This is a genomic window from Rhodoligotrophos defluvii (assembly GCF_005281615.1).
Lineage (GTDB): Bacteria > Pseudomonadota > Alphaproteobacteria > Rhizobiales > Im1 > Rhodoligotrophos > Rhodoligotrophos defluvii.
On record NZ_SZZM01000006.1, the window covers coordinates 1 to 115,343 of the forward strand.

A 115,343-nucleotide genomic window follows, 5' to 3' on the forward strand; every position below is an offset into this window, starting at 1 on the left:
GCGGGGCCGCGGCCGTTCGCGGAGGCGCGGCAGCCGCGGGAGCGGCGACCGCAGCCTATAGCGTCGGCTCGCTCGGCCAGACCGGGGCCGCAGGCGTCGCCTCCGGCCTCGGCGGTGTCGCCCGCGCCGCAGGTTCCGCCGCCATCTCGCCCCTCAAACGCGCCTCCGCGCGTGCCAGCGGGTCCGTCAAATCCAGCTTCACCGAAGGCGCGCGGGCCGGCTTCGGCGCGACAGGCGGCACATCCTCCATGGGCACGGTCGGCGGCGCGAGCGCCGACCCCGCCGCCGCGCCTTCCGGTCCGGTGGGCAGTCCTCCGGCCTGGGCGCAGCGGATGCAGCGCCGGCAGGCCATGAACCACGGCACCACCATGGCCGCCCATGCGGTGCGCTCCGGCGACAGCCACGGCGGCGGTTCCTCCATCAACCTTTCCGAAAGAGACCGCTCATGAACATATTCAAACGACCAGCAACGCATTACGGCAAATCGCCGGAACCCACGACGCCTTACCAGAAGGCCGCACAGGCATGGGACGAGCGCATCGGCTCGGCCCGTGTGCAGGCGAGAAACTGGCGCTATTTCGCTTTCGGCTCCCTGATCCTCTCGGCAGGCTTCGCGTCCGCGCTCGTCTTGCAGTCGGCGCGCGGGACCGTGGTGCCTTGGGTGGTGCAGGTCGACAATCTCGGCCAGGCGCAGGCTGTAGCGCCGGCCGTCGCCGATTATCGCCCCACCGATCCGCAGATCGCATGGCATCTCGGCCGATTCATCGAGCAGGTTCGTGCGATCCCGGCCGATGCCATCATCGTCCGCCAGAACTGGCTTCGCGCCTACGAGTTCACCACGGATCGCGGCGCGGCAGCATTGAACGATTACGCGAGGGCAAATGACCCGTTCACCCGCGTCGGCCGTCAGCAGGTCGCAGTCGAGGTGTCGAGCGTCATCCGGGCGTCCCCGACCAGCTTCCGCATTGCTTGGACCGAACGCCATTACGAGAACGGCCAATTCTCCACGACTGAACGCTGGACCGCGATCCTGACCATCGTGATCCAGCCGCCCCGCAATGCCGAGCGGCTGCGCGCCAACCCACTCGGTATCTACGTCAACGCAATCTCATGGTCGCGGGAGATGAGCCAATGAGGACGATCACCCACACACCCGCGATTGCGGTCGTGCTGCTTTCGGCCACCATGCTGGCCGGCTGCGCCACCAACCGGACGCAGCAATGGAGCTATGACGCCGAGGTGCCGCCGCTGCCAGCGGTGCAGACAGCCGCGACCGACGACACGCCAAGGCCGCTGCATGTGCCGCCGGCATGGACCGTGGCGCGAGGCGGGCAGACCGCCGCCACGCCGGCCGGTCGCGTCGAGAACGCCAATGCCGCAGCTCGTGTCGAGCCGCGCCGAGAAGGCTATCACAACGCCATCCAAATTTATCCGTGGTCCGAAGGCGCGCTCTATCAGGTCTATGCCGCAGTCGGGCAGATCACCACCATCGCGTTGGAGCCGGGCGAGAGCCTGACCGGCACGGGGCCGATCGCGGCCGGCGACACCGCCCGCTGGATCATCGGCGATACGGAAAGCGGTTCAGGAGCGAGCCGGCGCGTGCATGTGCTGGTGAAGCCGACCCGGCCGGACATCTCCACCAACCTCGTCATCACCACCGACCGCCGCATCTACATGATCGAGCTGCGCGCCCGCGATGCGCTCTACATGCCGGCCGTGGCCTGGGCCTATCCCGCGCCGCCGCCCGGCCAGCGCCAGATCGTTCCGGCTGCGCCGGTCATCCCGGCCGAGGCCGCAAGGAACTACCGCTACGGCCTGACCGGAGACAGCCCGCCATGGCGGCCGGTTTCCGTCTTCGACGATGGACGCCGCGTCTATGTCGTCTTCCCGGCCGGGATCGTCCAGGGAGAGATGCCGCCGATCTTCGTGCTCGGTTCCGATGGCGAGCCGCAGATCGTCAACAGCCGCGTCCACCAGAACGTCCTGATCGTGGACCGCCTGTTCGGCGCGGCCGAACTGCGCCTTGGCAGCGGCAACCGCCAGCAGACGGTCAGGATCGTCCGCATCAACCCGACGCAGGCCGCCGCCGCGCAGCCCGCCAGCGCGACCGGAGACTCCCCGTCATGACGGACAACACCATCACCGATACCGCCGCGCCCATGCGGCTGCGCGCCGAACCGCCCCGCGTCACCCGCCTGTCCCGCAGGATGCTGGCAGGTGTCGGCGCTGTCGCCTTGCTCGGCATCGGGGGCGCGCTGATCTACGCGCTCCAGACCCGCGATGCTGGACCGGGCGGGGACGAACTCTATTCGACCGAGAACCGTCCTACGGCGGACGGTCTCGCCGGCCTGCCGCGTGACTATACCGGCCCGGCCCTGGGACCGCCATTGCCGGGCGACCTCGGCCGCCCGATCCTCGACGCGCAGAACCGGGGACAGCCGGTTGTGCCGCCTGCAATCACGACGCCGGCCGTCGATCCCGAAGAAGAACGACGCCGCGCCGAGGAAGAAGCCGCGCGCGTGAGCAACGTGTTCTTCCAGACAGGTCCGCGCGTCGGGGCCACGCCCGGCATGACGATGCCCGGCCTTGCCGGTCTCGACCTTGGAGGACAACTCGCCGCGCAGGATCGGCACACGGCGTTTCTCAATGCGCCAGTGGACCGGCAGACCGTCGCCCCTGATCGCGTCACGCCACCAGCCTCGCCCTGGATACTCCAGGCCGGGGCCGTGATCCCGGCTGCGCTCATCACCGGCATCCGTTCGGACCTACCTGGGCAAATCACCGCCCAAGTGACGGAAAACGTCTATGACAGCCCAACCGGCAGCCTGCTCCTGATCCCGCAGGGCACGCGCATCATCGGCCAATACGATGATGGCGTGACCTTTGGCCAGCGGCGTGTCCTGCTGGTCTGGAACCGCCTGATCCTGCCGGGCGGCCGATCCATCGTGCTGGAGCGCCTGCCGGGCGCGGATGCTTCCGGTTATGCCGGCCTTGAGGATGGCGTCGATTATCACTGGTGGGATCTGATGAGAGCGGCCGGCTTGTCCACGCTGCTTGCGGTCGGCACGGAGCTGGCGACCAGCGACGAGGACCGGCTGATCCGCGCCATCCGCGACGGCGCGCAGGACACCATCAATCAGGCCGGCCAGCAGATCGTCCAGCGCCAGTTGCAGGTCGCGCCCACGCTCACCATCCGGCCGGGCTTCCCGGTCAGGATCATCGTGACCCGTGACCTTGTGTTCGAGCCGGCAGGGGGTTGACCATGACCAAGCTGAAACTTGGCCCGCTGCCCGACGATAAGCCCGTCAAGGTTACGGTAGAGCTGCCCGCGCCGCTCCATCGCGATCTTGTCGCCTATGCCGAGGTGCTGGCCCGCGAGAGCGGCCAGCCCGCCGCCGATCCCGTCAGGCTGATCGTGCCGATGCTGGAGCGGTTCATCGCCACGGATCGCGGTTTCGTCAAGGCACGGCGAACAATGGGGTAGGCTATTTCTCGGTGGCTGATAGGAGAGCTGGAAATAGGTGAGTGCTTAGCCTGACAGGGCCGCACCAGACCATGCGCCTGTCCCGATGGCCCAAATTGTATTGATGGCCGAAGCCAGTTTCAGTTTGGGTTTCTCAGTCCTAAAGGCAGTTTCTGTTTCCATGTGGTTCTCCTTTCCGTTCGATGCTGACAGTAGTGCAACGGCATAAGCCGTTACCCAAAGGGCAATGAAGGTTAGAAGGCCACCGAGACAGAGAACATGAAGGGGAATCGAACCCCAACCTACCAGACCTGTCAGGCTAAACACTCACCCTTATTTATATGGATGGCGACGAGCGTTCAGACAAGACGCTTCGCGCATCCATATTAAGTTTGCATGTCGCCTCAATGGCGGGGGTGCCGCCAGCGCATAAACGCAAATGCGGCACGCTACAGGCCGCCGACTGCCCTCCATGGTTCGCTCAATTCCGGGGCCTTGAGCGCCCCGCAATCCACCAGAGCCAAGGAGGATTCCATGTGCGCAGAGCGCCGCCGCGCCCGCAAAGGGCGACCGCGACAGCCGGTCCCCGAAACACTTCCCGACGATCTTTTCGACTACGCCGACGATCCCGCGCCGCGTCGCAGCACGCCGCCCCACGCCTTCGATGTCGAGAAGTTACCCGTCATCGACGACTGGCCCGAGGACGTGCCGATCACCGAGGTCGAAATACAGGTGTTCGAGCGTTGGTTCGCCGATGTTTTCGACGAGATGTTCGGCTCGCTTGACCCGGTTCCCGGCTTTACAAACCTATCTCGTGATGATAGGAATAGGGAGTGATTTGAGCGCCGGGATTTGCAATGACGACGCTGAAAGTCGGGATCGCCGACCCCGAAGAAATGAAGACCCGCACCATGCGGATCGCCAGAGGCGAGGAAAAGTCCGCGCCCGGCGAGCCGACCGTCTGGTTCGCGTCCACGGAGTCGTTCGCCCGGCTTTTGTCGGCGAGCAATCGGGAATTGCTGCGCGTCATCCATGAGCACGCACCGGGATCGCTGGAGGAACTGGCGCAGATCACCGGCCGCGCCGGCCCCAACATCTCACGCACGCTCAAGAAAATGGAGGGTTGCGGCCTTATCCGCATGGAGAAGGGCAAGGGCCTCAAGCTGGTCCCCAAGGTCGTTCACGACCGCGTGGAACTTGTCCTGCCCCTGATCGAGCGCCGCAAGAAGAAAGGAACCCGCACATGAACGCACAATCACCCACGGTCGCTTTGCGGGCCGCCCTTTATCTGCGCGTCTCCACGACCCGACAGGCAGAGCATGACGTGTCGATCCCCGACCAGAAGCGCCAGGGCGAAGCCTATTGCGAGGCGCGCGGCTATCAGCTTGTCGAGACCTTCGTTGAGGCAGGGGCTTCGGCCACCAACGACCGCCGGCCCGAGTTTCAACGCATGATCGAGGCGGGCACGTCCAAGCCCGCGCCCTTCGATGTCGTTGTGGTCCATAGCTTCTCGCGCTTCTTCCGCGATCACTTCGAGCTGGAGTTCAACGTCAGGAAGCTCGCCAAGAACGGCGTCAAGCTGGTGTCCATCACGCAGGAAATGGGCGACGATCCCATGCACGTCATGATGCGGCAGATCATGGCGCTGTTCGACGAATACCAGTCGAAGGAGAACGGCAAGCACGTCATGCGGGCGTTGAAGGAGAATGCCCGGCAAGGCTTCTGGAACGGCTCCCTGCCGCCCATCGGCTACCGCGTCGTCGCAGCCGAGCAGCGTGGCGTGAAGGTCAAGAAGAAGCTGGAGATCGACCCGCTGCACGCCGGAACGATCCGGCTTATCTACCGCCTCGCCCTGGAGGGCGAGGGCGATAGCGGCCAGATGGGCGTCAAGGCCATCGTCAAGCATCTCAACCGCAACGGCATCTTCACCCGCGACGGCGGCAGGTGGGGCATTGGGCAGGTTCACCGCGTCCTGACCCGCCGCACCTATATCGGCGAGCATCAGTTCAACAAGCGCGGCAAGTCGAAGGAGTTGAAGCCCGAGGGTGAGGTCATAACCGTTCCGGTCCCTCCGATCATCGACCGCGAGACCTTTAACGCGGTGCAGAAGCTCTTGCAGGCCCGCAACCCCAAGACCGAGCTGCCTGCGCGCGTCGTGATCGGGCCGACCCTGCTGACCGGCATTTGCTATTGCGGCAATTGCGGGGGAGCCATGACCATCCGCACAGGCAAGAGCGGTCGCTATCGCTACTATGCCTGCTCGATCAAGGCGCGGCAGGGCGAAACCGGCTGCAAGGGTCGCGCGATCCCGATGGACAAGCTCGACAAGATGGTGGTCGGCCATATCGAGGAACGCCTGCTCGATCCCAACCGGCTGGAGAACCTGCTTGGCAGCGTCCTCGGCCGCCGGTCGGAGCAGGCCGAGCGTCGCCGGCAGCACATCGCCGAATTGCAGCGGCGGGCGGCCGAATCGGAACTACGCCTCAAGCGCCTCTACGACGCCATAGAGGCCGGCATTGCCGATCTGGACGACCCGGCGCTTGCGGAGCGCATCGCCCGCCTCAAGGTGATCCGCGATCAAGCCAGGGCCGATGCCGACCGCGCCCAGGCATTGCTCGACAGTCCCGGCCACAGCTCCATCAGCCCCGCGATGATCCGTGGTTTTTCACAGCGCGCCCGCGAGCGCATCCGGGGCCGCGAGGGCGGCTATCGGCGGGATCATCTGCGCTCTTTGGCGCAGCGTGTCGAGGTCGCGGATGACGCAATCCGCATCATGGGATCGAAGACGGAGCTGCTAAGGACGCTTATTGCCGGCCAAGGGCGGCAATCGGCGGCGATTGGCGTGCCCAGAGGCGGTCTAAAATGGCGGAGGGGGTGGGATTCGAACCCACGGTACGCTTGCGCGCACAACGGTTTTCGAGACCGCCCCAATCGACCACTCTGGCACCCCTCCGCGGGACAGACGGCTCAGGCGCCGCCTTTGGTCGCTCAGGCCGCGTTCACATAGCGCCGAATGGGCCTTATGCCAAGCCCTGGCGGCATTCGGCAGCGGAAAAAGGACGCGGCGGCGATTGTGCCAGAAATGACCGCCGGTTCCTTGACAGCGAAGCCGATCCGCGTATAGTGCCGGCCAAAATGACCGGGCGCCTTCTCGCGCGCGGTCCTGACTTGTTTCTATACCAGGCGGATTTGGTCACCATGTACGCGGTCATCAAGACGGGCGGCAAGCAATATAGAGTTGCCGCAAATGACGTAATCGAGGTCGAGCGGCTTTCCGCCGAGCCGGGCGACATTGTCGAGATCACGGACGTGCTGCTGGTGGGCGGCGAAGGCCAGCCGGTGATCGGCGCCCCGCTCGTGCCCGGCGCGAAGGTCGCCGCGGAGGTGGTCGCGCAGGATCGCGGCGAGAAGATCATCATCTTCAAGAAGCGGCGCCGCAAGCACTACCAGCGGAAGAACGGCCATCGCCAGCTTCTGACGCGGCTGAAGATCACCGAGATCCTGACTGAGGGAGCGAAGGGCAGCAAGGCGGAAGCTTCCGCCTGATCCGCATCGGCGCTTACCTCGTCGTAACTTATTCCATGAACAATGGCGCCCATCGCGCCGACAGAAGACCCACGGGAGCACATCATGGCTCATAAGAAAGCAGGCGGTTCCTCGCGCAACGGTCGTGACTCGGCAGGCCGCCGCCTCGGTGTGAAGAAGTTTGGCGGCGAGCACGTCATTCCAGGGAACATCCTGGTCCGTCAGCGCGGCACGAAATGGCATCCCGGCGACAATGTCGGCCTCGGCAAAGATCACACGATCTTCGCTCTGATCGAGGGCAAAGTCGAGTTCCGCACCGGCCGCAGCAAACGGACGTATGTATCCGTAGTACCGGCCAGCTGACGGCGGATGTGCGTTCCGTCCGCCGGCGTCCCATCGAACCGGCGGATCGGATGATCCGAAATCTCGCGAAAGCAGAAACGGGGAGATGGCGGCGTCCATCTCCCCGTTTTCTTTTGCTGCCTGCAGGAAGGATCATCCCATGAATATGGCAGTCGAATTCACCGCCCCCGTCGCGCCCGCCATCGAGACCGGCCGGCTGATCCTCACTCCGCCGACATTTGCGGATGCACCGCGCATCGCCGCGCTGTGCAATGATCGCACCGTGGCCGAGAACACCACCCGCATTCCCCACCCCTATAGCGAGCAGGACGCGATCTCGTGGCTTGGGACCTTGGGCGAGAGGCCGACAACCGACCAGGCGGTGTTCGGGATCTGGCTCAACATTCCGGAGCGCGTGCTGATCGGCGCCATCGGCCTGGAGCGGCTCACCTCAGGCAGCGAACCGGCACTCGGCTACTGGCTGGGCGCGGGGTATCGCGGCCGCGGATTCGCCACCGAGGCGGCCAAGGCCATACTGGGGTACGGCTTTCAGGTCCTCGGCCATGATGCTGTGGTCGCCTCCTGCCGGCTGACCAATGCCGCATCGCGCCGCGTGATCGAGAAGTGCGGCTTCACCTATGCGGGCCTGACCCGGTCCTATCTGCTCGCGCTCGACCAGGAGGAGCCGATGGACTTCTTCCGATTGAGCCGGGAACAGTGGTCAAGGCGAAGGCGGGCTGCCGCGATCGGGTAACCGGCCGGGCGCCGGCAAGGCGCCCAGCCACCAACTCCTCAGGTGAATCGGTCATTTGTCGGAACTCGGAATACGGGTCAGTAATCATTATTTCAACCATAGATTGTATAACCGCCCAAGTCTGTTAGTTTAGCGTCGTCGCTGACCGGCACCGCACCCATTCAGCGGAATGTCCGGTCGATTTCAGCACCTAACCGGGCGGGGAATGACATCTGTCATCCCCGCTTTTCGGAACGGCAGATGATCCGGACCGCTGTTGACATCGATCTCTCGCGCCGAGAGACCATTCAGACAGACAATCTCATCTTCAGGCGACCCGAAGTCGGAGACCTGCCGCAGCTTCTCGAATTCGCCAGGGATCCCCTGCTCATAAAGCATTCGATCAGCCGGTCCGATTTTACGCCCTACGGGCTCAAGCTTTTCATCGGCCAGCTGCCGAATCCTCCGACGCCGATGCTCACCATGTTCGGCGTCTTCTTCAAGGAGGCTCCCGAAGAGCTCTACGGCACCGTCAGCTATGCGCTGCGGGAGGGCAATACGGTTCCGCGCATGACGCTATGGATCCGCGCCAAATATCGGCGCCGGCGCTTTCTGGCGGAAGTGCCTACGGCCCTTCTCGATTTCGCCTTCTTGGTACACCGGCTGGATGCGATCCACGCGGATGCCTTTCCCGACCAGAAGATAACGCCTGCCCTGGCGCTCAAATACGGCTTCAAATTCATTGGCTATCGCATGGAATTTTCGCCCATGCAGGAGCGGGAAATCGTCCTGTCGGTCATGGAGCTTACGCGGGACGAGTGGCTTGATTACCATCGCGAGCGCTTCGTGCGCCGCTCGTCAATGGTGCATCCCCTGCCGCAGCGCAGCCTCTCTCCTCACGTGTCTTCCCTCGCATAGGAGATGACCGACAGGAATCGTATCGGCAGGGAAATCATCTCTTCCGGCCCGTGCGGCGCGTCCGCATCGAAGAACAGGCTGTCGCCGGGCAGCAGCCGATAGAGCTGATCGGCGTGCCTATAGACCACCTCGCCTTCGAGCATGTAGATGAATTCCATCCCCTCGTGCTGGAACAGAGGAAAGACGTCGGAATCTTTCGTCAGGGTGATGAGATAGGGCTCGACCACCACCCGACCCGTCACCCCGCCGCTGTGGCCGAGCAGCTGGTACTGGTGACCCGCGCGGGTGCCGCGCCGTTCGATCACGAGCCCCTGCCCTGCCTTCACGTGCACCGCGTCCCGCCGCTCCTCATAACGCCGGAAGAACGCGGTCACCGGCACGCCCAACGCGGCCGACAAGGTCTGCAGAGTGGTCAGGGAAGGCGAAGTCAATCCGTTCTCGATCTTGGACAGCATGCCGGGCGACAGCCGCGCCGCATTGGCCAGATCCGCGACGGTCATGCCCAGCTTGGTGCGGAAATGGCGCACCTCGCGGCCGATCGCAACCTCCAGAAGATTCGCCCGTGCGCCGCCGATCTGATGGGGGTTCTGGCCGTCTCTTTCTTTCAGCATGCTTGCCTTTCCCTGTCGAATCTCTGTCGAACCAGCAGCAAAGTCCTGCTGCAAATAACCTTCGATATGGTGCGTCGCAGCAAACAGGACCAATTGACAGCTCTCGGTTTCTGTACTCCACTTTCCTAACAAGAAAGAAAATTTCTTCGTCCGCTCAAGCGGTATGTCTAGGGAGAAGACATATGTCTGTAACACCAAAACAGATCGCCAGCGATGGCGTCTCTGTGCTCAGCCTGGAACAGCGCATCGACAAGATGCACGGCCGCGATCGGCTCGGAGCGCTCACCTTCGTGGTGGCCTTGTGGATCGTCGTCCTGTTCGTCCTCTATACCATCTGGCCGGCAGTGACCAATGGCACGATCCAGACCATACTTCTGATCGCCGGGGCCGTGGTGCTGCTGTTCAACACCGCCGCGATCGTCGCGATGTTGAAGCATTACGTCGAAGACAAGCACTTCATCTACGGACTGGACATCAAGCATCTCGACGCCGCCCGGCGCCGCAAGCAGATGTGAGGCGGCCATGGCCAATTACCAACCGCCCAAGCAGAGCCTGATCGGGCAAGTCATGGATGTCGTCATCCTGCTGGTCCTGACCGTCGGAGCCCTTTACCTGCCGCTGTATCTCGGACTGGCCGGGGCGGCCAAGACGCCTCAGCCGATCGAGAACCCGACCTGGGAAGCCCTGAATCAGAACCCCGGCGAGCAGGCGCAGTGGGCGCAGCTCGGCTTTACCGATCCGGCTTCGGCCCAGGAAATCATCACCGCCCGATTCGATTACTCGTTCAACTGGCTGGCGCTTCTGGTGATGGCCGTGCTCGTCGTCGGCTATTTCATCATGGTGGTGCGCCTGTCCGACCGGGAATATCGCGACGTGATTGCAGAGCGGTTCGGGGACCGCTGAGGGGGCGACATGGACATCTGGAACCTTCTGGAATACGCGGCCTGGCTGTTGTCGGCTGGCTTCGCCCTGCTGCTCGTTTTCGACATGGTGAAGATCGACAGCACCTACGACAACGAGCTTCTGACCTCTTCGCGTGAAGGCGAGCTCGAGCTCACCCAGGAACGGCATGAAATCTGAGGGGAAGCACCATGGTTGATCAGACAGCTGCCCCGGGAACGGGCGAAAGGCTGAGCCTGCTGCGCGTGCTGGGGCCCGCCCATGTGTGGGCGCTCGGCGTGGGCATCGTCCTCGTCGGCGAATATATGGGCTGGAACTTTTCCGTGGGCAAAGGCGGCATGATTGCCGGCCTGGTTGCCTGCTGGGTGGCCGGCATTCTCTACACCTGCGTGGCCATGATCGATTCCGAGGTGACCTCCACGGTCGCGTCGGCCGGCGGGCAATACGCGCAGGCCAAGCATATCGTTGGCCCGCTGATGGCCTTCAATGTTGGCCTGTTCCTGGTCATGGCCTATACCATGCTCGAATCGGCGAACGCGATCACGGTGGGCTTCCTGCTCGACACGGTCGCCAATATGAGCGGGCATGAGGGGCTCGACCAGCGGCCGTTCATCATTCTCGCCATCCTGTTCCTGGCCTGGCTCAATTACCGGGGCGTGCTGGCGACGTTGACCTTCAACTTCGTCATCACCGCCATCGCCTTCCTGGCCATCATCGTGCTGTTCCTGGCGGTGCAGTTCGGCTTCTCCGCAACGCCGCTCGACTATACCGCCATCACAGAGGAGCCCCTGCCCTACGGCTGGGTCGGCATTCTTGCCGCTCTCCACTTCGGGCTGTGGTACTATCTGGGCATCGAAGGCACTTGCCAGGCGGCGGAAGAGGTCCGCTCGCCGGCGCGGTCGCTGCCGCTGGGCACCATGAGCGGCATCATCACCCTGCTCATCGCCGCAACCCTCACCTGGTATGTGTGCTCCGGCCTGCTGCCCTGGGAATATCTCGGCCAGGCCGGCACGCCGCTGTTCGATGCCGCCCGGGTCACGGGCAGCTTCGGCCTGATGGTGCTGCTGTTTATCGGCACCATCTTCTCGACGCTGGCCTCGGCCAATGGGTGCATCAACGACAGCTCGCGGGCCTGGTTCTCCATGGGCCGCGACCGGTACCTGCCGGCGTGGTTCGGTGCGGTGCATCCACGCTACCGCACCCCTTATCGCGCCATCGTTTTCCTGGTGCCGATCGCATTAATCTTCGCATTGGGGGCGCCGCTCGACCAGGTGGTGACGTTCTCGATCCTGTCCGGCCTGCTCGGCTACACGTTCATGTCGTTCAACATGATCATGTTCCGCCGGAAATGGCCGCTCGGGTCGATCCAGCGGGGCTATGTGCACCCGTTCCACCCGATCCCGGCCATCGTGCTCCTGGTCCTGTGCGCCACCACCTATGTGGCGGTATTCCTCGGCTACGGAACCCAGCTCATTGCGATGCTGCTGTTCTACATCGTCGCATCGCTGTGGTTCCACTTCTGGCGCTACCGCTTCGTCAAGCGCGGCGACCAGTTCACCATGCCTTGGCCGCGGCCGCAGGGCTATTGACGTAACCTGGTGGGCGTCTCCCCTGGCCGGGAGACGCCCGTCCCAATGCGTTCCGTATGTGATGTTTGCAACCATCGCGCTTCTCACCTTCGCCATTGCCGGCGCCACCGGTCTTGCCGCCATGGCGGTGCGCGAGCAGCGGCGGGCGATGGCCGCGCGGGCGCGGTTGCTGGATGATGCGGCGCAGGTGATTGCCTTCCCGCGTATTCACACGGGGCCTGACGGCTTTCCATTCGCCACCGGCTGCCTCGGCGACGGCCGGGCCGTGAAGATCGCGCTCATCAGCGACACGCTGGTGACCCGCAGATTGCCGCAGCTGTGGCTGTCGGTCACAGTGGCAGCCGCTGCCGGCGAGACCTATCCCACCTTCGGGGTGCTGGCGCGGGCGACGGGCCATGAGTTCTTCACCTGCGTTCACGACCTCCCCATGCGGTTCGAGCCACCGCCACCGCTCGATGCGGCGCTGCTGGTGCGCGGAGCCGCCAGCGCCCAGGACGATCTGTCCAGGGTCGCACCGGCGCTTGCCGGCATCTTCGCCGACCCGAAGGTCAAGGAAGTGGCGGCCTCGCCCGTGGGTATCCGGGTCATCCGCCAAGCCGCCCAAGGGGAGCGCGCCGCCCATATAGGCTTGCGCCAGGCCCGCTATGGCCTAGACCGGGTTTCCCCGGACTTGGTGCACCAGTCGCTGGCCGCGATCGACACTCTGTCGGCCTCGTTCGAGGCGCGTTCGCCGCTGAAGCTTTCCGCCTGATGCGCAAGCCGCTCAACCCGTATTTCGTGCTGCTACTGGCGATCATCCTGCCGGGCGTAGGGCATGTGGCGATCGGCGAAGCCCGGCGCGGCCTGGTATTCGCGTTCTTCACGCTGTTCTTCGGCGTGCTGACTTACCTGTTCTCGACGCCCGACCAGTCGTTCATCGCCCGCCACGCAGGTGGCATCTTCATCTGGGCGCTATCCATCCCCGATGCCTATCGACGGGCGCGCATGGCCTATGCGCTCGCTGAACGGGAGCGCTCGTAATTCACCATGGGAAACATTATTTCTTCTGAGTTGAGTTGGCGCACCCGGCCTGCTAGTGTGCCGCCACGGATTTTCGATGTTGAGGAGGTGATGCCATGTGCGGCATCGTCGGCTTGTTTTTGAAGGACAGGAGCTTGGAGCCCAGACTCGGCGCGATGATGGCGCCGATGCTGGCCAGCATGAGCGATCGCGGCCCGGACAGCGCCGGCTTCGCCGTATATGGCGAGGAGACCGGCGCGGCAAAGATCACCCTGCAGTCCGCCAATCCGCGGAAGGATTTCGCGGGCCTCAAAGGGACGCTTGCCGAAGCGATCGGGGCGCCGATCGAGGTGACGGTGCGGGAGACGCACGCGGTGGTCGAGGTGCCTGCCGACAAGGCGACTGCTGCGCGCGAGGCGCTGGCGGCGATCAACCCGGCGCTGCGCATCATGAGCACGGGCGCGGCCATCGAGATCTATAAGGAGGTGGGGCTGCCCGGTGATGTCGCCCGGCGCTTCGGCCTCGATGCCATGGCCGGAAGCCATGGCATCGGGCATACCCGCATGGCGACGGAGTCGGCGGTCACCACGCTTGGCGCGCACCCGTTCTCCACGGGTCCCGACCAGTGCCTGGTGCACAACGGCTCGCTCTCCAATCACAACAACCTGCGCCGCCAGCTCAGGCATGACGGCCTGGAGTTCGCCACCGAGAACGACACGGAGGTTGCCGCGGCCTATCTCACCTGGCGGATGGCGCAGGGGCTCGATCTCGGCCAGGCGCTGGAGCAGAGCCTGAAGGATCTCGACGGCTTCTACACCTTCGTGGTCGGCACCAAGGACGGTTTCGGCGTGCTGCGCGACCCGATTGCCTGCAAACCGGCGGTTCTCGCCGAGACCGACCAGTATGTTGCGTTCGGCTCGGAGTTCCGGGCGCTGGTCGACCTGCCCGGCATCGAAAAGGCCAAGGTCTGGGAGCCCGAGCCTGCAACCGTCTATTTCTGGAAGCACTGATCCATGGTGACCATCAATCTCGCCGAGACTTCGCTGCGCGAGCTCAACCAGCAGCTCCATCGGATCGACCCTGGCGCCAACGATCGGGATTTCATCGTTCTGAATCCACGGGGCGCCCACGCGGTGGCGGTGGGGGTAGATGCCCCCGTCAATATCGAGATCAAGGGCAGCGTGGGCTATTACTGCGCCGGCATGAACAAGCAGGCCAGCATCGTGGTGGATGGCAGCGCCGGTCCCGGCGTCGCGGAGAACATGATGTCAGGCAGAGTGCTGGTGCGGGGCGATGCCAGCCAGTATGCCGGGGCCACCGGGCGCGGCGGCCTGTTGGTGATCGAAGGCAATGCCTCGTCCCGCTGCGGCATCTCGATGAAGGGCATCGACATCGTGGTGAAGGGCAATATTGGCCACATGTCGGCCTTCATGGCGCAATCGGGCAGCCTTGTGGTGCTCGGCGATGCTGGCGATGCGCTGGGTGATTCGATCTACGAGGCCAAGCTGTTCGTGCGCGGCTCGGTGAAAAGCCTCGGGGCGGACTGCGTCGAGAAGGAGATGCGGCCGGAGCACGTGGAGCTGTTGAGCGGCCTGTTGGCCCGGGCCGGCATCAGCGATATCAGGCCACAAGAGTTCCGGCGCTACGGTTCGGCGCGCACCCTGTATAATTTCAACATCGACAACGCTGACGCTTACTGAGCGGGACACCAATGACCTATCATAATCCGCCCACCACACCCCGCAAGTCGGCGACTTTCGACGACTACACCCTTTCGGAAATCAGGCGTGCCGCCGTCACCGGCATCTACGACATCCGCGGTGCCGGCGCGAAGCGCAAGCTGCCGCATTTCGACGACCTCCTGTTTCTCGGCGCCTCGATTTCGCGCTACCCGCTCGAAGGCTACCGCGAACGCTGCGCGACAGACGTGGTGCTCGGCACCCGATATGCCAAGAAGCCGATCGAGCTCAAGATTCCGATCACCATTGCCGGCATGAGCTTCGGCTCGCTCTCGGCTCAGGCCAAGGAGGCGCTGGGTCGGGGGGCAACGCTCGCCGGCACCTCCACCACCACGGGCGACGGGGGCATGACGCAGGAAGAGCGCGGCCATTCGGAGAAGCTGGTCTACCAGTACCTGCCGTCGCGCTATGGCATGAACCCGGACGACCTCAGGCGCGCCGATGCGATCGAGATCGTGGTCGGCCAGGGCGCCAAGCCCGGCGGCGGCGGCATGCTGCTCGGCCAGAAGATCTCCGACCGCGTCGCCGAGATGCGCACGCTGCCCAAAGGCATCGACCAACGCTCGGCCTGCCGCCATCCGGATTGGACGGGACCGGATGATCTCGAGATCAAGATCCTCGAGATCCGCGAGATCACCGATTGGGAAAAGCCGATCTATGTGAAGGTGGGCGGCGCCCGCCCCTATTACGACGTGGCGCTGGCGGTGAAGGCCGGGGCCGACGTGGTGGTGGTGGACGGCATGCAGGGCGGCACGGCGGCAACCCAAGAAGTATTCATCGAGAATGTTGGCCAGCCGACGCTGGCCTGCATCAGGCCGGCCGTGCAGGCGCTGCAGGATCTCGATATGCACCGCAAGGTGCAGCTGATCGTTTCGGGCGGCATCCGGTCCGGTGCGGACGTCGCCAAGGCGCTGGCCCTGGGCGCCGATGCGGTGTCGATCGGCACGGCGGCGCTGGTGGCGATCGGTGACAACGACCCGATGTGGGAGGAAGAGTATCGCAAGCTCAACACCACCGCGGGCGCCTATGACGACTGGCACGAGGGGCGCGATCCTGCCGGCATCACCACGCAGGATCCGGAGCTTGCGGCACGGCTCGACCCGATCCGCGCCGGGCGGCGTCTGGCCAATTATCTCAAGGTGATGACGCTGGAGGCACAGACCATCGCGCGTGCCTGCGGCAAAAACCATCTACACAATCTGGAGCCGGAGGATCTCTGCGCGCTGACGATCGAGGCGGCGGCCATGGCGCGGGTCCCGTTGGCGGGGACCAACTGGATACCCGGTCAGACGCCGCTCTGACCTTGCTGTTTAGCCGCCGCGGCGCTGTTTGCGGCGGCTTTAACGTTGACAAGGCCGTTGGCTTAGCCTTGCCTCGCATGAGGGTGGCGGCCGCTGGCCGAGCAGTGTTCAAGGGGTGGGAGTGACATGAAAGAAGATGTGAGCATGATCGCTAAAGAGCGCGAGGCCGGCGGCCGCAGGCGCAATGGCGGTTCGCGGGCGGCAGCGGAAACGGTTCAGGATCTGCGCACGTTCGCCAAGGAGCGCAATGTACGCTACTTCATGATTTCGTTCACGGACCTGTTTGGCGGCCAGCGTGCCAAGCTGGTGCCCGCGGCGGCCATTGCCGACATGCAGAAGGACGGCGCCGGCTTTGCGGGTTTCGCCACCTGGCTCGACCTGACGCCCGCTCACCCCGACATATTGGCGGTGCCCGATGCGGCCTCGGCCATCCAGCTGCCGTGGAAGCCGGACGTGGCCTGGGTTGCGGCCGATGTGATCATGGATGGACAGCCGATCGCCCAGGCTCCGCGCGTGGTGCTGAAGCGGGTGATCGCCGAGGCGGCCCAGCAGGGGCTCTACATGAAGTCCGGCGTCGAGCCCGAGTTCTTCCTGATCACCCCCGACGGCAAGGCCATCTCGGACGAATATGACGTGGCCAGCAAGTCCTGCTACGACCAGCAGGCCTTGATGCGGCGCTATGACGTGATCGCCGAGATCTGCGACTGCATGCAGCAGCTGGGCTGGGGGCCCTATCAGAACGACCACGAGGATGCCAACGGCCAGTTCGAGATGAACTGGGCCTTTGCGGATGCGCTGGTGACCGCCGACCGGCACGCCTTCTTCAAGTTCATGACCCGCTCGCTCGCTGAAAAGCACGGGCTCAGGGCGACGTTCATGCCTAAGCCGTTCCCGGGCCTCACCGGGTCCGGCTGCCATGTGCACCTTTCGCTGTGGGACAAGGCGGGCAAGAAGAACAACTTCGCCGATGCCAAGGATCCGCTCGGGCTCTCCGCACAGGGATACAACTTCCTGGGCGGCATCATGAAGCACGCAGCCTCCATGGCGGCCATCACCAACCCCACCGTCAACAGCTACAAGCGCATCAATGCGCCGCGCACGGTTTCGGGCGCCACCTGGTCGCCGAACTCGATCACCTGGACCGGCAACAACCGCACCCACATGGTGCGCGTGCCGGGGCCCGGTCGCTTCGAGCTGCGCCTGCCGGACGGCGCCGCCAACCCCTATCTGCTGCAGGCGGCCGTTCTCGCGGCGGGCACGGCGGGCGTCGCGAGCAAGGCCGATCCGGGCAAGCGCTACGACATCGACATGTATGCGGAAGGCCACAGAGTGAAGAACGCGGCGAAGCTGCCGCTGAACCTTTTGGATGCGTTGCGCGCCTTCGAGCGGGACAAGGGATTGCGGCAGGCCATGGGCGAGGACTTCTCGCAGGCCTATCTGAAGCTCAAATACCAGGAGTGGAACTCCTACGCCTCGCACTTCACCGAGTGGGAGCGCTTGCACACTCTGGATATCTGAGGGCGGCGTCGATCGTGAACCGTCATGCCGGCCTTGAGCCGGCATCCAGGGCCGCACGGCACAAGCCTTCCCTCCTGGCCCCTGGACCGCCGGGTCGGCGCCCGGCGGTGACGTAAGTAGCTGATATTGCTCAAGCTCGTCATGCCCTGCCTTGAGCAGGGCATTCAGGGCCACAGGGCAAACGCGGATGGCAGGTGCTAGAATAGCCTTCCCCGCTGTGCGGGGAGGGCTAACGGTGGCACGAGTCCTTCCCGTTGCCCCTGGATCACCGGGTCAAGCTCCGTTGGCGGCATTTCCAGGGCAAACGTCGACAGAACGATATAAAGATTTCTTTATATCCCGTATTGCCCTGCCCTCCCCGCCTTGGTATATGGCTCGCAACAGAGCCGCCCGCGGGTGGCCGACCAGCCATAACGATCCCGAGGACCAGGTCATGAAGGCGTTCACCGACTACATCGTCAAGGACATCTCGCTTGCCGACTGGGGCCGCAAGGAAATCCAGATGGCCGAGGTGGAGATGCCCGGGCTGATGGCGATCCGCGAGGAATTCGGCGCGCAGAAGCCGCTCAAGGGCGCGCGCATCGCCGGCAGCCTGCACATGACCATCCAGACCGCGGTGCTGATCGAGACACTGGTGGCGCTGGGCGCCGAAGTCCGGTGGGTGTCGTGCAATATCTTCTCCACCCAGGACCACGCGGCCGCGGCCGTCGCCGCCGCCGGCATCCCGGTTTTCGCCAAGAAGGGCGAGACCCTGCAGGAATACTGGGATTATTCGGACAAGATCTTCGACTGGGCCAATGGCGAAACCGCCAACATGATCTTGGATGATGGGGGTGACGCGACCCTGCTCGTTCTGCTGGGCTCGAAGGCCGAGACAGACCCATCGGTGATCTCCGATCCCAAGAACGAAGAAGAGGAGTGCCTGTACGCCACGATCCGCCGGCGGCTTGCCAGCCATCCCGGCTGGTATTCCAAGGTGAAGGCGGCGATCCGCGGCGTCTCCGAGGAGACGACCACCGGCGTCCATCGGCTCTATGAGCTGCAGAAGAAGGGCGAGCTGCCCTTCCCGGCCATCAATGTCAATGACAGCGTGACCAAGTCGAAGTTCGACAACCGCTATGGCTGCCGTGAATCGCTGGTGGACGGCATCCGCCGCGCCACCGACGTGATGATGGCGGGCAAGGTCGCGGTGGTGTGCGGCTATGGGGATGTTGGCAAGGGCTCGGCGCAGAGCCTGCGCGGCGCCGGCGCCCGGGTGATCGTGACCGAGGTCGACCCGATCTGTGCATTGCAGGCGGCCATGGACGGCTATTCCGTCACCACACTGGAAGAGGCCGCGCCGACGGCCGACATCTTCGTGACCGCCACCGGCAACAAGGACGTGATCACGCTGGAGCACATGCGGGCGATGAAGGACATGGCCATCGTCTGCAATATCGGCCATTTCGACAACGAGATTCAGGTCGGCGCGCTGAAGAACTTCAAGTGGACCAATATCAAGCCCCAAGTGGACATGATCGAGTTCCCCGAGGGCAAGCGCATGATCCTTCTCTCCGAGGGCCGGCTGGTCAATCTCGGCAACGCCACGGGCCATCCAAGCTTCGTCATGTCGGCCTCGTTCACCAACCAGGTCCTGGCGCAGATCGAGCTGTGGACCGACCGTGGCCGGTACAAGAACGAGGTCTATGTGCTGCCGAAGCACCTGGACGAGAAGGTGGCACGTCTCCACCTCGAGAAGCTCGGCGTGAAACTCACGACGCTTTCTCCCGAGCAGGCGGCCTATATCGGCGTTAATCAGGCGGGGCCGTTCAAGCCGGATTATTACCGCTACTGATGCCATTCCGCATCAGTACGTAAGCTGATGAATTCGCGGGGCTTTCCGGAGCGGCCAGTATCCTGGCAGGTGCAATCCGGCGGGGTGGCCGCTCCTTTCGCTGTTCGCTTGGCTGGTGGGCAATTAACCATTTCCCCTGTATAGATTTGCTTGTCGCCGTGCGGAGTGATTCGCCGCATGGCGCGGGGCGGACGTCATCGGGGCACGGCGTCTATTATTTTAAGTTATTCGAAGGGGAAAAGCCGAGCTTTGATGTTGGGGGGTGGACCACAAGCCGTGGCCTTGGCACCGGGGCTCAAGCCGGTGGTCGTCCTGCTCGCCGGCCTCATCGTCCTGGTTGCCATGCCGCCCCAGCCTGCATTGGCCCATACGGCCTCGGACACGCTCCTTCCGTATATCGTCGGCGTGCTCGGCAGCATCGACCTGATCACGCTGGCGGTTGCGCTTGTTGCTCTGACCATTCTGGCATGGGCGCTGTTCGCCACCCGGCGGCTCGAGCGGGCGCTGGACCGGGAGCGGCGCCGGCGCAGCGAGATCGAGGCACAGCTCAATGAATCAGAGGCGCTGCTCACGGCCGAGCCGCATCTCCTGTTCATCTGGCGCGGGCGCAGCGACGTGGTCGAGCGGGTCGTCGGCGACATGCGGGGCACCTGCACCTGCCCGGCCGACCGCAATGGGCAAGCCTGGTTTCCGGGCTGGCTTGAGCCGGAGTCGGTGGCAACGCTGGAGGCGGCGCTGCGCGATCTCAAGCTGCGCGGGACAGCATTCAATATCGGCGTGAAGACATTAGCGGGCGAATTGCTGGAAGCAGACGGCCGGGCAGCCGGGGGGCTTGCCACCCTCAGGCTGAGGCCATTGGCGGGCGAGCGCCGCGAGGTGACCAAGCTTGCCCACGAGAGCCGCAAGCTTTCCCGGCAGGTGGAGCGGCTCACCGCCATTCTCGATAATGCGCCGCTGCCGATCTGGCTGCGCGACGCCAACCATCGCATCATCTGGGCCAATCAGGCCTATGTGCACGCCGTCGAGGCCGAGGGCATCACGGCGGTGGTGCGCGACCACATCGAGCTGGTTCCCCCCGAGCAACCCCAGAGTGACGCGCTGCGGGCACGTGTGCAGCTCATGCCAACGGTCACGTCGGAGCGGCATCGGCGCCATACGGTCATCAATGGTAACAAGCGGGCGCTCGACATCGTGTCGGTCAGGCTGGCGGAGGGGGAGGCCGGCTTTGCCCTCGACGTCACCGCCATGGAGGAGCTGGAGAAGGAGCTGCGCCGGCACGTCCGCGCCCACGCGAGCACGCTCGACAAGCTGGCGACCGCCATCGCCATTTTCGGGGCGGACCAGCGGCTGCGCTTCAGCAATGCCGCCTTCGCCGAGCTGTGGGGTCTCGATCCGGAATGGCTGGCGCAGGCGCCGAGCGACGGCGAAGTCCTGGACAAGCTGCGCGCGATGCGGATGCTGCCCGAGCAGGCCAATTACCGGGAATGGCGCGCCCGGCATCTAGAGGTCTACAAGGCGGTCGACACCCGGGAGGATTGGTGGCACCTGCCCGACGGGCGCACGCTGCGCGTCATCGCCGAACAGCACCCGTTCGGCGGCGTCACCTATCTCTACGAGAACATCACCGAGCAGATCCGGCTGGAGAGCCAGTACAACGAGCTGATCGGGGTGCAGCGGGAGACCCTGGACAATCTCAAGGAAGCGTTGGCCCTGTTCGGATCCGACGGCCGGATGAAGCTGTTCAATCCCGCCTATGCGGCGCTGTGGGGACTCGACCACGATTTCCTGGCCAGCGAGCCCCATGTGGACGTGGTGTTCTCGGCGTGCCGGCAGATCCTGCCGGATGACCTCATGTGGGATGAGATCAAATACGCGATCACATCCATCGACGACGGGCGGCGGCCATTCCAGGGCCGTATCGAGCGGCCGGACCGGCGGATCTACGACTTTGCCCTGGTGCCGCTACCGGATGGCAACACGCTGCTGACCTATACGGACGTCACCGACAGCACGCGGATCGAGCGGGCCTTGCGCGAGCGCGCCGAAGCGCTGGAGACCGCCGACCGGCTGAAGACGGACTTTCTCTCCAACGTGTCCTATGAGCTGCGCACGCCTTTGACCAATATCATCGGCTTCGCGGACAGCCTGTCGCTGGGGCTGGCGGGCGACCTGTCGCTCAAGCAGCGGGAGTATATCCAGGACATCCTTGCCTCGTCCGCCGATCTCCTGAGCATCATCGATGCCATTCTCGACCTGACCACCATCGATGCAGGCGCCATGGAGCTGCGCTTCACGGAGATGGACATTGCCGATCTGCTCACCGAGGCGGCCGGCATGCTGCAGTCGCGGATCGAGAAGCGCAATCTCACCCTGCAGGTGGAGATCCCCGAGGAGGGTGGCACGCTGGTTGCAGACCGCAAGCGCATGTTGCAGGTGCTGTTCAATCTCCTGTCCAATGCGGTCGGCTTCAGCGAGGATAACAGCACCATTCGCATGGGCGCGCGGAACGAGGGCGACACGGTGGTGCTGTGGGTGAGCGATCTCGGCAAGGGGATGGATCAGGAATTCCAGAAGGCGGCGTTCGAACGGTTCCGCGCCCGGCCGGGCGTCTCGGGCCATCGTGGGCCTGGCCTCGGCCTTTCCCTGGTCAAGAGCTTCGTGGAGCTGCATGAGGGACGCGTCACCTTGCGTTCCCGCCTCGGCCAGGGCACCACTGTTGTGTGCCGGCTGCCGGCGCGCGGCCCGGGCTCGGCGGCCCAGTCCACGCCCGAGGTGCCCGAGCGGCTAAGAAAGGCGCAGGTACGGTGAACGTTGTCTTGGACCAGATGAAGCTCGATGACGTGGACGCGATGGCCGCGTTCGGCCGTGAGCTCGCGGCGGTGGTGCAGGCGGGCGACATCATCCTGCTGGGCGGCGATCTGGGCGCAGGCAAGACCACGCTGGCCCGGGCGATCATCCATGCCCTGGCGCCGCGCAACGGCGCCTTCGAGGTGCCGAGCCCGACCTTCACCCTGGTGCAGGCTTATGACACCACCCGCATTCCGGTGATGCACGCCGATCTCTATCGGGTGACCGGCCGCGATGAAGCGGCCGAGCTGGGGCTCGAGGAGACCGGCGCTGCCGGCCTGCTGCTGGTGGAATGGCCCGAGCGGGCGCGTGAGCTGTTCCACGGCAACGTGCTCGAAATCGAGCTTGAAGAAAGCTTCGCAGGCGAGGGACGGACCGCCAAGCTGACACCGCATGGCCGCTGGCGTGAGCTGCTGCCACGGGTCGAGGCATTGCGTACCTTCCTGGAACGGAGCGGCTGGTCCGGTTCGGAGCGGCATTTCCTGCAGGGCGATGCATCCTCGCGGCGCTATGAGCGCCTGCGCTGGGCGGCGAACGGCACGGCCCATCCGCCGGCGGTGCTGATGGATATGCCCCCCAAGCCCGACGGGCCGCCGGTGCGCGATGGCCTGCCCTATAGCCGCATCGCCCACTTGGCCGAGGATGTCCGGCCGTTCGTCGCCATCGACAAGTTCCTGCGCGCGCAGGGCCTCAGCGGGCCGGCCATCTATGCCGCCGATATCGAGCACGGCTTCCTCGTGCTGGAAGACTTGGGCGATGCCGTATTCGCCGAGATGGCGCGGGCCGGCGCCGACATGGCCGAGCCGGTGGCCGAGGCTGTGGAGGTGCTGCTGAAGCTGGCCGAAGTCGAGCCGCCGCATACGCTGCCCATCGCTGATGAAGCCTGGTACGCGCTGCCCCACTACGACCTCCGGGCGCGCGAAATCGAGGTGGAGCTGCTGCTGGATTGGTACTGGCCGGCGGAGATCGGTTCGCCGGCGCCGGATGAGGCGCGCCACGGCTTTCTGCAGGAATGGCGCAGGCTATGGCCTCTGGTTGAGGCGGGTCCGGCCGGGCTCATGCTGCGGGATTACCATTCGCCCAATCTCATGTGGCTGCCGCAGCGGCAGGGGATCGAGCGGGTCGGCATCATCGACTTCCAGGACGCGATGATCGGGCATTTGGCCTATGATCTCGTGTCGCTGCTGCAGGATGCGCGGGTGGACATGCCACCGGATTTGGAGCCGCGGCTGCTCGACCACTATCTCGCGCGACGGCAGGCGAGCGCGACAGCATTCGACGTGGAGGGCTTCCGCGCGGCCTATGCGGTGTTCGGGGCGCAGCGGGCGGTGAAAATCCTCGGCATTTTCACCCGTCTGTCAAAGCGCGATAACAAGCACGGCTATCTCCGCCATATGCCGCGCATGCGCCGGCATCTTGAGCGCAACCTGCGTCATGAAAAGCTCACAGGCTTGCGCCAATGGTTCGCGCAGCATCTGCCCGGTGCCATGACCGACACTGGGGATTGAGGCTAAGGCAATTCACCCCATGACGGCTCTTTTGATGACGGAACACCGCAAAGCGGCGATCAGGGTCGACCACGCCATGGTGCTTGCAGCCGGGCTTGGCCAGCGCATGCGTCCCCTGACTGCCACGCGCCCCAAGCCGCTGATCGAAGTGGCCGGTCGCAGCCTGCTCGATTATTGCCTGGCCAGGCTAGCGGAGGATGGCGTCAAGACCGTGGTGGTGAATGTCCATTATCTGCCCGAGCAGATCGAGGCTTATCTGAAGGGCCATAAGCATCCGCGTATCGTGATCTCCGACGAGCGGGACCGGCTCCTGGATACCGGCGGTGGGGTGTGCAAGGCCTTGCCTCTGCTCGGGATGCAGCCGTTCTTCATTCTCAATTCCGACAGCCTGTGGATCGAGGGGGCAAAACCAGCGCTTGCCCGCTTGCGCGAAGCATGGCGGGAGGATGAAATGGATTGCCTGATGCTGCTGGCCAGCACGGTCAACAGCGTCGGTTACGACGGCAATGGGGATTTCACCATGGATGTCACTGGCCGCCTGAGCCGGCGCATGCCGGGCGAGGTCGCCCCCTTCGCCTATACCGGCCTGTGCATCGCCCATCCGCGGCTGTTCAAGGGCGCGCCGGACGGTGCGTTCTCCATGAACCTGCTGTGGGACCGGGCCATCGAGGCGGGGCGGCTGTTCGGCCTGCGCCACGACGGCATCTGGCTGCATGTGGGGACGCCCGACGGGGTCACGGCTGCCGAGCGGGCGCTGCAGGAGCTATGAGGTGACGGAGGCGCAGGGCAGCCTCCCCCTGTTGTGGCGTCCGCGGGTCTTCACCATCGCGCCAGATGAGCCCTTCCTGCCGCGGCTTGCCGCTGCTGTGGGCCGTGGGGTGTTGTTTCCCGGCCGGCCAGCGCCCGGTCCGCTCGAGCTTGCGCAAGCGACCATCCTACTGCCGACAAGGCGCTCGGCGCGCGCTCTTAGCCATGCGTTTCTCGACCTTTTTGGCGGAGCGTCCCTGCTGCCGCGCATTCGTCCGCTAGGCGATGTGGACGAGGACGAATTCGCCTTCGAAGCAGATGGCGAAGGTGGCGGTGATCTCGACCTACCCCCGGCCATTTCCGGGCTTGGCCGACAGCTGGTGCTGATGCGACTGCTGCTCGACTGGGCACGGGAGTATCCGACCCACCACCTCGGCCGCGCCCTGCGCAGCGGGCCGGGCCAGGCGGTGGCGCTGGCGCGGTCGCTGGCCGCGCTGGTTCAATCCTTCGAGACGGAAGAGGTGGCGCTGGATGCGCTGGAGATGCTGCGCGAGGGGGATTATCCCGAGCATCGGGCCGGCCTGCTCGACTTCCTCAGCATGGTGCGGCAGCGGCTGCCGGAGGAGATGGGGCGGCTCGGCATCATCGGCCAGCAGCAACGGCGCAGCCTGCTGATCGCGGCGGAGGCGCGGCGGCTGGAAGCGCTAGGTGCGGACGGCGGGCCGATCATTGCCGCCGGCTCCACCGGCTCGATCCCGGCGACGGCGCGGCTGCTCTCGGTCATTGCCCGGCTTCCCCATGGGGCGGTGGTGCTGCCCGGGCTCGACGCGAGCCTGGACGCAGAGAGCTGGGCGGAGCTGCCGCCGCAGCATCCGCAATATGGTCTCAAGCGGCTGCTGGAGCGGATGGGCCTTGCCCGGCATGAGGTCGAGCCGCTGCCGGGCGGCGATAGCGCTGACCGCGAGGAGCGCGGCCGGGCCAAGCAGCGTTTCTTGAGCGAGGTCATGCGGCCGGCCGCAACCACCGAGCGCTGGCGCGACCTGCCGATGCAGATGCCCCACGAACAGCTTCGCCTCGCCACAGAGGGGGTCGCGCTGATCGAAGCGCCAAGCCAGCGGGAGGAGGCGCTGATAATCGCGCTGATCATGCGCCATGTGCTGGAGGCGCCGGAGCAGACGGGGGCGCTGATCACGCCGGACCGCCGGCTGGCGCGGCGAGTGGCCGCCGAGCTCGCCCGCTGGGATATCGCCGTGGACGACACGGGTGGCACACCCGTTGCCCATGTGGCGGAGGGGACGTTTCTGCTGCATCTGCTGGACGCGGTCATGGCGGAGTTCGGGCCGGTGCCCCTGCTGGCGCTGCTCAAGCATCCGCTGGCCGCGTTCGGCTTCGAGCGGGCCGAGCTTCGGCGGCGGGCGCGGCTCTTGGAGCTGGTGGCCCTGCGCGGCTTGCGTCCGCCGCCCGGACTGGACGGCATCGCCCAAGCTCTGCACAATGCCCGGGTGGCGCCCCGCCGGACAGCGCCGAGCGGGCTCACCGCCAAGGACTGGCGGGATCTGGATCACCTCGTGGATCGCGTGAACGCAGCCCTGCAGCCGCTGATCGCCGCTTTCGGTGCCGGCGCGGCCCCCATCCATGATCTCACCAAGGCGCATCTGGAGGCGGCCGAGGCGGCCTGTTTGCGGGATCGCCACGGCTCCGCCCTATGGCGGGGGGAGAATGGGCAGGCGCTGGCTGCCCTGTTCTCCGGACTGATCGAGGATAGTGCCGTTGGCCCGGAGATCGAGCCGACACTGTATCCCCCATTGCTCCGCGATCTCATGATGAGCCGGGTGGTGCGGCCGCAGGCCAGCCGCCATCCGCGCCTTGCCATTTACGGGCTGTTGGAAGCGCGGCTGATCAAGGCTGACGTGACCATACTGGGCGGGCTCAACGAAGGGGTGTGGCCGGGCGTTCCGCAGGAGGATCCCTGGCTCAACCGGCCGATGCGGCAGGCCGTCGGGCTCGACATGCCGGAGCGGCGGTTGGGCTTGGCCGCCCATGATTTCGTCCAGGCCATGTCGGGCGGGCGAGTCTATGGCACCTGGTCGCGCAAGATCGACGGGGCGCCGGCGGTGCCGTCGCGCTGGATCCTGCGGCTGCAGACCCTGCTCCAGGCTGGGGGCGCGGCGGCGCTGGTTGCGCCGAAACAGCCATGGCTCGCCTGGGCGTCCCAGCTCGAGCGGCCGCCGGAACAGGACGTGGTGGCGGTGCCCAAGCCACGGCCGCCTTTGGCCATGCGCCCGCGCCGGCTGAGCGTCACCGAGATCGAGACCTGGATCCGCGACCCCTATGCCATTTTCGCCCGGCACGTGCTGAGGCTGAGGCCGCTGGACGAGCTGGAGAAGCTGCCCGGCCCGGCCGAGCGCGGCATTCTGGTGCACGCGGCGCTGCAGCGCTTCGCCGAGGCATGGCCGGAGCAGCTGCCGGAAGATCCGGCCTCGGCCCTCATCGATTGCGGCCGGGCGGTGTTTGCGGACTGGATGGCCTATCCCGATGTGTCCGGCTTCTGGTGGCCGCAATTCCTCAAGATGGCGCGCTGGTTCGCCCATGAGGAGGTGGCGCTGCGGCGGGGCGTGCTCCGCCAGCTGGTGGAGCTCAAGGGCCGCATTCTCATCGATCAATTCGGTACGCCCTTCGAGCTCACGGGACGGGGCGACCGCTTCGACCTGCTCGAGGACGGCACCGTGCGGATCATCGATTATAAGACCGGTTCGCTGCCGACGCATAAGCAGGAAGCGGCCAATTTCAGCCCGCAGCTGCTGCTGGAAGCCAAGATGGTGGAGCTGGGCGGCTTCGAGGCACTCGGGGCTCGTCCGGTGCGGGAGCTGGCCTATATCCGCCTCACCGGCGGCAACCCGGCGGGTGTGCTGCAGCCGAGCGGGGCGGACGCAGACCTGATCTCCGTGATCTATGCGGGGCTGTGCAACCTCATCGCCGCCTATGACGACGAGGCCCAGCCTTATCTGCCGCGGGTGCGCATCCAGCGTGAGGATGCGGTGCTGGATTACGACCACCTCTCGCGCTTTGCCGAGTGGCAGGCCTTGGCCGCCGCCAATGGTGAGAGCAATGGAGAAGGCACATGACCGCCGATGCGGTGCGCGCCGCCACCGATGCCCAGGGTCGTGCTTCGAACCCCGAGGTTTCGGCCTGGGTGTCGGCCAGCGCCGGATCCGGCAAGACGCGGGTGCTGGTGGATCGGGTAATCCGGCTGATGCTGGCGGGCACCCCGCCCGAGCGCATTCTGTGCCTCACCTTCACCCGCGCGGCCGCGGCGGAAATGGCCAACCGCCTGTTTCAGACGCTGTCGGGCTGGGTGGGGCTCGATGACGAGGCGTTGTCTGCCAGCATCGGCCGGTTGACCGGCGCCACCCCTGGAAGCTTCGATCTCGTCACCGCGCGGCGGCTGTTCACCCGGGCGCTGGAGACGCCGGGCGGTCTCAAGATCCAGACCATCCATGCCTTCTGCGAGAAGCTGTTGCAGCGCTTTCCCGTGGAGGCCGGCATCGTGCCCGGTTTCGAGGTGATGGACGAGCGGGCGGCGGACGAGATGCTGCGGGAGGTGCGCGACGGCTTCATGCGGCAGGCGGGCGAGAACCCGGAGACGCTGCCGGCGCAGGCCTTCGCCACGGTGGTGGCCTATGTGGGCGTGGCCGGCTTCGACAAGGTGATGAAGGAGGTGCTAGCCGCCCGTGCCTCGCTGCTCAAGCTTCTGGATACGGCCATCTTCCAGGACAGTTTCGTCCGGCTGGAGCGGCATCTCGGCCTTGCGCCTGACGACACTTTCGAGAATGTCGCCCAAGAATTGTTCGAGGGGGCTAACCGCCCTGCCCTCACCCGGGCGCGAGACGTTCTCGCGGCAAGCTCGGCCAAGATGAAGGCGCAGGCCCAGCATCTCGCGGCGTTCCTGGCCGCCCCCGACCCGCAGACCGCCTTCGCTGCCGCTCGCCAGCTGTTCCTGACCGCCGAGGAAAAGCCGAAGGCGGATTCCACCCTCGTCACCGCGACCGTTGCCAATGCCCATCCCGATGTGGCCGAGGCACTGTTTGCCGAGCGAGACCGGGTGCTGGCACTGATCGACCGGGAACGCTGCGTGCATGTGCGTCAGGCCAGTGAAGCGTTGCTGCTGGTGGCACTGGCCATGCTTGGGGAATATGAGGCGCGCAAGCGGCGGCATGGTCGCTATGATTATGAAGACTTGATCGAGCGCACTCTCAGCCTGCTCACCGACATCGACAGTGCCGGCTGGGTGCTGTTCAAGCTGGATGGCGGTATCGACCATATTCTGGTGGACGAGGCGCAGGATACGAGCCCGCCGCAATGGCAGATCATCGCCGCTATCGTGGAGGAGTTCTTCGCGGGGCAAGGGGCGCGGGATGATGCGCTGCGCACCCTATTCGTGGTGGGCGACCACAAGCAGTCGATCTACAGCTTCCAGGGTGCCGACCCGCAGGTGTTCGACGACATGCACCGGGCGTTCCGCAGGCGGGCGCGGGCGGCGGGGCGGCGCTTCGAGGACGTGCCGCTGAGCGTCTCGTTCCGCTCGACCGCGGACGTGCTGCAGGCGGTGGACAGGGTTTTCGCCCAGCTCGATGCGCAGGCGGGTCTCACGCCCCGGGGCGGCGAGCTCCTGCCGCACCAGCCGACCCGCATCGGGCAAGCAGGGCTGGTGGAGATCTGGCCCAAGGTTCAACCCCTGCCCAAGCCGCCGACCACCCCGTGGCAGGCACCGGTGGACCATGAGGATGCGGCCCATCCGCGGGTGCGCCTGGCGGAACGGATCGCCGACACCATCCACCGCTGGCTCGCGCAAGGCGAGCTGCTCACCTCCCAGCAGCGGCCGATCCGGGCCGGCGACATCCTGGTGCTGGTGCGCCGCCGCGACCGGTTCGTGGACGCCCTGCTGCGCGGCCTCAAGCAGCGCGGCGTGCCGGTGGCGGGCGCCGACCGGCTGGTGCTCACCGACCATATCGCCGTCAAGGACCTGATCGCCCTCGGCCGCTTCGTGCTGCTGCCCGAGGACGACCTGAACCTCGCCTGCCTGCTCAAGAGCCCGCTGGTGGCGCGGGATGACGGGCGGCCGCTCGATGACGACGACCTCATGGCGCTCTGCCATGACCGGGCGGGCAGCCTGTGGCAGGCGTTGCAGCGCAAGGCCGGCATTAGCGGCTACCCCTATGGGAATGCGCTGGAGCGGCTGCGCACCTGGTTCAACCGGGCGGACTTCCAGTCGCCCTTCGCCTTCTTCTCCCAAGTGCTGGGGGCCGACCGCGGCCGCGCCGCCTTTGCCCGCCGGCTGGGCGATGAGGTGCATGATCCGCTGGACGAGTTCCTGCGCGCGACGCTCGACTATGAACAGACGCACACCCCTTCTCTCCAGGGATTCCTGCAGTGGCTCACCTCCGCGGAGACCGTGATCAAGCGCGACATGGAGCACGGGGTCGACGCGGTGCGCATCATGACGGTGCATGGCAGCAAGGGCCTCGAGGCCAACATCGTGTTCCTGCCGGACACCTGCTCGCCGCCGCGCAAGCAGGACCATCCGCAGATCGTCGCTTTCCCTCCGGATGAGGCGGGAGACGCGATTCATTGCTGGCGCCTCGGTCCGGCCTATGAGGGGCGCGCCATCGAGCAGCTGCGGCAGCGGCAGCACCAGCTGTTCACCGAGGAATATAACCGACTGCTCTATGTGGCCATGACCCGCGCCCGCGACCGGCTCTATATCTGCGGCTATGAAGGCGTGCGGCAGGCGAGCGGCACCACCTGGTATGACCTCATCACGGCAGCGCTCAAACCGCATGCGCGCGAGGTGACGCTGGCGGATGGCGAAAAGGTCTGGCGCATCGAAAGTCCGCAGACGGCGCCGGTTCCGGAAACGGGATCGGAAAATGGAGAGCGCGTGGCGGCCGACTTATTGCCGGAATGGGCAAAGCGTCCGGCACCCCGCGAAGCACCAACCCATGTCGACCTCGCCCCTTCGCATCTGGGCGAAGGCGGCGATGCCGCGTCTGCCCCGCCTGCGGAACCGTCGCCGCTGGCGATCGCTGCCGACCGAACCCGTTTCCGCCGCGGGCGGCTGATCCACCGGCTGCTGGAAGCGCTGCCGGCGCTCGCGCCCAAAGCCCGAGCCGCGGCGGCGCGTCGCTATCTCGCCAGGGCCGCAGCCGATCTCGCCGAGGCCGAGCGCGAAGCGATCTGGGCCGAGGTGCGGGCGATCCTCGACCACCGCGAGTTCGCTGACGTGTTCGCGCCGGGCAGCCTGAGCGAGGTGCCGCTTGCGGCGTTGGATCCGGAGGCCGGCGCCAGACTTACCGGCCGGGTTGACCGGCTGGCCATTACCGAGACCCAAGTTCTGGTGATCGACTACAAGACCAACCGGCCGCCGCCCTTGTCGATTGATGATGTCGATCCGATCTATGTCCGGCAGCTCGAAACCTATGGCGCGATCCTGCGCCGCATCTTTCCGGAGAAGCGCGTCCGCTGCGCCTTGCTATGGACCGTCGGGGCGCGGCTGATGGAGCTGCCCGGCCCGGCTTGAGGCATTCGTCCGCCGGATGCCATCATGTAAAGGTTGTCGTCACACTGTCGCACGACTCACTGAACATGTCATAATTCCCGGACTGCAAGGCGGCGCCAGGCCCACCGGGTCAAGTGAATGAGATGACAGACAGCGAGGTTCCTCTGACGATCGCTTACGGGCTGCTGGTGGCATGCCTGGCCGCCCTGGTGCTCACCCAGGGGTTTACGACCGCCAACCTGCTGATTGCGGCGGGGCTGCTCGGCGCCATCCTGCTCTTGCTGTTCACACCCGGCCGGAGCCGCGAACCTAGTCCTAGCGAAACTTTGCGAAGCGTGGATGACAATGTGAGCGCCGCACCTGCGCCGGTCCTGCCGCAGATCGGGGAAGCCGTGCCCGACCCGTTGCTGATGCTGGACGGAGATGGGATCGTCCGCTTCTGCAATTCGCACGCGCGCGAGCTCCTGGAGCTCGATCCGGTGGGTCATCACATATCGATCGGCATCCGCGCACCGGCCATTCTCGAAGCCATTCGCGAGGTCAATGCCACGCACAAGGTGCGCCGCGTGGATTACGAGGTGCGGGTGCCGGTCGAGCGCCACTTCGAGACGTATATCGCGCCAATCGAGCTGCCCTTTCCCGCCGGCAGCGGGCGCCGCGCGGACGGTTCGGTGCTGGTGCTGATGCGGGATTTCACGCAAGCCCACCAGATCGAGCGCATGCGCGCCGACTTCATCGCCAATGCCAGCCACGAGCTGCGCACCCCGCTGGCCTCCGTGCTCGGCTTCATCGAGACGCTGCAGGGCGCGGCGCGGAATGATCCCGCCGCGCGGGAACGGTTTCTGGAGCTGATGCGGGTGCAGGGCACGCGCATGACCCGGCTCATCGACGACCTCCTGTCGCTCAGCCGGATCGAGATGAACGCCCACGTGCCACCCACGGCCGAGGTCAATCTGGAGCAGACCGTTCGCCACGTGATCGACCTGCTGCAACCGCTGGCGGCTGAGCAGAACGTGTCCATCAACATCACCGATAGCGTGACCGATCACCCCGTCATCGTGCGTGGGGATCGCGACGAACTGGTGCAGGTGTTCCAGAACCTGATCGAGAACGCCATCAAATATGGCGGCAGCGGCAAGGAGGTCGAGCTTACCTTCGCGCTGGCGGGCGCCGCGGTCGAAGTGACGGTGCGCGATCACGGTCCCGGTATTCCTCCTGAGCACATTCCGCGGCTGACCGAGCGATTCTACCGGGTCAGCACCCAGGACAGCCGTGCGCGCGGCGGCACCGGCCTCGGGCTCGCGATCGTCAAGCACATTCTCAACCGCCACCGGGGAAAGCTCGTCATCCGCAGCACCCTTGGGGAAGGCTCGTCATTCACGGTGCGGCTTCCTCTCGCGAATGGCGCCAAATAGCATTGGCCCTCAGCGCCTTAGAACGTAATCAAACTGTCGCAAAAACGTCATACAACCGCATTGCTGACCGCTTAAGGCTTGCGAACGGAATGCGCTCCGTCTTCCGCAAAAGCCAACAGAGAGGCTAGATCCATGAACATCATCCGCAAAGCGGGCATCGGCGCGGCGATTGCCGGCGTGATTGCCCTGGTCGCTGCGGGCGTTTCCAATGCGGCGAATATCGCCGGCGCCGGCGCGACCTTCCCCTATCCGATCTATGCGAAATGGGCCGAAGCCTACAAGCAGGAGACCGGCGATGGCCTCAACTATCAGTCCATCGGCTCGGGCGGCGGCATCAAGCAGATCCAGGCCAAGACGGTGACCTTCGGCGCCTCCGACATGCCTCTGAAGGCTGAGGATCTGGAGAAGTCCGGGCTGATCCAGTTCCCGATGGTGATGGGCGGCGTCGTTCCGGTGGTGAACATCGAAGGCATCGAGCCGGGCGGCATCGTGCTGAGCGGGGACGTGCTGGCCAAGATCTTCCTCGGCGAGATCACCCAGTGGGACGACCCGGCGATCAAGCAGCTGAACCCCAATGCCAATCTGCCCTCGTCGGCCATCGCCGTGGTGCACCGCTCCGACGGCTCCGGCACCACCTTCATCTTTGCCGATTATCTGTCGAAGGTGAGCGAGGACTGGAAGTCAAAGGTCGGCGCGGCGACCTCGCTCGAGTGGCCTGTCGGCATCGGCGCCAAGGGTAACGAGGGCGTCGCCAACAACGTGAAGCAGACGGCAGGCTCGATCGGCTATGTCGAGTATGCCTATGCCAAGCAGAACAAGCTGACCCACGCCAACCTGATCAATGCCGAGGGCAAGACGGTGAGCCCGACCATGGAGTCGTTCCAGGCCGCCGCCGCCAATGCGGACTGGGCCAACACGCCCGGCTTCGCCGTGATCCTGACGAATGAGCCCGGCGCCGAGAGCTGGCCCATTTCCGGGGCGACCTTCATCCTCATGCACAAGAAGCCCGAGAAGCCGGAGGACTCGCTCACCGCGCTCAAGTTCTTCGCCTGGGCCTACAAGAATGGGGACGAGGCTGCGGCGAACCTCGACTACGTGCCGATGCCGGACGAAGTGGTCGCGCTGGTGGAGGAATCCTGGAAGCAGATCACCGGCCCCGACGGCCAGCCCATCTTCAAGGGCATGTGAACCCCGCAGGGGAACACCCGCAGGTGCGCCTGAGGGTGTTCCCCTCTTCTCAATCCGGCTCGGAAGCATCACAGTTCGCAGCGGGGACAACATGTCGAGTCAGTCGGTTATGACAGAACGCACCATCCTGCGATCCGCGGGGTCCGATCGGTCTCGCACGCTGCGGAAGTTCGCAGTGACCGACGCGGTCTTTCGCGGTCTCACCTATTCTGCCGCGGTGGCCGTTCTGGTTTTGCTCGGCGGTGTCATCGTCGCGCTCGTTCACGGCTCCTATCCGGCTCTGAGCACCTTTGGCCTTGAATTCTTCACCACGCAGGCGTGGAATCCCGTCACTGAGCATTTCGGTGCGCTGGCGCCGATCTATGGCACGATCGTCACTTCGATCATCGCGCTCATCCTGGCGGTTCCGGTGGGCATCGGCATCGCGATCTTCCTGACGGAGATCTGTCCGATGGCGCTCCGGCGTCCGATCGGCATCGCCGTCGAGCTTCTGGCGGGCATTCCCAGCATCATCTACGGCATCTGGGGCCTGTTCGTGTTCGCGCCTTTCCTGCAGCAGTACGTGCAGCCGGCCCTGATCGCCACGTTTTCCGGCATTCCCGGGCTCAGCAGCTTGTTCGCCGGCCCGCCCTACGGCATCGGCGTGCTGACCGCCTCGCTCATTCTCGCGATCATGATCCTGCCGTTCATCACGGCCATCACCCGGGACGTGTTCGAGACCACGCCGCCCATGCTGAAGGAGTCGGCCTATGGGCTGGGCTGCACCACCTGGGAGGTGGTGACGAAGGTGGTGCTGCCCTTCACCCGCGTGGGTGTCATCGGCGGCATCATGCTGGCGCTCGGCCGTGCCCTGGGCGAGACCATGGCGGTGACCTTCGTGATCGGCAACGCCCACCGGATCAGCGCCTCGATCCTGGCGCCGGGCACTACGATCTCCGCCTCGATCGCCAATGAATTCACCGAGGCCATCGGCGAGCTCTACACCTCCTCGCTGATCGCGCTCGGCCTCATCCTGTTCGTGATAACCTTCATCGTGCTCGCTGCCGCACGCTACCTGCTGCTGCGCATCGAGCGGCGCCTGGGGAACTGACCATGCATGCATTGTACAGAGGTCGGCGCTTCCGCAATTCCCTGGCCATGATCTTGTCGGTGGTGGCCGCCGCTATCGGCCTGGGCTGGCTCGTGCTCATTCTGGCGGTGCTGGTGTTCAAGGGCGTGTCCGGCCTGAACCTCGCCGTGTTCACCGAGATGACCCCGCCTCCCGGCAGCGCCGGCGGCCTGCTCAATGCCATTGTGGGCAGCTTGATCCTCACCGGCCTTGCCATCCTGATGGGCACGCCGATCGGCATCTTCGCCGGCACCTATATGGCCGAATACGGACGCGACTCGAAGCTCACCACCGTGGTGCGCTTCATCAACGACATTCTCCTTTCGGCGCCTTCGATCGTGATCGGCCTATTCGTGTACGAGACCATGGTGCTGGCCATGGGCAACTTCTCCGGCATCGCCGGGGCGGTGGCGCTCGCCATCATCGTGATCCCGGTGGTGGTGCGCACGACCGAGGACATGCTGCTGCTCGTGCCCAACACGCTGCGCGAGGCGGCCTCCGCCCTGGGCGCACCGCGCTGGCACGTGATATCCCATGTGGCCTACAAGGCGGCGAAGACCGGCATGATCACCGGCGTTCTGCTGGCGATCGCGCGCATTTCCGGCGAGACCGCGCCGCTGCTGTTCACTGCGCTCAACAACCAGTTCTGGAGCGTTGACCTCCTGGCCCCGATGCCCAGCCTGCCGGTGGTCATCTTCCAATTCGCGCTCAGCCCGTATGAGGATTGGCAGCAACTGGCCTGGACGGGCGCCCTGCTCATCACCATCACGGTGCTCGCCCTCAGCATCATCGCGCGGGCGCTCTCGGCCCGGAAAATGGAAACCTGATCATGACAGCCAACGCCATCCCCAACACCGCGCCTCGCGAACGGCCCGCCGCTGCGCTCCGCGAGCGGATCTCCATCCGCAACGTCTCGTTCTACTATGGCGAGTCGCAGGCGCTGAAGAATATCAGCCTGCCGCTCTACGACCGGGAGGTGACCGCCTTCATCGGGCCTTCCGGATGCGGGAAGTCCACCCTGCTTCGCGTCCTCAACCGCATGTACGATCTCTATCCGAAGCAGCGGGCCGAGGGCGAGGTGCTGCTTGACGGCGACAACATCCTGGACCCTAAGCAGGACCTCAACCTGCTGCGGGCGCGGATCGGCATGGTCTTTCAGAAGCCGACGCCCTTCCCCATGTCCATCTATGACAATATCGCCTTCGGTATCCGGCTCTACGAGAAGCTGCCGAAGTCGGAGATGGACGACCGGGTGGAGGACGCGCTGCGGCGCGGCGCGCTATGGGACGAGGTGAAGGACAAGCTCCACACCAGCGGCATGGGGCTGTCGGGTGGCCAGCAGCAGCGGCTGTGCATCGCGCGCAGCGTGGCGGTGCGGCCGGAGGTCATCCTGTTCGACGAGCCCTGCTCGGCGCTGGATCCGATCTCCACGGGGCGCATCGAGGAGCTGATCGAGCAGCTGAAGGTGGACTACACCATCGCCATCGTCACCCACAACATGCAGCAGGCGGCGCGCGTCTCGAAATACACGGCCTTCATGTATCTGGGCGATCTCATCGAGTTCGACCTGACCGAGAAGGTCTTCACCGCACCGTCACACAAGAAGACGGAAGAATACATCACCGGCCGCTTCGGCTAAGGCCGACGCCGGATTGAAAGGAAGCCGCCGTGAGCGAACACATCGTCAAGTCCTTCGATGAAGAGATTGCCGCTCTGAATGCGCGCCTTGCCCAGATGGGCGGCATGGCGGAAGAGCAGCTAGCCGGCGCCATCGAGGTGCTGGAAAGCCGCGATGCAGAACGCGCCGCAGCGATCATCGATGCCGACCGCAAGCTCGACCAGCTCGAGCGCGAGGTCGAGGAGCGCTCGATTCTGCTGATCGCCAAGCGCCAGCCCATGGCGCGCGATCTCCGCCAGGTGGTGGTGGCGCTCCGTACGGCCATGGATCTGGAGCGGGTCGGGGATTTGGCGAAGAATATCGCCAAGCGGTCGTTCGCGATCGGCGAAGGCCGGCCCAACGCCGGCTTCGCGGGCCTCAACCACATGGGCCGGCTGGCGCTGGAGCAGCTCAAGCTGGTGCTGGACGGCTTCATTCAGCACGACGCCGACAAGGCGCTGGAGGTGTGGCGCAACGACGAGCAGATCGACACACTCTACAACGCGCTGTTCCGGGAGCTGCTCACCTACATGATGGAAGATCCGCGCACGATCGGCGCCTGCACTCATCTCTTGTTCGGGGCCAAGAACATCGAGCGGATCGGCGACCATTGCACCAATATCGCCGAGAATGTCTATTACCTCGTCCATGGCCGGCTTCTGACCGAGGACCGGCCGAAGAGCGACACCACCAGCATGCTGAGCGTGAAGTACTCGGCCAAGCCTGCCGAGCCGGAAAAGACGCCATGAACGCACGTATCCTCATCGTGGAGGACGAGGAGCCGCTGCAGGTCCTCCTCTCCTACAATTTCGAGGCGGAAGGGTTCGTCACCCGCAGCGCCTCCAATGGCGATGACGTGGAGGTGCTCGTCGAGGAGGACCGACCGGACCTGATCATTCTCGACTGGATGCTGCCCGGCCTCTCCGGCATCGAGCTGTGCCGCCGCCTTAGGGCCCGCAGCGAGACGCGCGACATTCCCATCATCATGCTCACCGCCCGCGGCGAGGAGCAGGAGCGTATCCGTGGCCTCGCCACCGGCGCCGACGACTACGTGGTGAAGCCGTTCTCGGTACCGGAGCTGATCGCGCGCGCCCGCAGCATCCTGCGCCGCGCCAATCCGGAGATCGTGGCCGAGGTCTTGCGGGTCGGCGACCTCGCCATGGACTTGCGCACCCGCCGGGTGACGCGCGGCGGCCGCGACATCAATCTCTCGCCCACCGAGTTCAAACTGCTGGAGCACCTGATGCGCAGCCCCGGCCGCGTCTATACGCGCGAGCAGCTGCTGAATGCGGTGTGGGGCCGCGACATCTATATCGACGAGCGCACGGTGGATGTGCATATCGGCCGGCTGCGCGGGGTGATCAATCGCGGCCGTGAGCCCGACCCGATCCGCACGGTGCGCGGCATCGGCTATGCGTTCAACGAGCGGTTTGCCGGCTAGAGCGTTTTCGCCTTTTCATGGACTCGCGAAACCGCTCTAAGTTACTGTCTGGTTGCATTTTCTTCACGCGAGCCGGCATCCACTTCGCTCGAAAATGCTCTAGGCTAGCTCCTTCCATATCCACGGGATCGGGAAGCACCCTGTTCCGTTGATAGAGGACGAGAGGAGCATCCGATGAACACTGCCAATCTTCAGCTTGAAGGTCTCTATCTCGCGATCGCCGCCATCAACGATGCGCTGGTGCGCAAGGGTGTGCTTACGCGCGAGGAGATCGATCTGGCCCTCAAACGGGCCGAGCAGACCGCCCTGGGCGATGACCGCACCGCTGAGGATCTCAGCCCGGCGCACCGGGATGCGGTGGCTTTTCCCGCGCGGCTGCTGATCCTTGCCAATCACAGCGCGTCGGACGGGCATGTTCCCCCCTTTTCCGAGCTAGCCAAGCGCGTGGGCGAGACAAAGCCGCTCTATAACGACCAGCTCTGACCCTTATCCACTTCGCTCGAAAATGCTTCTAGCGCCCGAGCTTCGCCGACCTGCTCTGGAGCAACACGGCAACGCCGGCCAGCCCGATCAGCGCGATGCCCAGCACCTTCCAGGCGGCCGGCACCTCGTGGAAGAACAGGTACCCCCAGAGCGTGGCCCAGATCAGGGCGGTGTATTCGAAGGGTGTCACGGCCTTAGGCTGCGCCACCACATAGGCCTTGGCGAGGCAGTAGAAGCCCAGCGTGGCGATGAGCCCCAAGCTCAGCATCAAGCCGAGGTCGAGTGCGGGCGGCCAGATCCATGGCCGGCTCATGAAGGCAAGGCTCTCCGGCGTATATTTGGCAAGCCAGCCGTCACCGATGACCAACGCCAATATGCCGCTCGCGACGGCATAGAAAGCGGAGGCGTAGAGGGTCAGCGTGGCGGCGGATTCGGTGGTGCCCAGCTTGCGGGCGAAGATCTGCGAGAGCGCGTAGGTCAGCGCGGAGAGGATCGCGAACAGGGCCGCCGGGTTGATCACGTGCAGGTCCGGGTTGGCGACGATCAGCACCCCAATGAAGCCGGCGGTGATGGCAGCCCATTGGCGAGGCCTGACCGGCTCGCCGAGCATCGGGCCGGAGAGGATCGCGATGAAGATCGGCCCGGTGTAGAACAGGGAGACCGCATCCGCCATGGGAAGAGCGGCCAGCGCCATGTAATAGGCGATATAGCAGACGAACATCACGCTGGCCCGCGCCAGGTGGGACCACGGCCGCGTGGTGGTGAACCCTTTGGGACCGTCGAGAACCCAGACCAGGGCTGCAATCAGCGGCAGCGAGGCGATGCTGCGAAAGAACACGATCTGATACACCGGATAATCGCCGCTGATCCATTTGATGATGATGTCCTGCAGGGAGAAAACGAAGATGCCGGTCAAAAGGAACACGGCCCCCGTCCTCAGGCTGTGGTCGGGAGCGGCAGCCTGAGCACGCTCGATGGTGATCATTGTCTTTTCAGGCCCAGTTTGACGCGCGGCGGCACAAAGACTGCTCAACCCGGCAGCTTCCTGATTAGCTCTTCGCACCGCTCCGGACAAGGTCGATGGCGGCGATTAGGTTCCAAACGCCGGCTTCTGACCGCGGAAGGAGGCGGGGCCGTGTAAACGGGATCCATCGGGCTGCCCGTTTGTTAACCGAGCGGCCGCTTGTCTCACGGCGCGAGACAAAACGCGCTGGCGGAGACTAGCTTGGGGAATATTCAGGCAGCTTCTTGCACATGCGCAGAAACTGGGCAATTTGTGTGCATCGCAGCATAAATTGCCTGTAAAATGCGCAGCTGCCTGTAAATAATCCCGAAAGTTCGCTGGACCCCATTAGGCCGACGATTCCCACCTTGAGGATTTCTTGAAATAAAACAGATGGATAACGATATAGTCACTTATTGCATTTTTCAGACAGATTGTCGCAGCGCACGGTGCCGACTTGCAAATTGTGCATCGCAATGTATATTAGGCGCACGAGTTGAGAACGATGTTCTCCTCTCGTAGCCCTTCCTGGGCGTTTCCTCCCTAGACTTGGGCCGTCACAGTCATGCGACGGCCCTTTTTTCTTTTTCGGGCTGGAACTGGGGCGGGAGCGGCCTCACTCGGCCGCCATGCGCGGCGGGTCGAGGAGCGTCGGCAGGCTCTCAATGAGCGCCGGGATAATCTCCTCGAAGTCCTCGATCAGCCGGTAGAAGCCGCCATGGACGGTGAGGGTTTCTTCATCCATATAGAGGGCGCGGTTGATCTCGATTTGCAGGGCGTGGCGCCCCTGGGCCGGGCGGCCGTGGATCTGGGTGATATGGCCGCCGGCGTAGGGTCTGTTGCGGACGGCGGAATAGCCGCGGCGGGTGAGCGCCGTTTCCAGGAAATCGGTGACTGCGGGGGCGCAGGTGGAGCCGTAGCGGTCGCCGAGCACGAAATCCGGGCGGGGGACCGGGTCGCTGGCGGCGGCGGGCGCGGCGGTGGACGGCATGGAATGGCAATCGATCAGCACGACATGGCCAAATGCCGCGAAGGTTTCATCGAGCACCTCGGCCAGCAGCTTGTGATAGGGAAAGTAGAGCGATTGGATGCGGGCCTCCGCCTCCTTGAACAGCAGCGGGCGGCGGTAGATCTCCGCGGTTTCGCAGACCAGCCGCGGTATGGTGCCAAGGCCCCCGGCCACCCGTACGGAGGACGTGTTGACATAGTTGGGGAGCCGGTCGGCGAACATGGCCGGATCGAGCTCATAGGGCTCCCGGTTGAGGTCGAGATAGGCGCGGGGGATGTGGGCTTTGACCATTGGCGCGCCCAGGCTGACCACGCCCGAGAACAGATCGTCGACGTAACAGTCTTCCGAGCGCCGCAGAGTGTGAGCGTCGAGGCGCGATTGATTGAGGAACTGCGCCGGATACTGACGGCCGCTATGGGGTGAGTTGAATACGACGGCGGCGGTTTGGGTTCTGGGACGATTGACCTCGAAGGGCGGGTCGAACAGCTCGCTGGGCGGCCTCAATGGCATGCTCGATCAGTTCCCTGCAGGACGGCCGCTGAACAGCCTGTCACGGTTCGTAAAGTATGAGGCGATTGCCTTCAGTTGCAAGAGGCTCGCGCGATCGGTCGCGGGTGAGTATGCGCGAATCGGGGTTCATTTCCCTTCACACTGCGTTTACCCATGCGACGATAAGGTCGGCGCGTCCTCAGGCGCATGGGTGGCAAGAGCAAACGCACGTACACGAGATGGCGAAGATTCTCCTGGCTGAAGACGATGGCGATCTGCGCAAGTTCCTGGCCCGGGCACTGGAGCGGGCCGGGCATGAGATTTCCGCTTTTGCCGATGGGGCCGGCGCCTATGAAGAGCTCAAACACGACCAGTTCGACCTGCTGTTGACGGACATCGTCATGCCGGAGATGGATGGGATCGAGCTTGCCAGGCGCGCGGCGGAGCTGGACCCTACGCTCAAGATCATGTTCATCACCGGCTTCGCGGCCGTGGCGCTCAATCCCGACAACAAGGCGCCGAAGGAGGCCAAGATCCTGTCGAAGCCCTTTCATCTGAGGGATCTGGTCTCGGAGATCGAGCGGCTGATGGCTTGACCGCCCGCTCGCCCTGCCGGCGCGGAGCCCCGGCGCACACCGGCAAAGGTCGGCTCTTGCATCGGCGCACCCTTGCCGATATATGGGGCAGCCAAGCGCCATACGGCCCGGGCGGTTAGCTCAGCGGGAGAGCACTACGTTGACATCGTAGGGGTCACTGGTTCGATCCCAGTACCGCCCACCATCAAAATCAATGACTTAGACATTCTCAAGCTTCCTTTCGCAGGGTGTTGCCCAAGTTTCGCCCATGAAACGCCCGCCGGGCGGCAGACAGGTGATCAGGTGAATGATGGCCGTATGTCTTCCTGATCACGGCTTCTGAGGTTCCAAGGAACCCAGCGACTTCCCACATCGGCACCCTAGCTTGCAGAAGCCACGTTGCGCACGTGTGGCGAAGGACGTGAGGTGTGACATCCCCGTCCAGTCCGGCGAGGAGGCGTGCTCGAGTGAAAGCACGCCGCTCTTTCAGGAGGAGCTTTCCAAAATATTCGACAGGCCCATTCGTCGTGAGACGGCGCCATCGACGGAGATGCGGCACAAGGCGATCGGGAATGGGCGCAGGAGGCCGGCGTTTGTTTGTCTCGGTCTGCCCCTGACCTCGTCGGTACATTACGCCGCGATCAAGATCGAACCAGCCGCCTTTAGAATTGACTCCCCAACGCATGTTGAGAATGGCTTCGTGTCGTGTGCCGGTATAGAGCCCAATGAGAATGAAGAAGTTTGGCTCCGCCGGCTTTCAATTTCCGGATAATGCTCGCTTCTTCGGGGTGCTCTGCATTAAGTTCGAGAAGTTGCAGAGGGTCCAGATACTCAGCTTGTTCGATGAAACGCTGTTCGAACAGCTGGTTTTCCTCTTGTAATTCGGTGCTGTCTTGAATCGAAGCGGGCATAGGAGATGTTTCACGCTAATTGCTGAGACGCAGAAGCATGCATGCTAAAGGCTACAGTTCGCGGTGTCGATGGAGGCGCATCACCTTCTCGTTGGCTAGCCACTTTTTGTAGAAGTCCGCTCAGATACGTGGACATCTACAAGCTGTCATTCCGCATTAGTGAAGAGCTTCGGGTGCCGTCAGGCGCACGCCCCCCCGGAGTTATGTGTTCAATCGTGCCAAGTCGCAGGTCGCCGTTTGCTTCCAAGTGTACTGTCTCCAAATGCCGGAGTAAATGACCGCTTCGGTAGCTTTGCTCGTTCGCAAATGGACTGTCTTCTTACGGCCCAATGCCGACGTGACGAGAGCATCTGCTCGGCAACGACCGCTTCTGGGGCCCGAGCGGTCGCTGCGGGCATGGAGAGAGGTTCGCTATCGATCGCCGGTCTCAGGGAACAGGCGGCGGGTGCCGGAGCTTCTGTAGAGCGTCCGGTAAGGCCGCTGGCCGAGCAGGATCGGGTAGACGATGGCAGTGCGGCTGAAGAAGGCACCGTCTTGGTTCTGCGTTTCAGCCTCGATTCTCAGGACGCCCTGCAGGCCAGAGCCGGACCCCGATCCCGGCACAAGTAGGATCGGCTCGGACCCGAGGCTTGCGGCGGGGGTGCTCAATCGCGGGACCTCGCTGGATGGCGCGACGGTGCCGTCCAGGGCGGCTGCGATAAGTGGCTGTGTCGGCGATCGCGCCGGCACAGCTTGGCCGCCGAACACCGTGATTGCAGGCTGGATCCGCCGGAACAGATCACCCGTCATGCCCGGAACCCGCAGCAACTCACCCGTGAAGCTTATCCGCGGCCGGCCAGGCACTCCCGTTTGGGCGGAGGCCGTTTCTGAACTTTCGGATCGCAGCGCGATGATGCCGGTCGCGATCTGGGAAGGATCGGCAACGTCGACTCCGGCTGCGACGATCAACCGGGCCAGCAGCTCCGGCGGGGCGCCATTGACGTCGATTCGCTCGGCTTCCCGCGTGATGCGGACCCGGATTTCCGAGGGGCCTTCTCGCCAGCCATAAACCGTTCCGTCGCAGCGCCAGAGCTCTCCTGCACAGCGAGCTAAAATCGCATTCGTACCAGCCACTTCGACGGCACCGTCAGCCAGCAGACGAAGACTAGTCAGATCCCGGACATTCGCGGCAAGCCGTAGATCCGTGCTGCTGGTCCGCAGCACCATTCCCGCTAGTATTGCCACCAGCAGAATCGTCCATAACACCGCAAGGAGAGCGATACCTCCGTCGCGGCGCGTGGTCGATTGGGCAGGCGTGTCGCTCATCTGGGCATCGTGATGTTCACCACATCAGGCCTGCGGCGGGGGGTAAGGTTGGCATCGGCATTTCTCATCGTCTGCTCTCCCTTTGTTGGAAGCTTCCTTGGGCTGCTTGCCACACGGATGTCTCTCGGCCGGCCCGTGCTCACAATGCGCTCGCGCTGTGACCACTGCGACTCGGTATTGTCCATCGCTGATCTTGTTCCCATTGTCAGCTGGGTGGGCCTGCGGGGCAAGTGCAGGCTCTGCGGCGGATCGATCGATCCTGCCCTGCCGATCATCGAAGTCGCCGCTCTCGTCGTGGTGCTCTGGAGTGCACTCGTCGTACCGCCTGCGCTGCTATGGCCAAGCGCGCTGCTGGGCTGGCTGCTGCTTGCCCTATCGATGGTGGATATCAAGGCGTTCCGGCTTCCCGACACGCTGACCTGCACCTTGTTCGCAACAGGCCTCACACTGACCTGGTTCGCGTACCCGGAGCAGCTTCCATCGCACCTCATGGGCGCAGTGCTTGGCTTCAGCGCCCTCTACGCGATCGGCAGGCTGTTCAGGGCGGTCAGGGGCTATGACGGGCTCGGGCTTGGCGACGCCAAACTGCTGGGCGCCAGCGCCGCCTGGATCTCGTGGGAGGGACTGCCGTCGGTGCTGCTCGTCGGCGCCACGAGCGCGCTGTTCTGGATCTTGCTCACCCGGCTTGCGGGAAGGCGATGGGACAGGCATCGGCCCATACCCTTCGGCCCGTTCCTGTGCCTGGGGATCTGGCTGGTCTGGCTCTATGGCCCATTGACATGGGGCGTTTGATTTGAGGGTGGGATGCTGGGGGATGCAATCGATATCGAGGCTCTGGACCGGTCGCTGGGCGAGCGGCTCCTTGCCGCCGGGAAGATTGATCGGGCCGGCTTGGCACGGGCCGAACGGCTGCGCGAAAGTGGCAGCGGCCGGCTCTCCAATCTGCTGTCCAGTCTCGGTCTTGTCAGCGAGCCTGAGCTGGCCTTGGCCCTTGCCACCGAACTGCAGGCAAAGCTGCTTAAGCCGGACGATATCCCGACGGAGAAGGTTGCGGAGGACAAGCTCAGCGGCCGCTTCCTCAAACAGTTCAGCGTGCTGCCGCTCAGCCTGAGAGGTAACGAGCTGGAGCTCGCCGTTGCCGACCCGTTCGATCTCTACGCGCAGGATGCGGTGCGCCTGGCCACCGGCTGCGACGTGAAAATCGCCATTGGTGAAAAGAGCCTGATCAATCGCTCCGTTGAAGACCTCTACTTCAACGAGGAGAAGGACGAGGATTTCGGCGTTCTCGTCTCGAGCGCGCGCGAGGTCGAGGAAGATGTCCGCCGCTTGAAGGACTTGGCCAGCGAGACACCTGTCATTCGCCTGGTCAACGAGATGATTGCACGGGCGGTCGAGACGCGGGCATCGGATATCCACATCGAGCCGTACCAAGGCGCCCTCCGGGTGCGCAACCGCATCGATGGCGTGCTGATCGAGACACCCGCGCCGCCGGCCGAGCTTTGCGCGGCCGTCATCTCCCGCGTGAAGATCATGGCGGCGCTGGACATCGCCGAGCGTCGCCTGCCGCAGGACGGTCGCATTCAAACGGTGGTGCGCGGCAGGAAGATCGACCTGCGCATCTCCACCATGCCCACCCTCGACGGCGAGTCCGTCGTCATCAGAATACTCGACCGCGAGACTGTGAAGCTCGACTTCACGAGCCTCGGGATCAGCGAGCGCAATGTTGACCGTCTCGAGGTGATGCTGGCCAATCCCAACGGCATCATGCTGGTGACCGGCCCGACCGGAAGCGGCAAGACGACAACGCTCTATGCCGCGCTACGAGGGCTCAACAGCCCCGACAAGAATGTGATGACGGTCGAGGACCCGGTCGAATACCGGCTGGACGGCGTGAACCAGGTGCAGGTCAAGGCCTCAATCGAGCTGAGCTTTGCACGGGTCCTGCGCTCGATCCTGCGGCATGACCCCGACATTATCATGGTGGGCGAGATTCGCGACAGGGAGACAGCGGAGATCGCCGTTCAGGCGGCTCTGACGGGCCATCTGGTCCTTTCGACCCTGCACACGAATGATGCGGTCAGCAGCATCACCCGCCTGCTCGATATGGGGGTTGAAGACTTCCTTCTGACCTCGTCGCTATGTGGCATGGTGGCCCAGCGCCTGGTGCGCATGCTATGCGTGGAGTGCAAGACACCCACCGAGCTGCCGTCCGAGATCGTGAGCAAGTACCAGCTGGACCGCTTCGCCAATGCGGCGGGCCTGCGGACGCACCGTGCCGTTGGCTGCTCCTCGTGCAGTCACACGGGATACAGGGGAAGGACCAGTGTCATGGAAACGGCGCTCATGACGGCCGCCTTGCGCAGCGCGATCCTCAGGAGGGCTGATTCTGCCGAGCTTCACGAAGTGGCCTACGCTGAAGGCATGGAGAGCATGTTCACCGACGGTCTGCGTAAAGTGGCGGCAGGGATAACGACCCTGGAAGAGGTGCTGCGCGCCACCCGCGATGTCGGCATGCAATAGCTTCCGCCTCTCATCCCCAGCATCATGGCAAAATTCACGTATAAGGCGATCGCCCCGACAGGGGACCTTCTGGAGGGGGGCCTCTCCGCGGAGACGGAGGCTATGGCCGCTTCGGAACTGCGCCGACGCGGTGTTCTCCCCCTGCAGATCGCACGCGCTGAACGGCCGAAACCCAAATTCGGGCTCACGCTCGCGTCCGGAAACGCGAAGTTCCGGCCCAAGCACCTCCTGCTGTTCACCAGAGAGCTCGGCGTGCTGCTCGGCGCCGGTTATCCGCTGGACCGGGTGCTCGAGCGCCTCTCGGCCATGGGAGATGATCGGCCGCTCCGCACCCTGGCTGGCGATTTGCTGTCGGACGTGCGCAACGGCTCGACCCTCGCCGACGCCATGGCCAAGCACCCGCAGATCTTTCCCGCATTCTATGTGGGTATGGTGAAAGCAGGGGAGATCGGCGGAAGCCTGGTGCCGGTTCTGCGCCGCATCATCGATGCGCTGGAAAAGTCGGCGGATCTTCAGGAGAAGATGAGGTCAGCCATCCTTTATCCCATCATGGTGTTGGGCCTGACCGTCATCTCCATAGTCATTCTGCTCGTCTGGGTCATTCCGCAGTTCAAGCCCATGTTCGAGAGCAGTGGCGACAAACTGCCGCTCTCCGCGCGCATGATCATGAGCTTGTCGGACTTCGCCATCCACTGGGGATGGGCCGTCGCGCTCGGCTTGGTGCTCGTCATCGTCCTGGCGCGCCAGGTGATCCGCAGGGCCCACCATCAGCAGCGCGCCCATGGCCTGTTATTGGGACTGCCCCTGCTCGGCCCGCTGATGCGCAAGGGAGACACCGCGCGGTTTGCCCGAACGCTGGCAACACTGATCGCCAGCGGCACGACCTTGCTGACCGCGGTGCGGATCGCCGCCGACTCGATCGCAAACAGGGCGATCAGTGCCGGCATTCGCTCTGCGGTCGAGCAAATCGCCAAGGGCGAGCGCCTGGCCGAGGCGCTTCGCAATACCGGAATGCTTCCCAGCCTGGCACTGCAAATCATCGAGGTCGGTGAGGAAAGCGGCCGCCTGCAGGACATGCTGGCCATGACCGCGGACGTTTATGACCAGGAGGTCGAAACCGAGATCAAGCGCCTGCTCGCCGTTCTCGTGCCGCTGATCACAATTGGCTTGGGGGTGGTCGTCGCTGGCGTGATCGGGGTGATGCTGTCGGCGATCTTGAGCACTTATGAATTGTCGTTCTAGGAGGAGGACATGGGGGAAGTCGCGGTTGAGCATAGGAAATGCCCCGAGCGGACGTATGATGACCGGGAAGCCGGCTTTACGCTTGTGGAGCTGTTGGTGGTGCTCGTCATCCTTGGGCTCATTGTGGGGCTCGCGGCGCCGCAAGTGATGAAATATGTCGGCACGTCCAAGACGAAGGCGGCCACGATGCAGGTGGAGCGATTGTCGAGCATCCTCGATCTGTTTCGCCTCGATGTCGGGCGCTATCCTTCCGTGGAGGAAGGGCTTGAGGGGCTGCTCAAGGCGCCCGCGCTCACGCCCAGCTGGAACGGCCCATACCTCAAGAAGGCCGACGCGCTGGTCGATCCTTGGGGACGTGCTTACGAATACCGTTACCCCGGCAAGAACGGCACGTTCGATTTGTTCAGCCTCGGTGCGGACGGCAAGGAGGGCGGGGATGGCGAGGATCAGGACGTCACGTCTTGGTAGCGTCGCACCGGCGGCACGGGGCGATAGCGGCTTCACTCTGCTCGAGCTGCTGGTCGTGCTTACGATCGCAGCGCTTATCTCAGGACTTGCCATTCCCATCTTTGCTGCGGCGTCACCCCGACTGCAGATCTCGTCTACGGCCGCCGAGATCGTAACCGCTCTGCGAAGTGCGAGGAGGCTGGCGATTGCGCAGAGCCGGGAGCAGTTCGTCGAGTTCAACCTCTCGGCGAGAACGTATCGGCTGTCGAGCGAGCGCGCACGGCGGGAAATCCCTGCGCGTTTCGGAATAGAACTGGTCGTCGCCCGGTCGGAGGTGCCAAAGACGGGTATTGGCCGGGTGCTCTTTTACCCGGATGGCACATCGACCGGTGGCCATATCAGGCTTTCCCTCGGTGCCTTGAGTCGCAAGGTCGCGGTGGACTGGTTCGATGGCAGCGCCACGGCACGCGATGAATAGACGAGACGGCCAACGCGGCTTCTCGCTTCTGGAATGTCTGGTCGCGCTTACGATCCTCGGACTGGCCTCCGCAATTCTCTACCCATCGTTCAGTGACGCCATGCGATCCCGATTGCGGGCGAGTGAGGACACTTTGGCAGCGTTGGAAGCGCAATCGGTCCTCGCTCTGGCCGGGCATGCAATTCCCCTCGCTGCCGGCACTTACCAGGTCGAGACCAGACTGGGCGCGTGGTCGGTTGACATCAGGATGCGGCTCGGCACGGACCCCCGCCTGAACGTGTTCGACATCACCGCGACCCTCCGCGATAAGGGACGGCGAGGTCATCAATTTCACGCCACCCGCGTATCGCTGCGACAATGATCAGGAGCCGAGTGGCTCGGCCTGCCCGGACAGGCTCTCGTGTTATGCACAGCTTTTCGCACGCGAGTCCTCTGGCATAGGCGAGAGCCAGATTGTGCTCAAACTCGCTCGGTGCATCCTTTGAAAGCTAGATTTGAGAAATCCGTTATCTCAACGCCATTTACAGACCATAATCGGTAGACTGAAATATAAAATGACCAACACAGAATAAAAAGCCCGCGCCACGATCTGAAAAATCAATAAATGCATGTTGACCAAAATTAAACGTTTGGACAGCATGCCCCTATACGCGGTGATTCGGCGATAGACCTGTCGAATCTGCGGTCGATCTTTCATATCCTCTGCCTCGGTTCTGAGGCATTTCAGGGGCTTGCGGGGGCTATCTTCATGACATGCTTTTTGCGTGGCGCTTTCGGCTGCGTGTTTCTTGCCGGCTTGCTGCTGCTGCTGGACAGCGGCAGCGCGCGGGCGGCGGACGTCGTCGGAGCGATGGCCGCCGATTTCGGCGTGACCCCCGAAGGCGGCGCGAGCCTGATGGTGCCGATCTCGGTGCCACCCGGCACAACGGGCGTGCAGCCCAAGATCACCCTGCAACTGGGCAATGGCGGCGCCAGCGGGCCGCTAGGCGTAGGCGGCTCGGTCGGCGGCATCTCCTATATCACGCGCTGCCCGCAGAACAAATATTTCGACGGCGCCACCATTCCCGTGCGCTACGCCGCCACCGATCGCTTCTGTCTCAACGGACAGCGACTGGTTCCGATCAGCGGCACCTATGGGGCGAATGGTACCGAGTACCGGACGTCCTATGACGAGTTCTCGAAGATCATTTCCTATGGCACGGCAGGGTCTGGCCCTCAGCGCTTCGAGGTCTACAAGCAGTCGGGTGAGATCCTGCAATACGGCCAGACCACGGATTCCCGCATCGAGGCGCCGGGTCGGTCCGACGTGCGCGTGTGGGCCCTGAACGAAATTGCCGACCGCGCCGGCAACGCCATCACATTCAAATATTTCGAGGACACGACAAGCGGCGAATTCGGAATCGAGAAGATCGAGTATACGAAAAACGCCTCGCAGAACCTAAACGCCTATAACCGCGTGGACTTCATCTACGCGACCCGCCCGGACACTCAGTACATCTTCGAGGCCGGCGGCAAGATCTCCCAGACCAAGCGCCTGACCAACGTCAAGTCCTACGCGGAGAACACGCTGTTCCGCGATTATCAGATCACCTATGGAACCGGCGCCCGCAACCGTTCCCGCGTAAGCTCGATCAAGGAATGCACCGCGACGGATTGCTTCCCAGCATCGACCATATCCTGGACGAGCAATGGCTCTGCCCAGTTTGCTGAAGTCGCGCTCAGTGGCACCCTCGGCGTGACGGGAGCTGCGTTCGCCGACTACAAAGTTGCGGGCAGCGGCGATTTCAATGGTGATGGGCTGACTGATCTTTATTTGATGCCTGTGGATGACAAGGGCAGGATAAAGAACACGTCCACGCACTACGTATTCCTGGGGAAAACCGACGGCACCTTCACTACAGTCAACTATTCGCCAACCATCCCCAGCCCTGGGCCGGCTAATTACATCCAATACAAGGTTTCTGGAGCTGGAGACATAAATGGGGACGGTCTGACAGACTTGTTTGTCATGTTGTCCGATAATTTCGGCCGCTCTGGAAGCACTTCATACTACTATACTTGGATTTCCGATGGAGATGGAACCTTTACGCCGGTTAATCTCGGATTCCCTCAAGGAGCCGTCAACAACTACGGTGTATCGGCGGTTGGTGATTTCAACGGAGATGGGCGAACTGACCTGCACCTTATGGTTATGGACGACTATAACCGGTCGAATGGCAACGCCAATGATTACCTTTGGGTGGGGCGCACCGATGGCAAGTTCGATTCGGTGCTCCTTTCAGGTACTCAGGGCATTACCGGCTCCGCTTACGACGATTATGTCGTCGCCACCACGGGCGACTTTAACGGAGATGGTTTGTCCGATTTCTATTTGATGAAGGCAAATACCTCCGGAGGGACACAAGGAGTTCTCTCGACATCGTACTTTTGGATGTCGAATACAGACAACACGTTTACTACTGTCGCGTTGCCCGAAACGCGACCCGAGAATTACCGCGTTGGCGCTGCGGATGACTTCAACGGCGACGGTTTAGTAGATCTGTTCTTTCATAAAGCATCTTCTAAGAGCGGGAATTCCAGCAGTACATCAGATTATTTCATAATGATTTCTAGGGGCGATGGAACTTTTGAAAATAACCCGATTGCAGTTCCCACAGGATATTGGAACGACCACATCTTGGCCGCTGTCGATGACTTCGATGGCGACGGTCTACCGGATATGTATTGGTACCGGGGTGATGGAACGGGCCGAGTAGCAGATGTTGCTTCAGCGGAGCATTGGGTTTGGTTCAACAAGGGCAATAGCACTTTCGTCCGTACCGCCGTTGGCGTTGCAAACGGATCCTACCGCAAGTACTCAGTCGCCGCGTCTGGCGACTTTACCGGCGACGGGCTCGCAGACTTGTATTGGCTCCGCTCGGATGAATATGGCCGTTCCAACGGCGATGGGGCTGATTATGTGCGCGTCAATGCGTGGCAAATCCCCGATCTTCTCGCGGGGGTTCAAAACGGGGTCGGCAACAACGCGTCGGTCCAGTACCAACCACTCACCAACTCCACCGTTTACACCAAGGGCACCGGCGCAACCTATCCGGTCCAGGATATCATCGGGCCCATGCGCGTGGTGCGCACGCTAAACACAAGGTCCGGCGCCAGCGACGGCTCAGCTGCCGGCACCAGCCAAACCTATGAATACGAGGCCCTGCGCAATCATGTGAATGGTCTTGGCAGCCTAGGATTTGCCAAGACCAGGGTGAAGGACTCGCAGACGAATATCGTCACGGAATCGGTCTTCAGCCAGGACTACGCCACGCGCAAGGAGGGGCTGCTGACCTCGGCGAAGAAGACCACGTCGACGAACGTCGTCTTTGAGAACAAGACGCTGACCTGGACCGTGACCAGCCTGCCCACCGCCGATGGCTCGCCGCGCTATTCCCGCTTCAACACCCAGACCGTCACCGCGAAGCGCGACCTCAACAACGTGCTGACGGCCACCATTACCGAGACCACGACTTACGATGCGTATGGCTATCCCACCAATATCGTCAATCAGACGGTGAACGGGTCGAATACCTTCAGGAAAACCACCGTCAACGTCTATACGCACACGCCGAGCAACTGGAAGCTCGGCCGCCTGACTTCGGCGACGGTCACCCACCAGGCGCCCGGGCAGCCGAACCAGGTGCGCAGCTCCGGCTTCACCTATCATCCCACCACCGGGCTCATGACCTCCGAGACCATTCAGCCGGGGGATGCGCTGTTCCACACCAAGACCTATGCCCACAACGGCTTCGGCGCCGTCACGTCGGTCACCGAGACCTGGGGCTCGCCGGATACGGACGGCATCACCGCTACCAGCCGGGTGACGTCATATACCTATGACGCGAAGTCGCGCTACAAGCTCACCGAGACCAACCCGCTCAACCACGTCCAGACCACCGCCTATCATCCGGTGCATGGGCTTCCGGTGAGCACCACCGGGCCGAACAACCTCACCACCAGCTGGGAGTATGACGCCTTTGGCCGAGTGACCAAGGAGACCCGGTCCGACGGCACCCAGACCGTGACCACACGGTCGAAGCATGTGCCGTTCGACCCGCCCTTCTGCTTGCCGCCGTTCATCCCCTGCCAGCAACCTCCGGCCGGCGAGATCGGCCTTGCCGAGACAGCGCGGATCAAGACCGTGGTCACCACCACCGGTGCGCCGACCGTCACCACCTACGAGGACTTGCTCTACCGCGAGGTGCGCAAGACCGTGCAGGCGCTGGACGGCCGGCTGCTGCACGTGGATACGCTCTATGACCGCATGGGCCGGGTCTCGAAGAAGTCCGAGCCGTTCTATGACGGCGCGACGCCCCTGTGGACCACCATCACCTATGACCTGCTCGACCGGCCGCTGACTACCACCGCGCCCGACAGCAGTACCCAGACCGTGAGCTATAACGGCCTGATCGAGACCTCCACCAACGAGCTCAACCAGACCAAGACCGTGCGCAAGGACGCCATGGGCCAGATGGTGGAGGTCAAGGACCACGACCTCAACACCACGACTTACGTCTATGACGCGCTCGGCCAGCTCATTTCCATGAGCGATCCATCCAGCAACGTCACCACCACCACCTATGACGTGCGCGGCAACAAGATCGCCATGAGCGATCCCGACAAGGGCTCCTGGACCTATCGCTACAACGCCCTGGGTCTGCTGGTGGAGCAGACCGATGCCAAGGGCCAGGTCACCCACATGACCTATGATGTGCTCGGGCGCATGCTCACCCGCATCGATGATGCCACGGCGGCGAACCCGGCCTCGCGCACCGCCACCTGGGTTTATGACACCGCCACCAAGGGCATCGGCAAGCTGCATTCGGTGTCCATGCCCGGCTACTCCGCCACCAGCAGCTATGACAGCCTGGGGCGGCCCTCCGCCACCACCGAGGTGATCGATGGCCTGAGCTTCACCTCCCAGGTCACCTATGACGCCTCCGGCCGGCCGCAGGACACGATCTATCCCACCGGCCTCACCGTCCGCAATGTCTACAACGCCCGCGGTTATCTCGAGGTGGTGCAGAACACGGCCGGTACTCAGGAATATTGGCGCGCGCTGGCAGCCGACGAGCGGGGCAACATCACCCAGTTCCGGCTGGGCAACGGGGTGGAGAGCATCCGCGCCTATAACCCGCTCACCGGCTTCCTCGACTCGATCTATTCCTCCAAGGCCACGACCGCGATCCAGAACCTCACCTATGGCTTCAATGCCCTGGGCAATCTGGTCAGCCGCACCGATGCGCGGCAGAGCCTCAGCGAGAGCTTCATCTATGACAACCTGAACCGGGTGACGAGCTCGACCGTCAATTCGGGCTCGGGCAATGTGACCGTGTCGGTCACCTACAATGCCCTCGGCAACATCACCTCCAAGTCGGACGTGGGCACCTACACCTATGCCCAGCTGCATGGCGGCTGCACCGGCGGTGCCCAGCCCGGGCCGCACGCGGTCACGCAAGTGTCCGGTATCAAGAACGCCACCTATTGCTATGACGCCAACGGCAACATGACCTCGGGCGATGGCAAGCTGGTGAGCTACACCGCCTTTGACATGGCGTCCCTGATCAGCAAGGGCGGCAAGTCGGTGGCCATCACCTATGGGCCGGATCGCGCCCGCTACAAGCGGGTGGACACGGGCACCACCGGCACGGTGACCACGCTCTATATCGGCGGCAAGGCCATGGAGCGCATCAACCGTGGCGGGGTGATCGAGACCAAGCACTATATCGGCGACTTTGCGGTGGTGACCACCTCGGGCACCACCACGCAGACCAGCTATCTCCTGCGCGACCACCTGGGCTCGGTGGATGTGATCACCGACGAGGCCGGCGCCGTGCTCGAGCGCATGAGCTTTGACGCCTGGGGCAAGCGGCGGGAGGTGACCTGGCAGGCCATGGCGGATGCGACCGCCTATGTGCCGCTGGTCACGACGCGCGGCTTCACCGGGCATGAGCAGCTCGATCCGGTGGGCCTCGTGCACATGAACGGCCGGGTCTATGACCCCGAGCTGGGCGACGGACCTCCGCTTTGGTGGGAAGGGAATCCACTCGTCGGCCCGTTGGGTAGCTCATAACCTCCACCCGCTGCTTTCTCTTCGTGGCGGCCCTGGGGTACAGTCTTACGCGAGCTGTTTTCAAAACGCCTGGCCAGTGACAGTTTTCAGCGACAACATCATCAGAAGAGAGGCGGCCCAAAGTCCCCCCAGGGACCTGAACCGCGGTCGCGGTGATGCGGGCCTGACGCTGGTTGAACTCATCGTGGTGCTCAGCCTGCTTGGGCTGATCACCCTGCTGCTCACGCAGGAGCTGAGATTCGGGGCTCGGGTGTGGGAGACGGTTGCAAGCGGATCCAAGGAGCTCGAGCGAATCATCTTTACTCAGAATTTCTTGCGGACGCAGATTGAGCTCGCCCCTTTTACACAAAACAATTTTGATGAAGAACAAGCGCAGCAGCCACTAGCTGGAACGGAGCATGCATCGCAAGAAGACCAGAGCTTTCGCGGTTCTGCGCAATCCCTCCAGTTCTCGGCGCCGTGGATGGTCGGCTTGGGGCAAGGGCGCATTTTCGTCTTCGAGTTGAGCAAGCGGGGCGATGATCTGCTTGTGCGATGGCGTCCCAGCACCTGGTCCGCTAGTGTTGCCGACGCTGAGTCTCAAGAATTTGTCGGCGAGCGGGTGCTTATTTCGGGGGTCGAGCAGGTGCGGTTCCGTTATTTCGGCCGAGTCGCCGAGGATGGCGCCCCGGCGTGGCATGAAGCGTGGCCGGCAGTCCCCTGGCTGCCGGATCTGGTCGAAATCGATGTGGAGCTTGGCACGTCCCGCCATCCCTGGCCCCTGCTCGTGGTCGAGCTATACAAATGAAGACGATTCTCGCTTGTGCAACTGGCTTCTTCAGCTGGTGGTTCAGGGAACTCGCCGGTCTCGTTCCTCAGCCGATCCGGTACCGCCTCTCGCCGGAGCGGCAGCCTTTGCTCTTGGCCCTAAAGGGAGGCCAGCTAGAGATCCGCCTTCCGGGAAAGCCCGAAGCCAACTTCGCGATTGAGGGGATTGAACACCCGGATGGCACTGCCGGGCTGCGCACGTTCATTGCCAGCCGGCGGCTTCGCCATCGGCGAGCCATCGTCGAGCTGCCGCCCGGCCATGTGCTGACACCGGTTGTGGACCTGCCGATCGAGGCGGCCATGAATCTGGACGAGGTCCTGGGACATGAAATCGAGCGGCACACGCCGTTCACGCGCAATCAGGTTGCCTACGACAAGAGGGTGATAGGCACCGATCCGGACGGCAAGCGCCTGAAGGTGCAGTTGTGGATTGCCCCGCTCGCCGAGGTGACGCGCAGCCTCGACTGGCTCGCGCAAGCGGGACTATCGCTGATCCGCGTGGCCGCCGCCGGCGATGGGCAGGCAAACAGTCCATACAACCTGCTGCCGCCGCACCTCAGGCCCAAATCGGAAAGCAGGCTGGCCGTCCCTATTGCAGCCTTGGTGCTGCTGGTGGTCGCGCTTTCGGCCGCACTGGCCTATGTCACCCTGGAGCAGAAGACCGCGATGGCGGCGCGCATCGAGGCACAAGCGGCAGAGCTCCGCAAGCAGCGAATTGCGCAGGCCGAGCGGCAGGCCAAGATCGAGCAATTCGAGCAGCTGCTGAATTTGGCGGTTGCAACCCGAGCCAGGGCTATCCCGACGATCGAGCTATTGCGAGATCTCACCCAGCACACGCCGGACGACACCTGGCTCGTCCAGCTGACCATGACCAACGACAACGTGCTCGTGGCCGGTTTCACGCGGGATGCCAATGCCCTGATGCGATCGCTGCAACAGGCGCCGGTCTTCTCGAATATCCGCTATTCGGCGCCGGTGACCCGCGACCCTTCCTCAGCCTATGACCGCTTCAACCTGATGTTCAAGCTGAACCCTGGAGCCGCGCAGTGAACTCGCTGTCTCCGATCGTTCAGAAGTTCGTGGCCGTGGGGCTGTTCGTGGCCTTGGTGCTGCTCGCCCTGCTCTATGGTGTGCTGCCTCTCACGCATGCCTACTCGGCGGCCGATGAACGGATCGGCCAGGCGCAGGAGATGCTTACGCGACTGTCCACCAGCAAGATCGACCCGGCTGCCCAGCAGCAGCGCCTTGCTCAGCTGCAACAGGCAATCGCACAAAGCGGCGATTACCTCAGGTCGTCGGCATGGTCGGGGGCCAGCGTGGAACTCACGGAATATGTCGAAACGGCCATTCGGGACAGCGGCGCGCAGATTCAAAGCCGGCAAGTGCTGGGCGATGGCTCGGCGGCAACGCGCGAAGTCGTGCTGCGCGTTGCCATTCAAGCCGATATCGATGGGCTGTATCAAACCCTCTATGCCTTGGAGTCGCGCAAGCCTCTGCTCAGCATCGGCGACCTGAACGTGCAGGCCCAGGCCATGCCGGGCACGGAACAGGACAAGCCCCTCATGCTGCGCGCCCAGTTCAACGTGACGGCGTTCCTTCCCCCGGAGGCGGCCGAGTGAGATTGACCCTGGCCCATTGGACAATGGGGCTGTTGGCCAGCGCGTCCATCGCACTTGCCTCGGCCATCTTTGTGCGCATGACCAGCGCGCCAGTTGCACAGGTAAGCGAGATCCGGGCCGAGCACACGCAGCCACAGCCGAGCGACCTACACATCGCCGCCTTCACCTTTCCCTCCAGCAGCGCCTTCGAGATCATAACCGCGCGACCGCTCTTCTCGCCCAGCCGGCGGCCATTTGTGCCGGCGCCGGCGACGACCGGGGCAATATCCCAGCCGAGCGAGCAGGAGGTCGCGCCTCCGGTGGAGGCTTCGCTTCCCTTCGAATTCGAACTGGTGGGAATCGTTCAGATCGCCAACAGGCGGGTGGCGCTGTTGAAATCCGCCGAGGGTGAAATCAAACGTGTACAGATTGGTGCAAGTCTTGATGGCTGGGAAGTCAATGAAATTACAGCAAGTCAGCTTGTGGTTCGATTGGGCGAGCAGAAGAAGATCCTTATACTGAAGTATGATCGTCGCGAGCCGTCTTGATTGATCGGACTTTAGCCCGCCTCGGTCTCTTTTGAATTAGCTGTTCATAAATTCTGAACTGCCATTCCCGCCGACTATTCCAAGTTCTCCAAACTCTCCGACTCGGCTACTCAGGAGCTGAGAGCTGAGTGCGTCCTCTTTGCTGACCCGCTCGGCTGCTAGACGAGTGTATAGAATTCGGGGGCGTAGTTTGGGTGTGCTGGGCCGCAGTTTCGGGACGAGGTTTCGAGCTGCGAGCTTGGTTCTCGCCGCAAGTCTCGTATCCGCATGCTCCACCAATTCCCCGCTGCAAGCGCCTGGCTATCAGTCGCCGGAGATAACCTCGTCTGTGGGCGTCGTCGGCGGTGGCGGCAGGGCTGTCGCCTTCAGCGACGCCTGGAAAAGAAATGCGTCCAGCGCGCCGCCTGGCGGTGGCTTGTCCCAACCGGAGCTTTATCGTGCCAGCGAGCTTGAGGGCGCGGATCTCTCGCGGGCCATACCGCGTCCGCTCGTCATCGACAAGAAGGGCGCTGTCTCCCTGAACTTCGTCAATGTCGATGTCAAGGAGGTGGTGAATGCCGTGCTCGGCGATGCGCTCGGTTTGAACTATACCATTGACCCGAGCATCAGCGGCCAGGTGACCACCCGAACCAGCAAGCCGCTGCCCAAGGACGCGGTCATTCCCGCCATTGCCAACATGCTTGCCGTCAACGGCGCTGCACTCGTGCCCGACGGCAAGATCTGGTACGTGGTCCCGGCCGACAAGGCGAAGCAGCTCACCGCGGTGGTCGTGGGGCCCGACGCGCGCGCCGCAAGCGAGGGGCGAGGGGTTCACATGATCCCCCTCAGCTATTCCTCGCCCAACGCCATTCTCGGCATTATCCAGGGCCAGATAAACCCGGGCAGCCAGATCGCGGCGATCGATGACAGAAAGCTGCTCATCTTCGTCGGCCCGAACCGGGAGGCACGGCTGGTCGAGGAAATGGTGGCGGTGCTCGACACCGATCGGCTGCAGGGACGATCCTTCGCATTGCTCCCGTTAAAGGTCGCCGCGGCAGATGCGGTGGTAGACGAGCTGGAGGTGCTGTTCAGCGAGGCGGCTGAAACGCAGGACGCCGGCGAGGTCAGATTCGTTGCCATAGAGCGTCTCAACGCGGTTCTGGTGATCACCAAGCACGAAAGCTATCTCGAGCAGGCGCGCGACTGGGTGAAGCGGCTGGACCGGGCGAACCCCTCCGTCGGGCGCCGCATGTTCGTGTATTTCGTCAAGAACGGCCGCGCCGCAGAGCTCGCCGAGACCTTGAACGCGCTGTTCGCAGAAGATGGGCAAGCCCCTGCCGTCCGGCCTCGCCGCAGCGTCGCGCCAGGCCTGCAGCCCGTGAGCATGAGCGAGGAGGCCGCATCCGACCAGGCGAGCGAGGCGGGTGCGCCTCTACCGGAAGGAGCACCGGCTGTTGCGGCCGGAAGCGCGCTGCCTCCGCCGGCTCTCGGCAAGTCCGGCGTTGGATCACTGCAGGGCAGCGACATCCGCATCATTGCCGATGAACGCAACAACGCGCTGCTCATCCGGGCCACAGCCGAGGAGTATGAGTCGATCGGCGCGATGCTGGCCCGCCTGGATATCCTGCCGTTGCAGGTTCTCATCGAGGCCACCGTGGCGGAGGTCACTCTGACGGGCGATCTCAATTACGGGGTCGAGTGGTTCCTGAAGTCCGGCAAATTTGAAGCGAGCTTCTCTTCGCTGGCCAGCGGCGCCGTGGCGCCGACCTTCCCCGGGTTCAACCTGTTCTTCGACAGCATCGATGCCAGCGTCGTGCTCACGGCGCTTTCCAAGATCACCGACGTCAAGGTGATCTCTTCGCCGAAGCTGATGGTGCTGGATAACCAGTCGGCACGGCTGCAGGTTGGTGATCAGGTCCCGGTCGCAACCCAATCGGCGGTTTCGACCATCGATCCCGACGCTCCCATCGTGAACTCTATTTCGCTGCTCGACACCGGTATCATTCTCGAGGTGAGACCAACCGTGAACGCCGGCGGGCTCGTGTCCCTGCAGATCATGCAGGAGGTGAGCGATGCCACCGTTACGCGCAGCTCCAATATCGACAGCCCCACCATTCAGAAGCGCAAGGTCGAGAGCCGGCTCGCCGTGCAAAGCGGCGAGACGGTCGCGCTCGCGGGGCTGATCCGCGACCGCACCGAGCGGGGCAAGACGGGCATACCGCTGCTCAGCGACATTCCCGGCGTGGGTACGCTGTTCAGCATGAGCAAGAATCATGGCGAACGAACGGAGCTGCTGGTGCTGCTCACCCCGCGCGTCGTGCGGGATCCGCTTGAAATCCGCCAGCTCACCCAGGACATCCGCCGCCACCTCTATAACGCGGACCCGGTCAACCAATTACCGTAAGCTGGCGAAGGGCACGACTCCCCAGCGTCAACCGTGCGCTGCGTTTGCGGCCTGGAAAGGCCGGGCAAATGGGCCTTTTCTCTCCAATTTGGCCTCGCAAAATGGAAATGTGCTGCCGCCGGTTTGAGGCGAATGCCGGAGCTTTTCGACCCACCCCTCCCCCTCTACTTCTTGGCCGCTAGCCTCCGGCCGTTAAGACGAGGGGCTGATTGGATACCAACGTGCGCCTTCGCTGAAAGGCTGCCTTCTCGATGATCGCCGGTTTGTGAGATGGCTTACCCATTTACTTGCACGTCAATGGCACGTATGTCGACAGTGACGGTTTGCCAGGTCCGGAACGGCGGCGGCGTTGGACGGCGGCAGAGAAGCATCGAATTGTCGAGGAGAGTCTGGCGGCTGATACGACCGTGGTCGAAGTCGCTCGCCGGCACAACATTCATCCGAACCTGCTGCATCTTTGGGGCCGACAGGCGACCGCCAAGCTCAACGACGTCGATCCGCAAACCTGGCTGGCCGACGTGCTCGCTCGCATCGCCGGTCAACCCATGAGCAAGTTCAATGAGCTGTTGCCCTGGAACTGGCAACGCGCGCATGCCAGACTGACAGCATGATCTGGGCGGCACGCTCCGACCTGATTCCGGAGAAGCTGCTGGCCTAGCGTGATGACCGAAGCCGAACAAATAGCTGACCTGATTGAGGCAAACCTTCCCCACCTGAAGAGCGGAACTGTTCGTTTTTGGGGCGTGTGGTTTGGGCGGCCCTACGACAATATCCACCATGTGGTCGGATGCGAGGCGAACCAGGACCGCCTCCGACTGCACTTCGACGAAGGTGAGACGCTGGACCTATGGGCGCCGCAGAAGTGCACGGCGAACAACCGAACGTTCAAAATTGCCGATGCCGAAAGAGTCCGGTGGGAATGGTTCTACTACGGACGCCCTAAGATTGCGGCGAACCGCTATTTCATGGACTTCGCGAAGACAAGGGTCGGCGTGAGCGCATCAACCAACGTTGATTGGTACAGCCCTACGTTTAGCCCGTCGCGGCAAGAGCCGGCGGTGGAAATCTTGTAAGCTACTACGCCAACGCCGCGGCCTTGGCCGGATAGTTACATACCAACAACAATGCTCGCCTTGTGTGCATGGCACAACCGGCCGAGCGACGCCACGGCCGGGTACGCTATAAACCAAGCCAACGAGTTCTCCACGGCACGAAGGCTGGTCCCACCGCGAACGTGCCGGCCGCATGTGTGGCAACGGGCTCTCCTCTGACCTTCGCTTGATCCCTGTCACAACGGTCACAATGGTCAGAGCGGCGCCACTGTAGTGGAGTAAGCCGGTTTTACCGCATGTGACTCGTGACACTTACAATCAGTATTGTCACGATCGGCGGCATCAAAAGCGCCGCGGAATCCTCAATATTAGATCACTTGCGATGGTCGTGACCGTTGTGACACGTGGTGCTATATCCCAAGGTCACATATTTCCCGCGACCGGTCTTCTCGATCTCCCCGGCACGGGCCATTCGCACGAGCGTTTGTCGCACGTTGTCATAGGAGATACCCGTCACATCTGCGAGGTCGCGCGGACCAAGCGCGCCACCTGCCTCTTGCAGGGCAGCCAACAGCTGTTTCCTCTCATCTGACCGTCGCACATCCTCAGCATTGCCCAGGACCAGCCATTGGCCGCGGCTTTGATCCAGCTTCATAGCCGTCTCGATCTCTTCGATATCTCGACCGCGACCATAGAGCGTCACGCCATCCGACTTGCGGCTGAGCACGAGGGTTGTGTCTGCGGCTCCGGTGAGGCCCGTCGATCCGCTCACGGAGTCCAGAGGGTCCTCTGCATCCATCTTGCGCTGATGATGAACGATCACCACAGCGATGCCATTGTCGGCCGCCCACTCCTGTAGCGGCACAAGCACAGCGTAGTCGGCATCATACGCATTGTCGGATGAACGACGAATCGGCCTGACTTTCGCGAACGTGTCGATCGCAACCAGCCGGGGACTGTCAACACTCTGTCTCCATGTCTCGAGCTCAGCTAAGCCGGCCTCGTCAAGCCTGGGCAAGCTGTGAGTGATCGTTAGTCGAGAAGGCCAATAAAGGCCTTCCGGCAGCATCTGCTCGATCCGTCGCTGCATCCGTCTTTCATTGTCCTCCAGGGCCGCATAGAGGACGTCCCCTTCCTCGCACATTACAGATCCAAAGGCGGGACCGCCGCACGCCACGGATAGCGCCCAGTCCAGTGTCATCCAGCTTTTGCCGAGCTTCGGACGGCCGGCGAGGATGGTTAGACCTTCCACTATGTATCCCGGCACGACATAGCGCAGGGGCGGAAAGCTCTTACGTTGAAGTTCGTGAGCTGTGTAACCCGCGAAGGTCGGTTTTGCTTTCTTAGCCCTGGCGGAATCAAGCGGAACCAGAGTTGTCATGCCTCCTCCGGCTCACTTGGAGCGAATCCATGGATTCCTAGTCGGGTGGCTACAGCCATGACAAAGGCGAGTTCGGTCAAAGCTGGCCTTAGCTCTTGAGTGTACCTCGTTTTCTTCGCGCCCAAGAAACGCCCAAGATATCCGTGACCCAATCGTGAACGAAAGTGAACGTTTGAGGTCCTAGAAGATCGGCTTTTGGCAGATTTCCGGGCCGGCTTCTCTGTTGACATCGTAGGGGTCACTGGTTCGATCCCAGTACCGCCCACCATCAAAATCAATGACTTAGCTGATTGCTTCTGCGCGACTCATCTGCGCAGGAACCGTCAGATCGATGAAGGCTGCCCGCGGCAGCCCCGGGAAGGTGCCATCGCGCAGCTTCACGAAGAATGTCGCAACCTCTCCTTCAACTCCGTAGCGGGACAGGACAGCTTGACGCTTCCACGCTCCATCACCATCGCCCTGTCGGCCATCGGCAGGGCGATGTCGACATGCTGCTCCACAATCACGATCGCCGTGCCGCGCACTGCCCATCCGCGCAGGAAGTTCAGGATCGGCGGCAGCAGCGCCTGCGCCAGTCCCAGCGAAGGCTCGTCGCACAGAAGCACCTTGGGCTGGGCCACGAAGGCTTGGGCCAGCGCCAGCATCTGCTGTTGCCCGCCAGACAGGCTGCGCGCGGGCTCATTCCTACGCTCCCTGAGTATCGGGAAGACCTCGAACACCTCTTCCGCGGCCCTGTCGAAGGCAGCGCGGTCTCTGCGGATCACGCCGCCCAACCGCAGATTGTCCCACACGCTGATCTCGGGGAACACGCGGTGCCCATCGAGCACGAGGCGCAGCCCATGCCCTGCGATCAGCTCCGGCTTCAGACGGCCGATCTCGCGCCCTTCAAACAGGATCGAGCCGCGCTCGGGCCGGATGAAGCCGCCGATCGTGCGCAGCAGCGTCGACTTGCCGGCGCCGTTCTCGCCAACGATGAGCAGCACCTCGCCCGCTGCGACCTGAAGGCTGACGTCGCGCAGCACAGGCACGCTGCCGTAGCCTGAGTGAAGGTTTCTGACCTCAAGCATGGACCGGCTCTATGAACAGCTTGCGCGCCTCCGGGTTGGAGGCAACTTCCTGCGGCGTGCCCATGGCCACGATCCGTCCGCCCTCCATGACCGCCACCGCATCCGCAACGCGCCAGACGAGGGCCAGATCGTGCTCGACCAGCAGGATCGTCCTGCCGCTCTCGTTGCGCAGGCGGCGGAGCAGCACCTCAAGCTGGCCACGCTCCTCCCGCGACAGGCCGGCGGCCGGCTCGTCCAGAAGGATGATATCCGCGCCGGTCAGGATCACCCGCAGCACCTCGATCGAGCGCCGCTGGCCGTGCGGAATCCGCTCGGTGCCGATATGATCCAGCCGTTCGCGGAGCCCGGACAAGCGTTCATCCGCCGCACCCGATCCTCCGGGGCGATGGCGCGCGGCCTCCGCACCGATGCCGATATTTTCCCAAGCCGTCAGAGAGTTGAAGATGCGCGGCGTCTGGAACGTCCGGCCCACGCCCATCCGGGCCACCGATGCCGGCGACCGGCCGGCGATCGGCTCGCCACGGACCGCGATCGAGCCCGCCGACAGCCGGCTGAAGCCGGTGATGGCGTTGATGAGCGAAGTCTTGCCGGACCCGTTGGCCCCAACCAGCCCGACGATGCGGCCCGCGGGAATGTCGAGGTCGACATTGTCGAGCGCTCGCACGGCCCCGAACGACTTGCTGGCGCCGCGGATCGAGATCGCGGGCTGCCTTTCGCCGCCACCGCCTGATACTGTCGGCAGCGGCAGGTCGTCGGGCGCAAGCTGAATGTCCTTGCCCGCAGCCGCACCGCGGAAGCGCCGCTCCAGCGAGCCGATCAGCCCGTCGGGCATCAGCAGCATCACCAGCAGCGCCACGACGCCGTAAGCGAGCAGGCGGTAATCAACGAACTGGACGAGGAGTACGTTGGGCAGCAGATGCAGCAGGTAGACGCCTGCGAGCGGCCCGAAGATTTGGCCGCGCCCGCCCACGATCACCACCAGGAAGATGAGGATGGACAGTTCGAGGTGGAATGCCGCCGGACTGACGAAGCCGACGATGGGCGGATAGAGTGCCCCGGCCAGGCCGGTCAACGCCGCGACCGCGCAGAACACCGCGGATCGGACCACGCCGGGGCGGATGCCGAGGGTCTGCGCCGATTCGGGGCTCACGCCAGCGATGCGGACCTTGCGGCCCACCGCCGAGCGCCGGATCACGAGATGGCCGGCGACCGCGAGGCAGGCGAGCCCGGTGGCTGCGAGCGACAGCGGTGTGATGCCGAAGAAAAGCGGCTGCTTCCAGGCACCGGCGGGCACGGAGATGCCGTTGATGCCGTTGGTGTAGCGGTCAAGCGAAAAGAGCAGCTCCGGGAACACCATTGCCACGCTGAGCGTGACGAAGCCAAGATAGTAGCCTTGAACCCTGAGCGCCGGGATGGCGTAGATGAGGCCGGCGATAGCGCCCCCAAGCGTGGCGAGGCTGACTGCCGCGATCCAGGACAAACCGTGCATGGACAGCGCCATCGCCGTCACATAGGCCCCGGTGCCAAAAATCGCACCCTGTCCGAACGAGACCTGGTTGGCGTCGTAGGCAGGAAGTTCTGCGCGACGGCGACGACGATAAGCACGTTGACGAATTGGAAGCTGTAGGCCCAGTAGCCGCTACCCGTCAGGTCGGGAATCAGCCCCGTAAGGACGATGCAGACGAGTGCCGCGGCCAGCTGAATGTTTTCGGAGTTGAATGTTGGGCGCATCGCGGTCGGCCTCTCAGAACCGGCGCGCTGTATGTGCACCGAACAGGCCACTCGGCCGAAGGAGCAGGATCAGCGTCAGGATGATCAAGGAGACGAAACCCTCGTATTGTCCGCCAAACTGGTAGGTGGCGATCATGGCGATGATGCCCACCACCGGGCCGCAGACGACGGCGCCGGTCATATTGCCCATGCCGCCGACGACCGCCACGACGAAGCCGGAAATGACGTAGCGGATGCCGGCCTCGGGGCTGATGGAGATGATCGGGGCGGCGGCGTAACCGGCTGTGCCGACGACAAGGCCACTCAGCGCGAAGGCCGCGATTTGCAGGCGGCGAACCCGAAGACCGGCGGCCGCGGCCGCGTCGAGATCCTGCGACAGCGCGCTCAGCGCCAGCCCCTGCAGCGACTTGCGGAAATAGAGGCGCAGCGCCAGGAACCAGGCGAGCGCGAGCGCCGGCAACACGAGATAAGGCATCGACGTGAACATGCCCAGCACTTGGAACGACGGCACCCGGCCCACGAATTCGGCCGACCACGGACCGAGCGTCAGCAGCAGCAGCGCACTGATGATGATGGAGACCGATAGCGTCGTGATCAGCCATGACTGCTGCTCGGTCGAGTGCCTGAGCGGCCAAAGCGTGACGACGCCCTGCACCGCCATCAGCGCCGCCATAGAGAGGCCGGCGATGGCCAAGCCCAGGAACCAGACCGGCGTACCGTAGCCGCCAGCGGAGAACCAGGCGCCAATCAGGCCGCCGAGGACGAGCATGCCGCCCTGCGCGAAGTTCAGGATATGGGTCGCCTGATAGATGACGTTCAGGCTGATGGCGATCAGCGCGAAGATCGCGCCAAGGCCCAAGCCTCGCATCGATATGAAGACAAGCTCGTCGAACACGGTTCCTGCCCGGCCGGAAAAGGATCGGAAAGGGCGGCAGGCCGAGACCCGCCACCCTTTGTGCATACCGGCGTGCTCAGCAGCCGGAACGTCTCATCAGGCCATCGGCGCGCGTCTCGTTGGGGCGGTCGACGATCGCCAGCTCGTCGGGACCGAACAGGAAGTGGCTTTCGCTGCTCGGCGAGATCGCGCCGTGGATCAGCGGCACCTTTGAGCCCTCCGTCTCGATCCACTTCGCGAGCGTCGGCCCGTCGGTGCCGCCGGTCGCCTCGATGCCGGCGGCGAGCAGCTTGACGGCGTCATAATACTCGCTGGCGAGGCTGACCGAAACCTTGCCGGCCTGGTCGGGCGCGAAGGCTTCCAGAGCACGCGAGAACTCGGCATAGGGGCTCGCGCCCTCCGCGTCGTCGGCGCAGTAGGTCATGCCCTTGTAGGCGACGCTGTGGACGTTCTCGAAGGCTTCGGCGCCCACCGAGCGGGCGATGGCCGGCGCATAGACCGACATGGCGGTGGCGCCGACCACCTTCGGCTGCCAGCCGACCTGGGCGAGCGTCTTCAGCATCCGCCCCCCGTCCTCGACGGTGCTGGTGAAGAAGATCACCGCACCCGGGGCCGCCCGGCGCAACGACAGGATCTGCGGCGACAGGTCGTCGGCGCGGAAGCGGTACTCCTGTTCCGCGGCGAGCGCGATGCCGCGCGCCTCGAGGTTCTTCTTCACCTCCGCGACGCCCGAACGCGACTGGCCACCATCGTCGGCAAGGATGCCGACCGTCTTCACGCCGAGCTGGTCGGCGACGTAGTCGACCATCACCTTGGCCGCCGTGGCGGCGCTGGTGTTGAACGAGAAGTGATAGGGTCCGACTTCGGGGGTCAGCGCCGCCGTGCCTGCATTGGTGATCTGTACCACCTTTGCTTGCGTGGCCACCTCGACGGCCGGCACCGCCTCCTGGCTGACGAGCGGCCCGATCAGGATGTCGATGTTCTCGCGTTCGATAAGGCGGCGCGCCTCGCCAGCGGCGGTGGTCGGGTTGGACTGGGTGTCACCGCGCACGATCTCGATCTGACGGCCGAGCACGCCGCCGGCGGCATTGATCTCGGCGACGGCCATGTCGACGCCGATGGTCAGGGCGGCGCCGATGGCCGCCCCCGGACCCGTCGCCGAAGGCAGGACGCCGAAGCGGATGGGTTCCTGCGCCCGCACGCTGGACATGCCCACGGCCAAGCCGGCGATAGCCATGCCGAGCACGAGCGCGCTCGCCTTGAGCAGGCCGCGTCGCCGACGGTCCGGTGAACGCTCATTCGAATAGACTGCGTGTGCGATGGTGGTCATGATTTCCTCCCTGAACCACTGCGAACCCTGCCTAATCGGCACGGCGCGTCGGCATTCTCTGACTGATGCATCTTCCGCCTCGTGGCCAAATTTTGTAACATTCGTTCGATTTTTGTGTCAATCAGGCTTTTCTCCGCGCATGATCTTCTCAGAAAGGCGGGGAGATCTGAGGTGCCATGCGCGCTTGAATGTTTTTCTAACTGTTATTAGAAGATCACAAGACGGTATCGGGAGGAGAGTTCGTGACGGAACGGCATAAATTGGCCATCGTGGTGGGGGGCGCGCGTGGCATCGGCCGTGCCGTGTGCATGGCAGTAGCGCACCTCTACCAGACCGTGGGCATCGTCTATCAGAGCGACCATGAGGCCGCCGCGCTCACCGCCGGGCGCATCAACGCCGCGGGCGCAGCCGCGCGGCCGATGCAGCTCGATATCCGCGATGCCGATGAGGTGGCGAAGGCGATCGAAGCGGCGGCCCGCGACTGCGGCTCGCTCGATCTAATCGTCCACAGCGCCGGCGCCCGTTCGGCCTGGAAGCCTGTCCGCGAGCTATCGCCCGCCGAGTGGTCGGAGCTGATCGACGTCGATCTCAACGGCTTCTTCAACGTCGTCAGCCCCGCGCTCAGGATCATGCATGCCCAGAGGCACGGCAACATCGTCGCCGTCACCTCGATCGCGGCGCGGGCGGCCTCGCCACGTTCGGCGCAGACGGCCGCCGCCAAGGCTGGCGTCGAGGCGATGATCCGGGTCATCGCGCGCGAGGAAGGGCGCAACGGCATCAGGGCCAATGCGGTCGCCGCGGGACTGACCGACACTGACCAGGGCCGCGACGCCATGCGGCATTGGGGAGACGACATGACCGGACGCATCATCGCTCAGTCGGCGCTGCGGCGCGTCGGCACACCCGAAGAGGTGGCACAGGTCGTTGCCTTCCTGGCCTCGCCGGCCGCGTCATACATCACCGGCCGCGTCATCGCCGCCGACGGCGGCCAGTTCATCAGCGCGTGAGCCAGAGGAGGTACGGCGGTGGCGACCGGTTTCGAAGAGTTCCGGCTCGGCAGGCAGTTCGGGCTGACCGCGGACCAGACCGAGCTGTGCGATCACGCCAGCGACTATTTCAAGGCGGTTCTTCACCCGCTCCAGCAGCGCATGGACGACGAGGAATGGTGGCCGGCTGAGACGTTTCGCGAGGTTGCGGCCATGGGCTATCTCGGCACCACCATTCCGCCGGAGTATGGCGGCCAGGGCCTCGACTACCTGTCCTCGGGTTTGATCTGCGAGGTGATGGCCTACTGGAACCCGGCCTTCGCCTTTTCCTGGCTCAACGCCGACAATCTTGTCATGGACAACCTTTACCGCAACGGAAATGAGCAGCAACGCAGGCGCTTCCTGCCGCGGTTGTGCACCGGAGAGCTGGTTGGCGCGCTGGGCATGACCGAGCCCGGTGCGGGATCGGACGCGCTCGGCTCGATGAAAACCAGCGCCCGGCGCGACGGCGACGCTTATGTGGTGAGAGGGACAAAACTGTTCATCACCAACGGGCCGATCGCCGACCTCGTGCTGGTCTACGCCCGCACCGACCCGACCATGGGCCGTTCCAAGGGTATTTCGGCGCTGATTGTCGAGAAGGAGTCCGGCGGTTTCAGAGTCGCGCAGAAGCTCGACAAGATGGGCTTTCGCGGCAGTCCGACCGGCGAGCTGGTCTTCGAGGACTGCCGGGTGCCGGCAGCGAACCTGCTCGGCGAGGAGAATCGCGGCCACATCATCATGCATTCGGGTCTCGACCTCGAGCGGGTGCTGTCGGCTATGCTGTGCATCGGGCCGGCCCGGCGCGCACTCGACCTCGCTATCGACCACGCCAAGCTGCGCGAGCAGTTCGGTAAGCCGATCGGCTCGTTTCAGATGATCCAGGCCAAGCTGGCAGAAATGTATGTGGCGCTCGAATCGGCGCGCACCTTCGTCTATCGCGTGCTCGATGCCTGCAACAGCGTGCAGGACGGCGATCTCGGCCGCGGCCGCATTCACAAGCTGGCGGCCGCTGCTCTATACAAGGCGGCCGAGGCCGGAAAGTTCGTGATGGACGAAGCCGTGCAGATCCACGGCGGCTCCGGCTACATGCGCGACACTGAGATCAACCGCCTCTACCGCACCACCAAGGTGATGGAGATCGCCGCCGGCTCCCAGGAGATCAGGCGCCTGATCATCGCCGGCGACTTGCTGAAAGGCTGAATTTCGTGTTCTGGCTACATGGATCAGGCGCGTTGGGTGCGGCGGGCATTCGTTCGCCGGCATGGAAATGCAGGTTTGATGACGATGGATAGTGGACCCGTTCGCAAGCGGCGCAGGCGTGAAGCGGAAAAGGTGTCGAAGGCCGACATATCACGCGAGCGTGTGCTGATCGCGGCCGCGCGCATCTTCAGCGTGCGCGGCTATGCTGGAACGACCATGCGCGACATCGCCAAGGGCGCGGGTCTGCAGGCGGGAAGCCTCTACTACTACTACCCGTCGAAGGACCTTCTGATCGAGGCCGTGCTCGACATGGGCATCCATGGCGTGTCAAACGCCGTCTACAGCACCATCGCGGGTCTTCCGCCATCGACCACCTATGCCGACCGTATCCGCGCCGCGGTGCTCGCCCACCTCCAGAGCGTGCTCGAGTTCGGAGACTATGCGCTGGCCTCGCGCCGCGTTCTGGGCCAGGTTCCACCTGACGTTCGGCGCAAGCACGTGCTGCGGCGCGACGCCTATGGCGATTTCTGGGTCAAGCTGCTGGAGGCGGCACGCGGCGCCGGCGAACTCCGCGACGACGTCGACCTGAAGCTCGCCCGTACGTTCATCCTGGGAGCGCTCAACTCCGCGCTCGAATGGTACCGACCGGACGGGATGAGCATTGATGAGGTCGCCTCCCAGTTCAACGCGATGATCTCCGACGGCCTGTTCCGACTGCCGCGGGCCGAAGGCTGAAGCCGCCGCCGCGCCGCCCGGCAATGGTTGCGCGCCGCAGAGATTTGCCATACATTCTAACATGTGTTCGTAAATCTCGCACCGATGCATCCTCCTTGCGTCGGGCGGAAGGACCACGGAGAGCTGATGGACTTCGCCGTTTCGGACCAAATTAAGGCCATTGCCGACGGGCTGTTGCGGTTCGTCGATCAGGTCGTCGTCCCTCTCGAAGTGGAACACGCCGCCATATTTTCGAACAATCGTATGATTTTTGAGGCAGACGGCCGCTATTCCGATCGGGTGCTCGAACTGCGGCGACAGGTGCGCACGAAATCTGCCGAGGCCGGCTACTACACCATGCTGGGCGCCGAGGAGCTTGGCGGCGGCGGTCTCGGCGCCGTCGCGGCCGTGTGGGTGCAGATGCAGCTCGCGCGCCGCTATGGGCCCGAGCGCCACCTGATCCACCATGTGGTTGTGCCCTCGCCCTTCACCAACGGGCTTTCCCCGGTGCTGCGCCATCTCGACAAGGGATTGAAGGAGAGATACCTGCCAGGGATCGCCTCGGGCGAGAAGACGCTCTGCTTCGCGTTGAGCGAACCCGATGCCGGGTCCGACGCGCAGGCGATCCGCACCCGGGCCGATCGCGACGGGGATGATTGGGTGATCACCGGCACCAAGCAGTGGATCACCAATAGCCCCTATGCGGACTACGCCGTTGTCTTCGCCGTCACCGACCGCGAGCAGGCCGAGGGGCGCAAAGGTGGCGTGACAGCCTTCTTCGTCGATACGGCGACACCCGGCTTCAAAGTGACGGCTGTCATTCCGTTGATGGGCCAGGCTGGCGGCGATACCGGCATTATAGCGCTCGATCGGGTGCGCGTCCCCGACCGCAATCGCCTGGGCGAGGCCGGCCAGGGCCTGACCGTCGCCATGCAGGGCATCAATGCCGGCCGTCTCGGCATGGCCGCCACCTGTGTCGGCTATGCCGAATGGGCCCTCGCCATGGCGTCGGACTACGCCGGGACGCGTCGGACCTTCGGCAGGCCGATTGGCGAGCACCAGGCCATCCAGCATCACCTCGCGGATATGGCGATGGACGTCTTCGCCGCCAAGAGCATGTTGCTCAACTGCGCGGCTCGCATCGACGCCGGGCTGCCAGCGCGCGGCGAGATCGCCATGGTCAAATGCTTCGCCACCGAAATGCTGTCGCGCTGCATGGACCGTGCGATCCAGGTCCATGGCGCAATGGGGCTGACCAACGAGTTGCGGCTTGAAGCCGGGTACCGCTTTGCGCGCATCATGCGCATCCCGGACGGCACCGCCGAGATGCAACGGCGGACCGTCGCGACGGAACTGTTGAGGGGCCGGCTGGAAATCTGACGCGAGAGATGCCGCGGCGCGGCAGAAGATCGCTGGCCGGGAGCTTGGGAGGAACAATGGCTTTTGCTGCAAGCGCGCATCACCGCGAGATCGAGGAGGCGGTCGGGCGGATATGCCAGGACTTTGATGATGGCTACTGGCTGGCGAAGGACACGGAGGGTGTGTTCCCACACGAGTACTACCGTGCGATCGCGGAAGGCGGCTGGCTCGGCATCGCCATGCCCGAAGAATATGGCGGGGCCGGGCTTGGCATCACGGAAGCTGCCGTCATGATGCGCACGATCGCCGAATCCGGCGCCGGGATGTCGGGAGCATCGGCGGTCCACATGAACATATTCGGCCTCCAGCCTGTGGTCGTCTTCGGCACTGCGGAGCAGAAGGCGCGGATGCTGCCGCCGCTGATCCGTGGCGAGGAGAAGGCGTGCTTCGCCGTCACTGAGCCCGATGTCGGCCTCAACACCATCCGGATCAAGACGCGAGCCGTCCGTGACGGCGACCGTTATCTGCTCAGCGGCCAGAAGATATGGATCTCGACCGCGCAGGTCGCACACAAGATGCTGATTCTCGCCCGCACGGGCGAGGTGGAAGAAGAGGGCCACAGGGGACTCAGCCTGTTCTACACCGACCTCGACCGGTCGAAGGTCGAAGTCCGCGCGATCCACAAGCATGGGCGGCACGCCGTCGATTCCAACATGCTGTTCCTCGAAGGCGTCGAGGTGCCGGCGGCAGACCTGATCGGCGTCGAGGGCGAGGGTTTCCGGCAGATACTGCACGGGCTCAATCCGGAGCGCATCCTGATCGCGTCCGAAGCAGTTGGTCTCGGCCACGCGGCGCTGCGGCGGGCTTGCCAGTATGCGCGCGAGCGCGTCGTCTTCGACCGGCCGATCGGCCAGAACCAAGGCATCCAGCATCCGCTCGCCCGATGCTGGATGAATCTCGAGGCGGCGTGGCTGATGGTGCTGGAGGCGGCCCGCCGCTATGACGCGGGCGAGGAATGCGGCGCCCAGGCGAACACGGCGAAATTCCTTGCTGCCGAGGCCGCCTACGAGAGCTGCCAGACCGCGGTGATGACCCATGGTGGCATGGGCTATTCGGCCGAGTACCACGTCGAGCGTTACCTGCGCGAATGCCTCATTCCCAGGATCGCGCCAGTCAGCCCGCAGATGATCATGAACTTCGTGGCGGAGAAGGTGCTGGGTCTGCCGAAATCCTACTAGAGCATTTTCGAGCGAAGTGGATACCGGTTCGCGTGAAGAAAATGCGGCCATGCAAGACCTTGAGACGCGGTTCCGCGATTCGGAGAAAAGCGGAAACGCTCTCTAGGCTGGCGATCGGGAGTATTCATGTCGAGACTTGCAGCTTGCACCATCCATGACGGCGTCGCCGTCGTCACCATCGACAACCCACCGGTCAACGCGCTCGGCGCACGGTTGCGTGGAGACCTTTTCGCAGTGCTCTCGGAAGTGGTCGCTTCGCCGGAGGTCGCCGCGATTGTGCTCACGGGCTCGGGACGCAACTTCGTCGCCGGCGCCGACATCTCTGAAATCGGCCGGCCGCCCGTGGAGCCCACGGTCACCTCGATCATCGAGTTGATCGAAGATTGCGAGCGGCCAACCATCGCGGCGATCAACGGCAACGCGCTCGGCGGCGGGCTGGAACTGGCTATGGCGTGCCATTATCGCGTGGCCACGCCCGAAGCCCGTCTCGGCCTGCCGGAAGTCCGGCTGGGGCTTCTTCCCGGCGCGGGCGGAACCCAGCGGCTGCCACGCTTGGTCGGCGCGGCCGCGGCGCTGGATATGATCGTCACCGGTAGTGAGATCGGCGCGCGGAAGGCGAGCGGGATCGGTCTGGTGGACGCGCTGTCCGAAGGCGACTTGATGCGCGAGGCGATCGCCCTTGCGCAGGCGCGCGCGGCCGAGAATGGTTCCCATGTTGCCGTGCGGTATCGCGAGGACAAGATCGCCGCCGCAAAGCGGGATCTTGCCGGCTTCGAGGCGCACCGTGACGCCCTGCTGAGCAAACGGCGCGGGCTACGCGCGCCGCAGCTTGCCGCCCTGTCCGTCGGCAACGCTCTGACGCTGCCTTTCGACGATGCGCTGGCCGCCGAGCGCGGCTTCTTTCTTGAGTTGGCGTCGTCCGACGAGTCGAAGGCGCTGCGTCACCTGTTCTTCGCCGAGCGCGAGGCTGCAAAGCTCGATGGCGTGACGAAGGAGGCCGCGCGCGCGGTCCGCAGGGTCGGCATCGTCGGCGCGGGGACGATGGGCCGGGGAATTGCCATGGCTTTCCTCAACGCCGGAATGCCGGTCGCTCTCGCGGAAACGGATGAGGAGGCGCTCGCCAAGGCAATCGAGGCGATCTCCGCGTCCTATGCGGCCTTGGTCCGTCGCGGCTCCCTGTCCGAAGAGGAGGCGAGCGCGCGTCGCGGCAATCTCTCGGGAAGCGTCAGCTACGATATGTTTGCCGACTGTGACCTCGTCATCGAGGCCGTGTTCGAGGACATGGCGCTCAAGAAGACGATCTTCGCCGCGCTGGCGGCGGCGACGCCAGCTGGGACGATCCTCGCGACCAATACGTCGTGGCTAGACGTCAATGAGATCGCCGCCGCCACGGACCGGCCGCAGGATGTGCTGGGGCTGCACTTCTTCTCCCCCGCCCACGTGATGAAGCTGCTCGAAATCGTGCGCGGCGAAAGAACCTCGCCCGCGGCGCTGGCGACCGCACTGAAGCTCGCAAGGCGTATCGGCAAGGTTCCGGTGGTGGTCGGCGTGGGCTACGGCTTCGTCGGCAACAGGATGCTGGCTGCGCGCAACGCCGAACTCGAAAGGCTGATGCTCGAAGGCGCGATGCCGACACAGATCGACCGGGCCTTCAGGGATTTCGGCTGGCCAATGGGACCGTTCGAGATGACTGACCTCGCGGGTCTCGACGTTGGCTGGCGCAATCGCCGGGCACATGGCAAGACGGCGCCTGTTGCCGATGCGCTCTGCGAGATGGGCCGGTTCGGACAGAAGACTGGACGTGGCTTCCATCTTTACCCGGATGGATCGCGCAAGGGCGTGCCCGACCCGGAGGTCGAGAAGCTGATCAGGACGATGGCCGAGGAAGCCGGCATCGCTCCGCGGGCGGTGTCGTTCGCCGAGATCCTCGAGCGGACGCACTATCCCATGGTCAATGCCGGCGCACAGGTCGTCGAGGAGGGCATCGCACGCCGCGCCGCGGATATCGATGTCGTATGGGTCAACGGCTACGGCTTCCCCGCATGGAAGGGCGGGCCGATGTTCTGGGCGCGGAAGGAAGGCCTGTCACGCATCGAACGATTTCTGGCGCGCCAGTTCGAAGCGACAGGCTCCGAGCATTTCCGGCCGTCGCCAATGCTGCCGCTTCTCGCCGCTTCGGATTGATAGCCTTGCCGGCACGGCCTCAGGCCTCGGTGGATTCGCGGTGGAGGAGTTCCGGCGCCCCCACGCACCCTTTGCGCGCTAGGTGGGCGATCTCCTCGTCGGAATAGCCTATCGCGCGCAGCACCTGCGCCGTGTGCTGGCCGGCAGATGGAGCGGGAGCGCGCACGCTTTGCCCGATGCTCTGCAACTGCACCAGGAGATTGGCGATCGGCAGTGCAGTTCCGACGCCGGGCTGGCTCACCGTGCCGAGTACACCGCTTTCCATGATGTCGGGATCGCCGATCGCCTGATGCGGTGAGTAGACGGGGCCGGATGGGATGCCGGCGCGGCCGAGCTGCTCGATCGCTTGCGCCGTGGTCCGTGTCTTCGTCCATTTCCGCATTACCCGCGACAGCGCCAGCCCGTTCTGGCCGCGCGCGGCATCCGAATCGAAGCGGGGGTCGCGCGCGAGCTCCGGCCTGTCCATCAGCCTCGCCCAGCGCCGGAACATGGGGTTGCCGACGACCTGGACGGCGATCGCGCCGTCGAGGGTCGGAAAGAAGTCCGATGGCGCGGAGTTCGGGCTGCGGTTGCCGTAGGGTCGGCGGTCGGTTCCCTTGACCGCCGCCTCGATATGGGCCGCGTTGATGAAGGTAAACGCCGTCGCCAGCAGCGACGCCTGCACGTTCTGGCCTTCCCCCGTCTTCAGCCGGTGAATGATCGCGGCCAGCGTGCCGACAGCGCCGGCGAGCCCGGTGCCGTAATCCACATAGGAGCTGGCCGCGCGCGACGGCCGCGACGGGCTGCCGCCTAAATAGGCTGCGCCGCTGACGGCTTGAGCGACAGCGTCGAAGCCCGTCCTTCCGCCAAGCGGACCCTTGGGGCCGAAGGCGGAGAGATTTGTGGCGATGATGTCGGGCTTCAGTCTGCGCAGGGTCTCGTAGTCGAGCCCGTGCCGCTTCAGCGTCCCGACCGGCATATTGGTGATCACCACATCCGCTGTACAGGTCAGCCGCTCCACGATCTGTCGCCCTTCCGACGACGCGGCATCGACGGCAAGGGACTTCTTGTTGCGGTTGAGCTGGAGGAACAGCGCTCCGTCACCGTCATCCGTCACGGGAATGAGCCTGCGGTCCTCGCCACCGCCCACCGGCTCGATACGGACGACCTCGGCCCCAAGATCGCCCAGTACCGAGGCGCAGTAGGGACCTGCGATGTACCTGCTGAAATCAAGAACCCTGAGATCGCCCAGTACAGGCATGCCTCAGGCCTTTCCGCCCGCGCGGACGAAATCCGGCGTTCGTTTCTCCCTGAACGCAGCGATGCCTTCGCGCATATCGGCGGAACCCAAGCAGATCGACTGGTGGAGCGCCTCGGCTTCAAGGGCGGAGGCGAGGCTTGTGGGCGGCTCCTTCAGCATCAGCCGCAGTTGCAGCAGCGCGGCCGCCGGCGCTTCCGCAAGGTTCCGGGCCTCGCCGACTGCTCGTTCCCAAACCGCCTCGTCTTCGACGATCGCGTCGGCCAGCCCGACCGCCAGCGCCTCCTCGGCGCCGAAGCTGCGCGCCTCGAACAGGGCTTTGCGCGCAAGGCTCGGTCCAATGCGCCGTGGAAGCGTGTAGGTGATGCCGAAATCGGGTACCAGCCCGATCTTGAGGAACGGAAAGCCGATCGTCGCCGAGCGGCCCATCACGATGCTGTCGCACAAAAGCGCAAGCCCCGCCCCCGCCCCCAGGCAGTGTCCGTTCACGGCGGCGACCAGGGGCTTCGGCGACGAGCCGGCCAAAAGCGCGAGATCGCCGGCCGATCGCATCATGTGATGGGACGCCTGACCGGGCGCGTGATCGGCTATCCGGGACAGGTCTCCGCCGACGGAGAAATTGCGGCTTTCCGAGCCGATGACAATCGCGCGGACGGCGGGGTCCCGATACAACAGGCGAAGCTTGGCGGCGATATCGTCGCGCAGGGATTCGTCCAGCGCGTTGCGTCCGGCCGGATCGCACATGACAAGGCGCGCGACGCCCCGATCCTCGCCTTGCACCTTTACGTCGCCCATGTCGCCTCCCGCCGCCCTCTCGATCATGCGTTTCCAACAAGAGCATATTTTCTAACGTTTGTTTGTCAATTGCAATAAACCTCGTTCCTTCATCAAGCCATCGCTGACGCAAGGGTGCGCACCTCCACTCGGAAAAGCTCGCGCATTTCGTTGGCCTTATGCAAAGCCGGCCTCGGGAGCATGGAAAGAGAATCGTCCGTGGCGCATTGGACAGGCAAGGTGAAGGATTGACACAATCATTCTAACATCTGTAATAAATCACCGTTGCGGTGTGGCTGCGGCCGGCCCTTGCCGGAGGAGGCGGCGCTCATGGATCTTTTCGAACGAACCATACCGGGCGCCGTTATCGACGCTGCCAACCGGCACGCGGAGGCGCCCGCGATCGTCGAGCAGGGCAACGTCCTAACCTATCAGCGGCTGCTCGATCGCGCCCTGCGGGCCGGCGCAGTCTTCGCGGGCCATGGTGTGGGCAAGGGTGACCGCGTTGCGATCCTCCTCCCCAATTCCACCGCATGGGTGGAGGCCGCGCTCGGTGCGGCATTCATCGGTGCGGTCGTCGTTCCGGTCAGCACGAGGCTGAAAGCCCAGGAGGCCGCCTATATCCTGCGCAAGTCGGGCGCACGCGTTCTTGTCGCCGCCGGCAACTTCCTCGGAACCGACTACGCGGCCATGATCGATGACCACGACGTTCCCGATCTTCGGGTTCGCATCCGCTGCAGCCTCGGCGAAGGGGACGGGGACGAATGGGCGGCCGCTTTGGCTGCCGTCGACGAGGATGCGAAGGCAAGGACGCTCGAGAGCGGCAGAGCGGTGCGGGAGAACGACATCGCGGAGATCATCTTTACCTCCGGCACGACGGGGTTCCCCAAGGGGGCCATGTTGCGACAGGGTCAGGTCGTCCGCGTCTACGGCATCTGGGCCGAGGGAACCGGCATCCGCGCCGGTGACCGCTACCTCATCATCGCTCCCATGTTCCACTCCTTCGGCTTCAAGGCCGGCGTGATCGCCTCGATCCTCAAGGGCGCGACCATGTATCCAGTCCGGATCTTCGGCGCGGCTGAAACCCTGAGGACGATCGAGGCCGAGAGGATCACGGTCATGGGCGGACCGCCCACCATCTTTACCTCTCTGCTGGAGATGAACGAGGCGGCTGGGCACGACCTATCCAGCCTGCGCAGCGTGGCGACGGGCGCCAGCATGGTTTCGCCCGAACTGATCAGGACGCTTCAACGGGATGTCGGCGTCGAGATCGTCGTCAACGCCTACGGGCTGACCGAATCCTGTGCGCTGGTGACCATGACCAGACCGGACGATCCGGTCGAGCTGATCGCCACCACGGCGGGCAGGGTCATCGAGGGCGTGGAAATGAGATGCATGAGCCAGGACGGTAGGCTGGCGCAGGCTGGCGAACCCGGCGAGATACAGGTGCGGGGCCACAACGTCATGGCCGGATATTTCGAGGACGAAGCCGAGACAGCGAAGGCCATGACCGCCGACGGCTGGCTCAGGACCGGCGACATCGGCATCGTCGACGCCGCCGGCTATCTGCGCGTCACTGACAGGCTAAAGGACATGTTCATCGTGGGCGGCTTCAACTGCTATCCCGCCGAGATAGAGAAGCTGATGCTCGCCTATCCCGGCATCCGCGAGGCAGCCGTGGTCGGCGTTCCCGACGCGCGGTTGGGCGAGGTCGCCAAGGCATTCGTCGTGCCGAAGGAAGGCACGGGTTTCGATGCCGAATCCTTTATCGCCTGGTGCCGGCAGAACATGGCCAACTACAAGGTGCCACGATCGGTCGAGACGATCGCGGCGCTGCCTCGCAACGCGATGGGCAAGGTCCAGAAATTCCTGCTGCGCGACGGCAGCGCCTGACAGGTCACGTCGCTATCCGCAATCAAACACATGAAGACGCCGATGCTCGAGAACGACTACAAGCATATTTCCTTCGCACGGAGCGGGAACATCCTGCGCGTGACGCTCAACCGGCCCGACAAGCTCAATGCGATCAACGGTGAGATGCACCGCGAGCTCTCACGGCTGTTCTTCGATCTCGCGCTGGACGATCGGTCCGACGTCATCGTGCTGACCGGCGCAGGCAAGGCGTTCAGCGCCGGCGGCGATATCGACCATCTCGAGCGATGCCGCGCCGATCCGGCGCTGTTCGACGTGGCGCTGCGCGAAGCGAAGCTGCTGGTTTCGGGCCTGCTCGATTGCGACAAGCCCGTCATCTGCAGGATGAACGGCGACGCCGTCGGTCTCGGTGCGACGATCGCGCTGCTTTGCGACATCGTCATCGCCGCCGATCACGCCAGGATCGGCGATCCGCATGTCAGGGTAGGCTTGGTGGCGGCCGACGGCGGCGCGGTGATCTGGCCGTATCTGATCGGCTATGCGCGTGCCAAGCAATATCTGCTGACCGGCGATCTGATCGGTGCCCCGGAGGCGTGTGGGATCGGACTGATCAATTTTGCGGTTCCGGAAGCCGAGCTTGACACGAAGGTCGACGAATGGGCGCGGCGGCTTGCCGGCGGCGCCACGCTTGCCACCCGCTGGACCAAGGCGACGATCAATGTCGGCCTCAAGCAGATCGCCGGCGGCATCATGGATGCCGGGCTCGCCTATGAGGGCCTGTCGCAGCGGACCGAAGATCATGGCGAGGCGATCGCGGCGATGCGCCAACGGCGCAAGCCTCAGTTCAAGGGCCGCTGATTGCCCTTCGCCAACGGATTGCAGATCGAGGAGAGCTTAAGGATGCAGCCGGCCGCAATCGTGTCCTTCGCGCGCACGCCCATCGCCAAGGCGGGGCGCGGCGCCTATGCCGGGGTACATCCGGTGACGCTCTGCGGCCATGCGATCCGCCACGCGGTCGCCCGCGCCGGGATCGAGCCCGGCGAGGTCGAGGAGGTCGTCAACGGCTCGGCTGTCTCCGTCGGCCCGGCTGTGGGCAATATCGCCCGCCACGCCATCTTCCGTGCGGGCCTTCCCGCGACAACGACCGCCGTGACGGTGACGCGCGCCTGCGCCTCGGGCCTACAGGCGATAGCCACCGCCGCACAACGCATCATGGCCGGCGAGATATGCGTGGCGGTTGCATCGGGAACCGAGACGATCTCCCTTCAACTCGACCCGGCCTTCCCCAACCTGCGTCGCGAGGAATGGCTTTCGCGAGAGTTGGCCGACCTGTACATGCCGATGATCGACACGGCCGAGGTGGTCGCCAGGCGCTACAACGTCACCCGCGAAGCGCAGGATGCCTACGCGCTCGAAAGCCAGCGCCGCACGGCGGCGGCCCAGCAAGCCGGTCGGTTCGACGCCGAGATCGTGCCGCTCGAGGCGGCCGACTGCTCGCCCGACGCGGCAAAGGCAGCGGCTCTTCTCCGCGACGAGGGGAACCGTCCGAACACGACCCTTGAAGGCCTCGCCGCGCTGGAGCCGGTGCGCGGTGCCGGCAATACGGTCACTGCCGGCAATTCCAGCCAGCTTTCCGACGGGTCGGCTGCCGTGGCGATGATGTCCGAGAGCGAGGCGGAAAGAAGAGGGCTGGAACCGCTGGGCGTTTTCCTTGGGCTGGCTACGGCCGGCTGCGATCCCGACGAGATGGGCATCGGCCCGGTTCTCGCCGTGCCCAAGCTCCTTGATCGGTTCGGACTGAAGGTGGACGACATCGACCTGTGGGAGCTGAACGAGGCATTCGCCAGCCAGGTCGTCCACTGCGCTGAAAGGCTCCACCTGCCGATGGAGCGTCTCAATGTCGACGGCGGTGCCATATCGATCGGTCATCCCTACGGCATGTCCGGCGTGAGGTTGACGGGACATCTCTTGATCGAGGGCCGCCGACGCAACGCGCGGTACGCCGTGGTGACAATGTGCGTAGGCGGCGGGATGGGCGCGGCTGGGCTGTTCCAGCTACGCTGAGACTGAACATTAGACGATCTCAAGGTAGCGTCTCGCGATTAGAGCTTCGGCGCGCAGGGCATCGGCGCGATCCGGTCTTTCGAGGCGGTTCATCTCGACCGCCGCACGCTCGCGTTCCTCGATTTCCGCCAACAGAACCGCGCGTACCTGCGCCGGGTTCAGATGAAGCCGTTCGATTTCGGCCGATCCATCGCTGAAGCGATGTTGGTCCGTCTTAGTCCGGCGTGCTTGAAGCGGTGGCGCTTCGGCGTTGTCGATTGCCGCGATAAGCGCACGAATAAGTGCGGCTTCATCAGTGTGTCCATTCTTGATGGCGGCACGGAGATCGGCGCGCATGCGGGTTTTCATGGTGTATGCGGAATCGTGCGTCATCTCGCATCCTCTTGAGGGTTCAGCTCGCCGTATGGCTACCCTATTTATCCCAATTGTCCTACAATTCGTTCTTTTTGGGGAAAAAAGGGAGTCTTTGCGAATGTCGCGCCAACTTCTTACCGTCGAACAAGCGGCCGAGCAGCTCAACCTGCATGCCAAAACGGTGCTACGGTACATTCGTGACGGACGGCTACCCGCAACGCGGGTCGGCAAGTCCTATCGAATTCCTCGCGCGGACTTGGATGCGTTTGCCGGGCTCGCGAGCGGCAGGTCCGATATGGATACAGGCGCGCGTACGACGTGCATCACCGAAATACCCGGGGTAACCGTCGAGGCAGCGGAACGCATCGCGACGTTCCTCCAGTCTGCAGCGATGACCGGCGACGCCGGCACATCGCCGCTGCATCTTCAGACGGCGTTCGATCCCCTCGCCAAGGTGCTGAAGATCGTCGCGATCGGCAGTCCGTCCGATGTGGGGACGTTGCTGAAAATGCTGCATCTGCATATTGGGGCGCGGAGATGACGGACCACGGCTGTGGTCGCGGGAGATTGGCGGGGTGTCCGTGCCCGACCAGCCCCGTTCGGCAAACCATTGATGCGCGGCGCGGGTGGTATCACGGCGTGCTGAGGTCGTTCCTTGCGCAGGATGGCGATCCAACCCCTTCCGTCACCGCCTCGCTGCTCGTCGCTTCGCCGGACGGGATGCTGGAAAAACCGAGGACGTGCCTTCCCTTGTCGAGGAAGCGCTGGCCAGACTGCTGGTTCGTCGTCGACTCACTGTTTTAGCCGGAGCTACCGGCCGAGTTTTACGCCGGCAGCCTCACGGTCCCAGGTGCGCGCTGTCCGGCCAATCTCTTTCAGGATGTGCTTCCTGACCTTGCCTGTGGGCGTTTTGGGTAGCTCTGCCACCATGTCGAGGAACCGGGGAATCATGAAATAGGGCATGCGGTTGGCAGCGAAGCGGATGAGATCCTCCGGTGTCGAGGTGTGATCCGCCTTCAGAACGATTGCCGCCATGACTTCCTGCTCAGTATCCTCGGACATCACCGGAAACACCGCGCATTCGGCGACTGCCGGATGCTGGCTGAGGATTGCCTCGACTTCCATGGATGAGATATTTTCGCCACGTCGCCTGATCGTGTCGCGCAGCCTGTCCACGAAATAGAAATTGCCCTCCTCGTCATAACGGCCTGCATCGCCGCTATGGAGCCAAAGATTGCGCCACATCTTCGCGGTCTGCTCCGGCTGGTTCCAATAGCCCAGCATCGTGATCCACGGCTGCTTTGGCCGCACCAGGATTTCCCCCAGCACGTGGGGCGGCACAGGCTGGTCATTCTCGTCCGCGATCATGACCTCGAACCTGTCGTCGCGGATCTTTCCCACGATCTGATTATCGGCAATCGACCTGGTCAAAGGCATGGACAGCGGCGCATTGACTTCCGTGGAGCCGTACGCGGACGCCACCTTCAGGTCGAAGCGCCGGGCAAATTCATCCACATCCTTGAGGAGCGGGCACATCAGCACCTTGCACAGAGGATTATCGGCATCGTTCTGAGCGGCAGGTTGCCTTTGCAGGAAGTTCGCCATGGCACCGAGGAGATATGTGGCCGTCACGCCAAACCGCCGTACGTCATCCCAAAAACCCCGGACGCTAAATTGACGCGGAATGACGGCGGTGGCGCCGAAAATGGCGGCGCCGAAAATAACGCCCCATTTTCCCGCAACATGAAACAGGGGAAGCCCGGCGGTGTAGTAGACGTCATCCTCAGCGAGTTCCAATATGCCGGCGCAACCTCGGGCATATTCGAAAGCGTGAGCGTGGGCCGTCATGACCCCCTTGGACCCGCCCGTTGTGCCCGACGTGTACATGATCGACATCATCTGCGACTCGGCTGGCAACCCGGCTGGAGAGTCATCCGGCGGCAAGAGATCGGATAGTGGAGTCACTGGCTTTCCAGCAACCGTCTGCAAGCCTGCAGCATTCTCGGCCGATGCGATGATGAAGCGCTCAAGTCGAGACAACGGGGCTTCAAGACCTTCAAACCGTTCGGCGAAACTCGCGTCGATGATGGCGTTCTTCGCGCCGCAGTCATTGACGATGTGGGCGAGAATATCACCGCGATAGGCAGTGTTTACTGGAACATCGACGATCCCCGCCTTTGAGCAAGCGATCCAGATTGCAATTTGTTCGACCGAGTCCCGCAGCATGACCAACAGAGTGTCCCCGGGCTGCATACCGATCTCGATCAACCCGTGCGCAAGCCGGTTCGAGAGCAACTCCATATCCGCATAGCTGGCGTCCGACGTCTCGAACCGAAGCCAGGTCTTGTCGGGATGAATGCGGCAAGCTTCCTTCAGCACATGCACGATGGTGCGTTCACCTGATGAAAAAGGCTTCATGGCTCGTGAGCCTCCTTTTCCCGGCCACTTGCGTTTTGCCGACTTAACGGTAGGATATCCGACTAGTCAGGCGGTTTTCAACCAAAAGAGCCGATAGGGAGACATACGCCATGAAGGCACCAATCAGGGTCGAAAAATCGGGACATGTGGCATGGATGTACCTGGACCGCCCAGAGAAACTCAACGCCATGACCATCGACACATGGGCGCTGTTGGGCGATCTGCTGCGCGCGTTGAACAGCGATCTCGATATCAGAGTTCTGGTCATCGCCGGCGAGGGGCGCGCCTTTCTGGCCGGCCATGACGTCGGCGAGATCAAGGAGCATTCAGAGCATATCAGTGCCGGGCAGATCGGCGCCAGCCAACTGCGCGAATGGCAGAAGAAGCTTCAGGAAACGACCCGTCTGATCCGCCTCGTCCGATTCCCGGTCATTGCCGCGGTGCATGGCTATGCGGTCGGTGCGGGGTGCGAATTGGTCTTTGCCTGCGACCTTGTCGTGGCAGAGCGGTCCGCGAAATTCGGGTTTCCCGAGGTGAATATCGGCGCCACCATTACCAATGGGGGGACCTTTTTCATGCCCAGAAAGGTAGGCTTGGCCAAGGCGCGCGAGCTTGCCTACACCGGTGAATTCATCGATGGAGACGAGGCGCACCGGATTGGGCTCGTCAACCGTTTGGCGGCAGACGGAAATGTGCGCGCCGATGCCGAGAAGCTCGCCAACCAGATCGCAAGCCGGGCGCCGATCGCGGTCCAGGCGCACAAGGTGATGCTCGACCGGGGGCTGGAGGCGTCCCTTGAAGTGATGCTCCATTTCGAGACCGAGTGCATGATCCAATCAAACCTGTCGCGCGACAGCATCGAGGGTACCTCTGCCTGGCTCGAGAAGCGCCAGCCCAACTTTACAGGCACATGACACTGAACTGCAGAACGGGTGAGCTTACCTGATGCGCGTGCCTAAGGACAGTATTGCACTGGCCGATTCTCGCAATCGTGCCCTTCGGGGAAGGCGTGGGCTCCAGCGGGGGAATGTCGATCGCGAGCGCCTGCTTGACGTGTCATCGGCGCTGTTCGCCAGCAAGGGCTACAGGGCCACATCCCTCGACGACATCGCTGCCGCGTTGGGCATCAAGAAGTCCAGCCTCTATCATTATGTCTCTTCAAAGGACGAGATCCTGATCGGCCTCTATAGCCGGCTGTATGAGCTGGTTGAACCGCGCATCTGGGCGATCAGAGCTGAGCCGCTTGCTCCCGACCGCAAGCTCAGGAAAATGGTGGAAGCCTATATCGAGCTCATCACCACGCATATCGACAGCTTCTCCACCGCATGGCTGAACGAGCACGAGCTTTCGCCTGAGAACCGGCTGGCCATTCAGCGCCGGCATCGCCGGATGGAAAGGACCTTCGAGGCCGTAATCATCGAAGGTCAACAGCAGGGACTGCTTGCGCGCCACACGCCCCGTTTGATGGGCCTTGCCATGTTCGGAATGGTCATGTTCATTCAATACTGGTACCGAAACGCCAAGATCTCCAAAGAGCAGATTAAGTCAGAGTTCCTTGCCATCCTGGAATCTGGCTGGAAGACCGCCCGCCCTGAAGAGAAGCGCGAAATCCCGGACGTGTCTTTCGAACGACTCGAGAATTCATTGAGATCAATGAAGCATGAGCTAAAGATCTTGAAGGCTGCCTGGTCCAAAAACGCATGCTAGAGTGCTTCCGCTTTTCTTATCTCAGATCAGGCGCCGAGGCGCCTATGCGAGCCAGCGCTTGCGCCTTCGGTAATGTTTCACGGCGTGATAATTCACGCGACCGGCGCCGCCCAAATAGAATTCCTGAACGTCGGGATTTTCCTTCAAGGTCGCAGCGCGATCGTGCATCACGATGCGTCCGTTCTCGATCAGATAAGCCTCGTCGACGATGTCCAAGGCTGCCGTCGCATTCTGCTCCACCAGCAGGAGACCCATTTTCTTTTCCCGGTTGATGCGGCTGATCGTTGCGAAGATCTCGTCCACCAGATAGGGTGCAAGGCCGAGGCTCGGTTCATCCAGCATCAGTAGCCTGGGCTCGGTCATCAGCGCACGGCCAATTGCCAGCATTTGCTGCTCGCCGCCTGAGAGATAGCCCGCCCGCGTTTGGGCGCGCTCTGCCAGACGCGGGAAGAAGCTGAACACCATGTCCTTGAGCTCCGCCGCCTTTTGCGCGCCGCGATGCATCGAGGCCGCAGCGATAAGATTTTCGGCCGGGGTCAGATGACCGAAAACGCGGCGTCCCTCCAGCACCTGCACGATGCCGCACCGAACACGCTGTGCTGCCGTAAGCTCTCCGATGTCCTGTCCCCTGAATCGCACCCGTCCGCGGGTGACTTCGCCGCGTTCTGGCTTGAGCAGGCCGGAAATGGCCTTGAGCGTCGTGCTTTTGCCGGCACCGTTCGCCCCCAGCAGTGCAACCGCGCCTCCCTCGGAAACCCTTAGCGAAACGCCTTTGATCGCGAGGAAGACGCGGTCGTAAACAACCTCGATATTCTCAAGCTCCAGCATGACGGCTCAGTTCCCGGACGCCTTGAACTCTTGCGCAGTTTTGCGAACGAGCTCCCACACAAGATCCTGAGAGGCGGCATACCAATCCGTCTTCGGCACCCATCTGGTGCCATCCCACTGGCAAATCCGGCCTTTGCCGCCGCCCTGATGATCCCGCGCGCTTATGGTGACCGGGGGCATCAGCCCCTGTGCATCGAAATTGGCGATGCTTTCCAGGCCGGCCTTGAGCTGCGGCCCCGCGAGCTTGCCGGGTGCCTTCTCCAGCGCGTGGCGAATGCCTTCCACAACCAGCGCCGCGCCGGCGACACCGATATTGTAATAGGATGATCCTACCTTCTCGGCGGGGCCGGCACTCTTGCCTTTCGCTACGACTTCGTTCTCGATGGCCTGAATGATCGGCAAGTCCTTGCCATAGGCCACGCCCTCAAAGCGCAGCACACCCTTCGCGGCCTCCCGGCCGGCAATTTCGGTGTCGACTTCCGAGAGCCAGGCATTCGACACCAGGCGGTCAAGCTTGATTCCGTTGCGGATGGCTTCGCGCAGAGAGACGGTCTGGCCGACGCCCGCTCCCCAAATGATGGTCCAATCGGGCCGAACTCGGCGGACCGAGGTCCAGGTCGCGGACTGCTCGTTCCCCGGCGAGGGATAATGAAAGATGCTGAGCTCAAATCCCTCTTTGTCGGCCAATGCTTGGAAGATCGGGAGGGGCTCCCGGCCGAATGGCGAGTCGATTCCGACAAAGGCGATCTTCTTTCCTTTCAGATCACCATTCTCTTGATCGGCAATGTATTTCACAATACTCGCCGCCTGCGACCAGTAGAGCGGGCTCATCGGGAAAATGAAGGGGAAGGTCTCGCCATCCGCTGCATCGGACCGGCCATGCATGATGGTCATCATGTTGACCTGATCCTTGAGGGCCCGTGGCACGACCGCGCGCGACACGGGCGTCGACAGGAAGTCGACCAGCACCACACCGTCGTTCTTCATACGCTCATAGGCTTCGATTCCGCGCTGGGGTTGGTTGGCGGTATCGACAACGTCCACCTGCAGCGTGTAGCCGTCGATGCCGCCGCGCTCATTGATCAGGGTGAAGTAGTCGCGTTGACCCTGGTTGTAATCAGAGGTGACGAAAGTGTAGACGGCCGTGAAATCCTGGGCCAGGCCGATCTTGACCACCTTGTCGTCCGCTTGCGCCATACCCGCGGTGATCGCGAGCGCTGCTGCCGCAAGTAGCCTTGATACAGTTCTCATGTGGATCTCCCTCCATTTTATTCTTCATTCGCGCCGAGAACCTCAGCGCTGAACATTGCGAAATGGCCATGCCAGGAAATACTTGCGGACATTGTCGTAGACCTTCGCGAGCCCCAAGGGCTCGAGCAGCAGGAAACCAACGATCAAGCCGCCATAGAGGATGAGCGGAATGAGGGCCACGATTTCCGAGGGCAGCGACAGGTCGAGCCATCGGACCGCCAGCACGACGAGATTGTTCAGCACAATGGGCGCGAGGAGGACGAGCCCCGCCCCAAGGAAGCTGCCCAGCACGGAGCCCATGCCGCCTACGATCACCATGGCCACGGCTTGGATCGACACGTCGAGGTGAAACTGCTCCGGGGTCACTGCGCGGTAGTAGCAAAAGGCCAGGATCGCGCCCGACACGCCGCCGAGAAAGGACGATACCCAAAAGGCCGCCAGCTTGTAGTAGAAGGCATTCACACCAATAATCGCCGCCGCGAAGTCCTTCTCGCGTACGGCCACCAGTGCCCGCCCGAAGCTGGTGCGTTCCACATTCAGCATGAACGCGGTCACCAGAATGCAGATGGCGAGAGCGGTCCAGTAGTACCCCGCCTCCGATACGACCGGCAGACCGAGTAGCCGGATAGTGGGGGTCTGCAAGGTCGCCTGGCTGCCGCCGCTGATGGCGGGCACATGCGAAATCACCCAGTCGATCATGTACTGCATCGCCAGGGTGGAGACAGCGAGATAGAGCCCCTTCACGCGCAGGGCTGCTGCGCCAAAGACAAGACCGATGAGGGCCGAGAGCAGCCCGGCGCCGAGCAAGGCGAGTTCGAAAGGCAGCCCGGCGCGCACCAGATGAATGGCGCCATAGGCACCGATGGCCATCACCGCGGCAAAGCCCAGGTGGATCTGACCTGCCCAGCCCATCAGCAAGTTGAGAGACAGCGCGGCTGTCGCCCAGATGATCCAAGGCAGCAGATAACTGCCGAGATAAAGCGACGGCAGAACGTAAGGCGCCGCAACCGCCAGGACTATGATGACGGCCACAAGCGATCGGTCGAACGGCACGGGCCAGAGCTGAGCGTCGGCCGCGTAAGAGACAGGCTTGATGCCGGACAAGCGATAGAACATGGCTCAAACCCGCTCAATGTCTTCGCGGCCGAAGAGGCCGTGTGGTCGCAAGATGACGGTGAGCAGGATCACCAGCGAGGCCACCACGTCGCGCGTGCCGCCACCCACATGAGGGTCGAGAAAGGCGGGCACCACGCTTTCCAGCACACCAATGATCACGCCGGCGATGAGCACGCCGGGAATGCTGTCCAACCCGCCCAGTATCGCGATGGCCAGCGCCTTGATCAGCAGCAGCGATAGCGTCCAGTCCACCCCCTGCACGGAACCCCACAGGATCCCGCCAAACGCGGCCGCTACGCCAGCCAGCCCCCACGACAGGCCGATCGCTCGCTCGACGAAAATACCCACCGACCACGAGGCCATCTGGTCATCCGAGACCGCGCGCAGCACCGTGCCGAGGCGCGTGCCGAAGAACATGATCGACAGGAGCACCAGACCGAGGGCGACTGCGCCGGAAACCAAATAGGCGGTATTGATGAGCACCGGACCCACAATGATCGGAGCTTGCGGGATGCCGAGATCCAGCCGCTTGATCGCAGTGCCGAATATTGCCGGTGCCAAACCGCGCAGCAGGATTTCCAGACCCAGGGTGAGCATCACCACCATGATCACGGGCTGACCGACCATCGGCCGAAGCGCCACGCGCTCAATGCCAGTGCCGAAGAAGAACATGATCGCCAGGCTGAGGGGGATGGCTAACCACAGCGGCATCCCGGCCAGCACCAGCAGCGCCCAGGCGACATAGGCGCCGACCATGGCCATTGCGCCCTGGGCCAAGTTGGCTATGCCGGAGGACTTGAAGATCAGCACGATGCCCAACGCGATGAGGGCATACATCAGGCCAATGAGGATGCCGTTGGCCGAGAGTTCGAGCAGAAAGGCAATATCCATCGGCATCACCCCTATGCGACGGTAAAGATGCGCAGCCGGCGTTTCAGCACGCCGATTGTGCCGTTCTCGTAGCCGATGCGGGTCTCGTGCTCGACCGTATCCCCAGGCTCGTACAGGGCCTGAACGACCGGCGCGTAGCGCTCCTCGATCACATTGCGGCGCAGTTTCCGCGTACGCGTGACCTCGCCGTCGTCCGGATCGAATTCCTTCGGCAGGTTGACGAACCGCTTGATGGCCAAAGCCGGTGGCAGCTGCTGGTTGAGCTTGCGGATGACGTCGGCGATCAGCTCGTAAACCCGCGGTTCCTGCGACAGCTCGGCATAGGAGGTGTAGGCGATGCCGTTCTGTTCGGCCCAATGGCCGACAGCGGCCTTATCGATGCAGATGAGCGCGGTCAGGACGTTGCGACCCGCGCCGATCACCGCGGCTTCCCCTACGTATGGGCTGAACTTCAAGCGGTTTTCGATGGACGTGGGAACATATCTCGCCCCGGCCGCCGTGACCATCATGTCGCTCACCCGGCCGAGCACGACCAGGTCGCCATCGCCATCGAGATAGCCCGCGTCGCCCGTATGCAGCCAGCCGCCAGCCAGGGCTGCGACGGTCGCCGACTCGTCGCCGAGATAGCCGTCGAAGACGCTATCGGCGCGCACCAGGATCTCGCCGCTCTCGGCGATCTTGACTTCGACGCCCGGCAGAGGGCGGCCCACGGTCTCAAGCTTGACGCAACCGTCGGCCTGTGCGGCCGTCAGCGCGGCATTCTCCGTCTGCCCGTAGAACTGCCTAAGATCGAGACCGAGACCGCGAAAGAATAAAAAGGTGTCTTCGCCGATCGCTTCGCCAGCGGTATAGGGCCGCCGCACCCGCGCCAGACCGAGCCGGTCGCGAAGCGGACTATAGATCAGCCATTCTCCGATCTGGCGCATGATCCGACGGCTCAAAGCCGGCTTGCGCCCCTGCAGCCTCTCGCGCTCCATGGCGATGGCCAGCGGCATGAAATAGTTGAACAGGCGCCGCTTCAAGCGGGTCGATTCCGCCATGCCGACCTGAACATGGGTCAGCAAGCTGTCCCATGCGCGCGGCGAGGCGAAAAACACCGTTGGCGCCACTTCCCGCAGGTTGGCCAGCATCAGGTCCTGACGCTCGGGGATGTTGACACAGAACCGAAGGGCGATGCCCGCGGCGACCGAGAACACGAAGTCGCCGACCCAGGCCATGGGCAGATAGGCCATTACTTCGTCGCGCAGCTGGAAGTAGTGTGCCGCCTCCGCGTTGCGCACCGCCGCGATCACCCGTCGGTGCTGCAGGGCAATGCCCTTCGGCTTGCCCGTGGTGCCTGAGGAATGCAGCAGCACGGCCACGTCGCTGGGCAGAGGCCGTTGGAGCAGCGCGGCGCGAAGACCTGGCTCCGCCTTCAGGCGTTCGGCACCCTTGGCGATTACCTCGTCCCATGCGAGGAGACCTGGGTCTGGATAGCCTCGCAGGCCGCGCGGATCGTCATAGACGATTATATCTGGCTTGCCGGTGGCGGCCCGCAGCTCCAGCAGCTTGTCGACCTGCTCCTGGTCTTCGGCGAGAGCAAAGCGCGCTCGGCAATTCTCCGCAAACAGCCGGATCTCCTCGGAGGGCAGGTCGGAGAAGACGGGTGTCGCCACGCCACGCAACAGCTCTGCGCCGATTATCCCGAAATAGAGCCGGGGCCGGTTATCCCCAATCACCAGCAAGCCTTCGCCGGCCTCGAAGCCCAAGGCCTCCAGTCCTGCGGCGAAACCGAGCGCTGCCTCGAGATAGTCGGTCCAGGTGAATTCCCGCCAAATGCCGCGATCGCGCTCGCGCATTGCCACTTCCCGCGGATGAAGCTTGGCGTTCTGGGCGAGGAGGTACACCAGAGTGGGTCCATCCAAGCCGGCATTGGCGCGGGGCACGGCCGCGGGATCAGGCGCGGCTGTGCGAATGCATCGCTCAAGCCGCATGGCGCGCCCTGCTCCCGAGATAGGCCGCAATAACGCCGGGATCGGCCAAGGCGTCGGCAGGCCTGCCCTCAGCAATCTTCTCGCCGTAGGACAGCACGGTCATCCGGTCACAAATCGCCGAGACCACATCCATATGGTGCTCGATCAGCAGCACGGTCAGATCGCGCTCCTGCCGCGCGTCCAAGATGAACCGGGCCATGTACTCCTTCTCCTCCTGGTTCATGCCCGCCATGGGCTCGTCCAGGATCAGCAGACGTGGCTCCGCGGCCAGGGCGCGCGCCAGCTCGATGCGCTTCTGCAGGCCCAACGGCACCGTTTCGACCGGTTCCTTGCGGACATCCTGCAACTGGAGGAAATCGATCACCTCCTCGACGATGGCGCGCTCGCGCAGCTCATGGCGCCTTGCCCCCCACCAGTACAGAAAGCTGCCGACGGCGGTGGGCCGCATGTGGATGTGTCGGCCCATCATGATGTTGTCGAGCACGCTCATCCCGCGGAACAGCGCCAGGTTCTGAAAGGTGCGGGCAATGCCGAGGCCAGCGATGCGATAAGGCTTGCGGGCGGTGATGTCTTCACCCTCGAACAGGATGCGCCCCTCCTGCGGCGGGTAGAAGCCGGTAACGACATTGACCATGGTGGTCTTGCCGCTGCCATTCGGGCCGACGAGGCCGTGGATCTCGCCTCGCTCAATGGCCATGGACACGTGCTTCAGCGCCACCAGCCCGCCAAATCTGCGCAGGATGCTTTGGCACTCGAGACTGTGTGCGGCCGTATTCATTATCCGTCCTCCCCAACGCGATTCTCGTTATGTGTCGCACCGCGGCTCGCGTTCGGTCGCAGTACCTGGCTCGGCCACCGGGTTGTTGGGTGACCTAGGCCGTCTTCTTCGATGTGCGCCCCAGCCGTGCTTCAACCGCCTCGCGCATGAGAAACTTCTGCACCTTGCCGGTCACGGTCATGGGAAATGCGTCCACGAACTCCACGTAGCGCGGGATTTTCTCGTGAGATATTTGCCCGGCGCAGAACGCGCGAACCTCTTCCGCGGTGAGGTGCTCGCCGGGACGAACCCGGATCCAGGCACAAAGCTCTTCGCCATAGAAATCATCGGCCACCCCGAAGACATGCACGTCCTCGATCTTGGGGTGTCGATGCAAGAACTCCTCGATCTCGCGCGGGTAGAGATTGATGCCCCCGCGGATGACCATGTCCTTGATGCGCCCGACGATATTGCAGTAGCCGGCCTCATCGATGGTCGCGAGATCACCGGTATGCATCCAGCCGTCCGCATCGAGAACCTCCGCGGTCTTCTCCGGCTCGCCCCAATAGCCGCGCATCACGCTGTAGCCGCGGGTGCACAATTCTCCGGTCGTGCAGCGCGGCACGATGTTGCCGCTGGGGTCGACGACTTTGGCCTCGACATAGGCCTGGACCCGGCCGACCGTGGCAACCCTGCGCTCCAAGGGATCATCAATCGCGCTCTGAAAGCTGCATGGGCTCATCTCCGTCATGCCGTAGCAGATGGTGACGTCGCGCATGTGCATCTGCTCCACCACCTGGCGCATGGTCTCGATGGGGCACGGAGCGCCCGCCATGATGCCGGTGCGCAGCGATGACAGATCGAAACGCGAAAACTCGGGATGGCTGAGCTCGGCGATGAACATGGTCGGCACGCCACAGAGCGCCGTGCATTTCTCCTGCTCGACGGTTGCCAAGGTGGCGAGCGGGTCGAACCCCTCCCCGGGATAGACCATCGCGGCGCCGTGGGTCAGGGCAGCCAGGTTGCCCAGCACCATGCCGAAGCAGTGATAGAGCGGGACGGGAATGCAGATCCTGTCGTCCGGCCCCAAGGCCATCCTGCGGCCCACGAAATACCCGTTGTTGAGTATGCCGTGGTGGGTGAGGGTCACGCCTTTCGGCGCGCCCGTGGTGCCGCTTGTGAACTGGATATTGATCGCGTCGTCGAACCGCAGGCTCGCCGACACAGCGATCAGTTCCTCCCGACCTGCTTCATTGCCAACCCGCAGAACCTCCTCGAATGGTATCGCGCCCGGATGCGCTGGCCCGCCCACCTGGATGACGAGACGCAGATCCGGCAAGCGGGCAGCCTTGAGCCGTCCGGGCTCGGCGTCCCGCAGTTCCGGCGCCAGCTCGCCGAGCATCTCCATATAGCGGCTGGACTTGAAGGCCGTCGCCGTAACCAGCGCAGAGCAGCCGACCTTGGTGAGGGCATGTTCCAGCTCGCTCAGCCGGTAGGCTGGGTTGATGGTGACCAGGATGAGCCCTGCCCTTGCAGCCGCAAACTGAGCAAGGGTCCATTCCGGGCGGTTCGGCGCCCAGATGCCAATGCGCTCGCCGCGCCTCAGGCCGAGCGCGAGCAATCCCGCCGCCAATGCATCCACGCGATCGGCGAATTCCCGCCAGCTCCACCGCACACCGTGGCTGGGCGAAACCAAAGCGTCCCGGCTGGGCCAGAGCGTGGCGCCCCGTTCGAGGCATTGCCCTATGGTCAGCCCGAGCAACGGGGCATCGGCAATGCCGCTGACATAGCTGGCCGAGGTTTCGATCTCCACATCTGCTCGCTGTGTTGGAATGAGCTGTTGCATCGGAATTTCGGCGTCTTGCGGGTTTCTGTTCGGCTATGACCGTCCATTCGGCTCAGGATGCGTCCCGTAGCGCAGGGCGTTCTCCCGTCCGTTCTGCGGCGGAGCAATCGGACGATATCTTGCGCCGCATCTGGTCGTCGAAATCAGCGAGAGAGGGAAACTTGAGCGGTGCCAGGCGATCCACGCTCAACAGATAGTCGTGGTAGGCGCTGAGGATGCACCTGCGCTCCTCATCGGTGACATAGGGCACGTGCCAGGCCGCGAAGGGCGGCAGAACCGACATGCCGACATAGCCCAAGGTGCCGCGCAGGAGGTGGCTGAACATGGCCTCGAAGGAGCCATGTACCGCATCGGATCCGAACATGTGCTCGCGGCTGCCAATGGTGGCGGCAACCAGCGCCTTTTTGCCGACGAGCCCGCCGCGGTCATAAAACCGCGTGCCGCCATAGGCGAGCCCGGAGAGCAGGACCCTGTCGATCCAGCCCTTCATGATTGCGGGCACCGAGAACCAGAACACCGGAAAGCTCAGGATCAACAGATCCGCCTCGAGCAGCTTTTCGACCTCCTGCCTGATGTCGGCGGCGAGCGTTCCCGTCTCGTAGCCGTGGCGCTGCTCGAGCGCATAGACGATGTAGTCGGCACGCTTGGGGCTGCCGAAATCGGCTTTCTTCGCAATGGGATCGAACTGCATCTCGTACAGATCGGAAACCATCACCTCGTGACCACAGCCCGTCAGCGTGTCGATTGCCTGATCTCTCATCGCCGCGGTGAAGGATTTCGGCTCGTAATGAGCGTGGATGAGAAGCACTTTCATGGGACGGCCTCGATCGCTTGCGCAAATACCGGACGCCGTCTGTTCAAGAAGGCGCCGACGCCTTCCGAGAAGTCCTGATGGCCGGCACATTCAACGAAGCCGTCCTCCTCCGCCGCCAGCTGCTGCAGCAGAGACATTTCGGGGGATCGGCGAAGGAGGCGCTTCGTCACGCGATTGGCTGTGCCACTGTTGGCGGCGATTTTCTCCGCGATGCGCAGGGTCTCAGCCTCGAGCGCCTCATCGGGAACGACCCAGTTGACGAGACCGATCTGCCGCGCCTCATCCGCTGCGAAGCTGTCGCGCACCAGCAGCAGCTCCGCAGCGCGCTTGGCGCCGACAGCGCGTGGCAGGAAGAAAGTGGCGCCGCCGTCAGGCGATACTCCCAGCCCCTTATAGGCGAAGGCCAGCTTGGTTGATTGCGCAGCGATCACCAGATCACAGGCCGCAACGAGAGACAGGCCCGCACCGGCCGCCGCGCCATGGATGCTTGCCAGCACCGGCTGCGGCGCCCGGGCAAGTGCCTCAATGAAGGCGTGAAACCCGGATATGATCTCGCGCGCGAAGGGTTGGACCTGGCCCAGGTTATCAGCGAACGCACGGACGTCACCGCCTGCCATGAAGGCATTGCCGGCGCCGCGCAGGACGAGGACACGCGCGCTGCTATCGTCGCAGATGCTGTGGGCGAGGATGCGCATCTCCCGGGCCATCGCCAAGTCGATGCCGTTCATCGCCTCCGGACGGTTGAAGGTGATGCTGGTGATGCCGCGGCTGCTTTCGCGCCGGATGCGGGGCTGAGCCATCCTATCCACCCTCACGTTTGGCCAAAAGGGATGCGAGCGCGCTCGATGATGGCATGCTTGTCCACGCCTGCGGGGAGCGTTCCGAACGCCTGGCCCCAATGGCCGGCGAGCCGCGTTGCGCAGAATGCGTCCGCCACCGCAGGGGGCGCGTAGCGCAGGAGCAAGCTGGCCTGAATGGCGCATGCCATCGTTTCAACTGTGCGGCGCATGGTCGTCTCCAGGCCTGCTGGATTGGCCAACTCATGCTTCAGGGTGTCGACAGTGCGGTCGAGATGCGTGTTCGCGCCGCGTGCTTGTTCGATCTCATCGATCAGCACGCCAACGGTTTCCGGCTCGCGTTGCATGGCGCGCAGCACGTCGAGGCAGATCACGTTGCCCGTGCCTTCCCAGATGCTGTTGAGCGGTGCTTCGCGGTAGAGGCGCTCCATCAGGTGGTCGGCGATGAAACCGTTGCCCCCGTGGCATTCCATAGCTTCCGCCACATGCATGCTGGCGCGTTTGCTCGCCCAGTATTTTGCGACAGGGGTCAGAATGCGCGAGAGCAGTCCCTCAGCCGGATCTGCTTCGGCCCGGTCGAACGCGAGCGCCGCGCGCATCGCCATCCACATCATGGCCTCGCTCTCCAGCGCGAGGTCCGCAAGCACGCTGTTCATGATCGGCTGATCGATCAATGCGCGCTGGAATGCACGGCGGCCGGTCGTATGGTGGATGGCCTGGCTGAGCGCCTGCCGCATCAGGCCGGCGGAGCCAATGGCGATGTCCAGCCGGGTGAGGTGAGCCATCTCGATGATGGTCCGGATGCCGCGGCCTTCCTCGCCGAGCATGGTGGCTTCGAGATCGTAGAACTCTACTTCGCTGCTCGCGTTGGACCGGTTGCCGCATTTCTCCTTGAGCCGCTGGATCTTGAGGCGGTTGCGCCGGCCGTCCGGCAGCCAGCCGGTGGCAAGGAAGCAGGACAGCCCCTTCTCGGTATGAGCAAGGGTCAGGAACAGATCGCTCATGGGCACCGAGAAAAACCACTTGTGCCCGGTGATGAGATATGGGGCGCCGCGGCCGCGCCGGGACGTCGCCGGCCGAGCGGTGGTGCTGTTTGCACGCAAGTCGGAGCCGCCCTGTTTCTCCGTCATCGCCATGCCAACCGTCACGGCAGGCTTGTGCTTGGCATAGATCGCACGCGGATCATAAGCTGGACGATTGATGAGCGGCTCCCATTCGGCAAGAACCGTGGGCTCGTGCCGCAGCGCTGCAATCGAAGCGAAATTCATCAGCATCGGGCAGCAGATGCCGTTCTCGCCCTGGTTCCACAGATAGCTCAGGCCCGCGCGCGCCACGTGCGCTCCCGCCCGAGCGTTCGTCCAGGCGAGGGAGTGAGTTTCTCCGCCATAAATCAGCGCCATGAGCTCGTGATAGGCCGGGTGAAACTCGACGATATCGAGCCGATTGCCGAAGCGATCATGGGTGCGCAGCTCCGGCAGATGGCGGTTCGCCTCTCGGGCGAGCAGCTGGATTCTCTCGCTGCCGATGAGGGCTCCGGTTTGCTTGAGGCGATCCTCTGCCCAATCGGCGCCGAACACGCGCATGGCCTGGACCAGCGGCACGTCGTCGGAATAAGCATTGTATCCCGCAAGCGGCGTGGGCTGGTTGAAGACCTCATGTGTGGCATAGCCCGACGTCCGCTCATCCAAGACAGTGGCAAGGCTGGTCACGGTTTCATTTCCTCCGGGAAGCGTGTATCACCGCGACGCTCGGCGTGAGGGGAAGCATGCGCTGCTGAAGCTGCTTCCAATCGGGCCGTCGCGGGGTAATTCGTCGCGCCGTTGTTTGTATGCTATTCAAACAACTATGCCGGCGTCAATTGCTTTTTTGTATGCCATTTAAACAAAGACGGAGTGACGGTTGAGCACGCTCAGCAACAGGGACGACGACGGGGAGCCCCGCAAGCGGAGCAGGACCCGCGCGACGCGAACGGCCGGTCAGCGCAAGCGCTCGCACCTGCTCGATGTGGCCAGCGCGCTCTTCAAGGCCCAAGGCCTCAACGGTGTGACCATCACAGCGATTGCTGACGCGGCAGACGCTTTCCCGAGCCAGATCACCTATTATTTCCACACCAAGGAAGCGCTGTTTGTCGAGGCGGCTTGCCGTGACATGCTGCACATCGCCGAGAGCGCCGAGCTTGCCGCCGCGCGCGCCCGGACGCCCGCAACCTACATGAAAGCGCTGGTGGATAGTGTGCTGCAGGCCGACGGCTTGGCGTTCTTCGTCGAGGCGCTCGTGCTCGCGCGGCAGAGAACTGATCTTGCCGCCCAGGTTGCCCGTACGATTGAAAGATTGCATGTGGATGGCGCGCGCGCTTTCGCAGGGGAGGTCGCACGCCGCGGCTGGCGCCCCCTTGCGGCACCCGAGCTCATGTCGCGGAAGTTCTGGGCCATTGCGCTGGGCGTCGCGCTGGAAGGCCAGGCATTGGGCAAAGCCGGGGCAGAGATGGCGGCGGACATGGTCGAACTGCTCGGCGCCATGGCGGAGACATCGAGCTGAAACCCGAGATGTCGTCCCCGGTCTGGTGCGGCCGGGTTGATCCTGCCTGCCCAGGCGCTAATCTGTCCCCTCCCATGGGCTGGAACACAAGGGGGTTCTGCGATCGCCGGAAACGCGCATATTGCCACGGCCATCCCGCACCGGCTCGACCGCCTCCCCTGGAGCCGCTTTCACTGGTTGGTCGTGGTCGCGCTCGGCATCACCTGGATTCTCGATGGGCTGGAAGTCACGATCGCGGGGTCGGTCGCGGGCGCATTGCGCGAAAGCCCTGTGCTGCAATTCACCGCCTCGGACGTGGGCTTCGCCAATTCGGCTTATCTCGCGGGTGCGGTGACAGGCGCGTTGTTCTTCGGCTGGCTGACCGACCGCTGGGGACGCAAGCGACTCTTCTCGATCACCCTGGGTGTCTACCTGCTGGCGACGGCGGGAACGGCCTTTGCCTGGGATTTGCCGTCGTTCGCCCTGATGCGCTTCCTGACCGGTGCAGGGATCGGGGGCGAATATTCGGCCATCAATTCCGCCATCCAGGAGCTGATACCGGCACGCAGACGGGGCTGGACGGACCTGGCGATCAATGGGAGCTTCTGGTTCGGCGCAGCGCTGGCGAGCGGCGCCTCCATCCTGCTGCTCGATCCGCGCGTCATCGATCCCGAATATGGCTGGCGCCTGGCCTTTTTCGGCGGCGCGGCGATCGGCCTCGTCATTCTCTGGCTTCGCCGCTTTCTCCCCGAGAGCCCCCGCTGGCTGGCCAGCCATGGCCGCCCCGAAGAGGCCGAGCGCATCATCCAGGCGATCGAGCACCGGGTGGAGGCCGAAGGCCATCGCCTCGCGCCGATCCAGCCAAGCGAAGCCCATGTCCGCCCGCGCCGCTCGACGCCGATGAGCGAAGTCTTCACCACCCTCTTTCGCGATTACCCGAAGCGGACATTCTACTGCCTGGTGCTGATGGCGGCGCAGGCCTTCTTCTATAACGCGATCTTCTTCACCTACGCGATGATGCTGACGGACTTCTACGCGGTGCCGAGCGCCAGCGTGGGTTATTACATTCTTCCCTTTGCCGCCGGGAACGTGCTGGGGCCGCTGCTGCTGGGCCGACTGTTCGACAGCTGGGGACGACGGCCGATGATCATGCTGACCTACACGCTCTCGGGGCTGTTGCTGGCGGCAACCGGCTTCGCGTTCCAGGCCGAATGGCTGACGGCAACGACGCAGACCTTGTGCTGGAGCGCCACCTTCTTCTTCGCCAGCGCCGCGGCCAGTGCAGCTTATCTCACGGCCGCCGAAAGCTTCCCGCTGGAAATGCGTGCCCTCGCCATTGCAATCTTCTATGCACTGGGAACGCTGCTGGGCGCCGCCTCACCGTGGGTCTTCGGCCTCCTGATCGAAAGCGGATCCCGCGACCAGGTGTTGCTTGGCTATCTGTTCGGCGCCAGCCTCATGATCATCGCCGCTCTCGTCACACTGGCCTATGGCGTGGCGGCTGAACGCAAACCACTCGAAGAGGTTGCCAGGCCATTGAGCTGGCATTGAAGCGGGCCGGCAGCGTGGCCGACGGGCGTGCTTGGGGTCACTTGTTCCCCTGCCCTTTCGCGCCTCCTGCCGATGCCTTGGCGTGGCGCTCGCCCCACGCGCAGAGCGGGGTGAGTGCCTTGTTGAGCGATGCGCCCAGCGGTGTCACCGAATATTCCACGCGCGGCGGAACCTGGTGGAAGACTTCGCGGTGGACGAGACCGTCCGCCTCGAGTTCGCGGAGCTGCTGAATCAGCATTTTTTCGCTGATCCCCGGCATACGCCGCCTGAGTTCGCCGAAACGAACAGGCTGGTCACGCAGCTCCCAGAGGAGCAAGCCCTTCCACTTGCCGCCGATCATCTCAAGAACCGGGCCCAAACCGGCGCTGTAAGGCTGCTTTTTCTTCGTCACGGGCAAATCTAACCAGGAGGTAAGTATATGACAAAGCGGTAGGTACTTGATGTTTGTCAAGTGCGGGATAGGTTTTTGCACGCCGCATCGCGAAAACGTTGCCGCGCCGTTTCGGCCCAAATAAGGAATGCTTGAATGCGCCGCCTCCTCATCCTCGTCGGAAGCCCACGGAAGACCGGCAATTCCGCTGCGCTGGCCAGCGCCGTGCAGCGCGGCGCCGAAGCATGCGGCGCGCAGGCGACGCTCCGGCATATCGACGACTTCATGTCAGGATTTCTGGGCGATTGCACCGTCTGCCGTCGCCCCGACGGAGACTGCGCCATCCCCGATCAGTTCCGCCGGGTGTTCTTCGAAGATTTCCTTCCGGCCCAAGCAGTGGTCTTCTGCTCGCCCATTTACTGGTACGGCCTGTCCGCCCAGACAAAGGCGTTCTTCGATCGCACCTTCTGCTACCATGCCGCGTCCTATCCCGGGTCGGCCGAGGTCCGCAGCGGCATGTCGGGCAAGCGCATCGGGCTGGTGCTGGCGTCGGAGGAAACCTATCCGGGCGCCGCGCTCGGCATCATCCACCAGATCCAAGAGTTTTCCCGCTACACCCATTCCGCCTTCGTCGGCGTTGTCCGCGGCGTCGGCAATAGTCGTGGCGAAGTTGCCTATGACCCCAACGACCCTTTGAAGGCCGCCGAACGGCTCGGCCGCGACATCTTCACGGGCATATACTCGGATTACCGCGCCGACACACAACGTGGCGCGCATGTCTGGTCGCCTCAGCTCACCGCTGGCGGCGCGACGGATTGATCCCGCTAGAAGCGTTTCCGCTTTTCTTCGAATCGCGGATCCGCTCTAAGAGTAGGCGGCCTGGCCAATTGCGGGAGAGACCAGGCCGCCCGTGTCAGATCGCCCAAGCTCGACGGTTACTGACGGGGGCGGTAACCGCTGCCCCAATCTGGCCGATCCTCACCAGGTTGTGCAAGAGACGTGCCAGCAACTGAAGTCCAGCGCTGTCCGGCCCGACGCGGTCCTATGCGCACTCAAGTCGCTTCGGCCGGCCGGCGGCCGTGCTGCTCAGGCGCGGCGCCCGGCCGCGCGTAATCGGGAATCCTGAACCGTCGCCGGTACGCACCCGGCGTCAGGCCCGTGACGCGCTTGAACAGGCGGCGGAAAAAGGCCGGTTCCTCGTAGCCGACCTGCCAGCTGATCTCGTCGACGGAGGCCTCGGTCCGCTCGAGACGGCGCTTGGCATCTTCTATTCTCAGGCGCTGCACATAGGCGAGAGGGCTCAGGCCCGTGGCGTTCGCGAACCGGCGCTTGAAGGTACGCTCGGAAAGTCCGGTGCGCCGGATCATCTCTTCCACGGGGTTGGCCACCGCGAAATGCGTGCCAACCCAGGCTTGAGCCGCTTGGATGGCGAGATCGCCGTGGTCATTGCGCCCCTCGAACACGATGTAGGGTGCCAATCCGTCCTGGTGCCATTGCAGGGCGAAGAAGCGGGCGACCGCCTGTGCCGCGGTCGACCCCGCATGACGCGCTATGAGATAGAGCACCAGATCGTGCCAGGTCATAGAAGCGCCGGACGTGATCAGTTCCTCCTGTCTGCCGGAGACGACCAGAACGTGCTCCGGATGGATCCGCACCTGCGGAAAGGTGGCAGCAAAGGTACGGGCATAGCCAAAATGCACGGTGGCATCCACGCCGTCGAAAAGTCCGGTTTCGGCGAGCAGGAAGATACCCGAGCAGGCCGAGCACAGAAGCGCGCCGCGGGCATGCATGGCGGTCAGCCACTCGACCAATTCAGGATAGCGGCCCTTCCGCCAGCCCTCCGGGCCGAGCAACACGGAGGGGACGATGATGATGTCGGTAGCATCGAGCGCGGCCACGCTCCGCTGCACCGTGACAGGGATGTGGCTTGCAAGTTCCAGCGGGCCGGCCCGCGCGCCCACGATTTCGACCCGGAACGGCGGCGTCTGCATGGGCATGCCGGGAGGCGGTGGCATCATGGCAAACGCGTTCATCACGTCGAAAATGCCACTCAGTGTGGATACCACGGCCTCGGGGATCGCGAGGAGGCTCACGTGGAACGGCTCCGATCTGGTCGCAACGGCGTGACGAGGCATTTGGACCTCCTTGTACACGGGAGCAGAGAATAACGCGGACAAAGCAGCCGCGCCACGTTTCCGCAGCCGCCGGTTCATCGACCTTCCGCGCTGCCATGCCCCATATGGCCGAAACGGACCGATTTTGGGTCGTCCGGCTCTGTCGCCCACTCGCCCTTGCTGCCATCTTCCGGGAAATCTCGCGTTCTTGGGGGCGCTTGAACAGGAGACAGGACATGGAGCAGATCTCGCGCAACATGATCGACCAGGCCAAACTGGACGCCCTTCTCGGGCGGGCAATCGGTGATCTCTCCGCGGGCTACGGCGGCGTGATGGTGAGCCTCGGCAACCGGCTCGGGCTCTACAAGGCCATGGCGGGGGCCGGCCCGCTCACCTCGCGCGAGCTGGCCAACCGGGCAGGCTGCGCTGAGCGATACGTCCGCGAATGGCTCAATTCGCAAGTCGCCGGCGGCTATGTCATCTATCACGCCGTGAGCGATACCTACGAGCTGACGGCGGAGCAGGCCTTCGTGCTCGCGAACGAGGACAGCCCGGTCTTCATCCCCAACGCCTGGGCTGTTCCCGCTTCGATGTGGGCGGACGAGGAGAAGGCGGTGGAGGCTTTCCGCACCGGCAAGGGCATTCCCTGGGGCGACCATGACGGACGGCTTTATTGCGGGGTGGCGGCCTTCTATCGCAATGCCTATCGCGGCAGCCTCGTTTCGGAATGGCTGCCGGCGCTCGATGGCGTGGTCGAGAAGCTCAAGGCCGGTGCCCGCGTGGCCGACATCGGATGCGGCCACGGGCATTCGACGGTGCTCATGGCGCAGGCCTTTCCCGCCTCGCAATTCCACGGGTTCGATGCGCACGCGGATTCGGTGGCCACAGCCCAGAAGGTCGCTGCGGAGGCGGGCGTCGCGCAACGGGCAAGCTTTGCAACGGCGCGGGCCGATGATTATCCCGCTGCGGGCTATGACCTGATCTGCTTCTTCGATTGCCTGCACGACATGGGTGATCCGGTCGCGGCCGCTGCACATGCAGCCAGGGCGCTCGCGCTGGACGGCACCGTGATGCTGGTCGAGCCCTTCGCCAATGATCGGGTGGAGGACAATGTCTCGCCGGTGGCCAGGATGTATTACGCCGCCTCCACCACGATCTGCTGCGCGCACGCGATCTCCGAAGGCGGCCGCATGGTGCTCGGTGCTCAGGCCGGCGAGGGGCGCCTCGCCGACGTGTTCCGCAAAGCGGGGTTCACCCGATTCAGGCGCGCCATGGCGACACCGTTCAACCTCATTCTGGAAGCTCGGCGCTGACCTTTCGATTGACCGCCTTCCGGTGAGGCCAAGCGCAGAGGAGGCCTGGTGGGATCCGGGCCTCCTCATTCGTTCCGGCCAGGCGCCACAATGATGAGAGCACTGCAATGTCAGCGCTAATCCTCAAGTCTTTGTCGCGCGGAGCGGAGACTGTTCTGCTCGCCGCGCTGAGTGCGGCCCATCTGGCATTTGCCGCATACCGAGAGCGGCAGGAGCGGCGGATCGCCGAGCTTGCCCTTGCGAAACTGGACGAACACCTCCTGAAGGACCTCGGGGTCACCCGATCCGACATACAATTGGGCGTTCTCGGGCAATTGGAGCAAAGAAGGGACGGCCGGACGCATCGGCGGGACTTCTGACGTCGTAGCGCGACGACCGTCGCGAGCGTGCGCTGCGGCGTGGCTCGTCACATTGGTGTTACTCAAGACGAGCCACCATCCTTTTCAAGGCCTATAATGCGTTCTGCACTTGGTTGGCATGGCGCCAAACGCAAGGGAGCTCCCAATGAGTGTGAACGCAGAGTACAAGCCAGCCGGACATCCCGACGTTTCCGTCTATATCATGGCCAATGACGCGGAGGCGGTGATCGGTTTCCTCACCGACGTGTTCGACGCCACCACGCTGATGTCCCTCGCGAGGGAGGATGGCTCTGTTATGCATGCGGAGGTCCGGATCGGTGACAGCGTGGTGATGCTCGCGCAGGCGATGCCCGAATATCCCGCTTTCCCCGTATGGCTGCATGTTTATGTGCCGGACGTGGACGCCACCTACGAGCGGGCGCTCGCGCATGGCGCCCAGTCGGTGCAGGAACCGCAGCGGAAAGGAGATGAAGACCGTCGCGGCGGCATAAAGGACCCGGCCGGCAACATCTGGTGGATTTCGACCAGAGAGGCCTGAGCGGATTGCTGTCTTGCCGGCGCCGTTTAGATGGTCGGGCTCGCCCGATGGCGAGAGGGGCGCCGGGGCACGGGGCGCCCGGCGCGTGTGTTTCCGGACGACCGAAAGGCCCGTCCGTCAGCCCAATAGGTTGGTCAGCATCTTGCCGCCGTTTTCGGCGAGCTTCGCCATCAGGGTCTTGTGCAGCCAGGTGTTCACCGCCGCCGAATCGTTTAGGTCGCCGGGATAATTGAGCTCCTTGGCCAGTGCCATGCGGCTGGAGAAGCTGCTGTCCAAGCCCAGCGCCTTCATCATGTCGACGATCGAGTTGCGCCAATCGAGCATCTCGCCCTTCTGCTTCACGGCCGCGTCGAGAATCGAGGCCACATCGACAGGGGCGGCCGAAGCCATGGCAGAGGAGATGCTCGGCGCTGCGGGTTGCGGATTGATGGGCGTGACCACGGAAGGCCCACTTGCGGCCGTGGGTTGCGCGGCAATCGAGCTCGAGACAGACGAAACGGCTGCCTTCGCGGCTTGTGAAGCTGCGGCGACGGAGTCGGCCGCAACAGTCGAAGCGGCAGAGGCCGCCTTGGCCGTTTCCGTAGCGGCGGCATTGGCCGCCTGGCTCAGTGCATCGGCCGGATTGCTGTCGCCCAGGATCGTGTTCTTAATCGAGTCGAGGATGCCCATGGCTTCTCTCCTTCTTGCGCATCATGTGTGCAAATATCCAGGCGAGAGGAAACCACAGGCTCTTACTTCCGGACAACACATCCACTCGATCATGATTACCATACGAGTAAGCACGATCGCTCTCATCATGTATTCTATCCAATAGAAATACTTTAGCTAAAAGAGGATCTAGAACCTTGCAGCTCGCTTCAATCAGGCGAGCTCGCCAGCCTGGCGGCTCTCGTAGAGACCTCGTTTGGCGGCGTCCGCAGCGGAAGGGGCTGGCCTGGGTGGACCTACCGGTGATGGGGGACAGCTGCTGCCGCTTGCCGGCTTGTCATCGCGGCCAACGAGTGGCATACGGCACTCGCACATACCGATCGTCCGTCATTCGCCCCAGGCTGTTCATGGCTGCATCCTCTCCCCCGTCTGCCGAGCTGCTTGCCTTCGCCCGTCACCTGGGCGATGCCGCAGCGGCCGTGACGCTTCCCCTCTTCCGCTCGCCCCTCGTGATCGACAACAAGGGTGAAGAGCTGTTCGACCCGGTGACTGAGGCCGACCGGGACGCGGAAATGGCCATTCGCGCGCTGATCGCCGAGCGGTACCCAACCCATGGCATTGTCGGCGAGGAGTTCGAACAAGACAACAAGACCGCCCAGTTTACCTGGCACATCGATCCGATCGACGGCACTCGCGCCTTCGTGACCGGCTTGCCGACCTGGGCCACCCTGATCGGTCTGCAGCGGGACGATGAGCCCTATATCGGGCTGATGCACCAGCCGTTCGTCGGCGAGCGCTTCTTCGCGAGCCCGGAGGGTGCATTCCTGGAGAATTCGCGAGGCGTGCAGAAACTCGCCGTACGCTCCGCTGATACCCTTGCCGAGTCGGTGATGGCCAGCACGAGCCCCGAGATCTTCCGCTCCGAGGCGGAGGCCGCCTGCCTGTCACGGCTGCGTGCTGCGACGCACACGATCCGCTATGGCACCGACGCCTATGGCTATTGCTTGCTGGCGGCCGGCTGCATCGACCTGGTGGTGGAGGCGAACCTCGCCTCCTATGACGTGATGGCGGTGATCCCGATCGTGCGGCAGGCAGGTGGCGTCATCACCACGTGGTCCGGCGGTGATCCCCAGCACGGGGGTGCGGTGGTGGCGGCCGCGAACGAGCGGCTGCATGCGGAAGCTCTGTCCGTTATCAACGGGTGAGTTGGTTGCGCTGCTGCGCGCTGGCAGCGGCTCAGGCGACCTCCTCGTATCGCCAGGAACTCTCTTCCTCGAGGAAGCTGTCGAAGGCCGCCCAGAGCTGCTCGCGATAGAAGTCCCGCTCCATCAGGATTTCGTGACGCGCGCCCTTGATCTCGATCAGCGATATGGACCGCATGCGCCGGGCAAAACGCCGCGCCGCCTGGTTGTCCGACACCTTCTCGTTCCCCGCCAGCACCATGAGAACCGGGGTTTGAAAGTCGGCCTTGGCTGGAAAATCGCGATGAAAGGCATCGATGCAGTCGAGAGCGGCGCAGAGCCAGCCAATGGTGGGCCCGCCGATCGCCATGTCGGGGAAAGCCTTGGCCAGAGCCGCCGTGCGGGCAAAGCGGCGCGGGTCGGAGGTGAGGACGCTCTTCTCCACGCTGAGATGATCAAGGTGATGCCGGCCGGTGCCGGGCACGAATGCGTCGCCAAGCCCAAGCAGCTTGCCGGTACGGGCAAGGCATCTGGCCGGCCCCTCCGGCACGCCGCGCGCATTGATGCCGAGCAGCGGCGCCAGGACCACCACCTTCTGGAACCAGCTCCGCCGCGGCAGAGCGCGCAGCACGATACTGCCGCCGGTCGAGTGGGCGAGCGCGTAGTAAGGTGGCGGGCAGTCCGGCAGTACCACCGCCCGCATGAAGCTCACCAGGTCCTCGTCGTATTGCGCGAAGCTCTTGATGTGGCCCTTGCGGCTGTTACGCAACAGGCGGGACGAGCCACCCTGCCCTCGCCAGTCCAGAGCCGCGACCGCGTAGTTGCGGCGCCTGAGGTCGGCGATCGTTTCGAAGTATTTCTCGATGAACTCGCCACGACCCTGGAACAGGCAGACCGTGCCGCGGATGGGCTTCTGCTGCAGTCCGCACAGGGCATAACGCAACCGCGCTCCCGAAGGTGTGGTGATATGGTCGAAAGCCAGGCCGGCGGGCGGGGGGTTCAACTGCAGCACGTCACCATGATCGTCCATGCCTATCGCCTGTCGCCGTGGGTCCAACTATGACGGTTCCGTAACCGCCCTATTATTACCAGAGGGTTGCGCAGGGGTCCACCTGCAACCGGCCAGGGGCGGTTCGGGATTCACCTGAGCACTTCCCGGTTCTGCCGGTTTCTCAACCCCTTGACGGACAAATCGGCACACCTACTTTATAGGCGATGGAGATGCCCACTCGGGGCTCCGTCAAAGCATCTCGGCTGTCGTCCTTGTGGAGGCAGCCCGTACAGCATTGCTCATGGAGGATGTTGCTATGTTCGATCTTACCCCTCTCTACCGTTCGACCGTCGGCTTCGACCGGCTGGGTTCTCTGCTTGAATCGCTCGCCAATGTCGATGCGAGCAACGGCTATCCGCCCTACAACATCGAGCGCCTTGGCGACGACCAGTACCGCATCACCATGGCGGTGGCGGGCTTCAAGCCCGAGGAGCTTCATGTGGAGGTGAAGGAGCAGGCCCTCAGCATCAGCGGCCGCAAGGCGGAGAAGTCGCAGAATTCTGGCGGGGCTTTCCTGCACCAGGGTATCGCCTCCCGCTCCTTCGAGCGGCGCTTCCAGCTCGCCGATTATGTCAAGGTGACCGGCGCCAAGCTCGAGAACGGCCTCCTGCATATCGAGTTGACCCGCGAGGTTCCCGAGGCGGCGAAGCCGCGTGTCATCGCCATTGCGAGCGGCGACAGCACCAAGACCATCGAAGAGAAGAAGGTTATCGATCAGAAGGCCGCCTGACGGCCTTGACGATTTGCCTTCACGGGCCGATCGGAGAGGGGCGCTTCCGCAAGGGAGCGCCCTTTTTGTTGGTTGATGCCATTACCCGGCACCGCCGGGCTCCACGGCCAATGACGCGGCGCGGGCCGTATTCACCAAGGCATCGACCTCTTCGGCGGTCGTGGCGAAGGAAGTGACCATCCGGGCCAGCACCTCGCCCGGTCCTGGCCGGTCGGAGGGATCAAGGCCGCCCGGCGACCACTGGTAAAAGCAGGCGCCGACCTCCCGCAACCGCCGGTCCAGAGCGGAAGGAAGGATGGGGAACAGCGCATTGGCCTCGACCGGAACGGGAAAGCGCACCCCGGGACAGCTGGCGAGACCCTGGGCCAGCCGCCGGGCCATGGCATTGGCGTGCGCCGCGTTGCGCAGCCATAGATCATCATCCAGCATGGCGTTGACCTGCGCACCGAGGAACCTGCCCTTGGACCACAAATGTCCCGTCCGCTTGCGGAGATACATGAAGTCGTCCGCCAGCGGCGGATCGAAGAACACCACCGCCTCGACGCCCAGCGCTCCGTTCTTGGTGAAGCCGAGGCTCAAGACGTCGATCCCGGACCGCCAGGTCATCTCGGCCGGCGATGCATTGAGGCTCGCGAGCGCGTTGGCAAAACGGGCGCCATCCATATGCAGCTTGAGACCGTTTCGCCTCGTCAGGTCCGCTATGGCAGCAATCTCGTCAAGCGTATAAACGGTGCCGTATTCCGTCGCCTGGGTTATGCTGACCGCAGCGGCCTTCACGTTGTGCGGCGCGCCGCCAAAGCTCGCCAGGGTCGCTTCAAGGCCTCGCGCGCCAATCTTTCCCGCGCCGGCGTCACGGCCGTGTTCACGCACGGGCACGAGCTTGGCGCCGCCGGTGAACAGCTCGGGCGCCCCGCACTCGTCCACGTTGATATGGCTTTCCTCATGGCACAACACCGCGCCATAGGGTGGTGTCAGTGCCGCCAGGCTCAACGCGTTGGCGGCGGTGCCGGTGGCGACCAGAAAGACCTTCACCTCACGCTCGAAAACGTCGCAGAGGCGTTTCTCGGCCCGGCCCGTCCACTCGTCATGGCCATAGGAGACGGCTGTGCCCCCGTTCGCTTCGCCCAAGGCGTGGAGCACGGCCGGCGAGACACCCACAATATTGTCGCTGGTGAAATTCACGGTAACTGATCCTCGTTGAACAGGGTGATGTCGGGCAGCGGCTCGGGCGGCCTCAACTTGAATACGCGGGCATAGAAGGCATGCTCGGCCAGCAGCGCCGCCTTGACCACCTCCGGATTGCGGAAGCCGTGCCCTTCGCCCTCGAACTCCATATAGCCGACGGGCACGCCGCGGGCCTTTAGCTTCGCTACCATGACCCGAGACTGCTCCGGCGGGACGACCTTGTCGTCGGTGCCTTGGAAGAACATCATCGGCACCTTGATATTGGCGGCATGGAACACCGGAGAGCGCGCCTCGAACACCTTCTCCGTCGCGCCCACGCTGGTGCCGGTCAGGGCGTAGAGATAGCCCGACTCGAACTTGTGGGTCTCGCGCAGGAGCTGATCGAGATCGCCGACGCCATAGGACGAGACGCCAGCCTTGAACACATCGGCGAAGGCCAGTGCGCAGAGCACGGTGAAGCCGCCGGCGCTCGAGCCGACAATGGCCATGCGGTCGCCGTCGGCCAGGCCACGCGCCACCACCTCCTTGGCCGCCGCGATCACATCCTGCACATCGCGCACGCCCCATTGCCCGTTGAGGAGATCGCGATAGTGACGGCCATAGCCCCAGCTGCCGGCGTAATCCACATCGAGCACCGCAAAGCCGCGGCTGGTCCAATATTGGATGCGCGGCTTCAGCCCGCGGTCGGCCATAGCGGTGGGCCCGCCGTGGGCGGTGACGATCATCGGCGGCGTTTCCAAGGCTCTGCCCGCATGCGCCCGGTTGGTGGGCGGATAGAACAAGGCGTAGACCGGCTCCTTCCGCTCGCGCCGAACGGTGATCAGCTGCCCCTCCGAGATATCACCACTGGCGAGCGGAACATCGAGGCTAGGACGGATCACCGCCGGGGCGCTCACCTGCTCGCCGATGTCGATCCGAATGAGCGCGCGCGGCGTGGTGTCGGTGGTGCCGAACGCGTACAGGGTGCCATGGGCGAAGGTGGGCAGCGTTATGTCGCGCAGGTCGAAATCGAGCATCTGGACCTGCCCGTTCCGCGGATCGATGACAGCCGCCTGCGACATGCCATTCTCGTAGAAGGTGGCGAACAGGCGCCCGCCGTTTATCTCGGCATAGGTGCGGGCGCCGAGAGACCATAGGGGCAGCCCGAATTCCCCCTCGCGCGGGGCGAGCGGAAAGATCTGCTCGCCATCCCAGGCGTAGAGATTGCCCCAGCCGGTGCGATCGTCGACGAAATAGAGCATGCCGTCGCTGCCCCATTCCGGCTGGAAGACGCAGCTGCCGCTGCCGCCGGCCACGTGAACGACGGTGCCGAGCCGGCCGTTGCCCTCGAGTTCTGCCACCATCAGCCGGCTTTCGTCCCAGGGCATGCCCGGCAGATCCCATTCGACCCACGCCAGACGCCGGCCATCGCGCGAGACCCGCGGGCTGGCGTAGAAGTCCGCGCCATCGATGATCGAGGTGACATAGCCGCGGGACCGGCCGTCCAAGGGGATCTCGACCAACAGGTTCTTGGGCTCCGCCATGGTGGTTCCGCCATGGCGTTCGGCCACCGCTATGAGCCGGCGTCGCCAGCGGTCATAGGTGAAGTCGGCGAACCGGTAGTATTTCACCGTGGTGAGCGGCACCACGCCGCCGACCGTGCCGACATAGATGTTATGGTCCTCGCCGTTGGAGAAATAGACGGCGCCGTTGACCGTCAGGAATTCGCCGCCGCCATACTCATGGACACGGGAGCGCGCGCTGTAGGGTGCCGGCGTCATATCGCGCGGAGGCGCGCCCATGCGGCTGCGCATGACCGTCATCCGCCCGTTCTCCTGGGGGCGGCTTTCGGTCCAGTAGAGCGTCTCTCCCTCCGCCTGAACCATGCCAAAGCGCAAGGCTCGCCCTGCAACCATGTCGGCCGTCACCGGCGAGGGCCAGGTTCCGAACGCCGTCCTGGTCTTCGTTGCATCCATTCCGCGCCACCCCTATATCCCGCCTGTCGAACAAGGCTCCAGATTCGCGCCGCTCGTTCTTTCATATCATGCCGCGCGCCGCTGCACCTCGATCAGCGCATTTGGCCGCGACCAGTGTATTCTTGAAATATTATTGCGCATTGCGGTCCGGCTCATTTTGAAACTTGCGCGAAGGATTCAAATCTGGCATGTTGACGCTGATAGGACAGTAATGCTGTCCTATAATCGATGAGTGCGAGCCGATGACGACGACCGACACGCCGGCCAAACGGCGCAAAAATACGACGCGAGACGGGGCGTCCCGGTAGCCTATCCATGCCGCCGCCCCTTCCCTCGACCGGGCTGGCTAGGCATCTTTAAGCACAAGATCCGAACCTCTCAAAAGCCTGCCCAAGAAGACCCGCCGGAGGTGCGCCTCTGGGTTCGGTTCGAACGAGCGGAAGGGCTGGCTGCGCAGTGATATGATCATTGGACGGCGCCGACGGTTGTTGGCCTGCGTGAAGAGGGAAGGAAGCGATGAGCCGGAACATTGCGCAAGATGCCGAGGCCCGCGAGGCGCTGCGGACACCGCGCTTCAGGCTGGAGGGCTTGCCGGAGGCCACGGGGCTCTACGACCCCGCCCTCGAGCGCGATGCATGCGGCATCGGCCTCATCGCCAATATCTACAACCGCAAAAGCCATCACATCATTGCGCGCGGCCTCAAGATCCTCTGCAATCTGGAGCATCGCGGCGCGGTTGGCGCCGATCCGCTGGCGGGAGACGGCGCGGGCATTCTGATCCAGCTGCCGCACGCCTTCTTTGCAGACGAGGCCGAGCGGCTCGGCTTCGATCTGCCCGAGCCGGGACATTATGGCGTGGCGCAGCTGTTCATGCCGCGCGAGCAGGCCGTTCGCCGGCACATCGAGCGGCTGTTCGAGGACACGGCTTTCGACGAGGGCCTCAAGATCATCGGCTGGCGCGACGTGCCGGTGGACCGGTCGGTGCTCGGCGACAGCGTGAAGCCGACGGAGCCGTTCCACGTGCAGGCGTTCATCGCGCGGGTGCGCGACATGAGCGAGGAGCAGTTCGAACGCAAGCTCTACGTGATGCGCAAGGTGATCTCCAACCGAGTCTATGCCATGCCCGAGGAGGCTGCGCGTGCCTATTACGTGGTGTCCTGCTCGGCACGCACCATCGTCTACAAGGGCCTCGTGCTCGGCAACAAGCTCGGCCAGTATTATCGCGATCTCGCGGACGAGCGGGTGACCTCGGCCTTCGCCCTCGTGCACCAGCGCTTTTCCACCAACACCTTTCCGTCCTGGCCGCTGGCGCACCCTTATCGGTTCATCTGCCATAACGGCGAGATCAACACGCTGCGCGGCAACTACAACTGGATGGCCGCGCGGCAGGCGAACATGTCCTCGGAGCTGTTCCGCGGCGACATGAGCAAGCTGTGGCCGATTTCCTATGAGGGCCAGTCGGACAGCGCCTGCTTCGACAATGCGCTGGAGCTGCTGTATCAGGGCGGCTATCCCCTGGCGCATGCGGTGATGATGCTGATCCCCGAGGCCTGGGCCGGCAACCCGCTCATGGATGAGAAACGCCGGGCCTTCTACGAATATCACGCGGCGCTGATGGAACCGTGGGACGGGCCAGCCGCCATCTGCTTCACCGATGGCAAGCAGATCGGCGCGACGCTCGACCGCAACGGGCTGCGCCCGGCCCGCTATATCGTAACCGACGAGGGCGAGGTGCTGCTCGCCTCCGAAATGGGCGTGCTGGACATTCCGGAAGAGCGGATCGTGCAGAAGTGGCGGCTGCAGCCCGGCCGCATGCTGCTGATCGACCTGGAGCAGCACCGCATCATCTCGGACGAGGAGCTGAAGACCGCGCTCGCCAGCGAGCACCCTTACCAGGAGTGGCTCGACCGCACCCAGATCCGAGTGAACGAGCTGCCCGAGGTGACCGCGGTGCCGAGCCGGCCCAACGTGTCGCTGCTCGACCGGCAGCAATGCTTCGGCTACACCCAGGAAGACTTGAAGTTCCTGATGGCGCCCATGATCACCACCGGCCAGGAGGCGGTGGGCTCCATGGGCACGGATACGCCGATCTCGGCGCTATCGGACAAGCCGAAACTCTTACACACCTATTTCAAACAGAACTTCGCGCAGGTGACCAACCCGCCGATCGACCCGATCCGCGAGGAGCTGGTGATGTCGCTGGTGTCGTTCATCGGTCCGCGGCCGAACCTGCTCGACCGCAAGGGCACCTCGCGGCATATGCGGCTGGAGGTGGCCCAACCCATCCTCACCAACGAGGACCTGGAGAAGATCCGCGCGATCGGCGACATCTCCAGCAATCCGTTCCGCACGGTGACCCTCGACATCACCTATGACGTCGAGATCGGCCCGCGGGGCATGGCCAATGCGCTGGCCCATATCTGCGCCCGTGCCGAGGATGCGGTGCGCGAGGGCTACAACATCATCATCCTGTCGGACCGGATGGTGAGCGCAGACCATGTGGCCATCCCCTCGCTGCTCGCGACCTCCGCGGTGCATCACCACCTGATCCGGCGAGGGCTGCGTACCTCCGTGGGCCTGGTGGTCGAGACCGGCGAGGCGCGGGAGGTGCATCACTTCTGCACGCTGGCTGGCTATGGGGCCGAGGCGATCAACCCCTATCTCGCCTTCGAGACCATCGAGGCCATGGTGCCGACGCTGGAGGAGCCGCTGTCCCGCGAGGAGGCGTTCAAGCGCTATATCAAGGCGATCGACAAGGGGCTGCTCAAGGTCATGTCCAAGATGGGCATCTCGACCTACCAGTCCTATTGCGGCGCGCAGATCTTCGATGCGGTGGGCCTCAAGTCGAGCTTCGTCGAGAAGTATTTCACCGGCACCCGCACGCAGATCGAGGGGATCGGGCTTGAAGAGGTGGCGCACGAGACCTTCGTGCGGCACGCCCAGGCGTTCGGCGACGACCCGCTTTATCGCGACCGGCTGGACATCGGCGGCGAATATGCCTTCCGGGTGCGCGGAGAAGCGCATGTGTGGACGCCGGAATCGGTTGCCCATCTGCAGCATGCGGTGCGCGGCAACTCGGTCGAGGAGTATCGCGCCTTTGCCCAGGAGATCAACGAGCAGTCGGCCAAGCTCATGACCCTGCGCGGCCTGTTCCGCATCAAGGATGCGGAGGAAATGGGCCACAGCCCGGTGCCGATCGATGAGATCGAGCCGGCCGCCGAAATCGTCAAGCGCTTCACCACCGGGGCCATGTCGTTCGGCGCCATCAGCCGCGAGGCGCACACCACGCTCGCGCTCGCCATGAACCGTATCGGTGGCAAGTCGAATACCGGCGAGGGCGGCGAGGAGGCGGACCGCTATGTCCCGCTGCCCAGCGGCGACAGCATCCGCTCGGCCATCAAGCAGGTGGCCTCGGGCCGGTTCGGGGTGACGGCCGAATATCTGGTGAATGCCGACCGCATTCAGATCAAGATGGCCCAGGGCGCCAAGCCTGGCGAGGGCGGCCAGCTGCCCGGCCACAAGGTGGACGCCACCATCGCCAAGGTACGGTTCTCGACCCCCGGGGTGGGCCTGATCTCGCCGCCGCCGCACCATGACATCTATTCGATCGAGGACCTGGCGCAGCTGATCTTCGACCTGAAGAACGTGAACCCGCAAGCGGCGATCTCGGTGAAGCTGGTGTCGGAGGTGGGTGTCGGCACGGTGGCGGCGGGTGTCGCCAAGGCCCGGGCCGATCACGTGACCATCGCCGGGTACGAGGGCGGCACCGGGGCAAGCCCCTTAACCTCCATCAAGCATGCGGGCAGTCCATGGGAGATCGGGCTTGCCGAGACCCAGCAGACCCTGGTGCAGAACGGCTTGCGCGGCCGCATCGTGGTCGAGTGCGACGGCGGATTGCGAACTGGTCGCGACGTGGTGGTGGCAGCCCTGCTCGGCGCCGACGAGATGGGCTTCTCGACCGCGCCGCTGATCGCCATCGGCTGCATCATGATGCGCAAGTGCCACCTGAACACCTGCCCCGTGGGCGTGGCGAGCCAGGACCCGGTGCTGCGCAAGCGCTTCGTCGGCCAGCCCGAGCATGTGATCAATTACTTCTTCATG

At 63.9% G+C, this 115,343-nt stretch carries 100 protein-coding genes, 2 tRNA genes and 3 pseudogenes (1 of these 105 running past the window's edge); 73 read left to right on the forward strand and 32 right to left on the reverse strand.

The window, feature by feature from the left end; genetic code table 11:
- The 8 genes and pseudogenes from E4P09_RS21070 to E4P09_RS26795 all read left to right on the forward strand — a co-directional run.
- A pseudogene (locus E4P09_RS21070) lies at window positions 1–449 on the forward strand (P-type conjugative transfer protein TrbL); the annotation flags it as partial.
- Window positions 446–1,135, forward strand: coding sequence for a conjugal transfer protein TrbF (gene trbF / locus E4P09_RS21075; RefSeq protein WP_137391627.1), 690 nt, complete (start codon window positions 446–448; stop codon window positions 1,133–1,135). The pseudogene E4P09_RS21070 and the gene trbF, both read left to right, overlap by 4 nt.
- Entirely contained in the window at window positions 1,132–2,127 is a 996-nt protein-coding gene (gene trbG / locus E4P09_RS21080) for a P-type conjugative transfer protein TrbG (protein ID WP_170984547.1), read from the forward strand. The genes trbF and trbG overlap by 4 nt, the downstream gene beginning before the upstream one ends.
- Window positions 2,124–3,260 (forward strand): TraB/TrbI/VirB10 family type IV secretion system protein, encoded by a 1,137-nt coding sequence (locus E4P09_RS21085; protein WP_137391629.1) that lies wholly within the window; start codon window positions 2,124–2,126, stop codon window positions 3,258–3,260. Before trbG ends, E4P09_RS21085 begins: the two co-directional genes overlap by 4 nt.
- A gap of 2 nt (window positions 3,261–3,262) precedes the next feature.
- The gene (locus tag E4P09_RS21090) at window positions 3,263–3,484 is read left to right on the forward strand and encodes a DUF2274 domain-containing protein (RefSeq protein ID WP_137391630.1); all 222 of its coding nucleotides are present in this window, start codon (window positions 3,263–3,265) and stop codon (window positions 3,482–3,484) included.
- A gap of 513 nt (window positions 3,485–3,997) precedes the next feature.
- Entirely contained in the window at window positions 3,998–4,300 is a 303-nt protein-coding gene (locus E4P09_RS21095; RefSeq protein ID WP_137391631.1) for a hypothetical protein, read from the forward strand.
- 20 nt (window positions 4,301–4,320) lie between these two features.
- A complete protein-coding gene (locus E4P09_RS21100; RefSeq protein WP_137391632.1) occupies window positions 4,321–4,710 on the forward strand; it encodes an HVO_A0114 family putative DNA-binding protein in 390 nt (129 codons plus the stop codon).
- Window positions 4,707–5,750 (forward strand): annotated as a pseudogene (locus E4P09_RS26795) (recombinase family protein); the annotation flags it as partial. The gene E4P09_RS21100 and the pseudogene E4P09_RS26795, both read left to right, overlap by 4 nt.
- 189 nt (window positions 5,751–5,939) lie before the next feature.
- On the opposite strand, the gene E4P09_RS26800 reads toward E4P09_RS26795, so the two are convergent.
- Window positions 5,940–6,095 (reverse strand): hypothetical protein, encoded by a 156-nt coding sequence (locus tag E4P09_RS26800; RefSeq protein WP_338049017.1) that lies wholly within the window; start codon window positions 6,093–6,095, stop codon window positions 5,940–5,942.
- 231 nt (window positions 6,096–6,326) lie between these two features.
- A tRNA-Ser gene (locus E4P09_RS21110) sits at window positions 6,327–6,416 on the reverse strand.
- A 245-nt stretch (window positions 6,417–6,661) separates the two neighbouring features.
- Between E4P09_RS21110 and rplU the strand changes: the two are divergent.
- The 4 genes and pseudogenes from rplU to E4P09_RS21130 form a co-directional block, all read left to right on the forward strand.
- Window positions 6,662–7,000: pseudogene (gene rplU / locus E4P09_RS21115) on the forward strand (50S ribosomal protein L21); the annotation flags it as partial.
- A 93-nt stretch (window positions 7,001–7,093) separates the two neighbouring features.
- Window positions 7,094–7,351, forward strand: coding sequence for a 50S ribosomal protein L27 (gene rpmA, locus E4P09_RS21120; protein ID WP_137391633.1), 258 nt, complete (start codon window positions 7,094–7,096; stop codon window positions 7,349–7,351).
- Between the two features lie 139 nt (window positions 7,352–7,490).
- On the forward strand, window positions 7,491–8,084 hold the full coding sequence (locus tag E4P09_RS21125; RefSeq protein ID WP_170984548.1) for a GNAT family N-acetyltransferase: 594 nt from the start codon (window positions 7,491–7,493) through the stop codon (window positions 8,082–8,084).
- 240 nt (window positions 8,085–8,324) lie between these two features.
- Window positions 8,325–8,981: a GNAT family N-acetyltransferase gene (locus E4P09_RS21130; protein WP_137391635.1), complete on the forward strand. Its 657-nt coding sequence runs from the start codon at window positions 8,325–8,327 to the stop codon at window positions 8,979–8,981.
- On the opposite strand, the gene E4P09_RS21135 is transcribed toward E4P09_RS21130, so the two are convergent.
- Window positions 8,960–9,613: a helix-turn-helix domain-containing protein gene (locus tag E4P09_RS21135; RefSeq protein ID WP_428977736.1), complete on the reverse strand. Its 654-nt coding sequence runs from the start codon at window positions 9,611–9,613 to the stop codon at window positions 8,960–8,962. The genes E4P09_RS21130 and E4P09_RS21135 overlap by 22 nt on opposite strands.
- Before the next feature lie 161 nt (window positions 9,614–9,774).
- Between E4P09_RS21135 and E4P09_RS21140 the strand changes: the two genes are divergently transcribed.
- From E4P09_RS21140 to E4P09_RS21250, 24 genes are all read left to right on the forward strand, one after another.
- On the forward strand, window positions 9,775–10,107 hold the full coding sequence (locus E4P09_RS21140) for a hypothetical protein (protein WP_137391637.1): 333 nt from the start codon (window positions 9,775–9,777) through the stop codon (window positions 10,105–10,107).
- A 7-nt stretch (window positions 10,108–10,114) separates the two neighbouring features.
- Window positions 10,115–10,495: a hypothetical protein gene (locus tag E4P09_RS21145; protein ID WP_137391638.1), complete on the forward strand. Its 381-nt coding sequence runs from the start codon at window positions 10,115–10,117 to the stop codon at window positions 10,493–10,495.
- Window positions 10,496–10,504: 9 nt separating this feature from the next.
- On the forward strand, window positions 10,505–10,672 hold the full coding sequence (locus E4P09_RS26075; protein ID WP_170984546.1) for a hypothetical protein: 168 nt from the start codon (window positions 10,505–10,507) through the stop codon (window positions 10,670–10,672).
- Window positions 10,673–10,683: 11 nt separating this feature from the next.
- Window positions 10,684–12,081, forward strand: coding sequence for an APC family permease (locus E4P09_RS21150; RefSeq protein ID WP_137391639.1), 1,398 nt, complete (start codon window positions 10,684–10,686; stop codon window positions 12,079–12,081).
- Between the two features lie 61 nt (window positions 12,082–12,142).
- Window positions 12,143–12,832: a hypothetical protein gene (locus E4P09_RS21155; protein ID WP_137391640.1), complete on the forward strand. Its 690-nt coding sequence runs from the start codon at window positions 12,143–12,145 to the stop codon at window positions 12,830–12,832.
- The gene (locus E4P09_RS21160; protein WP_137391641.1) at window positions 12,832–13,101 is read left to right on the forward strand and encodes a hypothetical protein; all 270 of its coding nucleotides are present in this window, start codon (window positions 12,832–12,834) and stop codon (window positions 13,099–13,101) included. Before E4P09_RS21155 ends, E4P09_RS21160 begins: the two co-directional genes overlap by 1 nt.
- A 95-nt stretch (window positions 13,102–13,196) precedes the next feature.
- Window positions 13,197–14,090, forward strand: coding sequence for a class II glutamine amidotransferase (locus E4P09_RS21165; protein ID WP_137391642.1), 894 nt, complete (start codon window positions 13,197–13,199; stop codon window positions 14,088–14,090).
- 3 nt (window positions 14,091–14,093) lie between these two features.
- A complete protein-coding gene (locus E4P09_RS21170) occupies window positions 14,094–14,780 on the forward strand; it encodes a GltB/FmdC/FwdC-like GXGXG domain-containing protein (RefSeq protein WP_137391643.1) in 687 nt (228 codons plus the stop codon).
- Window positions 14,781–14,791: 11 nt separating this feature from the next.
- Complete coding sequence (locus E4P09_RS21175; protein ID WP_137391644.1) at window positions 14,792–16,120, forward strand: FMN-binding glutamate synthase family protein; 1,329 nt, start codon at window positions 14,792–14,794, stop codon at window positions 16,118–16,120.
- A gap of 126 nt (window positions 16,121–16,246) precedes the next feature.
- Window positions 16,247–17,638 (forward strand): type III glutamate--ammonia ligase, encoded by a 1,392-nt coding sequence (gene glnT / locus E4P09_RS21180; RefSeq protein ID WP_275406493.1) that lies wholly within the window; start codon window positions 16,247–16,249, stop codon window positions 17,636–17,638.
- Window positions 17,639–18,071: 433 nt separating this feature from the next.
- Window positions 18,072–19,472, forward strand: coding sequence for an adenosylhomocysteinase (gene ahcY / locus E4P09_RS21185; RefSeq protein WP_137391645.1), 1,401 nt, complete (start codon window positions 18,072–18,074; stop codon window positions 19,470–19,472).
- Between the two features lie 276 nt (window positions 19,473–19,748).
- Window positions 19,749–22,280, forward strand: coding sequence for a sensor histidine kinase (locus E4P09_RS21190; protein ID WP_170984549.1), 2,532 nt, complete (start codon window positions 19,749–19,751; stop codon window positions 22,278–22,280).
- A complete protein-coding gene (gene tsaE / locus E4P09_RS21195) occupies window positions 22,277–23,827 on the forward strand; it encodes a tRNA (adenosine(37)-N6)-threonylcarbamoyltransferase complex ATPase subunit type 1 TsaE (RefSeq protein WP_239025301.1) in 1,551 nt (516 codons plus the stop codon). Before E4P09_RS21190 ends, tsaE begins: the two co-directional genes overlap by 4 nt.
- Window positions 23,828–23,846: 19 nt before the next feature.
- Entirely contained in the window at window positions 23,847–24,596 is a 750-nt protein-coding gene (locus tag E4P09_RS21200; RefSeq protein WP_239025302.1) for a nucleotidyltransferase family protein, read from the forward strand.
- 1 nt (window position 24,597) lies between these two features.
- Entirely contained in the window at window positions 24,598–27,699 is a 3,102-nt protein-coding gene (addB, locus tag E4P09_RS21205; RefSeq protein ID WP_170984550.1) for a double-strand break repair protein AddB, read from the forward strand.
- Window positions 27,696–31,151, forward strand: a complete 3,456-nt coding sequence (addA, locus tag E4P09_RS21210; protein ID WP_137391648.1) for a double-strand break repair helicase AddA — start codon at window positions 27,696–27,698, stop codon at window positions 31,149–31,151. The genes addB and addA overlap by 4 nt, the downstream gene beginning before the upstream one ends.
- Before the next feature lie 122 nt (window positions 31,152–31,273).
- A complete protein-coding gene (gene phoR, locus E4P09_RS21215; RefSeq protein ID WP_137391649.1) occupies window positions 31,274–32,545 on the forward strand; it encodes a phosphate regulon sensor histidine kinase PhoR in 1,272 nt (423 codons plus the stop codon).
- Window positions 32,546–32,677: 132 nt separating this feature from the next.
- Complete coding sequence (pstS, locus tag E4P09_RS21220; RefSeq protein ID WP_137391650.1) at window positions 32,678–33,733, forward strand: phosphate ABC transporter substrate-binding protein PstS; 1,056 nt, start codon at window positions 32,678–32,680, stop codon at window positions 33,731–33,733.
- Window positions 33,734–33,842: 109 nt separating this feature from the next.
- The gene (pstC, locus tag E4P09_RS21225; RefSeq protein ID WP_137391651.1) at window positions 33,843–34,823 is read left to right on the forward strand and encodes a phosphate ABC transporter permease subunit PstC; all 981 of its coding nucleotides are present in this window, start codon (window positions 33,843–33,845) and stop codon (window positions 34,821–34,823) included.
- Between the two features lie 2 nt (window positions 34,824–34,825).
- Window positions 34,826–35,668, forward strand: coding sequence for a phosphate ABC transporter permease PstA (gene pstA / locus E4P09_RS21230; protein WP_137391652.1), 843 nt, complete (start codon window positions 34,826–34,828; stop codon window positions 35,666–35,668).
- Window positions 35,669–35,670: 2 nt separating this feature from the next.
- A complete protein-coding gene (gene pstB, locus E4P09_RS21235; RefSeq protein ID WP_137391653.1) occupies window positions 35,671–36,480 on the forward strand; it encodes a phosphate ABC transporter ATP-binding protein PstB in 810 nt (269 codons plus the stop codon).
- A 29-nt stretch (window positions 36,481–36,509) separates the two neighbouring features.
- A complete protein-coding gene (gene phoU, locus E4P09_RS21240) occupies window positions 36,510–37,247 on the forward strand; it encodes a phosphate signaling complex protein PhoU (RefSeq protein WP_137391654.1) in 738 nt (245 codons plus the stop codon).
- Window positions 37,244–37,939 (forward strand): phosphate regulon transcriptional regulator PhoB, encoded by a 696-nt coding sequence (gene phoB / locus E4P09_RS21245; protein WP_137391655.1) that lies wholly within the window; start codon window positions 37,244–37,246, stop codon window positions 37,937–37,939. The genes phoU and phoB overlap by 4 nt, the downstream gene beginning before the upstream one ends.
- Before the next feature lie 174 nt (window positions 37,940–38,113).
- Complete coding sequence (locus E4P09_RS21250; RefSeq protein WP_137391656.1) at window positions 38,114–38,422, forward strand: hypothetical protein; 309 nt, start codon at window positions 38,114–38,116, stop codon at window positions 38,420–38,422.
- Window positions 38,423–38,450: 28 nt separating this feature from the next.
- On the opposite strand, the gene E4P09_RS21255 is transcribed toward E4P09_RS21250, so the two are convergent.
- Both E4P09_RS21255 and E4P09_RS21260 read right to left on the reverse strand, forming a co-directional pair.
- Window positions 38,451–39,407, reverse strand: a complete 957-nt coding sequence (locus E4P09_RS21255) for a DMT family transporter (RefSeq protein ID WP_137391657.1) — start codon at window positions 39,405–39,407, stop codon at window positions 38,451–38,453.
- A 634-nt stretch (window positions 39,408–40,041) separates the two neighbouring features.
- Window positions 40,042–40,944 carry an N-formylglutamate amidohydrolase gene (locus E4P09_RS21260; RefSeq protein ID WP_137391658.1) on the reverse strand — a complete coding sequence of 301 codons (903 nt, stop codon included), beginning with the start codon at window positions 40,942–40,944 and terminating at the stop codon, window positions 40,042–40,044.
- 218 nt (window positions 40,945–41,162) lie between these two features.
- On the opposite strand from E4P09_RS21260, the gene cpdR reads away from it, so the two are divergent.
- Window positions 41,163–41,519, forward strand: a complete 357-nt coding sequence (gene cpdR, locus E4P09_RS21265; RefSeq protein WP_137391659.1) for a cell cycle two-component system response regulator CpdR — start codon at window positions 41,163–41,165, stop codon at window positions 41,517–41,519.
- A 109-nt stretch (window positions 41,520–41,628) separates the two neighbouring features.
- Window positions 41,629–41,703 (forward strand) — tRNA-Val (locus tag E4P09_RS21270).
- Window positions 41,704–41,727: 24 nt separating this feature from the next.
- Here E4P09_RS21270 and E4P09_RS21275 read toward each other — a convergent pair.
- Window positions 41,728–42,183 (reverse strand): tyrosine-type recombinase/integrase, encoded by a 456-nt coding sequence (locus E4P09_RS21275; RefSeq protein ID WP_137391660.1) that lies wholly within the window; start codon window positions 42,181–42,183, stop codon window positions 41,728–41,730.
- A 637-nt stretch (window positions 42,184–42,820) separates the two neighbouring features.
- On the reverse strand, window positions 42,821–43,714 hold the full coding sequence (locus E4P09_RS21280; RefSeq protein ID WP_137391661.1) for a type II secretion system protein GspK: 894 nt from the start codon (window positions 43,712–43,714) through the stop codon (window positions 42,821–42,823).
- 12 nt (window positions 43,715–43,726) lie between these two features.
- Here E4P09_RS21280 and E4P09_RS21285 point away from each other — a divergent pair, with 12 nt between their 5' ends.
- The 14 genes from E4P09_RS21285 to E4P09_RS21350 all read left to right on the forward strand — a co-directional run bounded on the left by E4P09_RS21285 (window position 43,727) and on the right by E4P09_RS21350 (window position 60,925).
- The gene (locus E4P09_RS21285; RefSeq protein WP_137391662.1) at window positions 43,727–44,506 is read left to right on the forward strand and encodes a prepilin peptidase; all 780 of its coding nucleotides are present in this window, start codon (window positions 43,727–43,729) and stop codon (window positions 44,504–44,506) included.
- A 12-nt stretch (window positions 44,507–44,518) separates the two neighbouring features.
- Window positions 44,519–46,234: a GspE/PulE family protein gene (locus E4P09_RS21290; protein ID WP_137391663.1), complete on the forward strand. Its 1,716-nt coding sequence runs from the start codon at window positions 44,519–44,521 to the stop codon at window positions 46,232–46,234.
- 24 nt (window positions 46,235–46,258) lie between these two features.
- Window positions 46,259–47,476, forward strand: coding sequence for a type II secretion system F family protein (locus E4P09_RS21295; RefSeq protein WP_137391664.1), 1,218 nt, complete (start codon window positions 46,259–46,261; stop codon window positions 47,474–47,476).
- A 9-nt stretch (window positions 47,477–47,485) separates the two neighbouring features.
- Window positions 47,486–47,944: a type II secretion system major pseudopilin GspG gene (gene gspG / locus E4P09_RS21300; protein WP_137391665.1), complete on the forward strand. Its 459-nt coding sequence runs from the start codon at window positions 47,486–47,488 to the stop codon at window positions 47,942–47,944.
- Window positions 47,913–48,401 carry a GspH/FimT family pseudopilin gene (locus E4P09_RS21305; RefSeq protein ID WP_137391666.1) on the forward strand — a complete coding sequence of 163 codons (489 nt, stop codon included), beginning with the start codon at window positions 47,913–47,915 and terminating at the stop codon, window positions 48,399–48,401. Before gspG ends, E4P09_RS21305 begins: the two co-directional genes overlap by 32 nt.
- Window positions 48,394–48,762 carry a type II secretion system protein gene (locus E4P09_RS26920; RefSeq protein ID WP_170984553.1) on the forward strand — a complete coding sequence of 123 codons (369 nt, stop codon included), beginning with the start codon at window positions 48,394–48,396 and terminating at the stop codon, window positions 48,760–48,762. Before E4P09_RS21305 ends, E4P09_RS26920 begins: the two co-directional genes overlap by 8 nt.
- 387 nt (window positions 48,763–49,149) lie before the next feature.
- Window positions 49,150–54,516, forward strand: coding sequence for an FG-GAP-like repeat-containing protein (locus E4P09_RS21315; RefSeq protein WP_137391668.1), 5,367 nt, complete (start codon window positions 49,150–49,152; stop codon window positions 54,514–54,516).
- Between the two features lie 76 nt (window positions 54,517–54,592).
- A complete protein-coding gene (locus E4P09_RS21320) occupies window positions 54,593–55,303 on the forward strand; it encodes a prepilin-type N-terminal cleavage/methylation domain-containing protein (RefSeq protein ID WP_170984554.1) in 711 nt (236 codons plus the stop codon).
- The gene (locus E4P09_RS21325; protein WP_137391670.1) at window positions 55,300–56,373 is read left to right on the forward strand and encodes a PilN domain-containing protein; all 1,074 of its coding nucleotides are present in this window, start codon (window positions 55,300–55,302) and stop codon (window positions 56,371–56,373) included. Before E4P09_RS21320 ends, E4P09_RS21325 begins: the two co-directional genes overlap by 4 nt.
- Window positions 56,370–56,942, forward strand: a complete 573-nt coding sequence (gene gspM, locus E4P09_RS21330; RefSeq protein ID WP_137391671.1) for a type II secretion system protein GspM — start codon at window positions 56,370–56,372, stop codon at window positions 56,940–56,942. Before E4P09_RS21325 ends, gspM begins: the two co-directional genes overlap by 4 nt.
- Window positions 56,939–57,469: a hypothetical protein gene (locus E4P09_RS21335; RefSeq protein WP_137391672.1), complete on the forward strand. Its 531-nt coding sequence runs from the start codon at window positions 56,939–56,941 to the stop codon at window positions 57,467–57,469. Before gspM ends, E4P09_RS21335 begins: the two co-directional genes overlap by 4 nt.
- A gap of 328 nt (window positions 57,470–57,797) precedes the next feature.
- On the forward strand, window positions 57,798–59,852 hold the full coding sequence (gspD, locus tag E4P09_RS21340; protein WP_170984555.1) for a type II secretion system secretin GspD: 2,055 nt from the start codon (window positions 57,798–57,800) through the stop codon (window positions 59,850–59,852).
- A gap of 323 nt (window positions 59,853–60,175) precedes the next feature.
- Complete coding sequence (locus E4P09_RS26285) at window positions 60,176–60,463, forward strand: transposase domain-containing protein (protein ID WP_239025323.1); 288 nt, start codon at window positions 60,176–60,178, stop codon at window positions 60,461–60,463.
- Between the two features lie 51 nt (window positions 60,464–60,514).
- Window positions 60,515–60,925, forward strand: a complete 411-nt coding sequence (locus E4P09_RS21350) for a hypothetical protein (protein ID WP_137391675.1) — start codon at window positions 60,515–60,517, stop codon at window positions 60,923–60,925.
- 352 nt (window positions 60,926–61,277) lie between these two features.
- On the opposite strand, the gene E4P09_RS21355 is transcribed toward E4P09_RS21350, so the two are convergent.
- The 5 genes from E4P09_RS21355 to E4P09_RS21375 all read right to left on the reverse strand — a co-directional run bounded on the left by E4P09_RS21355 (window position 61,278) and on the right by E4P09_RS21375 (window position 67,308).
- Complete coding sequence (locus E4P09_RS21355; protein ID WP_137391676.1) at window positions 61,278–62,285, reverse strand: AAA family ATPase; 1,008 nt, start codon at window positions 62,283–62,285, stop codon at window positions 61,278–61,280.
- A gap of 377 nt (window positions 62,286–62,662) precedes the next feature.
- Entirely contained in the window at window positions 62,663–63,352 is a 690-nt protein-coding gene (locus E4P09_RS21360) for an ABC transporter ATP-binding protein (protein WP_137391677.1), read from the reverse strand.
- Window positions 63,345–64,985 (reverse strand): branched-chain amino acid ABC transporter ATP-binding protein/permease, encoded by a 1,641-nt coding sequence (locus E4P09_RS21365; protein ID WP_338049019.1) that lies wholly within the window; start codon window positions 64,983–64,985, stop codon window positions 63,345–63,347. The genes E4P09_RS21360 and E4P09_RS21365 overlap by 8 nt, the downstream gene beginning before the upstream one ends.
- Window positions 64,986–65,096: 111 nt before the next feature.
- Window positions 65,097–65,978, reverse strand: a complete 882-nt coding sequence (locus E4P09_RS21370; RefSeq protein WP_137391679.1) for a branched-chain amino acid ABC transporter permease — start codon at window positions 65,976–65,978, stop codon at window positions 65,097–65,099.
- Window positions 65,979–66,054: 76 nt separating this feature from the next.
- Window positions 66,055–67,308 carry an ABC transporter substrate-binding protein gene (locus E4P09_RS21375; protein ID WP_137391680.1) on the reverse strand — a complete coding sequence of 418 codons (1,254 nt, stop codon included), beginning with the start codon at window positions 67,306–67,308 and terminating at the stop codon, window positions 66,055–66,057.
- A 242-nt stretch (window positions 67,309–67,550) separates the two neighbouring features.
- Between E4P09_RS21375 and E4P09_RS21380 the strand changes: the two genes are divergently transcribed.
- The 6 genes from E4P09_RS21380 (at window position 67,551) to E4P09_RS21405 (ending at window position 75,031) form a co-directional block, all read left to right on the forward strand.
- A complete protein-coding gene (locus tag E4P09_RS21380) occupies window positions 67,551–68,315 on the forward strand; it encodes an SDR family oxidoreductase (RefSeq protein WP_170984557.1) in 765 nt (254 codons plus the stop codon).
- 18 nt (window positions 68,316–68,333) lie between these two features.
- Complete coding sequence (locus tag E4P09_RS21385) at window positions 68,334–69,536, forward strand: acyl-CoA dehydrogenase family protein (protein WP_205042239.1); 1,203 nt, start codon at window positions 68,334–68,336, stop codon at window positions 69,534–69,536.
- Between the two features lie 78 nt (window positions 69,537–69,614).
- The gene (locus tag E4P09_RS21390; RefSeq protein ID WP_170984558.1) at window positions 69,615–70,271 is read left to right on the forward strand and encodes a TetR/AcrR family transcriptional regulator; all 657 of its coding nucleotides are present in this window, start codon (window positions 69,615–69,617) and stop codon (window positions 70,269–70,271) included.
- Window positions 70,272–70,397: 126 nt separating this feature from the next.
- Entirely contained in the window at window positions 70,398–71,630 is a 1,233-nt protein-coding gene (locus E4P09_RS21395; protein WP_137391683.1) for an acyl-CoA dehydrogenase family protein, read from the forward strand.
- A gap of 56 nt (window positions 71,631–71,686) precedes the next feature.
- Window positions 71,687–72,847 carry an acyl-CoA dehydrogenase family protein gene (locus tag E4P09_RS21400; protein WP_137391684.1) on the forward strand — a complete coding sequence of 387 codons (1,161 nt, stop codon included), beginning with the start codon at window positions 71,687–71,689 and terminating at the stop codon, window positions 72,845–72,847.
- Window positions 72,848–72,973: 126 nt separating this feature from the next.
- Window positions 72,974–75,031 (forward strand): 3-hydroxyacyl-CoA dehydrogenase NAD-binding domain-containing protein, encoded by a 2,058-nt coding sequence (locus tag E4P09_RS21405; RefSeq protein ID WP_137391685.1) that lies wholly within the window; start codon window positions 72,974–72,976, stop codon window positions 75,029–75,031.
- Between the two features lie 19 nt (window positions 75,032–75,050).
- Here E4P09_RS21405 and E4P09_RS21410 read toward each other — a convergent pair whose 3' ends face one another.
- Window positions 75,051–76,271, reverse strand: coding sequence for a CaiB/BaiF CoA transferase family protein (locus E4P09_RS21410; protein WP_137391686.1), 1,221 nt, complete (start codon window positions 76,269–76,271; stop codon window positions 75,051–75,053).
- Window positions 76,272–76,274: 3 nt separating this feature from the next.
- A complete protein-coding gene (locus tag E4P09_RS21415; RefSeq protein ID WP_137391687.1) occupies window positions 76,275–77,090 on the reverse strand; it encodes an enoyl-CoA hydratase/isomerase family protein in 816 nt (271 codons plus the stop codon).
- A gap of 282 nt (window positions 77,091–77,372) precedes the next feature.
- Between E4P09_RS21415 and E4P09_RS21420 the strand changes: the two genes are divergently transcribed.
- Genes E4P09_RS21420 through E4P09_RS21430 form a run of 3 tightly spaced genes read left to right on the forward strand, consistent with a single transcriptional unit; the run spans window position 77,373 to window position 80,978 of the window.
- Entirely contained in the window at window positions 77,373–78,935 is a 1,563-nt protein-coding gene (locus tag E4P09_RS21420; RefSeq protein WP_137391688.1) for an AMP-binding protein, read from the forward strand.
- A 30-nt stretch (window positions 78,936–78,965) separates the two neighbouring features.
- Window positions 78,966–79,772, forward strand: coding sequence for an enoyl-CoA hydratase-related protein (locus E4P09_RS21425; protein WP_205042241.1), 807 nt, complete (start codon window positions 78,966–78,968; stop codon window positions 79,770–79,772).
- 42 nt (window positions 79,773–79,814) lie between these two features.
- Complete coding sequence (locus E4P09_RS21430) at window positions 79,815–80,978, forward strand: acetyl-CoA C-acyltransferase (RefSeq protein ID WP_137391689.1); 1,164 nt, start codon at window positions 79,815–79,817, stop codon at window positions 80,976–80,978.
- A 9-nt stretch (window positions 80,979–80,987) separates the two neighbouring features.
- Here E4P09_RS21430 and E4P09_RS21435 read toward each other — a convergent pair whose 3' ends face one another.
- Window positions 80,988–81,350, reverse strand: a complete 363-nt coding sequence (locus tag E4P09_RS21435) for a hypothetical protein (RefSeq protein WP_137391690.1) — start codon at window positions 81,348–81,350, stop codon at window positions 80,988–80,990.
- A 100-nt stretch (window positions 81,351–81,450) separates the two neighbouring features.
- On the opposite strand from E4P09_RS21435, the gene E4P09_RS21440 reads away from it, so the two are divergent.
- Entirely contained in the window at window positions 81,451–81,873 is a 423-nt protein-coding gene (locus E4P09_RS21440) for a helix-turn-helix domain-containing protein (protein WP_137391691.1), read from the forward strand.
- Between the two features lie 269 nt (window positions 81,874–82,142).
- On the opposite strand, the gene E4P09_RS21450 is transcribed toward E4P09_RS21440, so the two are convergent.
- Complete coding sequence (locus E4P09_RS21450) at window positions 82,143–83,750, reverse strand: AMP-binding protein (protein ID WP_137391692.1); 1,608 nt, start codon at window positions 83,748–83,750, stop codon at window positions 82,143–82,145.
- A 110-nt stretch (window positions 83,751–83,860) separates the two neighbouring features.
- On the opposite strand from E4P09_RS21450, the gene E4P09_RS21455 reads away from it, so the two are divergent.
- Window positions 83,861–84,664 carry an enoyl-CoA hydratase/isomerase family protein gene (locus tag E4P09_RS21455; RefSeq protein WP_137391693.1) on the forward strand — a complete coding sequence of 268 codons (804 nt, stop codon included), beginning with the start codon at window positions 83,861–83,863 and terminating at the stop codon, window positions 84,662–84,664.
- A 31-nt stretch (window positions 84,665–84,695) separates the two neighbouring features.
- Window positions 84,696–85,457: a TetR/AcrR family transcriptional regulator gene (locus E4P09_RS21460; RefSeq protein ID WP_137391694.1), complete on the forward strand. Its 762-nt coding sequence runs from the start codon at window positions 84,696–84,698 to the stop codon at window positions 85,455–85,457.
- A gap of 42 nt (window positions 85,458–85,499) precedes the next feature.
- Here E4P09_RS21460 and E4P09_RS21465 read toward each other — a convergent pair whose 3' ends face one another.
- The 10 genes from E4P09_RS21465 to E4P09_RS21510 form a co-directional block, all read right to left on the reverse strand.
- Entirely contained in the window at window positions 85,500–86,285 is a 786-nt protein-coding gene (locus E4P09_RS21465) for an ABC transporter ATP-binding protein (protein ID WP_137391695.1), read from the reverse strand.
- Window positions 86,286–86,291: 6 nt separating this feature from the next.
- Complete coding sequence (locus tag E4P09_RS21470; protein ID WP_239025303.1) at window positions 86,292–87,461, reverse strand: ABC transporter substrate-binding protein; 1,170 nt, start codon at window positions 87,459–87,461, stop codon at window positions 86,292–86,294.
- 117 nt (window positions 87,462–87,578) lie between these two features.
- Window positions 87,579–88,652, reverse strand: a complete 1,074-nt coding sequence (locus E4P09_RS21475) for a branched-chain amino acid ABC transporter permease (RefSeq protein ID WP_137391697.1) — start codon at window positions 88,650–88,652, stop codon at window positions 87,579–87,581.
- A 3-nt stretch (window positions 88,653–88,655) separates the two neighbouring features.
- The gene (locus tag E4P09_RS21480; RefSeq protein ID WP_137391698.1) at window positions 88,656–89,543 is read right to left on the reverse strand and encodes a branched-chain amino acid ABC transporter permease; all 888 of its coding nucleotides are present in this window, start codon (window positions 89,541–89,543) and stop codon (window positions 88,656–88,658) included.
- A gap of 11 nt (window positions 89,544–89,554) precedes the next feature.
- Complete coding sequence (locus E4P09_RS21485) at window positions 89,555–91,516, reverse strand: AMP-dependent synthetase/ligase (protein WP_137391699.1); 1,962 nt, start codon at window positions 91,514–91,516, stop codon at window positions 89,555–89,557.
- On the reverse strand, window positions 91,506–92,294 hold the full coding sequence (locus tag E4P09_RS21490) for an ABC transporter ATP-binding protein (protein ID WP_137391700.1): 789 nt from the start codon (window positions 92,292–92,294) through the stop codon (window positions 91,506–91,508). The genes E4P09_RS21485 and E4P09_RS21490 overlap by 11 nt, the downstream gene beginning before the upstream one ends.
- Before the next feature lie 94 nt (window positions 92,295–92,388).
- A complete protein-coding gene (locus E4P09_RS21495; RefSeq protein WP_239025304.1) occupies window positions 92,389–94,086 on the reverse strand; it encodes an AMP-binding protein in 1,698 nt (565 codons plus the stop codon).
- Between the two features lie 85 nt (window positions 94,087–94,171).
- Window positions 94,172–94,933, reverse strand: coding sequence for an NAD(P)H-dependent oxidoreductase (locus tag E4P09_RS21500; protein ID WP_137391702.1), 762 nt, complete (start codon window positions 94,931–94,933; stop codon window positions 94,172–94,174).
- Window positions 94,930–95,733 (reverse strand): enoyl-CoA hydratase/isomerase family protein, encoded by an 804-nt coding sequence (locus E4P09_RS21505; protein WP_137391703.1) that lies wholly within the window; start codon window positions 95,731–95,733, stop codon window positions 94,930–94,932. The genes E4P09_RS21500 and E4P09_RS21505 overlap by 4 nt, the downstream gene beginning before the upstream one ends.
- An 11-nt stretch (window positions 95,734–95,744) precedes the next feature.
- Window positions 95,745–97,439, reverse strand: coding sequence for an acyl-CoA dehydrogenase family protein (locus tag E4P09_RS21510; RefSeq protein WP_239025305.1), 1,695 nt, complete (start codon window positions 97,437–97,439; stop codon window positions 95,745–95,747).
- Between the two features lie 190 nt (window positions 97,440–97,629).
- Here E4P09_RS21510 and E4P09_RS21515 point away from each other — a divergent pair, with 190 nt between their 5' ends.
- Window positions 97,630–98,268, forward strand: a complete 639-nt coding sequence (locus E4P09_RS21515; protein WP_137391704.1) for a TetR/AcrR family transcriptional regulator C-terminal domain-containing protein — start codon at window positions 97,630–97,632, stop codon at window positions 98,266–98,268.
- Between the two features lie 60 nt (window positions 98,269–98,328).
- Entirely contained in the window at window positions 98,329–99,798 is a 1,470-nt protein-coding gene (locus E4P09_RS21520) for an MFS transporter (RefSeq protein ID WP_137391899.1), read from the forward strand.
- A 37-nt stretch (window positions 99,799–99,835) separates the two neighbouring features.
- Here the strand turns inward: E4P09_RS21520 and E4P09_RS21525 are convergent, their stop codons facing one another.
- Window positions 99,836–100,189, reverse strand: a complete 354-nt coding sequence (locus E4P09_RS21525; protein WP_137391705.1) for a winged helix-turn-helix transcriptional regulator — start codon at window positions 100,187–100,189, stop codon at window positions 99,836–99,838.
- A 135-nt stretch (window positions 100,190–100,324) separates the two neighbouring features.
- On the opposite strand from E4P09_RS21525, the gene E4P09_RS21530 reads away from it, so the two are divergent.
- On the forward strand, window positions 100,325–100,987 hold the full coding sequence (locus tag E4P09_RS21530) for a flavodoxin family protein (RefSeq protein ID WP_137391706.1): 663 nt from the start codon (window positions 100,325–100,327) through the stop codon (window positions 100,985–100,987).
- Between the two features lie 233 nt (window positions 100,988–101,220).
- On the opposite strand, the gene E4P09_RS21535 is transcribed toward E4P09_RS21530, so the two are convergent.
- On the reverse strand, window positions 101,221–102,303 hold the full coding sequence (locus tag E4P09_RS21535) for a GlxA family transcriptional regulator (RefSeq protein WP_137391707.1): 1,083 nt from the start codon (window positions 102,301–102,303) through the stop codon (window positions 101,221–101,223).
- Window positions 102,304–102,518: 215 nt separating this feature from the next.
- On the opposite strand from E4P09_RS21535, the gene E4P09_RS21540 reads away from it, so the two are divergent.
- The 3 genes from E4P09_RS21540 (at window position 102,519) to E4P09_RS21550 (ending at window position 104,492) form a co-directional block, all read left to right on the forward strand.
- Entirely contained in the window at window positions 102,519–103,595 is a 1,077-nt protein-coding gene (locus tag E4P09_RS21540; protein ID WP_137391708.1) for a class I SAM-dependent methyltransferase, read from the forward strand.
- A 107-nt stretch (window positions 103,596–103,702) separates the two neighbouring features.
- On the forward strand, window positions 103,703–103,954 hold the full coding sequence (locus E4P09_RS21545) for a YjiS-like domain-containing protein (protein ID WP_137391709.1): 252 nt from the start codon (window positions 103,703–103,705) through the stop codon (window positions 103,952–103,954).
- 145 nt (window positions 103,955–104,099) lie between these two features.
- Window positions 104,100–104,492 (forward strand): VOC family protein, encoded by a 393-nt coding sequence (locus E4P09_RS21550; RefSeq protein ID WP_137391710.1) that lies wholly within the window; start codon window positions 104,100–104,102, stop codon window positions 104,490–104,492.
- 117 nt (window positions 104,493–104,609) lie between these two features.
- On the opposite strand, the gene E4P09_RS21555 is transcribed toward E4P09_RS21550, so the two are convergent.
- Window positions 104,610–105,161: a DUF3597 domain-containing protein gene (locus E4P09_RS21555; RefSeq protein ID WP_137391711.1), complete on the reverse strand. Its 552-nt coding sequence runs from the start codon at window positions 105,159–105,161 to the stop codon at window positions 104,610–104,612.
- Between the two features lie 386 nt (window positions 105,162–105,547).
- Here E4P09_RS21555 and hisN point away from each other — a divergent pair, with 386 nt between their 5' ends.
- On the forward strand, window positions 105,548–106,345 hold the full coding sequence (hisN, locus tag E4P09_RS21560; protein WP_137391712.1) for a histidinol-phosphatase: 798 nt from the start codon (window positions 105,548–105,550) through the stop codon (window positions 106,343–106,345).
- A gap of 31 nt (window positions 106,346–106,376) precedes the next feature.
- Here the strand turns inward: hisN and E4P09_RS21565 are convergent, their stop codons facing one another.
- Complete coding sequence (locus tag E4P09_RS21565; protein ID WP_137391713.1) at window positions 106,377–107,351, reverse strand: alpha/beta fold hydrolase; 975 nt, start codon at window positions 107,349–107,351, stop codon at window positions 106,377–106,379.
- A gap of 277 nt (window positions 107,352–107,628) precedes the next feature.
- Between E4P09_RS21565 and E4P09_RS21570 the strand changes: the two genes are divergently transcribed.
- Complete coding sequence (locus tag E4P09_RS21570) at window positions 107,629–108,102, forward strand: Hsp20 family protein (protein ID WP_275406495.1); 474 nt, start codon at window positions 107,629–107,631, stop codon at window positions 108,100–108,102.
- A gap of 81 nt (window positions 108,103–108,183) precedes the next feature.
- Here E4P09_RS21570 and E4P09_RS21575 read toward each other — a convergent pair whose 3' ends face one another.
- Both E4P09_RS21575 and E4P09_RS21580 read right to left on the reverse strand, forming a co-directional pair.
- A complete protein-coding gene (locus tag E4P09_RS21575; RefSeq protein ID WP_137391715.1) occupies window positions 108,184–109,284 on the reverse strand; it encodes a threonine aldolase family protein in 1,101 nt (366 codons plus the stop codon).
- A complete protein-coding gene (locus E4P09_RS21580) occupies window positions 109,281–111,242 on the reverse strand; it encodes a S9 family peptidase (protein WP_137391716.1) in 1,962 nt (653 codons plus the stop codon). Before E4P09_RS21580 ends, E4P09_RS21575 begins: the two co-directional genes overlap by 4 nt.
- A gap of 516 nt (window positions 111,243–111,758) precedes the next feature.
- Between E4P09_RS21580 and gltB the strand changes: the two genes are divergently transcribed.
- Window positions 111,759–115,343, forward strand: the 5' portion of a protein-coding gene (gene gltB, locus E4P09_RS21585; RefSeq protein WP_137391717.1) for a glutamate synthase large subunit. It continues 1,137 nt past the right edge of the window; only the first 3,585 of its 4,722 coding nucleotides appear in the window; the start codon lies at window positions 111,759–111,761; the stop codon falls past the right edge of the window.

What these genes read in the sequence shown, in the direction of transcription:
- trbF (WP_137391627.1), top strand. Translation starts at nt 446, where the DNA reads ATGAACATATTCAAACGACCAGCAACGCATTACGGCAAATCGCCGGAA.
- trbG (WP_170984547.1), top strand. Translation starts at nt 1,132, where the DNA reads ATGAGGACGATCACCCACACACCCGCGATTGCGGTCGTGCTGCTTTCG.
- E4P09_RS21085 (WP_137391629.1), top strand. Translation starts at nt 2,124, where the DNA reads ATGACGGACAACACCATCACCGATACCGCCGCGCCCATGCGGCTGCGC.
- E4P09_RS21090 (WP_137391630.1), top strand. Translation starts at nt 3,263, where the DNA reads ATGACCAAGCTGAAACTTGGCCCGCTGCCCGACGATAAGCCCGTCAAG.
- E4P09_RS21095 (WP_137391631.1), top strand. Translation starts at nt 3,998, where the DNA reads ATGTGCGCAGAGCGCCGCCGCGCCCGCAAAGGGCGACCGCGACAGCCG.
- E4P09_RS21100 (WP_137391632.1), top strand. Translation starts at nt 4,321, where the DNA reads ATGACGACGCTGAAAGTCGGGATCGCCGACCCCGAAGAAATGAAGACC.
- rpmA (WP_137391633.1), top strand. Translation starts at nt 7,094, where the DNA reads ATGGCTCATAAGAAAGCAGGCGGTTCCTCGCGCAACGGTCGTGACTCG.
- E4P09_RS21125 (WP_170984548.1), top strand. Translation starts at nt 7,491, where the DNA reads ATGAATATGGCAGTCGAATTCACCGCCCCCGTCGCGCCCGCCATCGAG.
- E4P09_RS21130 (WP_137391635.1), top strand. Translation starts at nt 8,325, where the DNA reads ATGATCCGGACCGCTGTTGACATCGATCTCTCGCGCCGAGAGACCATT.
- E4P09_RS21140 (WP_137391637.1), top strand. Translation starts at nt 9,775, where the DNA reads ATGTCTGTAACACCAAAACAGATCGCCAGCGATGGCGTCTCTGTGCTC.
- E4P09_RS21145 (WP_137391638.1), top strand. Translation starts at nt 10,115, where the DNA reads ATGGCCAATTACCAACCGCCCAAGCAGAGCCTGATCGGGCAAGTCATG.
- E4P09_RS26075 (WP_170984546.1), top strand. Translation starts at nt 10,505, where the DNA reads ATGGACATCTGGAACCTTCTGGAATACGCGGCCTGGCTGTTGTCGGCT.
- E4P09_RS21150 (WP_137391639.1), top strand. Translation starts at nt 10,684, where the DNA reads ATGGTTGATCAGACAGCTGCCCCGGGAACGGGCGAAAGGCTGAGCCTG.
- E4P09_RS21155 (WP_137391640.1), top strand. Translation starts at nt 12,143, where the DNA reads ATGTTTGCAACCATCGCGCTTCTCACCTTCGCCATTGCCGGCGCCACC.
- E4P09_RS21160 (WP_137391641.1), top strand. Translation starts at nt 12,832, where the DNA reads ATGCGCAAGCCGCTCAACCCGTATTTCGTGCTGCTACTGGCGATCATC.
- E4P09_RS21165 (WP_137391642.1), top strand. Translation starts at nt 13,197, where the DNA reads ATGTGCGGCATCGTCGGCTTGTTTTTGAAGGACAGGAGCTTGGAGCCC.
- E4P09_RS21170 (WP_137391643.1), top strand. Translation starts at nt 14,094, where the DNA reads ATGGTGACCATCAATCTCGCCGAGACTTCGCTGCGCGAGCTCAACCAG.
- E4P09_RS21175 (WP_137391644.1), top strand. Translation starts at nt 14,792, where the DNA reads ATGACCTATCATAATCCGCCCACCACACCCCGCAAGTCGGCGACTTTC.
- glnT (WP_275406493.1), top strand. Translation starts at nt 16,247, where the DNA reads ATGAAAGAAGATGTGAGCATGATCGCTAAAGAGCGCGAGGCCGGCGGC.
- ahcY (WP_137391645.1), top strand. Translation starts at nt 18,072, where the DNA reads ATGAAGGCGTTCACCGACTACATCGTCAAGGACATCTCGCTTGCCGAC.
- E4P09_RS21200 (WP_239025302.1), top strand. Translation starts at nt 23,847, where the DNA reads ATGACGGCTCTTTTGATGACGGAACACCGCAAAGCGGCGATCAGGGTC.
- addA (WP_137391648.1), top strand. Translation starts at nt 27,696, where the DNA reads ATGACCGCCGATGCGGTGCGCGCCGCCACCGATGCCCAGGGTCGTGCT.
- phoR (WP_137391649.1), top strand. Translation starts at nt 31,274, where the DNA reads ATGACAGACAGCGAGGTTCCTCTGACGATCGCTTACGGGCTGCTGGTG.
- pstS (WP_137391650.1), top strand. Translation starts at nt 32,678, where the DNA reads ATGAACATCATCCGCAAAGCGGGCATCGGCGCGGCGATTGCCGGCGTG.
- pstC (WP_137391651.1), top strand. Translation starts at nt 33,843, where the DNA reads ATGACAGAACGCACCATCCTGCGATCCGCGGGGTCCGATCGGTCTCGC.
- pstA (WP_137391652.1), top strand. Translation starts at nt 34,826, where the DNA reads ATGCATGCATTGTACAGAGGTCGGCGCTTCCGCAATTCCCTGGCCATG.
- pstB (WP_137391653.1), top strand. Translation starts at nt 35,671, where the DNA reads ATGACAGCCAACGCCATCCCCAACACCGCGCCTCGCGAACGGCCCGCC.
- phoB (WP_137391655.1), top strand. Translation starts at nt 37,244, where the DNA reads ATGAACGCACGTATCCTCATCGTGGAGGACGAGGAGCCGCTGCAGGTC.
- E4P09_RS21250 (WP_137391656.1), top strand. Translation starts at nt 38,114, where the DNA reads ATGAACACTGCCAATCTTCAGCTTGAAGGTCTCTATCTCGCGATCGCC.
- E4P09_RS21255 (WP_137391657.1), bottom strand. Translation starts at nt 39,407, where the DNA reads ATGATCACCATCGAGCGTGCTCAGGCTGCCGCTCCCGACCACAGCCTG.
- E4P09_RS21260 (WP_137391658.1), bottom strand. Translation starts at nt 40,944, where the DNA reads ATGCCATTGAGGCCGCCCAGCGAGCTGTTCGACCCGCCCTTCGAGGTC.
- cpdR (WP_137391659.1), top strand. Translation starts at nt 41,163, where the DNA reads ATGGCGAAGATTCTCCTGGCTGAAGACGATGGCGATCTGCGCAAGTTC.
- E4P09_RS21275 (WP_137391660.1), bottom strand. Translation starts at nt 42,183, where the DNA reads ATGCGTTGGGGAGTCAATTCTAAAGGCGGCTGGTTCGATCTTGATCGC.
- E4P09_RS21280 (WP_137391661.1), bottom strand. Translation starts at nt 43,714, where the DNA reads ATGAGCGACACGCCTGCCCAATCGACCACGCGCCGCGACGGAGGTATC.
- E4P09_RS21285 (WP_137391662.1), top strand. Translation starts at nt 43,727, where the DNA reads ATGTTCACCACATCAGGCCTGCGGCGGGGGGTAAGGTTGGCATCGGCA.
- E4P09_RS21290 (WP_137391663.1), top strand. Translation starts at nt 44,519, where the DNA reads ATGCTGGGGGATGCAATCGATATCGAGGCTCTGGACCGGTCGCTGGGC.
- E4P09_RS21295 (WP_137391664.1), top strand. Translation starts at nt 46,259, where the DNA reads ATGGCAAAATTCACGTATAAGGCGATCGCCCCGACAGGGGACCTTCTG.
- gspG (WP_137391665.1), top strand. Translation starts at nt 47,486, where the DNA reads ATGGGGGAAGTCGCGGTTGAGCATAGGAAATGCCCCGAGCGGACGTAT.
- E4P09_RS21305 (WP_137391666.1), top strand. Translation starts at nt 47,913, where the DNA reads ATGGCGAGGATCAGGACGTCACGTCTTGGTAGCGTCGCACCGGCGGCA.
- E4P09_RS26920 (WP_170984553.1), top strand. Translation starts at nt 48,394, where the DNA reads ATGAATAGACGAGACGGCCAACGCGGCTTCTCGCTTCTGGAATGTCTG.
- E4P09_RS21315 (WP_137391668.1), top strand. Translation starts at nt 49,150, where the DNA reads ATGACATGCTTTTTGCGTGGCGCTTTCGGCTGCGTGTTTCTTGCCGGC.
- E4P09_RS21325 (WP_137391670.1), top strand. Translation starts at nt 55,300, where the DNA reads ATGAAGACGATTCTCGCTTGTGCAACTGGCTTCTTCAGCTGGTGGTTC.
- E4P09_RS21350 (WP_137391675.1), top strand. Translation starts at nt 60,515, where the DNA reads ATGACCGAAGCCGAACAAATAGCTGACCTGATTGAGGCAAACCTTCCC.
- E4P09_RS21355 (WP_137391676.1), bottom strand. Translation starts at nt 62,285, where the DNA reads ATGACAACTCTGGTTCCGCTTGATTCCGCCAGGGCTAAGAAAGCAAAA.
- E4P09_RS21360 (WP_137391677.1), bottom strand. Translation starts at nt 63,352, where the DNA reads ATGCTTGAGGTCAGAAACCTTCACTCAGGCTACGGCAGCGTGCCTGTG.
- E4P09_RS21375 (WP_137391680.1), bottom strand. Translation starts at nt 67,308, where the DNA reads ATGACCACCATCGCACACGCAGTCTATTCGAATGAGCGTTCACCGGAC.
- E4P09_RS21390 (WP_170984558.1), top strand. Translation starts at nt 69,615, where the DNA reads ATGACGATGGATAGTGGACCCGTTCGCAAGCGGCGCAGGCGTGAAGCG.
- E4P09_RS21395 (WP_137391683.1), top strand. Translation starts at nt 70,398, where the DNA reads ATGGACTTCGCCGTTTCGGACCAAATTAAGGCCATTGCCGACGGGCTG.
- E4P09_RS21400 (WP_137391684.1), top strand. Translation starts at nt 71,687, where the DNA reads ATGGCTTTTGCTGCAAGCGCGCATCACCGCGAGATCGAGGAGGCGGTC.
- E4P09_RS21405 (WP_137391685.1), top strand. Translation starts at nt 72,974, where the DNA reads ATGTCGAGACTTGCAGCTTGCACCATCCATGACGGCGTCGCCGTCGTC.
- E4P09_RS21410 (WP_137391686.1), bottom strand. Translation starts at nt 76,271, where the DNA reads ATGCCTGTACTGGGCGATCTCAGGGTTCTTGATTTCAGCAGGTACATC.
- E4P09_RS21415 (WP_137391687.1), bottom strand. Translation starts at nt 77,090, where the DNA reads ATGATCGAGAGGGCGGCGGGAGGCGACATGGGCGACGTAAAGGTGCAA.
- E4P09_RS21420 (WP_137391688.1), top strand. Translation starts at nt 77,373, where the DNA reads ATGGATCTTTTCGAACGAACCATACCGGGCGCCGTTATCGACGCTGCC.
- E4P09_RS21425 (WP_205042241.1), top strand. Translation starts at nt 78,966, where the DNA reads ATGAAGACGCCGATGCTCGAGAACGACTACAAGCATATTTCCTTCGCA.
- E4P09_RS21430 (WP_137391689.1), top strand. Translation starts at nt 79,815, where the DNA reads ATGCAGCCGGCCGCAATCGTGTCCTTCGCGCGCACGCCCATCGCCAAG.
- E4P09_RS21435 (WP_137391690.1), bottom strand. Translation starts at nt 81,350, where the DNA reads ATGACGCACGATTCCGCATACACCATGAAAACCCGCATGCGCGCCGAT.
- E4P09_RS21440 (WP_137391691.1), top strand. Translation starts at nt 81,451, where the DNA reads ATGTCGCGCCAACTTCTTACCGTCGAACAAGCGGCCGAGCAGCTCAAC.
- E4P09_RS21450 (WP_137391692.1), bottom strand. Translation starts at nt 83,750, where the DNA reads ATGAAGCCTTTTTCATCAGGTGAACGCACCATCGTGCATGTGCTGAAG.
- E4P09_RS21455 (WP_137391693.1), top strand. Translation starts at nt 83,861, where the DNA reads ATGAAGGCACCAATCAGGGTCGAAAAATCGGGACATGTGGCATGGATG.
- E4P09_RS21460 (WP_137391694.1), top strand. Translation starts at nt 84,696, where the DNA reads ATGCGCGTGCCTAAGGACAGTATTGCACTGGCCGATTCTCGCAATCGT.
- E4P09_RS21465 (WP_137391695.1), bottom strand. Translation starts at nt 86,285, where the DNA reads ATGCTGGAGCTTGAGAATATCGAGGTTGTTTACGACCGCGTCTTCCTC.
- E4P09_RS21475 (WP_137391697.1), bottom strand. Translation starts at nt 88,652, where the DNA reads ATGTTCTATCGCTTGTCCGGCATCAAGCCTGTCTCTTACGCGGCCGAC.
- E4P09_RS21480 (WP_137391698.1), bottom strand. Translation starts at nt 89,543, where the DNA reads ATGGATATTGCCTTTCTGCTCGAACTCTCGGCCAACGGCATCCTCATT.
- E4P09_RS21485 (WP_137391699.1), bottom strand. Translation starts at nt 91,516, where the DNA reads ATGCGGCTTGAGCGATGCATTCGCACAGCCGCGCCTGATCCCGCGGCC.
- E4P09_RS21490 (WP_137391700.1), bottom strand. Translation starts at nt 92,294, where the DNA reads ATGAATACGGCCGCACACAGTCTCGAGTGCCAAAGCATCCTGCGCAGA.
- E4P09_RS21500 (WP_137391702.1), bottom strand. Translation starts at nt 94,933, where the DNA reads ATGAAAGTGCTTCTCATCCACGCTCATTACGAGCCGAAATCCTTCACC.
- E4P09_RS21505 (WP_137391703.1), bottom strand. Translation starts at nt 95,733, where the DNA reads ATGGCTCAGCCCCGCATCCGGCGCGAAAGCAGCCGCGGCATCACCAGC.
- E4P09_RS21530 (WP_137391706.1), top strand. Translation starts at nt 100,325, where the DNA reads ATGCGCCGCCTCCTCATCCTCGTCGGAAGCCCACGGAAGACCGGCAAT.
- E4P09_RS21535 (WP_137391707.1), bottom strand. Translation starts at nt 102,303, where the DNA reads ATGCCTCGTCACGCCGTTGCGACCAGATCGGAGCCGTTCCACGTGAGC.
- E4P09_RS21540 (WP_137391708.1), top strand. Translation starts at nt 102,519, where the DNA reads ATGGAGCAGATCTCGCGCAACATGATCGACCAGGCCAAACTGGACGCC.
- E4P09_RS21545 (WP_137391709.1), top strand. Translation starts at nt 103,703, where the DNA reads ATGTCAGCGCTAATCCTCAAGTCTTTGTCGCGCGGAGCGGAGACTGTT.
- E4P09_RS21550 (WP_137391710.1), top strand. Translation starts at nt 104,100, where the DNA reads ATGAGTGTGAACGCAGAGTACAAGCCAGCCGGACATCCCGACGTTTCC.
- E4P09_RS21555 (WP_137391711.1), bottom strand. Translation starts at nt 105,161, where the DNA reads ATGGGCATCCTCGACTCGATTAAGAACACGATCCTGGGCGACAGCAAT.
- hisN (WP_137391712.1), top strand. Translation starts at nt 105,548, where the DNA reads ATGGCTGCATCCTCTCCCCCGTCTGCCGAGCTGCTTGCCTTCGCCCGT.
- E4P09_RS21565 (WP_137391713.1), bottom strand. Translation starts at nt 107,351, where the DNA reads ATGGACGATCATGGTGACGTGCTGCAGTTGAACCCCCCGCCCGCCGGC.
- E4P09_RS21570 (WP_275406495.1), top strand. Translation starts at nt 107,629, where the DNA reads ATGTTCGATCTTACCCCTCTCTACCGTTCGACCGTCGGCTTCGACCGG.
- E4P09_RS21580 (WP_137391716.1), bottom strand. Translation starts at nt 111,242, where the DNA reads ATGGATGCAACGAAGACCAGGACGGCGTTCGGAACCTGGCCCTCGCCG.